At 54.8% G+C, this 115343-nt stretch carries 95 protein-coding genes, 1 tRNA gene and 5 pseudogenes (1 of these 101 running past the window's edge); 45 read left to right on the forward strand and 56 right to left on the reverse strand.

Annotation, left to right across the window (positions count from 1 at the left end; translation table 11 throughout):
• Positions 1 to 40: 40 nt before the first annotated feature.
• The 5 genes from ACJAXR_RS02170 to rplM all read right to left on the reverse strand — a co-directional run bounded on the left by ACJAXR_RS02170 (position 41) and on the right by rplM (position 3737).
• Positions 41 to 823 (reverse strand): cytochrome c1, encoded by a 783-nt coding sequence (locus ACJAXR_RS02170; RefSeq protein ID WP_415056609.1) that lies wholly within the window; start codon positions 821 to 823, stop codon positions 41 to 43.
• A complete protein-coding gene (locus tag ACJAXR_RS02175; protein WP_415056610.1) occupies positions 823 to 2046 on the reverse strand; it encodes a cytochrome b in 1224 nt (407 codons plus the stop codon). The genes ACJAXR_RS02170 and ACJAXR_RS02175 overlap by 1 nt, the downstream gene beginning before the upstream one ends.
• Positions 2046 to 2639 carry a ubiquinol-cytochrome c reductase iron-sulfur subunit gene (gene petA / locus ACJAXR_RS02180; RefSeq protein ID WP_415056611.1) on the reverse strand — a complete coding sequence of 198 codons (594 nt, stop codon included), beginning with the start codon at positions 2637 to 2639 and terminating at the stop codon, positions 2046 to 2048. Before petA ends, ACJAXR_RS02175 begins: the two co-directional genes overlap by 1 nt.
• Positions 2640 to 2903: 264 nt before the next feature.
• Complete coding sequence (gene rpsI, locus ACJAXR_RS02185) at positions 2904 to 3296, reverse strand: 30S ribosomal protein S9 (protein WP_415056612.1); 393 nt, start codon at positions 3294 to 3296, stop codon at positions 2904 to 2906.
• Positions 3297 to 3308: 12 nt separating this feature from the next.
• Positions 3309 to 3737, reverse strand: coding sequence for a 50S ribosomal protein L13 (gene rplM, locus ACJAXR_RS02190; RefSeq protein ID WP_415056613.1), 429 nt, complete (start codon positions 3735 to 3737; stop codon positions 3309 to 3311).
• A 286-nt stretch (positions 3738 to 4023) separates the two neighbouring features.
• Here rplM and ACJAXR_RS02195 point away from each other — a divergent pair, with 286 nt between their 5' ends.
• Both ACJAXR_RS02195 and ACJAXR_RS02200 read left to right on the forward strand, forming a co-directional pair.
• Positions 4024 to 5064, forward strand: a complete 1041-nt coding sequence (locus ACJAXR_RS02195; protein ID WP_415056614.1) for an NADP(H)-dependent aldo-keto reductase — start codon at positions 4024 to 4026, stop codon at positions 5062 to 5064.
• Positions 5065 to 5224: 160 nt separating this feature from the next.
• A complete protein-coding gene (locus ACJAXR_RS02200; protein WP_415056615.1) occupies positions 5225 to 6235 on the forward strand; it encodes a GlxA family transcriptional regulator in 1011 nt (336 codons plus the stop codon).
• Between the two features lie 15 nt (positions 6236 to 6250).
• On the opposite strand, the gene zapE is transcribed toward ACJAXR_RS02200, so the two are convergent.
• Entirely contained in the window at positions 6251 to 7342 is a 1092-nt protein-coding gene (zapE, locus tag ACJAXR_RS02205; protein ID WP_415056616.1) for a cell division protein ZapE, read from the reverse strand.
• Between the two features lie 88 nt (positions 7343 to 7430).
• Entirely contained in the window at positions 7431 to 8054 is a 624-nt protein-coding gene (locus ACJAXR_RS02210) for an alpha/beta hydrolase (RefSeq protein ID WP_415056617.1), read from the reverse strand.
• Positions 8055 to 8259: 205 nt separating this feature from the next.
• On the opposite strand from ACJAXR_RS02210, the gene ACJAXR_RS02215 reads away from it, so the two are divergent.
• Genes ACJAXR_RS02215 through ACJAXR_RS02235 form a run of 5 tightly spaced genes read left to right on the forward strand, consistent with a single transcriptional unit; the run spans position 8260 to position 12266 of the window.
• Entirely contained in the window at positions 8260 to 8712 is a 453-nt protein-coding gene (locus ACJAXR_RS02215) for a YhcB family protein (RefSeq protein ID WP_415056618.1), read from the forward strand.
• Positions 8713 to 8762: 50 nt separating this feature from the next.
• Entirely contained in the window at positions 8763 to 9902 is a 1140-nt protein-coding gene (locus tag ACJAXR_RS02220; protein WP_415056619.1) for an MlaE family ABC transporter permease, read from the forward strand.
• Positions 9903 to 9916: 14 nt separating this feature from the next.
• Complete coding sequence (locus ACJAXR_RS02225) at positions 9917 to 10711, forward strand: ABC transporter ATP-binding protein (RefSeq protein ID WP_415056958.1); 795 nt, start codon at positions 9917 to 9919, stop codon at positions 10709 to 10711.
• Positions 10711 to 11646: an MlaD family protein gene (locus ACJAXR_RS02230; protein ID WP_415056620.1), complete on the forward strand. Its 936-nt coding sequence runs from the start codon at positions 10711 to 10713 to the stop codon at positions 11644 to 11646. The genes ACJAXR_RS02225 and ACJAXR_RS02230 overlap by 1 nt, the downstream gene beginning before the upstream one ends.
• Positions 11643 to 12266, forward strand: coding sequence for an ABC-type transport auxiliary lipoprotein family protein (locus tag ACJAXR_RS02235; RefSeq protein WP_415056621.1), 624 nt, complete (start codon positions 11643 to 11645; stop codon positions 12264 to 12266). The genes ACJAXR_RS02230 and ACJAXR_RS02235 overlap by 4 nt, the downstream gene beginning before the upstream one ends.
• Here ACJAXR_RS02235 and ACJAXR_RS02240 read toward each other — a convergent pair.
• The 3 genes from ACJAXR_RS02240 to guaB all read right to left on the reverse strand — a co-directional run bounded on the left by ACJAXR_RS02240 (position 12259) and on the right by guaB (position 15987).
• Positions 12259 to 12732: a DUF4112 domain-containing protein gene (locus ACJAXR_RS02240; protein WP_415056622.1), complete on the reverse strand. Its 474-nt coding sequence runs from the start codon at positions 12730 to 12732 to the stop codon at positions 12259 to 12261. The two genes, ACJAXR_RS02235 and ACJAXR_RS02240, sit on opposite strands and share 8 nt — an antisense overlap.
• A 71-nt stretch (positions 12733 to 12803) precedes the next feature.
• Positions 12804 to 14384: a glutamine-hydrolyzing GMP synthase gene (gene guaA, locus ACJAXR_RS02245; protein WP_415056623.1), complete on the reverse strand. Its 1581-nt coding sequence runs from the start codon at positions 14382 to 14384 to the stop codon at positions 12804 to 12806.
• A 133-nt stretch (positions 14385 to 14517) separates the two neighbouring features.
• A complete protein-coding gene (guaB, locus tag ACJAXR_RS02250; RefSeq protein WP_415056624.1) occupies positions 14518 to 15987 on the reverse strand; it encodes an IMP dehydrogenase in 1470 nt (489 codons plus the stop codon).
• Between the two features lie 116 nt (positions 15988 to 16103).
• Between guaB and xseA the strand changes: the two genes are divergently transcribed.
• The 3 genes from xseA to leuA all read left to right on the forward strand — a co-directional run bounded on the left by xseA (position 16104) and on the right by leuA (position 20449).
• Complete coding sequence (gene xseA / locus ACJAXR_RS02255; RefSeq protein WP_415056625.1) at positions 16104 to 17495, forward strand: exodeoxyribonuclease VII large subunit; 1392 nt, start codon at positions 16104 to 16106, stop codon at positions 17493 to 17495.
• A 10-nt stretch (positions 17496 to 17505) separates the two neighbouring features.
• The gene (locus ACJAXR_RS02260; RefSeq protein ID WP_415056959.1) at positions 17506 to 18333 is read left to right on the forward strand and encodes a peptidoglycan DD-metalloendopeptidase family protein; all 828 of its coding nucleotides are present in this window, start codon (positions 17506 to 17508) and stop codon (positions 18331 to 18333) included.
• 445 nt (positions 18334 to 18778) lie between these two features.
• Positions 18779 to 20449, forward strand: a complete 1671-nt coding sequence (gene leuA / locus ACJAXR_RS02265) for a 2-isopropylmalate synthase (protein ID WP_415056626.1) — start codon at positions 18779 to 18781, stop codon at positions 20447 to 20449.
• A 50-nt stretch (positions 20450 to 20499) separates the two neighbouring features.
• On the opposite strand, the gene ACJAXR_RS02270 is transcribed toward leuA, so the two are convergent.
• On the reverse strand, positions 20500 to 20874 hold the full coding sequence (locus ACJAXR_RS02270; protein WP_415056627.1) for a winged helix-turn-helix transcriptional regulator: 375 nt from the start codon (positions 20872 to 20874) through the stop codon (positions 20500 to 20502).
• A gap of 117 nt (positions 20875 to 20991) precedes the next feature.
• Here ACJAXR_RS02270 and ACJAXR_RS02275 point away from each other — a divergent pair, with 117 nt between their 5' ends.
• Positions 20992 to 22095 carry an alkene reductase gene (locus ACJAXR_RS02275; RefSeq protein ID WP_415056628.1) on the forward strand — a complete coding sequence of 368 codons (1104 nt, stop codon included), beginning with the start codon at positions 20992 to 20994 and terminating at the stop codon, positions 22093 to 22095.
• Between the two features lie 80 nt (positions 22096 to 22175).
• Here ACJAXR_RS02275 and der read toward each other — a convergent pair whose 3' ends face one another.
• The 12 genes from der to trmJ form a co-directional block, all read right to left on the reverse strand.
• Positions 22176 to 23630, reverse strand: a complete 1455-nt coding sequence (der, locus tag ACJAXR_RS02280; protein ID WP_415056629.1) for a ribosome biogenesis GTPase Der — start codon at positions 23628 to 23630, stop codon at positions 22176 to 22178.
• A 97-nt stretch (positions 23631 to 23727) separates the two neighbouring features.
• The gene (gene bamB, locus ACJAXR_RS02285) at positions 23728 to 24840 is read right to left on the reverse strand and encodes an outer membrane protein assembly factor BamB (protein ID WP_415056960.1); all 1113 of its coding nucleotides are present in this window, start codon (positions 24838 to 24840) and stop codon (positions 23728 to 23730) included.
• Between the two features lie 32 nt (positions 24841 to 24872).
• The gene (locus ACJAXR_RS02290; RefSeq protein WP_415056630.1) at positions 24873 to 25514 is read right to left on the reverse strand and encodes a YfgM family protein; all 642 of its coding nucleotides are present in this window, start codon (positions 25512 to 25514) and stop codon (positions 24873 to 24875) included.
• Positions 25515 to 25551: 37 nt separating this feature from the next.
• Positions 25552 to 26829 (reverse strand): histidine--tRNA ligase, encoded by a 1278-nt coding sequence (hisS, locus tag ACJAXR_RS02295; protein ID WP_415056631.1) that lies wholly within the window; start codon positions 26827 to 26829, stop codon positions 25552 to 25554.
• Between the two features lie 15 nt (positions 26830 to 26844).
• A complete protein-coding gene (ispG, locus tag ACJAXR_RS02300; protein ID WP_415056632.1) occupies positions 26845 to 27957 on the reverse strand; it encodes a flavodoxin-dependent (E)-4-hydroxy-3-methylbut-2-enyl-diphosphate synthase in 1113 nt (370 codons plus the stop codon).
• 13 nt (positions 27958 to 27970) lie between these two features.
• Complete coding sequence (locus ACJAXR_RS02305; protein WP_415056633.1) at positions 27971 to 28969, reverse strand: RodZ domain-containing protein; 999 nt, start codon at positions 28967 to 28969, stop codon at positions 27971 to 27973.
• Positions 28966 to 29730 (reverse strand): type IV pilus biogenesis/stability protein PilW, encoded by a 765-nt coding sequence (pilW, locus tag ACJAXR_RS02310; RefSeq protein ID WP_415056634.1) that lies wholly within the window; start codon positions 29728 to 29730, stop codon positions 28966 to 28968. Before pilW ends, ACJAXR_RS02305 begins: the two co-directional genes overlap by 4 nt.
• Before the next feature lie 25 nt (positions 29731 to 29755).
• Positions 29756 to 30919 carry a 23S rRNA (adenine(2503)-C(2))-methyltransferase RlmN gene (gene rlmN / locus ACJAXR_RS02315; protein WP_415056635.1) on the reverse strand — a complete coding sequence of 388 codons (1164 nt, stop codon included), beginning with the start codon at positions 30917 to 30919 and terminating at the stop codon, positions 29756 to 29758.
• Positions 30920 to 30947: 28 nt separating this feature from the next.
• Positions 30948 to 31376, reverse strand: a complete 429-nt coding sequence (ndk, locus tag ACJAXR_RS02320) for a nucleoside-diphosphate kinase (RefSeq protein WP_415056636.1) — start codon at positions 31374 to 31376, stop codon at positions 30948 to 30950.
• A 133-nt stretch (positions 31377 to 31509) separates the two neighbouring features.
• Positions 31510 to 32664: an IscS subfamily cysteine desulfurase gene (locus ACJAXR_RS02325; protein ID WP_415056961.1), complete on the reverse strand. Its 1155-nt coding sequence runs from the start codon at positions 32662 to 32664 to the stop codon at positions 31510 to 31512.
• A 7-nt stretch (positions 32665 to 32671) separates the two neighbouring features.
• The gene (gene cysE / locus ACJAXR_RS02330) at positions 32672 to 33493 is read right to left on the reverse strand and encodes a serine O-acetyltransferase (RefSeq protein ID WP_415056637.1); all 822 of its coding nucleotides are present in this window, start codon (positions 33491 to 33493) and stop codon (positions 32672 to 32674) included.
• A gap of 2 nt (positions 33494 to 33495) precedes the next feature.
• Positions 33496 to 34275, reverse strand: coding sequence for a tRNA (cytosine(32)/uridine(32)-2'-O)-methyltransferase TrmJ (gene trmJ / locus ACJAXR_RS02335; protein WP_415056638.1), 780 nt, complete (start codon positions 34273 to 34275; stop codon positions 33496 to 33498).
• A gap of 147 nt (positions 34276 to 34422) precedes the next feature.
• On the opposite strand from trmJ, the gene suhB reads away from it, so the two are divergent.
• Positions 34423 to 35238 (forward strand): inositol-phosphate phosphatase, encoded by an 816-nt coding sequence (suhB, locus tag ACJAXR_RS02340; RefSeq protein ID WP_415056639.1) that lies wholly within the window; start codon positions 34423 to 34425, stop codon positions 35236 to 35238.
• A 97-nt stretch (positions 35239 to 35335) separates the two neighbouring features.
• On the opposite strand, the gene secF is transcribed toward suhB, so the two are convergent.
• The 5 genes from secF to queA all read right to left on the reverse strand — a co-directional run bounded on the left by secF (position 35336) and on the right by queA (position 40755).
• Positions 35336 to 36250, reverse strand: coding sequence for a protein translocase subunit SecF (gene secF, locus ACJAXR_RS02345; protein WP_415056640.1), 915 nt, complete (start codon positions 36248 to 36250; stop codon positions 35336 to 35338).
• Between the two features lie 10 nt (positions 36251 to 36260).
• Positions 36261 to 38129, reverse strand: coding sequence for a protein translocase subunit SecD (gene secD, locus ACJAXR_RS02350; protein ID WP_415056641.1), 1869 nt, complete (start codon positions 38127 to 38129; stop codon positions 36261 to 36263).
• Positions 38130 to 38190: 61 nt separating this feature from the next.
• Complete coding sequence (yajC, locus tag ACJAXR_RS02355; RefSeq protein WP_415056642.1) at positions 38191 to 38523, reverse strand: preprotein translocase subunit YajC; 333 nt, start codon at positions 38521 to 38523, stop codon at positions 38191 to 38193.
• A 58-nt stretch (positions 38524 to 38581) separates the two neighbouring features.
• Positions 38582 to 39700, reverse strand: coding sequence for a tRNA guanosine(34) transglycosylase Tgt (gene tgt / locus ACJAXR_RS02360; protein ID WP_415056962.1), 1119 nt, complete (start codon positions 39698 to 39700; stop codon positions 38582 to 38584).
• Between the two features lie 5 nt (positions 39701 to 39705).
• Positions 39706 to 40755 (reverse strand): tRNA preQ1(34) S-adenosylmethionine ribosyltransferase-isomerase QueA, encoded by a 1050-nt coding sequence (gene queA, locus ACJAXR_RS02365; protein ID WP_415056643.1) that lies wholly within the window; start codon positions 40753 to 40755, stop codon positions 39706 to 39708.
• A 149-nt stretch (positions 40756 to 40904) separates the two neighbouring features.
• Between queA and ACJAXR_RS02370 the strand changes: the two genes are divergently transcribed.
• The 3 genes from ACJAXR_RS02370 to ACJAXR_RS02380 all read left to right on the forward strand — a co-directional run bounded on the left by ACJAXR_RS02370 (position 40905) and on the right by ACJAXR_RS02380 (position 42801).
• Positions 40905 to 40991 (forward strand) — tRNA-Leu (locus tag ACJAXR_RS02370).
• A gap of 162 nt (positions 40992 to 41153) precedes the next feature.
• Positions 41154 to 41609, forward strand: a complete 456-nt coding sequence (locus tag ACJAXR_RS02375; RefSeq protein WP_415056644.1) for an Arm DNA-binding domain-containing protein — start codon at positions 41154 to 41156, stop codon at positions 41607 to 41609.
• A complete protein-coding gene (locus tag ACJAXR_RS02380; protein WP_415056645.1) occupies positions 41593 to 42801 on the forward strand; it encodes a tyrosine-type recombinase/integrase in 1209 nt (402 codons plus the stop codon). Before ACJAXR_RS02375 ends, ACJAXR_RS02380 begins: the two co-directional genes overlap by 17 nt.
• Positions 42802 to 43180: 379 nt before the next feature.
• Here the strand turns inward: ACJAXR_RS02380 and ACJAXR_RS02385 are convergent.
• From ACJAXR_RS02385 to ACJAXR_RS02395, 3 pseudogenes are all read right to left on the reverse strand, one after another.
• Positions 43181 to 43372, reverse strand: a pseudogene (locus ACJAXR_RS02385) (transposase); the annotation flags it as partial.
• A gap of 8 nt (positions 43373 to 43380) precedes the next feature.
• Positions 43381 to 43818: pseudogene (locus tag ACJAXR_RS02390) on the reverse strand (IS3 family transposase); the annotation flags it as partial.
• Between the two features lie 9 nt (positions 43819 to 43827).
• Positions 43828 to 44118 (reverse strand): annotated as a pseudogene (locus tag ACJAXR_RS02395) (integrase core domain-containing protein); the annotation flags it as partial.
• 375 nt (positions 44119 to 44493) lie between these two features.
• Between ACJAXR_RS02395 and ACJAXR_RS02400 the strand changes: the two are divergent.
• A complete protein-coding gene (locus ACJAXR_RS02400; RefSeq protein ID WP_415056646.1) occupies positions 44494 to 46659 on the forward strand; it encodes an EAL domain-containing protein in 2166 nt (721 codons plus the stop codon).
• A 955-nt stretch (positions 46660 to 47614) separates the two neighbouring features.
• Positions 47615 to 49174: an HAL/PAL/TAL family ammonia-lyase gene (locus ACJAXR_RS02405; protein ID WP_415056647.1), complete on the forward strand. Its 1560-nt coding sequence runs from the start codon at positions 47615 to 47617 to the stop codon at positions 49172 to 49174.
• A gap of 69 nt (positions 49175 to 49243) precedes the next feature.
• Here the strand turns inward: ACJAXR_RS02405 and trxB are convergent, their stop codons facing one another.
• The gene (trxB, locus tag ACJAXR_RS02410) at positions 49244 to 50191 is read right to left on the reverse strand and encodes a thioredoxin-disulfide reductase (protein ID WP_415056648.1); all 948 of its coding nucleotides are present in this window, start codon (positions 50189 to 50191) and stop codon (positions 49244 to 49246) included.
• Positions 50192 to 50418: 227 nt separating this feature from the next.
• On the opposite strand from trxB, the gene cysZ reads away from it, so the two are divergent.
• Positions 50419 to 51162: a sulfate transporter CysZ gene (gene cysZ / locus ACJAXR_RS02415; protein ID WP_415056649.1), complete on the forward strand. Its 744-nt coding sequence runs from the start codon at positions 50419 to 50421 to the stop codon at positions 51160 to 51162.
• A gap of 53 nt (positions 51163 to 51215) precedes the next feature.
• A complete protein-coding gene (locus ACJAXR_RS02420) occupies positions 51216 to 52457 on the forward strand; it encodes a glycosyltransferase family 4 protein (RefSeq protein ID WP_415056650.1) in 1242 nt (413 codons plus the stop codon).
• Here ACJAXR_RS02420 and ACJAXR_RS02425 read toward each other — a convergent pair.
• The 3 genes from ACJAXR_RS02425 to ACJAXR_RS02435 form a co-directional block, all read right to left on the reverse strand.
• Positions 52426 to 53535 carry an NADH:flavin oxidoreductase gene (locus tag ACJAXR_RS02425; protein WP_415056651.1) on the reverse strand — a complete coding sequence of 370 codons (1110 nt, stop codon included), beginning with the start codon at positions 53533 to 53535 and terminating at the stop codon, positions 52426 to 52428. The two genes, ACJAXR_RS02420 and ACJAXR_RS02425, sit on opposite strands and share 32 nt — an antisense overlap.
• Positions 53536 to 53640: 105 nt before the next feature.
• Positions 53641 to 54228: a TetR/AcrR family transcriptional regulator gene (locus ACJAXR_RS02430; protein WP_415056652.1), complete on the reverse strand. Its 588-nt coding sequence runs from the start codon at positions 54226 to 54228 to the stop codon at positions 53641 to 53643.
• A 164-nt stretch (positions 54229 to 54392) separates the two neighbouring features.
• The gene (locus ACJAXR_RS02435; RefSeq protein WP_415056653.1) at positions 54393 to 54878 is read right to left on the reverse strand and encodes an FKBP-type peptidyl-prolyl cis-trans isomerase; all 486 of its coding nucleotides are present in this window, start codon (positions 54876 to 54878) and stop codon (positions 54393 to 54395) included.
• Positions 54879 to 55021: 143 nt separating this feature from the next.
• Here ACJAXR_RS02435 and ACJAXR_RS02440 point away from each other — a divergent pair, with 143 nt between their 5' ends.
• From ACJAXR_RS02440 to ACJAXR_RS02450, 3 genes are read left to right on the forward strand one after another with little or no spacing between them, the layout of a single operon-like run.
• Positions 55022 to 56209: an acetate/propionate family kinase gene (locus ACJAXR_RS02440; protein WP_415056654.1), complete on the forward strand. Its 1188-nt coding sequence runs from the start codon at positions 55022 to 55024 to the stop codon at positions 56207 to 56209.
• A gap of 25 nt (positions 56210 to 56234) precedes the next feature.
• On the forward strand, positions 56235 to 58367 hold the full coding sequence (pta, locus tag ACJAXR_RS02445; protein WP_415056655.1) for a phosphate acetyltransferase: 2133 nt from the start codon (positions 56235 to 56237) through the stop codon (positions 58365 to 58367).
• 59 nt (positions 58368 to 58426) lie between these two features.
• The gene (locus ACJAXR_RS02450) at positions 58427 to 59341 is read left to right on the forward strand and encodes an acyltransferase (protein ID WP_415056656.1); all 915 of its coding nucleotides are present in this window, start codon (positions 58427 to 58429) and stop codon (positions 59339 to 59341) included.
• Positions 59342 to 59374: 33 nt separating this feature from the next.
• On the opposite strand, the gene ACJAXR_RS02455 is transcribed toward ACJAXR_RS02450, so the two are convergent.
• The 4 genes from ACJAXR_RS02455 to ACJAXR_RS02470 form a co-directional block, all read right to left on the reverse strand.
• On the reverse strand, positions 59375 to 60034 hold the full coding sequence (locus ACJAXR_RS02455; RefSeq protein WP_415056657.1) for an OmpA family protein: 660 nt from the start codon (positions 60032 to 60034) through the stop codon (positions 59375 to 59377).
• Between the two features lie 104 nt (positions 60035 to 60138).
• Positions 60139 to 61377, reverse strand: coding sequence for a dicarboxylate/amino acid:cation symporter (locus ACJAXR_RS02460; RefSeq protein ID WP_415056658.1), 1239 nt, complete (start codon positions 61375 to 61377; stop codon positions 60139 to 60141).
• Between the two features lie 73 nt (positions 61378 to 61450).
• Positions 61451 to 64150, reverse strand: a complete 2700-nt coding sequence (locus ACJAXR_RS02465; protein ID WP_415056659.1) for a LuxR C-terminal-related transcriptional regulator — start codon at positions 64148 to 64150, stop codon at positions 61451 to 61453.
• 89 nt (positions 64151 to 64239) lie between these two features.
• Positions 64240 to 65604 carry a DUF1329 domain-containing protein gene (locus ACJAXR_RS02470; protein WP_415056660.1) on the reverse strand — a complete coding sequence of 455 codons (1365 nt, stop codon included), beginning with the start codon at positions 65602 to 65604 and terminating at the stop codon, positions 64240 to 64242.
• 58 nt (positions 65605 to 65662) lie between these two features.
• On the opposite strand from ACJAXR_RS02470, the gene ACJAXR_RS02475 reads away from it, so the two are divergent.
• The gene (locus tag ACJAXR_RS02475) at positions 65663 to 65935 is read left to right on the forward strand and encodes a hypothetical protein (protein WP_415056661.1); all 273 of its coding nucleotides are present in this window, start codon (positions 65663 to 65665) and stop codon (positions 65933 to 65935) included.
• On the opposite strand, the gene ACJAXR_RS02480 is transcribed toward ACJAXR_RS02475, so the two are convergent.
• Entirely contained in the window at positions 65925 to 67607 is a 1683-nt protein-coding gene (locus ACJAXR_RS02480) for a fatty acid--CoA ligase (RefSeq protein ID WP_415056963.1), read from the reverse strand. The two genes, ACJAXR_RS02475 and ACJAXR_RS02480, sit on opposite strands and share 11 nt — an antisense overlap.
• Positions 67608 to 67827: 220 nt before the next feature.
• On the opposite strand from ACJAXR_RS02480, the gene ACJAXR_RS02485 reads away from it, so the two are divergent.
• A complete protein-coding gene (locus ACJAXR_RS02485; protein WP_415056662.1) occupies positions 67828 to 69009 on the forward strand; it encodes an acetyl-CoA C-acyltransferase in 1182 nt (393 codons plus the stop codon).
• 25 nt (positions 69010 to 69034) lie between these two features.
• Positions 69035 to 69754 (forward strand): SGNH/GDSL hydrolase family protein, encoded by a 720-nt coding sequence (locus ACJAXR_RS02490; RefSeq protein ID WP_415056663.1) that lies wholly within the window; start codon positions 69035 to 69037, stop codon positions 69752 to 69754.
• Here ACJAXR_RS02490 and ACJAXR_RS02495 read toward each other — a convergent pair.
• Positions 69747 to 70409 (reverse strand): 7-cyano-7-deazaguanine/7-aminomethyl-7-deazaguanine transporter, encoded by a 663-nt coding sequence (locus ACJAXR_RS02495; RefSeq protein WP_415056664.1) that lies wholly within the window; start codon positions 70407 to 70409, stop codon positions 69747 to 69749. The genes ACJAXR_RS02490 and ACJAXR_RS02495 overlap by 8 nt on opposite strands.
• A gap of 228 nt (positions 70410 to 70637) precedes the next feature.
• Between ACJAXR_RS02495 and gltS the strand changes: the two genes are divergently transcribed.
• Positions 70638 to 71834, forward strand: coding sequence for a sodium/glutamate symporter (gene gltS / locus ACJAXR_RS02500; protein WP_415056665.1), 1197 nt, complete (start codon positions 70638 to 70640; stop codon positions 71832 to 71834).
• A gap of 68 nt (positions 71835 to 71902) precedes the next feature.
• Here gltS and ACJAXR_RS02505 read toward each other — a convergent pair whose 3' ends face one another.
• From ACJAXR_RS02505 to ACJAXR_RS02515, 3 genes are all read right to left on the reverse strand, one after another.
• Entirely contained in the window at positions 71903 to 72253 is a 351-nt protein-coding gene (locus ACJAXR_RS02505) for a DUF3147 family protein (RefSeq protein WP_415056666.1), read from the reverse strand.
• A 45-nt stretch (positions 72254 to 72298) separates the two neighbouring features.
• On the reverse strand, positions 72299 to 73477 hold the full coding sequence (locus ACJAXR_RS02510; RefSeq protein WP_415056667.1) for a magnesium transporter: 1179 nt from the start codon (positions 73475 to 73477) through the stop codon (positions 72299 to 72301).
• Between the two features lie 149 nt (positions 73478 to 73626).
• A complete protein-coding gene (locus tag ACJAXR_RS02515; RefSeq protein ID WP_415056668.1) occupies positions 73627 to 74424 on the reverse strand; it encodes a transglutaminase domain-containing protein in 798 nt (265 codons plus the stop codon).
• A 182-nt stretch (positions 74425 to 74606) separates the two neighbouring features.
• Here ACJAXR_RS02515 and ACJAXR_RS02520 point away from each other — a divergent pair, with 182 nt between their 5' ends.
• Positions 74607 to 75053, forward strand: a complete 447-nt coding sequence (locus ACJAXR_RS02520) for a DUF3010 family protein (protein WP_415056669.1) — start codon at positions 74607 to 74609, stop codon at positions 75051 to 75053.
• A gap of 2 nt (positions 75054 to 75055) precedes the next feature.
• Here ACJAXR_RS02520 and ACJAXR_RS02525 read toward each other — a convergent pair whose 3' ends face one another.
• The gene (locus ACJAXR_RS02525) at positions 75056 to 76255 is read right to left on the reverse strand and encodes a serine hydrolase domain-containing protein (protein ID WP_415056670.1); all 1200 of its coding nucleotides are present in this window, start codon (positions 76253 to 76255) and stop codon (positions 75056 to 75058) included.
• 234 nt (positions 76256 to 76489) lie between these two features.
• Here ACJAXR_RS02525 and ACJAXR_RS02530 point away from each other — a divergent pair, with 234 nt between their 5' ends.
• The gene (locus ACJAXR_RS02530) at positions 76490 to 76843 is read left to right on the forward strand and encodes a hypothetical protein (RefSeq protein WP_415056671.1); all 354 of its coding nucleotides are present in this window, start codon (positions 76490 to 76492) and stop codon (positions 76841 to 76843) included.
• Between the two features lie 195 nt (positions 76844 to 77038).
• Here the strand turns inward: ACJAXR_RS02530 and ACJAXR_RS02535 are convergent, their stop codons facing one another.
• From ACJAXR_RS02535 to ACJAXR_RS02550, 4 genes are all read right to left on the reverse strand, one after another.
• Entirely contained in the window at positions 77039 to 77182 is a 144-nt protein-coding gene (locus ACJAXR_RS02535; protein ID WP_415056964.1) for an excalibur calcium-binding domain-containing protein, read from the reverse strand.
• Between the two features lie 201 nt (positions 77183 to 77383).
• Positions 77384 to 78277 carry an alpha/beta fold hydrolase gene (locus ACJAXR_RS02540; RefSeq protein ID WP_415056672.1) on the reverse strand — a complete coding sequence of 298 codons (894 nt, stop codon included), beginning with the start codon at positions 78275 to 78277 and terminating at the stop codon, positions 77384 to 77386.
• A gap of 101 nt (positions 78278 to 78378) precedes the next feature.
• Entirely contained in the window at positions 78379 to 78600 is a 222-nt protein-coding gene (locus tag ACJAXR_RS02545; protein ID WP_415056673.1) for a penicillin-binding protein, read from the reverse strand.
• Between the two features lie 94 nt (positions 78601 to 78694).
• Entirely contained in the window at positions 78695 to 79102 is a 408-nt protein-coding gene (locus tag ACJAXR_RS02550; protein ID WP_415056674.1) for a DCC1-like thiol-disulfide oxidoreductase family protein, read from the reverse strand.
• A 264-nt stretch (positions 79103 to 79366) separates the two neighbouring features.
• Here ACJAXR_RS02550 and ACJAXR_RS02555 point away from each other — a divergent pair, with 264 nt between their 5' ends.
• From ACJAXR_RS02555 to ACJAXR_RS02565, 3 genes and pseudogenes are all read left to right on the forward strand, one after another.
• A complete protein-coding gene (locus ACJAXR_RS02555) occupies positions 79367 to 79684 on the forward strand; it encodes a helix-turn-helix domain-containing protein (RefSeq protein ID WP_415056675.1) in 318 nt (105 codons plus the stop codon).
• Positions 79656 to 80039: pseudogene (locus ACJAXR_RS02560) on the forward strand (IS30 family transposase); the annotation flags it as partial. The gene ACJAXR_RS02555 and the pseudogene ACJAXR_RS02560, both read left to right, overlap by 29 nt.
• Before the next feature lie 332 nt (positions 80040 to 80371).
• Entirely contained in the window at positions 80372 to 80779 is a 408-nt protein-coding gene (locus ACJAXR_RS02565; RefSeq protein WP_415056676.1) for a DUF2177 family protein, read from the forward strand.
• 1028 nt (positions 80780 to 81807) lie between these two features.
• On the opposite strand, the gene ACJAXR_RS02570 is transcribed toward ACJAXR_RS02565, so the two are convergent.
• Complete coding sequence (locus ACJAXR_RS02570; RefSeq protein ID WP_415056677.1) at positions 81808 to 82248, reverse strand: hypothetical protein; 441 nt, start codon at positions 82246 to 82248, stop codon at positions 81808 to 81810.
• Between the two features lie 1079 nt (positions 82249 to 83327).
• On the opposite strand from ACJAXR_RS02570, the gene ACJAXR_RS02575 reads away from it, so the two are divergent.
• Entirely contained in the window at positions 83328 to 84233 is a 906-nt protein-coding gene (locus ACJAXR_RS02575) for an SDR family oxidoreductase (protein ID WP_415056678.1), read from the forward strand.
• A 104-nt stretch (positions 84234 to 84337) separates the two neighbouring features.
• On the opposite strand, the gene ACJAXR_RS02580 is transcribed toward ACJAXR_RS02575, so the two are convergent.
• A complete protein-coding gene (locus tag ACJAXR_RS02580) occupies positions 84338 to 85501 on the reverse strand; it encodes a type III PLP-dependent enzyme (RefSeq protein WP_415056679.1) in 1164 nt (387 codons plus the stop codon).
• Positions 85502 to 86062: 561 nt separating this feature from the next.
• Here ACJAXR_RS02580 and atzF point away from each other — a divergent pair.
• From atzF to urtE, 8 genes are all read left to right on the forward strand, one after another.
• Positions 86063 to 87844, forward strand: coding sequence for an allophanate hydrolase (atzF, locus tag ACJAXR_RS02585; protein WP_415056680.1), 1782 nt, complete (start codon positions 86063 to 86065; stop codon positions 87842 to 87844).
• Positions 87845 to 87866: 22 nt separating this feature from the next.
• On the forward strand, positions 87867 to 91502 hold the full coding sequence (gene uca / locus ACJAXR_RS02590) for an urea carboxylase (RefSeq protein ID WP_415056681.1): 3636 nt from the start codon (positions 87867 to 87869) through the stop codon (positions 91500 to 91502).
• 6 nt (positions 91503 to 91508) lie between these two features.
• Positions 91509 to 92285, forward strand: a complete 777-nt coding sequence (locus ACJAXR_RS02595; protein WP_415056682.1) for a GntR family transcriptional regulator — start codon at positions 91509 to 91511, stop codon at positions 92283 to 92285.
• A 110-nt stretch (positions 92286 to 92395) separates the two neighbouring features.
• Entirely contained in the window at positions 92396 to 93691 is a 1296-nt protein-coding gene (gene urtA, locus ACJAXR_RS02600; RefSeq protein ID WP_415056683.1) for an urea ABC transporter substrate-binding protein, read from the forward strand.
• Positions 93692 to 93789: 98 nt separating this feature from the next.
• A complete protein-coding gene (gene urtB / locus ACJAXR_RS02605; protein WP_415056684.1) occupies positions 93790 to 95430 on the forward strand; it encodes an urea ABC transporter permease subunit UrtB in 1641 nt (546 codons plus the stop codon).
• Positions 95431 to 95483: 53 nt separating this feature from the next.
• A complete protein-coding gene (gene urtC, locus ACJAXR_RS02610; protein WP_415056685.1) occupies positions 95484 to 96578 on the forward strand; it encodes an urea ABC transporter permease subunit UrtC in 1095 nt (364 codons plus the stop codon).
• Complete coding sequence (gene urtD, locus ACJAXR_RS02615; RefSeq protein ID WP_415056686.1) at positions 96578 to 97414, forward strand: urea ABC transporter ATP-binding protein UrtD; 837 nt, start codon at positions 96578 to 96580, stop codon at positions 97412 to 97414. The genes urtC and urtD overlap by 1 nt, the downstream gene beginning before the upstream one ends.
• Before the next feature lie 3 nt (positions 97415 to 97417).
• Positions 97418 to 98113 carry an urea ABC transporter ATP-binding subunit UrtE gene (gene urtE, locus ACJAXR_RS02620; protein WP_415056687.1) on the forward strand — a complete coding sequence of 232 codons (696 nt, stop codon included), beginning with the start codon at positions 97418 to 97420 and terminating at the stop codon, positions 98111 to 98113.
• A gap of 132 nt (positions 98114 to 98245) precedes the next feature.
• On the opposite strand, the pseudogene pelG reads toward urtE, so the two are convergent.
• Positions 98246 to 98380 (reverse strand): annotated as a pseudogene (pelG, locus tag ACJAXR_RS02625) (exopolysaccharide Pel transporter PelG); the annotation flags it as partial.
• Positions 98381 to 98802: 422 nt separating this feature from the next.
• On the opposite strand from pelG, the gene ACJAXR_RS02630 reads away from it, so the two are divergent.
• Positions 98803 to 102678, forward strand: a complete 3876-nt coding sequence (locus ACJAXR_RS02630) for a DUF1631 family protein (protein ID WP_415056688.1) — start codon at positions 98803 to 98805, stop codon at positions 102676 to 102678.
• 5 nt (positions 102679 to 102683) lie between these two features.
• On the opposite strand, the gene ACJAXR_RS02635 is transcribed toward ACJAXR_RS02630, so the two are convergent.
• The 3 genes from ACJAXR_RS02635 to ACJAXR_RS02645 form a co-directional block, all read right to left on the reverse strand.
• Entirely contained in the window at positions 102684 to 103514 is an 831-nt protein-coding gene (locus ACJAXR_RS02635) for an ABC transporter ATP-binding protein (protein ID WP_415056965.1), read from the reverse strand.
• A 67-nt stretch (positions 103515 to 103581) separates the two neighbouring features.
• Positions 103582 to 104598, reverse strand: a complete 1017-nt coding sequence (locus ACJAXR_RS02640) for an ABC transporter permease (RefSeq protein WP_415056689.1) — start codon at positions 104596 to 104598, stop codon at positions 103582 to 103584.
• A 68-nt stretch (positions 104599 to 104666) separates the two neighbouring features.
• On the reverse strand, positions 104667 to 105971 hold the full coding sequence (locus ACJAXR_RS02645) for a CmpA/NrtA family ABC transporter substrate-binding protein (protein ID WP_415056966.1): 1305 nt from the start codon (positions 105969 to 105971) through the stop codon (positions 104667 to 104669).
• Between the two features lie 491 nt (positions 105972 to 106462).
• Here ACJAXR_RS02645 and glpD point away from each other — a divergent pair, with 491 nt between their 5' ends.
• Positions 106463 to 107995 (forward strand): glycerol-3-phosphate dehydrogenase, encoded by a 1533-nt coding sequence (glpD, locus tag ACJAXR_RS02650; RefSeq protein ID WP_415056690.1) that lies wholly within the window; start codon positions 106463 to 106465, stop codon positions 107993 to 107995.
• Between the two features lie 56 nt (positions 107996 to 108051).
• On the opposite strand, the gene ACJAXR_RS02655 is transcribed toward glpD, so the two are convergent.
• Entirely contained in the window at positions 108052 to 109287 is a 1236-nt protein-coding gene (locus tag ACJAXR_RS02655) for an alginate export family protein (protein WP_415056691.1), read from the reverse strand.
• A gap of 386 nt (positions 109288 to 109673) precedes the next feature.
• Here ACJAXR_RS02655 and ACJAXR_RS02660 point away from each other — a divergent pair, with 386 nt between their 5' ends.
• From ACJAXR_RS02660 to ACJAXR_RS02670, 3 genes are all read left to right on the forward strand, one after another.
• Complete coding sequence (locus tag ACJAXR_RS02660; RefSeq protein ID WP_415056692.1) at positions 109674 to 111257, forward strand: peptide chain release factor 3; 1584 nt, start codon at positions 109674 to 109676, stop codon at positions 111255 to 111257.
• A 156-nt stretch (positions 111258 to 111413) separates the two neighbouring features.
• Complete coding sequence (locus ACJAXR_RS02665) at positions 111414 to 115268, forward strand: DUF1631 family protein (RefSeq protein ID WP_415056693.1); 3855 nt, start codon at positions 111414 to 111416, stop codon at positions 115266 to 115268.
• 3 nt (positions 115269 to 115271) lie between these two features.
• On the forward strand, positions 115272 to 115343 hold the 5' end (the start) of the coding sequence (locus ACJAXR_RS02670; protein WP_415056694.1) for a TatD family hydrolase. The gene runs 723 nt beyond the window's last position; only the first 72 of its 795 coding nucleotides appear in the window; its start codon is at positions 115272 to 115274; the stop codon falls past the right edge of the window.

Raw genomic sequence — 115343 nt, forward strand, 5'->3', positions numbered from 1 at the left:
CGCCCGAAAGGGGCGCGCATTTGATCAACGAAAAAGTCGATCAGTGAACATCTTTCCAATATTCCCGCTTGAGCAGGTAGGCAAAGATGAAGAAGAAAGCCAGGTAAAGCAATACGTACGCACCAATCCGATGACGCTCCAGCTTGATCGGATCACCCGAGTAAGCAAGAAACGCTGTCAGGTTGCGAATAGTGGTATCAAACTCTTCCTCACTTTGCACACCGGTACCATCAACAACAGTGAGCACGTCACATTGCTCGTCCATCACGATTTCGCCAGTGAGCGAGTCTTTCTGAATCTTGTCATCCTTCTTAACAGGCATGGCCTTGCAACCAATAATCTGTCGGCCTTGCAGCTCTTCCAGAACGTTAGGCATAGCCGTGTTCGGGAAGGCCTTGTTATTAACACCAAGCGGACGAGCCGAATCAATATAGAAGGTCTTCAAGTAGGTATAAATCCAGTCATTACCGCGCACCCGGGCAACGTTGGTCAGGTCCGGTGGGGCAACACCCAGCCAGCCCTTCGAATCCTCCGGACGCATGCCGATCTTCATGTGCTCGCCAATCAAGGCTGACGCGGGGAAAACCATATTCTCCATCATCAGTTCATCGGGAATTCCCAGATCATTAGCGACACGCTCATAACGCTGATATTGAGTGGAGTGACAACCCATGCAGTAGTTAACGAACGTACGCGCACCATCCTGCAGCGAAGCTTTATCACGCAGATCAACCTCGGCTGACTCGAGTGGGTATTCACCTCCTGCCGCCAAGACCACCGAGGGCATCAAGGCAAATACCAGTGCAATCAATTGCTTTTTCATTAGCCAGTAACCCTCTCTGGAACGGGTTTGGTCTTCTCCATGCGGGTGTAGAACGGCATCAGCAGGAAGAAGGCGAAATACAGTACGGTGCAGACCTGCGCAATCAGTGTTCGGGTATCAGTACCCGGGATCGCGCCCAGAATACCCAGAATGACAAAGCATACGCAGAAAATCACCAGCCATAACTTACTCATCCAACCCTTATAGCGGATTGAGCGAACCGGACTACGATCCAGCCAGGGCAAAACGAAGAGCACAGCAATCGCCGCACCCATGGCCATCACTCCAGGGAATGCCGAGCCACCAATCGCCGGTACCGCCCGTAGAATCGCGTAGAAGGGCGTAAAGTACCAGACAGGCGCAATATGCGTTGGCGTCTTCAGCTGATTGGCCACTTCAAAGTTCGGATGTTCCAGGAAAAAACCGCCCATCTCGGGGAAGAAGAACACCACAACACAGAAGATGAACAGGAAGACGACAACGCCGGTAATATCCTTGACCGTGTAGTAGGGGTGGAACGCAATACCGTCGAGCGGCTTACCGTTCTCGTCCTTGTGCTTCTTGATGTCGATGCCATCTGGGTTGTTTGAACCCACTTCGTGCAGGGCAATGATATGCAGCACAACCAGACCCAGCAAAACGATCGGTAACGCAATCACGTGCAATGCAAAGAAACGGTTCAGCGTAATACCTGAGATCAGGTAGTCGCCGCGCACCCACTGAGCCAAGTCAGGCCCGATAAAGGGAATCGCGCCAAACAGCGAAATGATCACCTGGGCACCCCAGTAGGACATCTGACCCCACGGGAGCAGGTAGCCCATGAAGGCCTCACCCATTAGCACAAGGTAGATGGTCATACCGAACAGCCAGATTAGCTCCCGGGGCTTCTGATACGAACCGTACATGATGCCGCGCAACATGTGCAGATAGATCACCGCGAAAAATGCAGATGCGCCAGTGGAGTGCAGGTAGCGCAGCAGCCAGCCATACTCGACATCGCGCATGATGTATTCAACCGAAGCGAACGCACCCTCCGCTGAAGGCTCATAGCTCATGGTCAACCAAATACCGGTGATGATCTGATTGACCAGCACCAACATCGCCAGTGCGCCGAAGAAATAAAAGAAGTTAAAGTTCTTGGGAGCGTAATAATGGGTCAAATGGTCCCTGACCACCCTGTCGACCGACATCCGCTCATTGATCCAGCTGTTCAGCTTGCCCATTATGCTGTCTCCTGATCCAAGCCGAGGATGATAACGTCATCGGACTCATAGGAATGGGGGGGGACCGGCAGGTTCAACGGGGCAGGTTGCCCACTGTGGACACGTCCGGCCATATCGTAGCGAGAGCTATGGCAGGGACAAAAATAACCACCCTTCCATTGGTTACCCATATCGGCGGAAGCGACCTCCGGACGGAACAGGGGCGAGCATCCCAGGTGCGTACAGATGCCCATTACCACTAACACTTCAGGCTTGATTGCTCTCGTGTGGGGATTAACATATTCAGGCTGTACCGATGCCTCGGATTCCGGATCAGCGAGGATCTCGACGTTTTCCTCGAGAATCGCCAGAGCCTCGGGTGTGCGACGGGATACAAACACGGGCTGACCACGCCATTCGGCAATGATTTGCTGGCCAGCTTCGAGCTTGCTGATATTAACCTTCACCGGCGCGCCAGCCGCTTTGGCTCTCGCACTCGGGAACCACGATCCAACGAAGGGTACTGCTACCCCTACGGCTCCCGCTGCACCCACAACACTTGTGGCTGCCACCAGGAAGCGACGCCGGCCATTGTTAACGCCGTCATTACTCATCCAGTCGTCTCCCATCTCAGCTGATTCAGGCTTTTAAGAGCCTTTTTAAGAGTTTTTATCCGCTTGCACAAAATGAATCCGATGGTAATGAAAAACCCCATTTTTGACAAGGCGAACAATCGCTAAAGAATTGTTCCGGCATCCAGCAAACCATCGAAATACGGGGCGTTGCGGGCTTCTCGCCCTGTTGGGGCAATTTGTCGCACAAACAAAAACGCCCGGTTCCAAAAGGAAACCGGGCGTTCTTGGGATAAGTCTTTCGACTTAGCGCTTGGAGTACTGCGGACGCTTACGCGCTTTACGCAGACCCACTTTCTTACGTTCTACTTCACGAGCATCACGCGTAACGAAACCTGCTTTGCGCAACACGCCGCGCAGAGTCTCGTCGTATTCCATCAGGGCACGAGTAATGCCGTGACGAATAGCGCCTGCTTGACCCGTAGTACCGCCGCCTTTGACGGTGACAAACACGTCAAACTTGGAAACGTTTTCAGTCAGTTCCAGCGGCTGGCGTACTACCATGCGCGCTGTATCACGACCGAAAAAATTCTCGATGGTGCGGTTGTTGATCTGGATGTTGCCATTACCCGGCCGCAGGAACACGCGGGCGGTGGCAGTTTTACGACGGCCAGTGCCGTAGTTTTGTGTCGCCGACATAGTGAGCTCCTGTTAGACCTTGAGTTCTTGGGGTTGCTGGGCCGCATGGGGATGAACTGCACCTTTGTACACTTTCATCTTGCGGTACATTGCACGCCCCAAGGGGTTTTTCGGCAACATGCCTTTGACGGCAGACTCAATGATGCGCTCTGGAGCGCGAATCAAGAGCTTCTCAAAACTGATCGACTTAATACCGCCCGGAAAACCGGAGTGGCTGTAGTAGATCTTGTCTGATGCCTTTTTACCGGTTACATGTACTTTCTCGGCGTTGACGATGACGATATAGTCACCAGTGTCCACGTGAGGAGTGTACTCGGGCTTATGCTTGCCGCGTAAACGTGTAGCTACTTCGGTAGCCAGACGACCCAATGTCAGTCCGGTTGCGTCTACTATGTACCAGTCGCGTTTAACGCTTTCAGGTTTGGCGCTGAAGGTTTTCATTAATCCTAGCCTCAGAGGCCGCTCTAATATAAGAGGGCGAATCTTACAGAATGAAATGTGTTTTTACAAGACAACAAAGCCTAGAACAGACACTCAGTGGGGGCTGCGTGGGTCTGGGTGGCATCTGCGCTGTAAACAACAACGACAAGCTAGGCATCCTGTCGAAAGTGGCGGGCATTATGTCAAGGGAGCTAAAAATTACAACCCTTATTTACAATAGATGCCATATTGCCTCAGCCTAAGGGCCTACCGGAAACGGATTCAACCTATTCAGGGAGTAACTTCAATGCAATATCGCCCTCTTGGCCGTACCAAGCTCAAAGTCAGCGCATTGTGCCTCGGCACCATGACCTGGGGCGAACAGAACACCCAAAAGGATGCCTTCGCCCAGATCGACCGAGCCAAAGACGCCGGCGTTAATTTCATCGATGCTGCCGAAATGTATCCTGTACCGCCAAAAGCCGAGACCTATGGTGAAACCGAACGTATTCTGGGTAATTACCTGGCTGAGCGCGGCAACCGAGAGAACTGGATCATAGCCAGCAAGGTGGCGGGCCCAGGCGACTGGTTGCCGCATATTCGTGACGGCAGGACCCGCTTAAATCGCGAGCACCTAACAGCTGCCCTGGACGCCAGCCTCAAACGCTTGCAGACAGACTACCTAGATCTGTACCAATTGCACTGGCCGGACCGCAGCACGAACTTTTTCGGCAACTTGGGCTATCGACACAACCCTGACGAATTGATCACACCCATAGAGGACACTCTGGAGGTCCTAGACGACTTCGTCAAAGCCGGCAAAATTCGACACATCGGCCTGTCCAACGAAACCCCCTGGGGCGTAAGCCGGTTCCTACATCTGGCCGAAAGTCGAGGCTGGCCACGTATCGCTTCGATCCAGAACCCGTACAACCTGCTTAACCGCAGCTATGAAATTGGCATGGCCGAAATATCTCTCCGCGAGCAGACAGGACTGCTGGCTTACTCTCCACTTGCCTTCGGAACACTTACTGGCAAGTACCTGAACGGACTTCTACCAGAGAAGGGCCGACTAACTCTGTTCAGTCGTTTCAGCCGCTATAACAATCCTCAGGCGCAGCGCGCTTGCGCACGCTATGTGCAGCTAGCCCGCGAACACGGGCTGGATCCAGCTCAAATGGCGCTTGCCTTCGTCACCAGACAGCCATTCGTCACCAGTAACATCATTGGTGCGACGAATATGGATCAGCTCAATCGCAACCTCAGCAGCATCAACATGGGATTGTCTGATGCTGTGCTTGAGGCGATAGCCAACATACATCAGGGCCAGCCCAACCCGGCACCTTGACTACCAGGCCGGACCGTCACATGGCGGCCCGGCAACCCCTGCAAATCAAATCATCCGACATTCCCGTCTTTTATCAGCATAAGCAAGGCACTTGCGCCAGCACACAAGATGCTTTAGTCATAGCGTGGCCGATACACCCTATAAAAAAACGGTTACAACCATGATTCAGACCAGCCTACCCTCCACATCGCTCCGACAGGTTGCGATTCTTGCGACCGACGGTGTCATTGCGTCCACATTGATGCAGGCCAAGGATTTCTTTCATATGGCCAGTCTGCGAGACGGTCGCCGTCGCGGTCAGGGGCTGACACCCGGCTTTCGTACTTCCATCGTCGCACCGGACAACCTGCCAGTCACCAGCTTCAGCCAGGACCGTATAGCCACCGATGCCACGCTCAGCGCTTTGCGGCCGCAACTGATCATGTTGCCGGCATTCTGGGGCGACTTCGACCAGATGCTTGAACGCTATCCCGGTGTCATTCCCTGGCTACAGGACGAACATGCGCGCGGCACACTCATCAGCGCAGAGGCGACGGGCGTATTCTGGGTTGCTGCTGCCGGCTTGCTTGATGGTCGAGAGGCCACCACCTATTGGCGCTTCTTCGATGAATTCAGCCTAAGATTCCCCAAGGTGTCGCTATGCCGGGATAAGCACATCACCGACGCTGACAATATCTACTGTGCAGCGGGCGTCACTTCAAACTGCGATCTATCCATTCATCTGATTGAGAAGCTGTGCGGTAGCCAGGTAGCTCAGGCAGTGGCGCGCGATACCCTGTATGAGGTCCAGCGCAGCTACACACCCGGCGTTATTGGCTTCGGCGGACAGAAGCTGCATCAGGACGTCGCCATTCTACAGATCCAGCAGTGGCTCGAAGAACACTATGCGGACAAATTTCGATTCGAGGATGTAGCCAGTCAGCACGGTATGAGCATTCGCAACTTCATGCGTCGATTCCAGAGTGCAACCGGTGACAAACCGCTACATTACCTGCAGCGATTGCGCATCGAAACAGCAAAGAATTTACTGAGCACCACACGGCGCAGCATCAAGACAATCAGTTACGACGTAGGCTATGACGACGCCAGCTTCTTTGCTCGCCTGTTCCGCCAGCATACTGATCTGTCACCCAACCAGTATCGTCGACAGTTTCAACAAAACCTGCAGTAGGCGGAAGTCAAACCCTCAAGGCTTGTGCGCCCGTGACAGAAACTCGTGGGACTGCATTTCGAGCAGACGACTGAGCGTGCGCTGGAACTCAAAAGTCAACCTGCCACCCGTATAGAGATCTTTCAGCTCAACTTCCGCTGACAGTATCAGCTTGACGTTACGGTCGTAGAACTCATCAACCAAGTTAATAAAACGACGCGCCATATCATCTTTACTCGCGTCCATCTGCTCTACGTTTGCTATCAATACCGCATGAAAGATCTTGGCCAGTTCAATATAGTCGTTCTGACTGCGGGGTCCGTCGCACAACTCGCGAAACTCGAACCAGCCAACGTCCTCACAGACCCTGATTGACTTGATCGGACGATTCTCGACCGTCAGCAACTCACCCTCCACTACCTCGTCGATATCCGGCACCAGGCTTTCAAAACTCTGTCGCAAGCTCAGGTCCGCACCTTCATCAAGCGGCCAATGGAAAAGCTCTGCCTGCTCAAGTGCACGTAAACGATAATCCACGCCATTATCAACATTGACCACTTCTGTGTGACTGTTGAGTAGCGCTATGGCTGGCAGGAAGCGGGCGCGTTGCAGCCCATTTTTGTATAGCCCGTCAGGCACAATGTTGGAAGTTGCCACAAGACTCACGTTGTTTTTGAACAACTCTTCCATCAGCGTACCGAGAATCATTGCGTCGGTAATATCGGACACAAAGAACTCGTCGAAACAAATGACCCGCGCCTCAGCGGCAAACTGCTTGGCAATCAGGGTAAGCGGGTTTTTCTCGCCGCTGAGGCCCTTGAGCTCGTGATGCACACGCTGCATGAATCGATGAAAGTGTGTTCGCATCTTGCGCTTGATCGGTAAGGCATCGAAAAAAGTATCGACCAGGTAGGTTTTACCCCTGCCAACCCCGCCCCAGAAATAGAGACCTTTGACTGGCTCGGCTTTGCGACCCAGCAATTTATCGAACAAACTCGAACGGGCTTTCTCCGCAGCGACGAGATCGTCGAAAAGACGCTGCAGATGCCGAACGGCATTTTCCTGCGCGGGGTCAAAAACAAAATCCGGACGTTTGAGGTCCGCCTGGTAACGAGCAAGAGGCGTCATAAGGCTGGCCATGGGAGGTAAAAGGGGGCGGAACTCTACTCCCTGGGGCCCGCATTTGGCAATTGTCCGATAGTGAGCGGACGTTTCGTCACTGCATGACCTGCTGAACCGCGTCCTTTAACTCCACAAGACGTCCATGAAAAAAATGACCGGTCTCGACAAACCGAACCACATTGATTCCGTCGCGACCCTCAAGCAAGTCAAACACCGCAGCAGAGGCCACTACATCATCAGCCTCGCCCATCATCACTGTTGTCGACCCGGGCAGCGGCAACAGTTCGGCGAATGGCAACCGCTCCACCGAGGGGGCTACCAGAATCAATTGCTCAGGCGGACTATCCAGACGACCCGCTGCAGCAGCCGCCACATAGCCACCGAAGGAAAATCCCATCACCCACAGGGCAGGGGCGGGCATCTCTCTAAGTGCCCAGTCAATCACGGCAATACAGTCATCGATTTCGCCCCGCCCATCGTCGTGTTCGCCTACGCTACGTCCGACACCGCGAAAATTGAAGCGAACAACACTCGCCCCCGCGTCGCGCGCGGCGCGCATCAGGGTGTGGACTACCTTGTTCGTCATACTGCCACCATGCAGCGGGTGTGGGTGGCAGATAATCGCCAACGCGACTGGGTTTTCAGCGCGGGTTAGCAACATTTCCAGGGTCCCTGCAGGCCCATTTATGGTGTGGCGCTCTTCCAACTTGCCGCTCATTCATCAACCCCCGTGACCGTGACAGTTTATGACTCGTCTAGGATTATGCAGCTTTAGTCGAACTATGCTCCCTTGGCCACGCTGCGATGCAGACAAGCCCAAAGGGTACTAGCCTTGGCAGAGAAATGTCGTTACCGTTGGTACATTAGCTGGTCAGGCGCATTCAGATAGGCCCGACATACAAACGTCATAGAGGGAATACACAGTGGAAGCAAGCGAAAACCTGTGGATTGCAGTATCCATTGCCCTAGCCATAGGGGTCATAGTCGGTATTGTTCTGGCTCAGGTCGCCAGGCGAGTCAGTGGCACCTACTCCTCCGCTACGCGCACGCAGCTGGAAAGTCTGCAACTTCGATTCGAGGACTACCAACAAGAGGTCTCCAGCCACTTCAAGACCACTGCCAATCTGGTCGCGCAGCTTAATCGCAGCCACCAAGAGATTCAGGAGCATCTGTCCCAAGGAGCAGTAGATCTGTCACCTGACGATATCACTCGTCAACGCCTGCTTGCGGCACTGGAAGATGCCCCTGTCTCTCGCGCCAGACCCAACGGCGACCCTCTATTCGATAGCCTTGAGCCGCCCCGTGACTATGCGCCCAAGGGCAAAGGTGGCCCTGGAACGCTGTCGGAAGAGTATGGCTTCAAGCACAAATCCTGACAGCCAGTCAGTGACATCGCCACTGAAGCCATCTGCGGATACCGGCAAGCATGTCGACCGTTGATCCTCACTCATTTTTTTATTGTGCCGAACAAGATCACAGTCACCTGATTATCCAAGGTGACTGGATCCTCGCGCACTACGCTACTTTGCGTGAACAGATCGCCGAACCACGCAAGAATACAACCGCAATCACGAGCGCCGACCTGGGCGAACTCGGCAAGCTGGATACAGCCGGCGCGCAATTACTCGCGGAGCTACTTGGTCCAGACCTTCTGGAACGTCTCACTCATAACAGTGACAACATCAGCCCCAAGCACAGCATTTTGCTGCAGCGCGTGGCGCAAACGATAGGCCCCGCTGCGTCTGAGCCGGTTGCCCCAGGCTTTCTGATTGTCGATTTACTCGCACGCACTGGCAATGCCAGCCTGATTTTCTGGCGCCACCTCGTCGAACTCCTTGGCTTCAGTGGTCTAGTCCTGTCAAGCCTCGCACGCAATCTCCTGCGCCCAGGCAACTGGCGAGTCACATCTCTGGTCGCTCAGATTGAAGTCACAGGTTTAAATGCACTGCCGATTGTAGCGCTGCTCACTTTTCTGGTTGGCGCCGTCGTCGCCTTTCTGGGCGCCACGATTTTGGAAAGCTTTGGGGCGACCATCTATACAATCGATCTGGTGGCATTCTCATTCCTGCGCGAATTCGCTGTGCTCCTGACCGCAATATTACTTGCCGGCAGAACAGCAAGCGCTTATACAGCGCAGATTGGCTCAATGAAGGCCAATGAAGAAGTCGATGCTATTCGAGCCCTGGGCCTTAATCCCATCGACCTGCTGGTGCTGCCACGGGTACTGGCTATGCTCATATCCCTACCCATACTGACATTGGTCGCCATGTTTTTCGGGCTGCTGGGGGGTGCGCTGGTCTGTATGCTTTCGCTCGACATCTCGCTGCCCATGTTTCTCGGTACGCTGCAGCAAAATATGGATGCTAGGCATTTCTATCTGGGCATGGCCAAAGCCCCGATATTCGCTTTCCTGATTGCACTGATCGGCTGCATGGAAGGCTTCAAGGTCAGCGGCAGCGCCCAGTCAGTGGGCGAGCACACAACCTCCAGCGTTGTGCAGTCGATCTTCGTCGTCATAGTGGTGGACGCCATGGCGGCGCTATTCTTCATGGAGATGGGCTGGTGAGCGAATCCAACAATATCGAACCCCTGGTCCGGGTTCGCGGTCTGCTAAACCAGTTTGGCTCTCAGGTCGTGCATAAAGATCTGGATCTGGATATCCATCGCGGCGAAATTCTCGGCGTCGTAGGCGGTTCAGGCAGCGGCAAATCTGTCCTGCTGAGGTCAATTCTCGGACTGCACCGACCTACCGCCGGCAAGGTTGAAGTTTTCAGCGCAGACCTTCAAGCGCTTGACACCCAGGCTCGGTCCGAGCATGAACGGCGTTTTGGCGTGCTATTTCAGCAGGGCGCCCTGTTCTCTTCAATGACGGTCGCTGAAAATATCGCCCTACCCCTGATTGAACACGCTAAACTCAACCGCGCAGACGCACAACATCTGGCGCAGATGAAACTGGCGCTTACCGGGCTGCCGGCCAATGCGGGTGACAAATATCCATCCGAGCTGTCCGGTGGCATGATCAAGCGCGCCGCCCTGGCGCGTGCGCTGGCGCTGGACCCGGATATTCTGTTTCTTGACGAACCCACCGCCGGGCTTGACCCCATTGGCGCAGCGGCTTTTGACAACCTGATTCGAACTCTGCGCGACGCCATAGGTCTGACTGTATTCCTGGTAACGCATGATCTGGATACGCTGTATGCGATCTGTGACAGGATAGCCGTATTGTCACAGAAAAAAGTTCTGGTCGCCGATACGCTTGAGCGGGTTGCCGCAGTCGACGATCCCTGGATACAAGACTATTTTCATGGTCCCAGAGGTCGCGCTGCGGCAACTGCGACCACACGCATCCAACAACAGCCGGAGCACAATCGCTGATGGAAACGCGCGCGCATCACGTGCTGATAGGACTCTTCACTCTGCTCGCTGCGGGCGCAGCAATCGGTTTTGCTCTCTGGTTGGGCAATGCCGCCACCAATCGCGAATACAAAGAATATGTTGTCGTCTTCAATGAAGCCGTCACCGGCTTGTCCCGCGGCAGCGCCGTTCAGTACAGTGGCATCAAGGTAGGCGATATTACCTCGCTGGAGCTGGATCCCGAAGACCCACGGAGGGTTCTTGCGTTGGTCCGTGTTGGAGCAGAGGTCCCTTTGAAGGAAAATACCCGGGCGCGCTTGTCCTTCACCGGCATCACCGGCAACTCGGTCATTGAACTGAGTCATGGGACACCCGGCAGTCCTCCACTGACCAGCAACAAGGGATTGCCTGTGATCGTCGCTGCACCTTCACCAATCGCCTCCCTGTTGGCTGACGGCGAGGATGTGATGACCAATATCAACCAGTTAATGTCGAGCGCACGCAGCATTTTGTCCGACGAAAATGCCGAGAGCATTGGCCGTACCCTAGGCAATATAGAACATGCTACCGGCAATATTGCCTCCCAGGGTGAGAATCTTGAGCGCCTACTCACCGAGCTGACCCGCGCCAGCGAGCAAGCAAACGAGACACTCCAGCGTAGCAGCGCTTTGGTCGCCAGCGCCGACACATTGCTCAACCAACAGGGCGCCCGCACGCTGAATCAGGCGGAAGAAGCATTATCGTCAATCGCCAGTGCCAGTGGCACGTTGGAGAGTCTGCTCACAAACAACAGCGAGGCGTTCACCACCGGGATGCAGGGCTTGTCTCAGCTTGAGCCGGCAATCAACGAGCTGCGCGCAACCCTGACCTCACTGCGAACCATTACCCGTCGCCTCGAAGACAACCCAACACGCTTCATATTGGGTCGCGACAGCCTGGAGGAATTCGAACCATGAATCGGACGCGCCGCTCAATCCTGGCGATCTTTGTCCTGGCCTCCTTGCTGGGAGGCTCGGCCTGCTCGGTCTTCCCGGAAGCGGAGTCGTTGACGATATACCAGCTACCCGCTCCCGCATTGGAGCCTTCCAGCGCCATACCATTGCCGTTCTCACTGCGCATAGGTACGCCTCAAGCCGGATCAGTTCTCAGCAGTCCGCGGATGATCGTCAATCCGCGCGGCAATGAATTGCAAGCCTACAAAGGAGCGCGATGGTCTGATCCGGTCCCTGCCCTCCTGCGTGAACATCTGGCACAGGCTTTTGAGCAACGCGGAGTGCTTGAGGCTGTCAGCACCGATGTAAACACCTTCAGCGCGGACATCCATCTCAGCACTGATTTGCGCCGCTTTCAGGTCATATACTCGAATTCAAAGCCAACAGTGGTCATCGAGCTGAAAGCCAGCCTGATTGATCCTACCAGCAGGGCGATCATTGCTCGCCGGTCTTTTATCGTTGAACACGCTATGACCTCAGCACAAATTCCCGGAGTGGTAGATGGCTTCAAGCTGGCATCGGACGAGATTGCCAGCCAGGTGATCAACTGGACAGCAGAGCAGTTGGCGCGCCGCGCTATGTAGCGACTGCGTTAATTAGAGCCTGGACCAGCATGAACACGCCGGAGCCGACGAGCATGACCAGGCCCAAGAGCACGATGCCCATGCCCCATACAAATAGACGGCTGTTGACCACTGTTTCCCGGGGACTATCGAGATACTGATTGAGCAGACGCACGTTCCTCTGATTCGACTTCCAGACAAAATCGAAAAGATCTCCGACTAGGGGCACTGCGCCTAGCAGGGTATCGATCAGCACATTGAAGGCCATTTTCAGCAGCAAAATCTTGGGCGCTCCCATGCGTGCAGCTTCAGAAATGACCACACTCGAAATCCACGCCGAAATCACATCACCGACACCGGGAATCAACCCTATCAGTCCATCAAGACCAAACCGTGCATTGAAGCCCGGCACCTTGATGGAGCTATCGAGAAACCAGGCCAACCGCTCAAGCTTCTTTCTGGTCTTATCCGTTGCTGTCTTGTACATCTATCCCCGGATGAATTTTATAAAACCCATGGAATGCGAGTCCATGGCCCTGCATTCCCGCTTATTCCCGCTTATTCCCACTCGATCGTAGCTGGCGGCTTGCTGGAGATGTCGTAGGTCACCCGAGACACGCCTGATATCTCGTTAATAATGCGATTGGATACAATTTCAAGGAACTCGTAAGGCAAATGCGCCCAGCGAGCCGTCATGAAATCGATTGTTTCGACTGCACGTAACGCAATGACCCATTCATAGCGACGCGCATCTCCCACCACGCCGACAGAGCGGACGGGCAAGAACACCGCAAAGGCCTGACTGGTTTTCTGATAAAGGTCCGCTCTATGCAGTTCTTCGATAAAAATATAATCGGCGCGGCGCAGAATATCAGCATACTCCTTGCGTACCTCGGCCAGAATACGCACGCCCAGCCCTGGACCCGGGAAAGGGTGGCGATAGACCATGTCGTAGGGCAAACCCAGTTCCAATCCGATCTTGCGCACCTCATCCTTGAACAGTTCACGCAATGGTTCGACAAGCTCGAACGCCATATCGTCCGGCAATCCACCGACGTTATGGTGGGACTTGATGACATGGGCCTTGCCGTTCTTAGAACCAGCAGATTCGATCACGTCGGGATAGATAGTGCCCTGAGCCAGATACTTAACACCCTTGAGCTTAGTCGCTTCTTCATCGAAAACCTCGATAAAGGTACGGCCAATAATCTTGCGCTTCTCTTCCGGATCGGTCACACCAAGGAGTCTAGAGAGAAACTTATCCTGAGCATTAACGCGGATTACCTTGACGCCCATGTTTTCGGCAAACATGGCCATGACCTGCTCGCCCTCGTGAAGGCGCAACAGACCATTGTCAACGAACACGCAAGTCAGCTGATCGCCGATCGCCTGGTGCAGCAACGCTGCCACTACCGAGGAATCAACACCGCCTGACAGGCCGAGCAGCACATTGTCATCGCCTACCTGGGCACGCATATTGGCAATGGCGTCCTCGACAATGTTGGAGGGCGTCCACAGTGATTCACACTCACATAGCTCAAGAATAAAACGCGAGAGCATGCGCTGGCCCTGCCTGGTATGAGTCACTTCGGGGTGAAACTGCAGACCATAAAAATGCCGCTTTTCGTCGCCCATGGCCGCAATCGCGCAGCTCGGTGTACTGGCCAGAACCTGGAAATCCGCCGGCAACGCGATGACCTTGTCACCATGGCTCATCCACACGTCGAGACTAAGTTGACCATCGGCTGCTATGTGATCTTCTATGCCCGACAAGAAATCGCTCTTGCCGACTATATCAACCCGTGCGTAACCGAACTCGTGCTTGTCCGAGCCTTGAACCTTACCTCCCAATTGCTCCGCCATGGTCTGCATGCCATAACAGATACCCAATACGGGTACGCCAAGACTGAAAACGACCTCAGGAGACCGTGGCGATCCCGGCAGAGGAACAGACTCCGGCCCACCCGCCAGAATGATGCCCTTGGGGGCAAAGTTACGTATCTCACTCTCAGGCATGTCCCAGGCACGTATTTCGCAATACACGCCAATTTCACGCACACGCCGGGCAATCAACTGGGTGTACTGAGAACCGAAGTCCAGAATCAGGATGCGGTGGGCATGAATATCTTGATGGACCATAAGGCAGGTTCTCTGAAAGACGTTCTGTTAAAGATGGAATAACACTGTGTGCTGCAAGCTACTGGGCAGACGGAGTAATCGAAGGTGACCGGCATCATTGTCAGCCACCCCGATACATCAATGAAGCGCCGAATCAGCCAACCCGATAATTGGGTGCTTCCTTGGTAATCTGCACGTCGTGTACGTGGGATTCACTCATGCCGGCACCGGTGATGCGAACAAACTGCGGCTTGGTACGCATTTCCAAAATATTGGTGCAGCCGGTATAGCCCATCGACGCACGCAGGCCGCCCATCAGCTGATGGATGATCGCAACCAGCGATCCTTTGTAAGGAACACGGCCTTCGATACCTTCGGGCACTAACTTGTCGGTACCAGCGCTGGATTCCTGGAAGTAGCGGTCTGCAGACCCCTGGCTCTGGCCCATCGCACCCATGGAGCCCATTCCACGATAAGCCTTGTACGAGCGACCCTGGAACAGCTCAACCTCACCGGGAGCCTCTTCCGTCCCGGCGAACATCGAACCCATCATAACCACCGAAGCACCAGCAGCTATCGCTTTGGCCAGATCGCCGGAGAAGCGGATACCGCCGTCTGCAATAACCGGAACATCAAGATCCTTGAGCACTGCGGCGACATCGGCAATTGCAGAAATTTGCGGCACGCCTACACCTGCAACAATACGCGTGGTGCAGATAGACCCTGGACCGATACCGACCTTGACCGCATCAGCGCCCGCCTCGACCAGCGCCAGTGCCGCTTCTGCGGTAGCTATATTGCCGCCAACGACCTGAATATCCGGATAATTATCCTTCACCCAGCGCACGCGATCGATCACGCCGCGGGAGTGACCGTGGGCCGTATCAACCACCACCACATCAACCCCAGCAGCCGCCAACGCAGCAATGCGCTCAGGGGTATCAGCGCCGGTACCAACCGCAGCACCCACGAGCAAACGACCCTGATCATCCTTAGTAGCATTGGGATAAGCCCGGGCCTTTTCGATATCCTTGACGGTCATCATGCCTTTAAGATGAAACGCGTCATCGACAATCAGCACTTTTTCAATACGATGGCGGTGCAGTAATTCACGCACGGCTCCTGCGCTGGCGCCCTCTTTCACCGTAACCAGCTGATCCTTGCCCGTCATCACTTCGCGTACCCGGGCATCCATACGGGTTTCGAAACGAATATCCCTAGCGGTAACGATTCCTACCAGGTCTCCATTAGAGAGAACCGGCACACCGGAAATGTTATTCACGCGAGTCAATTCGACCAGCTCGCCAACCGAGGCATCTGCGTCTATGGTGATCGGATCCTTCACTACACCGGATTCGAATTTCTTCACCTTGCGGACTTCGGCAGCCTGCTGCTCGACGGTCATGTTCTTGTGAATGATCCCCATACCGCCTTCCTGAGCCATCGCGATAGCCAAGCGGGCCTCGGTGACAGTGTCCATAGCAGCGGAAAGCAGCGGGATATTGAGTTCAATGCGCCGGGTTAGCCGGGACTTGAGGCTGGCGTCTTTTGGCATGACCTCGGAGTATCCGGGTACAAGCAAAACATCGTCAAAGGTTAGGGCTTCTTGGCTGATACGTAGCATGGCAGGGCTCCCGAGCGGGAAAATGGAAGCAAGGCATTATACCCATTTCGGCCAGTACGCTCAATGGGTATTGCATTATGACGCAATTATTCTCTACAGCGGCTGCGCAGGCTAAGATGGCACACATGAATGATGATGCCCTGTTCCAACGCCTAACCAAAGAACGCGACGTACTCAGCGTCAGCCAGCTAAATGCGCGTGCCCGCAGCTTACTCGAGGACGTTTTCCCACAGATATGGGTCGAAGGCGAACTATCCAATCTAGCCCGACCCTCCTCTGGCCACCTGTACTTCAGCCTCAAGGACAGCAAAGCGCAGATCCGTTGCGCGTTCTTCCGCCAGCACGCCAGTCGTGTCCGCATACCGCTGAGTGACGGCCTGCAGGTACGTGTCCGAGGACGCGTAAGCTTGTACGAAGGTAGAGGTGACTATCAGCTGATTGTCGATAGCATGGAGTCGGCCGGAGATGGCGCTCTGCGCCTGGCTTTCGATGCCCTGAAAAGCAAGCTTCTGGACGAAGGTCTGTTCGCCACCGAGCGCAAACGACCGCTTCCCACACATCCCCGTCGAATCGGCGTAATTACCTCGCCAAGTGGCGCAGCCGTAAGAGATATCATCAGCGTGTTCGGCAGACGCGCGCCTTTCATAGAGCTGGTTGTGGTGCCCACCCCAGTGCAGGGCCGCGACGCTGCACCGCAGATAGTGCGTGCACTTGAGCTGGCTGACCGCAGCGACTTCGACGCACTTATCGTCGCCCGTGGCGGCGGCTCGTTGGAGGACCTCTGGCCCTTCAACGAAGAAATCGTCGCCCGTGCTCTTGCAGCCTGTAAAACGCCCACCGTCAGCGCCGTCGGACACGAAACTGACGTTTCTATCTGTGACTTCATCGCCGACGTGCGCGCCCCCACGCCATCAGCCGCCGCCGAACTGCTCAGCCCCGACCAGCAAGCCATGTTGCAACAGGTCGAACGGGCCAACCGCCAACTGCGCCAATGTATGCGCGACCGACTGGCTCGGGACCAGCTACGTCTGGACAACCTACGTCGCCGGCTGCGTCACCCCGGTGAACGCCTGGCCCAACAAGCCCAACGTCTCGACGACCTGGAGTTGCGCCTCAAGCGCGGCATACGCCAACACCTTAGCAAGCTTGGCCAGCGCAGCGAACGGCTGCAGGCGCGATTGCAGGCGCAACATCCGGGCAGACACCTGACTTTATTGCGTCAGCGACTTGACCAGCTCGACCAGCGTCTACCCCGAGCCATGACGCAAACACTGGCTCAACGTCGCCAGCGCCTGGACGGCCTTGCACAAACCCTCAACGTGGTCAGCCCACTTGCTACCTTGGGGCGCGGCTATAGCATTCTTTTCGACCTGCAAGGTAAGCCGCTACGCAGTCACTCCGACACCCGGCCGGGCCAACGTATCCAAGCTCAGCTAAGCGATGGTCGCCTGGCATTACGTGTAGAAGACAACCTTGATGCCCCCCACACCTTGCCACTGCTGGATTAAATCCGTGCCAATAAAACGATTTATTATGCTGGTATGCCTAGTCAGCCTGGCCGTTCCCGCCCAGGCCGAGGGCTTCATAACCCGCCTGTTGAACAAGCCGGTCCCCGGCGGCGTTGCCGTGGTTACCCTCCCCGAGCACACCGATGCGCCCCGTGCACAGTATCGCGAGCAGCCTCTGCTGGTCATTCGTGAAGATGGCCAGCGCTGGATTGCCATAGCTGGCATCCCCCTGACCGCCAAGGCTGGCACCGAACACATCGAACTGGAGGGCGGAAACCAAATCCCATTCACTATCAGCGACCGCGACTACCCTGAACAACATATCAAGCTGCAGAATCAGCAACACGTCACACCTGACCCGGAACACCTCAAACGCATCAATCGTGAGCTTGAGGAGCAAATCAGTGCGTACAAAACCTTCAGCGCCCGCCAGCCCAGCAATTTGATGTTCGACCGCCCCGTTAACGGGCCCCTTTCCAGCGCTTTTGGTCTGCGCCGCTTCTTCAACGGGGAAGAACGTAACCCTCACTCCGGCCTCGACTTCGCATCTCCAACCGGTACCTCGATCAAGGCCCCGGCCGCCAGCCAAGTCATTCTCGTCGGCAACTACTTCTTTAACGGCAAAACTGTCTTCCTGGATCACGGCCAGGGGCTGATAAGCATGTTCTGCCATCTATCGGCGATCGACGTGAAGGTAGGAGACGAGATAACCCGCGGTCAACACGTCGGCAAGGTCGGCGCCACAGGCCGCGCCACCGGGCCCCACCTGCACTGGAACGTCAGCCTGAATAATACCCGCGTAGACCCTTCTATATTCATCGGCGCATTCGTGCCGTGATGAAATTAAATCGCTGACCCTGACATATCGAGCCAGGCCGCGGCACAGCGAGAAGAAGCTAAACAAGCGAAAAATCAAGATATTCTGTTCACACCGATGCTAATTCAGCACACCTCCTGGCGGGGTGGAGAAGTGTCGATAACAGGGATTTTATCGTCAATCCTCCACAGATGGGTCCACGGCCTCTTTGCCACCCCGCCAGACTGGGAGCAACGGGCCCTGAACAACAGTCACTTTCTCGCGCGATCACCAACCGCGCAACAATCCCTCAAAACGCCTCGCCTAGAAAAATAAAAAAGCTAAAAATCGTAAAATGCTGACTATTTATGCCAAATTAATAAGACCAGTTGCAATAAAAACACACACCGTCTAACTTTTACTGCAACAACACCTCATTCAGCACCCGCCCAACTCACAAGGTAACGGGCCGAACAGGAAGCAGACCATGAGCATGCTCAAAGACCCCTCCAGCAAATATCAGGCATTCGAACCGGTAGACATCCCCGATCGCCAATGGCCATCGCGGACACTGACCGAAGTACCTATCTGGTGCAGCTCCGATCTGCGTGATGGCAATCAATCGCTGATCGAGCCCATGGATCCTGCACGCAAACTGAAATTCTTTCAGACCCTCGTCAAGGTTGGCATCAAGCAGATCGAGGTCGCCTTTCCGTCCGCCTCACAGACTGATTTTGACTTCGTTCGCAGTCTCATTGATGAAGGGCACATACCGGATGACGTCACCATCCAGGTCCTCACGCAGGCGCGCGAAGACCTGATCAAACGTACATTCGAATCCGTGCGCGGCGCAAAGAAAGCCATCATTCACGTGTACAACGCCACCGCGCCCAGCTTCCGTCGCATTGTCTTTAATCAGGATAAAAAAGGCGTGGTCGATATCGCCGTTAACGCCGCTACCCTGATCAAGCAGCTGGCCGCCGAACAACCGCACACCAACTGGACATTTCAGTATTCGCCCGAGATTTTCACCTCAACCGAACTCGATTTTGCCGTGCACGTATGTGACGCCGTCCTTGATGTCTGGCAGCCGACCCCCGACAACAAAGTGATTCTCAACCTGCCAGCCACAGTCGAGATTGCCACACCCAATCATTATGCCGATCAGATCGAGTGGTTTGGCCGCCACATCAGCCGCCGCGACAGCGTGCTGATCAGCCTGCACACCCATAATGATCGCGGAACCGGAGTGGCTGCTACCGAGCTGGGTCTACTGGCCGGCGCCGACCGCGTCGAAGGTTGCCTGTTTGGAAATGGTGAGCGGACCGGCAATGTGGATCTGGTCACTCTAGCGCTCAACTTTTATACCCAGGGTATCCATCCACAGCTGGATTTCTCCGATATAGATGCCGTACGAAAAGTCGTTGAAGAATGTAACCAGCTCTCCGTGCATCCACGCCATCCATATGTAGGCGACCTTGTTCATACCGCCTTTTCCGGCTCGCACCAGGATGCTATTCGCAAAGGCTTTGCTCAGCGCAAACCTGACTCAGTATGGGAAGTGCCCTATCTGCCGATTGACCCCGAAGACATCGGCCGAAGTTACGATGCCGTGATCCGAGTCAACAGCCAGTCAGGCAAGGGTGGCATCAGCTATCTGCTCGAGCAGCACTATGGCATCAGCCTGCCACGCCGCATGCAGATCGAATTCAGCCAGGTAGTCCAGGGCGAGACTGATCGCCTGGGGTTGGAAATGAACGCTGTGCAAATACATGACCTGCTCGATCGGGAATACATTCAGGCCAACAGTCCCTATGCATTGATTCGTCACCGGCTGCAGGAAGAAAATGGCACCAGCGCGGTAGACGTTGAAGTATTGAACCAGGGCGAGACACTGCATTGGCGTGGCCTGGGCAAAGGTCCACTCGGAGCTCTGGTGGCCGGGCTGCCAGTGTCTATCGAAGTGATGGATTATCACGAGCACGCGATTGGCTCGGGCGCCAACGCCAAGGCAGCCGCCTACGTAGAAATCCGTATGGACGGTGGAAGACCACTCCACGGCATCGGCATTGATGAGAACCTCACCACTGCCAGCTTCCGCGCCCTTTTCAGCGCGCTTAACCGTGTCCTGCGTCAGGCTGAAGCACAGGCCGCCTGAACGGTCGCCTGACATCCATAAATCAGTGCGCCGCTCGGTGAGCCGGCGCATCAGCTACCGATATGCTGCCAGTGACCCCTACCCCACAGGCACATCGCCTCTAACACCGGCTGCAGACTCGCGCCGTGATCGGTAATACGATAATCCACCCGTGGTGGCACTTCAGCATACACCGTTCGGCTAATCACGCCATTGCGCTCAAGTTCTCGCAATTGCTGGGTCAACATTTTTTCGGTGACATCAGGTACCAAACGCTTTAGTTCAGAAAATCGCAGTGGCTGCTGAAGAATGTGGTAAACCAGAACCGACTTCCATTTGCCGCCAATGACCTCAAGCGTTACCTCAATGGGCGTGTTGTAGACTTTCCCGTCCTGAACCAATCGCTTGCTTTGCGCACTATCGGCGGCGCACGTTTCACTGTCCATACTTACCTCTAGGTAGGTTACGTCCTAAATCGTACGTACTTGTCAAAAAGATTGCTACCCTCATAATGCATCACACATTCTGCACCCAATGGTGCACGTAACCTGGAGTCGCACCGCATGTCCCGATCCCCTCTTATGCTGCCAATCCGCCTAGGCAGCATTGATTTGCCGAACCGAGTCATCATGGCTCCGCTGACTCGCCAGCGCAGCAAGCAGCCCGGCAACGTACCATACGAGCTCAATGCAACGTACTATGCCCAGCGGGCCAACGCCGGACTGATCATCAGCGAAGCCGTACAAATCTGTCCAGAGGGACAGGGCTACGCGTGGACGCCAGGCATCCATAGCGCAGAGCAGATCAGTGGCTGGAAGAACGTGACTGAGGCCGTACATGACGCCGGAGGCAGGATGTTTTTGCAACTGTGGCACGTTGGGCGTATCTCACATCCCTTATTGCAGCCCAATGGAGTAGACCCAGTCGGCCCCTCAGCTATTCAGGCCAAAGCTGAATGCTATGTACAGGAAGCCGATGGCAGCCACCACAAAACGCCAACCGCCATGCCCCGTGCACTCGAAACCAGTGAAGTGTCCGATGTTGTCGCCGCTTACGCCCAAGCCACACACAATGGACTGGATGCAGACTTTGATGGCGTGGAAGTTCACGCGGCAAACGGGTATTTACTGGACCAGTTTCTCTGCTCCAACAGCAACCAGCGTACCGATGAGTACGGTGGCAGTCTGGAAAACCGTGTGCGTTTGGTGCTCGAGGTGGTCGATGCAGTCATCGCCGCTACCGGTGACAGCGGCCGGGTCGGCATCCGGATTTCACCTATGGGCACCTTCAATGGCGTTGACGATGCCAATCCCCGGGAAACCTTCAGCCATTTGCTACGCGAACTGAACAGCCGCGATCTGGCTTATGTGCATGTGAATCGTCCAGACTGGGTTGGTGGTACCTTTGAAGGCTTCGATTCGCTGCTGCAGGCCCTGCGCGATCTGTATGACGGCCGCCTCATTCTTGCCGGCGGTATGACAGCCGAATCTGGCGCTGAGATTCTTGAAGACGGTCTCGCGGACATGATCGCCTTTGGTAGACCCTACATCGCCAATCCTGATCTGGCACTACGTATCAAGGTCGGTGCCAAATGGAATGAGATCAACCCTGCCACTTTGTATGGCGGTGCAGAAGAAGGCTATACCGATTACCCAACAATGAAGTAAGCGCTAGCGCACAAAAAAAGCCCGGCCTCGGCCGGGTTTTTTGTATACGAAGTACATCAATCAACTGATTGATTTGAACATCAGCGCTTCTTGTCTTTGCTCTTTTTCGTTTCTTTCTTGTGGTGACTCATCAAACGCCGCTTCTTGTTCACCTGTCGGTCGGTCAAACCGGTCTTGCGATCAGCAAAGGGGTTTTCACCACCTTTGTATTCCACTCGAATTGGCGTGCCCGCCATGCCCAGTACCTTGCGAAAGGTATTTTCCAGATAACGGGTATACGACTGCGGTACGTTGTCGACCTGGTTGCCGTGCACCACGATAATCGGCGGATTGGAACCGCCAAGGTGGGCATAGCGCAGCTTGATTCGACGACTGTTGACCACCGGCGGTTGATGATCAGCAACCGCGTCTTCGAGGATTTGCGTCATGCGATTGGTTGGCACCTTGGTCATCGCACTGGCAAAGGCCTTATCGACTGACTTGTAGAGCAGGCCCACACCACTGCCATGCAGTGCCGAGATAAAGTGCAGATCGGCAAACTGAGCAAAAATAAGCCTTCGTTGCAGCTCGATTTTCACAAAGTCCTTTTCCCGCTCGTCCATGCCGTCCCATTTATTCACGGCAATCACCAGCGCCCGACCCGCTTCCAGAACAAAACCCAGTAGATGCAGGTCCTGCTCAACAATACCGTCACGGGCATCGACCACAAAGATCACCACATTGGAATCTTGGATCGCCTGCAGTGTCTTGATCACAGAAAACTTCTCGACCGCCTCAAACACCTTGCCACGCTTGCGGACACCTGCAGTGTCGATCAGCGTGTAGGGCTTCTCATAGCGCTCATACGGGATATAAATACTGTCCCGGGTAGTACCTGCCTGATCGAAAACCACTACTCGATCTTCGCCCAGCATGCGGTTTACAAGTGTCGACTTGCCCACGTTAGGACGTCCGATCACCGCGATCTTGGTACCGATCGCCTCCACAATGCGGCGCGCTTCAGGCTCTTCACCGTCAGCCAGCGGCTCTACGGCGAGGCTGCCAATTCCCTCTTCACCGAGCACTTGCTCGAGCATTGGATTGATATTGCGACCATGCGCCGCCGCAATACCGATTGGCGAACCCAGACCGAGCTTGGAAAATTCACCCTGAATCGAGTCTTGGTCAGCGCCATCTATCTTGTTGGCAATCAGGTAGGTGTGCTTGTTACGTTTACGCAGATGCTCAGCAATCAGCTCATCAGCCGCCGTTCTACCCGCTCGGGCATCAACCAGAAAGAGCACCGCATCGGCCTCTTCGATGGCCTGCAGGGACTGGCCGGCCATGATCATATCAAGGCCCTGTTCGTCACCACTGATACCACCGGTATCGACCAGAATGAACGGCTTGCCCTGCCAGCGCGCCTCTCCATACTGACGGTCACGGGTTAACCCGGCGACGTCGGCAACGATAGCGTCACGACTTTTGGTCAGACGATTGAATAACGTGGACTTGCCGACATTAGGCCGCCCCACGAGGGCGATTACAGGAACCATGATAACTCCGCGCACGAGTAGTCGTGCAATAAACGAAAACGGCCGCTACGCCCGTTTTCAAGGGACAGCGGCCGGGAAAGTATAGCTGTTTCAGGACTTAGCGCAGCTTCAGCGCCACCAAATTGCCGCTATTACCGTATACATAAAGTGTATCGCCCAGCGCAATCGCTGGAGCCCGAACACCCTTGCGGTCAACCCGGATACGACCAACCAGTCGCCCGTCCGTTTGTGCCAGCAGATGCACATACCCATCGTAATCGGCCACTGCAATATAGCTGCTGAAAGCGACTGGTGCAGTCAGACTGCGACGAAGAAAGCTATCGTTGGTCCACAGCAACTCGCCGCGTGTACGGTCAAGCGCTTCAACCTGTCCATCAGCAAGACTGATATAGACGCTACCAAAACCTTCACCCGCGCCAACCAGGCTGGAGGCATCATGCTGCCAGCGTACGCTCCCGGTATTGATATCGACTGCCGCGAGTGCACCCTGATAGCTGGTGACATAGAGCGTTTCATCGACCAGCAACAGTTGCCCATCGATATCGACCATCCGCTCAAGCTCAGTCCGGCCCTGTGGCTTACCAACTCGCGCGTCCATGACCGGCAGACCGCTATCAGCCGCCAAACCGACAACACGCCCACTGGATAACCCGGCAAACACCCGTCCCTGAGAAATCAGGGGGGTACTGTGACCACGGACGGTCAGTACCGGCACGCTTGATTCGTATATCCAGCGTTGTGAACCGTCACTGATATCCAGGGCTGTAATTTTATCGTCGAGGGTTTGTACCACCACCACGTCGCCGTTGGTCTGCGGCGGAGCCAGGATTTCACTGGAAACCTGGGCGCGCCACATCTCGCTACCATCTTCCTCATCCAGTACGATCACTTCACCGTCAAGGGTACCGACCATCACCCGACCGCCACCCGTACCGACGGCACCGGACATACGCTCTTTGAGTTTGACCTGCCATACAACGTCGCCAGTCTCCCGGTCCATGGCCACAACACGACCCTTAGCGTCTCCCGCATAGAGCGTCAGACCATCAAGAGAGGGCGCCAACTGATTATATAGCTTGCCCTGGCCAACTCCGATATTACGGTCCCAGGAGCGCTCGATTTCAACTTCGGCAGTAAAGTCTTCCAATTCTACCGGAGTCAGATCTTTCTTGCCGGAACTACTGCACCCTGCAATCAGTAGGGCAGCCATAGTCAGGGCCACATACGGGAACTTCAGGTTCACTAGGCTTCCTCCGCCAGATCATCGAGCTTCAACTGTAACTGCGGACGCGACTTGGGATCCTCGAGTGCCACCAGTGCAGCCTGATAGGCAGAACGCGCATCGGCCTCACGGCCCAAAACGAGCAGCAGATCACCCCGGACCTCTTCCCGGCTAGCCAGCAGAGCGCCGGTCACATTACCGCTAAGCACTTCCAATCCTTCCTCGGCACGATCTTGCGCAGCCATTACCCTCGCCAGACGCTGACGAGCAACCTCTTCAAGCACAGGATCACCGGCATCAGCAACGATCGTAGCCAGCAGTTCCTCAGCACTAGCCAAATCTTCTGCTTCGACTGCAAGCCGCGCCTGCATCAGTGCGGCAAATTGGGAATAGCGCGTAGCGCCATATTCGTCACGGATCTGCTCTGCGAGCTCGGCACCCCTTGCACGTCCCTGCGACTCGCTATTACCGAGCACCGCTTCAAGCATCGACTGATACAGCGCGGATGCCTCGGCTGCCTTGTTGTCCTGATGGTTATTCCAGCCCTGCCAGCCGAATACACCTGCCAGCGCAATGACTACACCCGTGAGCAAAGGCACGCCGTGGCGCTTCCACAGCTCCTTGATCTTCTCTACCTGTTCTTCTTCTGTCTCGTACGTCACCCCAGACTCCTTGCCTGATCCAAGCGGTTGATGCCGCTCACAACAATTGTTTTAAACGCGCCGGCAAACCATGCCAGGCAATATTTTCCTGCTGCGCGTCGCTGCGCAGCGGCTTGATTCCAATCTGCTCTGCAGTGACTTCATCTTCGCCCAGGATCAAGGCGAACAATGCACCGGACTTGTCAGCTTTCTTGAACTGACTCTTGAAGCTACCGCCACCACAATGCACGACCAGTCGAAGCCCGGGCAACGCATCGCGCAACTGCTCGGCAAGGCGAAAACCCGCTAGCGCAGCGCCATCGCCAAGCGTAACAAGGTAGACATCCACCTGACGGGTCAAGTGCGAAGGAACGCAATCCAGAGTCTGGATCAACAGCAAGAGACGTTCTATGCCCATAGCAAAACCAACAGCAGGAGCCGGCTTACCACCTAACTGTTCGACTAGACCATCATAACGGCCACCCGCACAGACTGTCCCTTGTGAGCCCAGTTTGTCTGTCACCCATTCGAACACTGTCAGCCCATAATAGTCCAGCCCGCGTACCAGTCTTGGGTTGATTACATAGGGCACTCCGGCGGCATCGAGCAGAGCCCGTAACCCCTCAAAATGGGTCCTCGCATCCTCGTTCAAAAAATCAACGAGACGTGGTGCATCGGCCAGGAGCGCCTGAGTGGTCGGATTCTTGCTGTCCAGCACCCTCAGCGGATTGCTCTCGAGTCGCCGCTGGCTGTCTTCATCCAGCTGATCAAAGCGTTCGCGCAAATACGCGACCAGCTCCTCACGATAGCGACCGCGATCTTCACTGCTGCCCAGACTGTTGAGCTCCAGGGTGACCGCATCCTGTAATCCGAGCTGCTTCCACAGACGCCAGCTCAACAGAATAAGCTCGGCGTCGATATCAGGACCGGTAATGTTGAAGGTTTCCACACCGATCTGATTGAATTGTCGGTACCGGCCTTTTTGCGGCCGCTCATGCCGGAACATCGGTCCGGCATACCAGACTTTCTGGCTCACTCCACCGCCAATCAAACCGTGCTCAAGCATGGCCCGTACACTGCCTGCAGTTCCCTCCGGACGCAGGGTCAACGAATCACCATTTCGGTCAGCGAAGGTATACATCTCCTTCTCGACAATATCCGTCACCTCGCCAATGGAGCGCTTGAACAGCTCGGTGGACTCGACGATCGGCATACGCATTTGCTGGTAACCGTAACCTGTGAGCAGATCTGCCACAGTACGTTCAAAATACTGCCACAGTGCACTATCGGCAGGTAATACGTCGTTCATGCCGCGCACGGCTTGCAAGGTCTTCAATGCTTCTTTCCTTAATCAGCCACGGGCGATGGTGTTGGCATCCAGCGCCTGTTTGGCAGCAATCTTGTCGCGAATAAGCTTTTCCAATGTATCGACAAGATTAGCATTGTCGACCTTCTGGGATGGCGTCCCTCCGACGTAAATCAGGTTGTTCGGGGACGCCCCGGCGAGCCCGATATCTGCCACCTTGGCTTCGCCCGGCCCGTTCACGATGCAACCAATAACCGCCACGTCCAGCGGCACGACCACGTCTTCAAGTCGAGATTCAAGCTCGTTCATGGTCTTGATCACATCGAAGTTTTGCCGCGAGCAGCTCGGGCAGGCAATAAAATTGATGCCACGAGAGCGCAGATGCAGCGATTTGAGCAGATCAAAACCAACCTTGATCTCCTCAACCGGGTCGGCGGCTAAAGAGATGCGTATCGTATCGCCGATCCCTTCGGCCAGCAGTAAACCCAGACCCACTGCTGATTTAACCGTACCCGAGCGTAGGGCACCGGCTTCGGTAATACCCAAGTGTAACGGCTGCTCTATCTGCGCCGCGAGCAAGCGGTAAGCATTCACCGCCATGAAAACATCTGACGCTTTGACGCTGACCTTGAAATCCTGAAAATCCAGCTTGTCGAGATAATCGACGTGACGAAGTGCAGAGTCGACCAAAGCCTGAGGTGTAGGCTCACCATACTTCTTCTGTAAATCCTTTTCTAACGAACCTGCATTGACGCCAATACGTATCGGGATCCCGTTGTGACGTGCGGCATCAACTACTGCACGAACCCTGTCTTCGCGTCCGATATTACCCGGATTAATCCGCAGACAATCCACGCCCAAGTCCGCGACACGAAGCGCTATCTTGTAATCGAAATGAATATCCGCAACCAGGGGCAGTGTAACCAACTTACGGATTTCACCGAAGGCTTCAGCCGCCTGCATACTCGGTACCGACACCCTGACAATGTCTGCGCCCACTGCCTGCAACTGATTGATCTGAGCCACCGTGGCGGCGACATCACACGTCTCGGTATTGGTCATACTCTGCACAGAAATAGGCGCATCACCGCCTACCAGCACAGAGCCGACACGGATTTGCCGCGAGACCCGGCGTTTAATCGGAGATTCGTGGTGCATCGCGCTCCTCCTGTCAGCCCAGACGCAGGCGAACAACGCCTGACGCTCTGGTACCTTGCGTGTCTACTGGCTCACCATTGAAAGCAATCAATGACACCGCTTCGACGGCGCCAATCACAATGTCGATGGGACCCTGATGGTCAAGCGTGAGTGTTTGGCCCGCCTGCATCAATGCGCTGTGAAGCACCTCGCCACCCGGGGTGGTGACCTGCAGCCAGCAATTACCACTGAACAGCATCTGCAAACCTTTGCCGACGGCCAACATCTCGTTAGCAGCAGTAACGTCAGATTCTGAAGTACTACTGTCTGCTGAAACCTGTGGCGGGATTGGCGCTGAGGACCCGATTTGAGTCTGAGCTGGAGCTCCCTCCGTGGGAATCTCTAACGCCGGCAAATCAGAAATTGCAGGCGCATCCTCTTCAGTCACGGTGGGCGCAATCAGCGGATCGGACGAATCGCTCGGAAATACGGACGATTCCTCGGCAAAACTCTCAGGCAAAGACATGGCATCGACTTCGACCTCATCGATAGACTGCTCGGCAATGGTGGAGACATCCTGACCGGAAGTTTCAGGTTGGCTGTCGTACCACCACAAAAGGATAGACGCCAGAACGGCAATCGCGACGATGACTGTGGTCCAGGTCACCAACATGCCACTGATCTTCCCTGGATGGCTTAGCTTATCGATACCACTGACTTGCTGCTCCCGGACTTCGACACCCCGATAACGGTCATATTCCAGCACCAGCTGGTTGGCATCTAGACCCAGCAGCCGCGCATAGCTGCGAACGTAACCCCGCGCAAAGGTATCACCGGGCAAATTCTCAAAACGCCCAGCCTCCAGGTGGATAAGAATCTTTTCTGGCAGGCGCAGGCTCGCAGCCACTTCGGCCGTACTAAGCCCCTTGGCCTCCCTGTCGACTTGCAGGCTGGCACCCGGATTGTGTGTGCGTCCGCCGGCCTGTCGAGTTTCATCAGTCGGCGTTATTGCGTCTCGCTGGTCTGTACTCATGATTGGTCTGACGCCTTCATTTCTTTTGCTTCAGGACTGGCCGGATAGAGGCGGCGTAGCTGCAGCGCATAGCTTGCAGCCCGATTGTGATCTTCAAACCGCCTTGCCAGCTGAATACCGAGCCAGAGGCTCTCGGCGCTTTGTCCGGAAAACTCGGTGAAACTGCGATAATAGCCCCACGCGGGAACGAAATTCTGCTCGGCAAACTCGATCTTTGCCATTTGCAGCAAAGCCAGAGGCTGTCGGCTGTTAAGTCGCAATGCACGCTCAAAGCTGGCTTTTGCCTGTTCCAAGCGATCCATGCGTTGATAGGTCAGCCCGATATTTTCAAACACCCTCGACCGTTCCCCATACAGGGTATCCTTAGAGGCCTTTTCGAAATAACCCAAGGCTTCGTCGTAACGTTCTTCACTGAGCAGGAAAACCCCATAATTGTTCAATATTCTGGGATTTCCAGGCTCACTGGACAGCGCATCCCGGTAGTGTTTATCAGCGGATGCGGTTTCGCCTTCCTGCTGAAACACCATCGCCAGAGCCAGATGAGCCGAAGCCGACCGCGGATCAAGTTTCAACGCCTCACTCAGCGGTGCCTTGGCGCTTTCGGTTTCGCCTTCCTGCAAATATCCCAAACCCAGCTGGATATAGGCATCTCGCCCAGCATCTGCATCAGGCTTGCGTTTTTGTGGTTGGTCACTGGTAGTCACACATCCAGTCAACGCAAAAGCGCTTAAAAATGCTGCCGCGATCATCATTTTTTTCATCACAATCGATCCTCGGTTGGATGCTTTACCGGTTAACGCTTGAGGCCTGTGCCGCTTCGGGCAGCCCATCAACCGGCAACTCTCTGAGAGCGATGTAGCGTTCGCTGCGGCGGGTACGATCCATTACCTGCCCAACCAACTGGCCACAAGCGGCATCAATATCTTCACCACGGGTGGTGCGCACGGTGACGTTATAGCCCGCTTTGTGCAGCATATCCTGAAAGCGGCGGATGCTGTTGTTACTTGGCCGCTCGTAACCCGAGTGGGGAAACGGATTAAAGGGTATCAGATTGATCTTGCAAGGCGTTTCACGCAGCAGTTCAATCATCTCCTCCGCGTGCTCCGGCTGATCATTGACGTCCATCATCATGGTGTACTCGATGGTCAATACGCGCTTCTCACCCAACCTGGCCATATAGCGATTACAGGCGGGCAACAGCACTTCCAGCGGATACTTCTTGTTTAGCGGCACTAGCTGGTTACGCAATGCGTTGTTCGGTGCGTGCAACGACAGCGCCAGCGCAACATCAGTGAGCTCACCGAGTTTCTCGATCATTGGCACAACGCCCGAGGTCGACAGCGTGACCTTGCGTTTGGATATACCGTAACCAAGGTCATCCATCATCAGCAGCATCGCATCAAGCACGTTGTCGAAATTCAACAGCGGCTCGCCCATGCCCATCATCACCACATTGGTGATCGCACGGTCTGACTTCGTTGGAAGATTCCCAAACGACTTTTTGGCGATCCAGACCTGGCCGATTATCTCTGCCACGGTCAGATCACTATTGAATCCCTGCTTGCCGGTAGAGCAGAAGCTGCAGTCAAGCGCACACCCCGCCTGGGAGGACACACAGAGTGTGCCCCGACCATTCTGCGGAATATAGACGGTCTCCACACAGCTGCCAGAGGCAACCCGGATGACCCACTTGCGCGTGCCATCCTTGGAGATATCTTCGCTGACCACTTCCGGCGGACGAATCTCAGAGCAGGCTGCAAGCTTCTCGCGCAAAGCCTTGCTGACATTGGTCATATCGTCGAAATTATCGGCGCCCAGATGATGAATCCACTTCATGACCTGACCGGCACGGAAACGCTTTTCTCCTAGAGTCTCGAAGAAGGCTTCCATTTTCGGCTGAGTCAGACCCAGCAGATTGATTTTGCCGGCGGCATTGGTTGTAGCAATCACATCATCACCTTGGTGTCGAAAAGCATTCTCAGCTGCGCGAGCAGAGATCAGTTTCAGCAAAGAAATAACCGATCTCGCGGGCCGCAGACGTGGTGGAATCAGAACCATGCACTGCATTAGCGTCGATGGACTCGGCGAAGTCAGCGCGAATGGTGCCGGCCTCAGCTTCCTTAGGATTGGTTGCGCCCATCAATTCACGGTTCTTCAACACGGCGCCTTCACCTTCAAGCACCTGAACAACGACAGGACCGGAAGTCATAAAGCCAACCAGATCCTTGAAGAAAGGACGCGCGCTGTGCTCTGCGTAGAAGCCCTCAGCATCAGATTGGGACAGCTGCACCATCTTGGCAGCGATGACGCTCAAGCTCGCCTTTTCAAAACGGCTAATGATCTGGCCTACGACATTCTTGGCGACGGCGTCGGGCTTGATGATGGACAGGGTACGTTCTACAGCCATGGAAAACACTCCAGAAAAATAAAGGTAGATTTAGATTTTATGCGTAATTGTTAACCTGCGGATTATACGCAGATTGGCAGCAAATACATACCGGCCGGCGTATTCACCAGTGCAGTAGCAGCGCCTGATGCACTCACGCGTTCTGGCGCAGCCGCGGGACGACAGTGCACAGCACCTGCGCAGCGCGCTTTACCTCATCGGCAGTAGTAAAGCGTCCGAAAGACAGCCGCAGCGATCCCTGAGCAAGTGCATTGGACATACCCAGCGCGCGCAATACATAAGAAGGCTCAACCGACGCCGAGGTACAGGCCGAACCCGAAGACAGCGCCAGGTCTTTCAGCGCCAGCAACAGCAACTCGCCATCAACATCGGCAAATGCAAGATTGAGATTGTGCGCAATACGCTGATCGCTGCTGCCGTTGAGGAACACATCCGGCAAATCGGCCAGACCCTCCAACAACAGGTCGCGCAGCTCGGCGATACGCTGGCTTTCTTCATCCATAAGAGAACCCGCTAACGCAAAGGATTCGCCCATGCCAACAATCTGATGGGTGGGCAGGGTACCCGAGCGCATACCCCGCTCATGGCCTCCACCGTGTATCAGCGCCTCGATTCGCAATGCGGGATCACGGCGAACGTATAAGGCACCTATACCCTTAGGACCATAAGTCTTGTGAGCGCAAAAGGACATCAGATCAACCGGCAGTTGATGCAAGTTGATCGGTAACTTGCCGGTAGACTGGGCCGCATCAACGTGCATCAACGCACCACCTGCCTGCGCCACCGCGCCTAAGCTGGCGATATCGTTAATCGTGCCGATCTCATTGTTTACATGCATCAGCGACACCAGGGTGGTGTCTTCGCGCATCGCCTGCTGCAATTGTTGCGGCGTAATAATTCCGTCCGCTTTGGGCTGAAGCCAGGTAACTTCGAATCCCTCGCGCTCTAGCTGATGAAAACTATCAAGCACCGCCTTGTGTTCGATCTGCGAAGTAATCAAGTGCCGACCCCGCTCCGCCCGGCAGTGCGCGGCACCCTTGATCGCCAAATTGTCAGATTCGGTCGCCCCCGATGTCCACACGATCTCCCGCGGATCGGCACCCACCAGATCAGCCACCTGGCGCCGCGCTAATTCCACCGCCTCTTCAGCTTTCCAGCCGTATATGTGAGAGCGCGACGCTGGGTTGGCAAAGTTACCATCCAGAGTCAGACACCCCATCATTTTCTCGGCAACCTGAGGGTCAACCGGCGTTGTGGCGGCATAATCGAGATAAATCGGCAACATCAGTTTTATCCTATGAGCGACCGGCACTGCCGATATCTGCGGATTTTGATTCAACACTATCGACTTCAGCTTTAAGCAGATCGAAGTCCTCGCTACCCAGCGTGGGTAGGTCCTTGGCGCAGTAATCGCTACCCAGCTCACTCAAAGCATGGCACATACCCTCAATACGACCGTCGACGGCCTGCATGTGATCGAGCATCTGACCGATCGCCCGGGCCACTGGATCAGGCGTGTCGCGGGTCACGCCATAAGCATCAAAACCCAGTTTCTCGGCCATCGCCTGCCGCTTGGCACATTGATCATCACCGCTCTTGTCAGATTCTTTGATAATAACCCGACCCGGGATTCCAACAGCAGTTGCACCGGCCGGCACAGCCCGGGTGACAACCGCATTGGAGCCGATTTTCGCGCCAGCACCAACCGTGAACGGACCGAGCACCTGAGCGCCCGCGCCCACCACCACGCCATCTTCCAGCGTAGGATGGCGCTTACCCTTGTCCCAACTAGTACCACCGAGAGTAACGCCTTGATACAAGGTGACGTCGTCGCCAATTTCTGCAGTTTCGCCAATCACTACACCCATTCCGTGGTCAATAAAGAACCGCCGTCCCAGCTTGGCGCCCGGATGGATCTCGATTCCCGTTGCCCAGCGAGAGAAGTTTGACACCATCCGCGCCACCAGCCGCGCATTACGCATCCACAGCGCATGGGCCAAGCGGTGGAGCCAGATCGCATGCAAACCCGGATAGCACAGCAGTACTTCCGCCGTACTACGAGCTGCCGGGTCCCGGTGGAATACACTGGCAATATCTTCCTTCATGCGCTTGAACATGTTTAACGTCTCCGCTCACCGATCGCTTTCACACCGATGGCTTTTTGAGTTTCTGTCAAAATACCGCGCAGGATATTCATTTCCATCCGGTTGACCCGGATGCGCCCATAAAGACGTCGCAAACGAGGCATCAAGTGCCTAGGTTGATGCGGGTTAAGAAAGCCGATTTCAACCAGCACTCGCTCCAAATGGGCAAAATACTGCTCCATATCATCGGCAGTGGTAGGCATCTCGTTCGCCGTGGAGCTTGTCTCGACCTTCTGGACGCTTGTTGGCAAGCTTTGGCGCTGCAGAGCAAGCATGCGCAACTCGTAGGCGACTACCTGCACAGCAGCAGCCAGATTGAGGGAGCTGAAGTCCGGATTGGACGGGATATGCACGTGAAATTGACAGCGTTGCAGCTCATCACTGGTGAGACCCGAGTCTTCTCGTCCAAACACCAGCGCTACCTGAGCGTCCGGCAGCTCGGCCAACTGGTCGAGGATTTTGTGCGCCGCTTCCCGCGGGTCGACTACTGGCCAGGGAATCCGCCGATCACGGGCGCTGGTGCCCAACACCAGAACACAATCTGCAATCGCCTCTTCGAGAGTATCGACGATCACAGCGCCAGCCAGAACATCATCGGCACCAGCCGCGCGGGCACCCGCATTCTGATCAGGGAAGCGCCGCGGCTCAACCAGTACCAGCCGGGTTAGCCCCATGTTTTTCATCGCGCGGGCCGCGCCGCCGATATTACCGGGATGACTGGTATTCACCAGAACCACACGAACGTTGTCCAGCACGTAAGCACTCCAAGATCATTGCGCCGGTTGGCGAGGAACCGCTCATCTTACAAAAGCCAGAAGACAAAGGCCATGATGCATTCATGTTGGCGGGCTTATCTGATACAATTTCCGGCTCTTCAAATCCCCCTATTCAGAGACACCAGTATGCAGCCCATGTTGAATATCGCCCTGCGCGCCGCACGCAGCGCAGGAGAACTGATCTATCGCTCGGTCGAGCGGCTTGACGTTCTGACCGTCAACGAGAAAGAGGCCAACGATTATGTAACCGAAGTTGACCGGGCTGCAGAACAAACAATTATTGGACATCTGCGCAAAGCCTTCCCGAACCATGGCATCCACGCCGAAGAATCCGGATTTCAGCCCGGCCACGGCGATGGGGCTGACATCGTGTGGATTATCGATCCGCTGGATGGGACCACCAACTTCATACGGGGCATTCCGCACTATGCAGTCAGCATTGCCTGTAGGGTGAAAGGACGTATCGAACACGCTGTCGTACTGGACCCGGTCCGCCAAGAAGAATTTACCGCTAGCCGTGGCCGTGGTGCATCGCTCAATGGCAAGCGTCTGCGCGTCACCTCGCGCAAGACCTTGGACGGCGCCCTACTCGGTACCGGATTTCCATTCCGCCAGAACCAGATGGAGTCACTGGACAACTATCTGGGCATGTTCCGCAGCCTGATCGGCCAGACCGCCGGCATCCGTCGCTGCGGCGCAGCCAGCCTGGACCTGGCCTACGTCGCCGCCGGCCGCTATGACGCCTTCTGGGAAGCAGGCCTGGCCGAATGGGATATGGCAGCAGGTAGCCTGTTGATTCAGGAAGCCGGCGGACTGGTCAGCGACTTCACCGGAGACCACCACTTCATGGAGAAGGGCCACATAGTGGCGGGCAACCCCAAGTGCTTCAAAGCCGTACTCACAGCTATCCAACCGCATCTGACACCCGGCATGAAACGCTGAATCGATGCAGACCAGACTGATGCGTGACGCCGCGTAAAGCCCCATAAAAAAACCCAGCTAAAGAGGCCGGGTTTTTTTATGCTCAGATTAACCGTGCTCAGGGCCGGTCATCCACCTCTTGCTCAATTTGTGGCGGAATCAGATCCTCACGAGTCAGCTTCATCGTCATTAGCAAGCCGTTTGCCACGTAGATCGACGAATAGGTACCGACACCCACACCGATGATCAATGCCAGAGCAAACCCTTGAATGTTTTCGCCTCCAAAGAAATACAGCGCGAAGAGCACCAGCAAGGTTGAAGCCGATGTAGCCAACGTCCGTGCCAGTGTCTGGGTGGTCGATACGTTGATAATCTCTTCAAGATCGGCGGTACGCATGACACGCAAGTTCTCCCGCACGCGGTCAAACACCACTATAGTGTCGTTCAACGAGTAACCTATCACCGCGAGCAACGCCGCCAACACAGTCAGATCGAATGACAAGCCAAAGAAAGAGAAAATACCCAGTGTGAAAATTACGTCGTGCACCAACGCAACGATGGAAGACACCGCGAATTTCATCTGGAAACGCAGCGACACGTAGAGCAAAATCCCGCCCATCGCCAGCAGCATGCCCAGGCCACCCTGGTCGCGCAACTCCTCACCTACCTGCGGGCCGATAAACTCGATCCGCTTAGTGGTGACATCGCTGCCATCATCGTTTTTGACAATTTCTGCAATCTGACTACCCAGGTCAGGATCATCGCTGGCCAAACGAATCAACACGTCTGTCGATGCTCCAAAATACTGCACAACAGCGTCGTCATAGCCAGCTTCACGCAGGGTCGTGCGAATTTCCGGCAAGTCAGCTGCGGTTTCATATTGCAATTCAACCAGGGCTCCGCCAGTAAAGTCCAAACCCAGATTGAGTTGTTTGACCGCCAGACTGGCAATGGAACCGATCATAAGGATGACGGCAACAGCGAAGAAAAACTTGCGCAGCCCCATGAAGTTGATGGTTTTACTGATAATCATGACGCGCTCCTCACAGCCATAGCTTCTTGATGTCACGCCCGCCAACGGTCAGATTGACCATCGCTCGGGTGACCATGATGGCACTGAACATCGAAGTAATAATGCCCAGCGAGAGCGTTACCGCAAACCCCTTGATCGGACCAGAACCCATCGCAAACAGGATCACGCCAACCAGCAAGGTTGTCAGGTTGCCGTCGATGATCGCCGAAAACGCCTTGTCGTAGCCTTCGTGAATCGCCCGTTGAACAGACACACCGCCGGCGATCTCTTCCTTGATGCGGGAAAAGATCAACACGTTAGCGTCGACTGCCATGCCGAGGGTCAATACGATACCGGCAATACCGGGCAACGTCAGTGTGGCGCCGAGCAGAGACATCAGCGCCAGAAGCAGTATCAGGTTAAAGCTCAAAGCAACACCGGCGTACAAACCAAACATCTTGTACAGCACCAACATAAAGATCAACACCATCACAAAGCCTGCCTGTGTAGCGGTGACCCCCTTAGCGATGTTCTCTGCACCCAGACTCGGACCTACGGTACGCTCCTCGACAAAATACATCGGCGCCGCCAAACCACCGGCGCGCAGCAGCAATGCCAGCTCAGACGCCTCAGCCGGCGAATCCAGACCGGTAATACGGAACTGGTTGCCCAAGGTGCTCTGGATGGTAGCGAGGCTGATAATGCTCTTTTCCTCGACAAAAGCCGGGACTTTCGTCTCGACCATGACACCATCGACTTCCTGCATGACATCACGACTGATCTGGCGCTGCTCAATAAAAATCACCGCCATACCGCGCCCTACATTGTTTCGTGTAGCACGCGTCATCATGTCGCCGCCAGGACCATCAAGCTTGATATTGACCTGTGGCTGCCCATTTTCATCGAAATTGGACTGAGCATCAGTGACCTGGTCACCGGTCAGAATAATGCTGCGCTCAACATCCGCAGGGGGACGCTTGTCACCGCGAAAATCAAAGGTCTCGACCGTGGCGCGTGGCGCGTCGAGCTCGGCTCCCAACCGGAACTCGAGGTTCGCAGTCTTGCCCAGGATACGCTTGGCTTCAGCCGTGTCTTGCACGCCCGGAAGCTCAACCACTATGCGATTAGCACCCTGGCGCTGCACCAACGGCTCGGCGACGCCTAGTTCGTTAACTCGGTTGCGCACTGTCGTCAAGTTCTGACGCACCGAATAATCACGAATCTCGGCCATCTCGGCCTCAGTCAGCGTCAGGCGCAACACTTCCAGCCCTTCGCGGCTGACCGTGTTCATCTGAAACTGGTTGTAATCGGCACTAACCAATCGCTGGGCGTCACTGAGCTGCTCTGCGTCGGTAAAACCAAACTGTAATACATTGCCCTGATTGGGCATGCTGCGATAACGCACACGTTCGCTGCGCAGGAGGTTGCGAATCTCGCTCTCATAGACATTGACGCGTGCTTCGATAGCCTTGTCCATGTCGACTTCCAGCAGAAAGTGCACGCCACCGGACAGATCGAGGCCCAACTTCATTGGACCGGCGCCAATATTCATCAGCCATTGCGGAGTGGTTGGGGCCAGATTCTGCGCGACGACGAACTGCGGGCCAAGCGTGCGGCGAACCACATCCTGGGCTGCGAGCTGATCCGAACGTTCGACCAGTCGAACCAGACCAGAACGATCCAGGTCGCCTAGATCAGTGCCTTTAGTCTCGATACCAGCTGCTTGCAGGGCTGATTCAATCCGGTCCAGCTCGCGCTGCTCGATGGTCTGACCAGTTTGTGCGCTGGAGATCTGAATAGCCGGATCATCCGGATACAGATTAGGCATGGCGTAGAGCAGGCCAAGCATTAGCACGGCGATAATTAGCAGGTATTTCCAGAGGGGGTAACGGTTGAGCATATCGGAGCCCGATAACAATCCGGGCGCCGAAGGGCGCCCGAAATAAGATGGTAGGTAGCGATCAGATGGCTTTCAGCGTGCCTTTGGGTAGCGCCGCAACAACAGAGCCCTTCTGGAACTTGAGTTCCTGACCATCACCGACTTCCAGCACGATGAATTCGTCGGTCACTTTCTTGACCTTGCCGAGGATACCGCCGCCGGTCACGACCTCATCACCTACACCCAGGCCACCGATCAGGTTTTTGTGTTCCTTGGCGCGCTTGGCTTGGGGACGCCAGATCATCAGATAAAAGATGACCAGAAAACCGACCAGAAAAATCCACTCAAAACCGCCACCCATGGGTGAGGCACTTTCAGCAGTCTGGGCCATCGCGGCGGGTATGAAAAAGCTCATGTGACACTCCTATTGTATTAACACGAAAGAGAGATCAAGGGCGCTTCCAGGGCGCTTTTCAGGCCTCCAGAGGAGGTACCGGCAAGCCAATCCGAGCGTAGAAGTCGTCCACAAAGGCGCTCAATGTACCTGTTTGGATGGCACCGCGCAAACCGCTCATCAGCCGCTGGTAATAGCGCAGATTGTGAATGGTGTTGAGCATGCTGCCGAGCATTTCGTCGCACTTGTCCAGATGGTGCAGATATCCGCGGGAAAAATTCTGGCAGGTGTAACAATCACACGATGCATCCAGCGTTGAGGTATCACGCTTGTGCACCGCATTGCGGATCTTGATTACCCCAGAATCGACGAACAGATGACCGTTGCGGGCGTTGCGTGTTGGCATCACGCAATCGAACATATCGATACCCCTGCGCACGCCCTCAACCAGATCCTGCGGCTTGCCGACGCCCATCAAATAACGGGGCTTGTCAGCAGGCATATGCTGCGGCAGGAAGTCCAGCACCTTGATCATCTCTTCCTTGGGCTCGCCAACTGACAGACCACCGATTGCCAGACCATCAAAACCAATCTCGTTCAAACCCTCGAGCGAGCGCAGACGTAACGACTCGTGCATACCGCCCTGGACGATCCCGAACAGCGCAGACGGGTTGCCAGCGTGCGCATCCTTTGATCGTTTGGCCCAACGAAGAGACAACTCCATTGACCGCTGGGCAGTATCTTCATCTGCCGGATAGGGCGTGCATTCGTCGAATATCATCACAATATCCGAGCCAAGGTCACGCTGAACCTGCATGGACTCCTCCGGCCCCATGAACACTTTGGCACCGTCTACCGGAGAGGAGAAATACACGCCCTCCTCCTTGATCTTGCGCATCGCGCCGAGACTGAATACCTGAAAACCGCCCGAGTCAGTCAGAATAGGGCCCTGCCATTGCATGAAATCATGCAGATCACCATGTGCCTTGATGACCTCGGTGCCGGGACGCAGCCACAGGTGGAACGTATTACCGAGAATAATCTGCGCGCCAATCGCTTCCACATCCCGTGGCAGCATGCCCTTGACCGTGCCATAGGTGCCAACAGGCATGAAAGCCGGCGTTTCAACAACGCCACGGGGGAAGGTCAGCCGGCCGCGACGCGCCTTACCGTCAGTGGCCAGCAGTTCGAAATTCATATGACTCATACTGCGTCCTCTGGTCCGGCCGCAGCCAGATTGCGGGTGATGAACATGGCATCACCGTAACTGAAAAACCGGTAGTTCTCGGCCACCGCTGCCTGGTAAGCCGCCATGGTCTGCTGGTAACCGGCAAAGGCCGACACCAGCATAAGCAGGGTCGACTCCGGCAAGTGGAAGTTAGTCACCAGCGCATCCACCACATGAAATGGTCGGCCAGGGTAGATGAAAATATCGGTATCGCCGCTAAAAGGTTTCAACTCGCCGTCTCGAGCGGCCGTTTCCAGCGAGCGCACGCTAGTGGTGCCGACAGCAATGACCCGACCGCCTCGCGTCTTGCAGGCATTGACCGCTTCAACGACGTCCGCATCGACTTCCAGCCATTCGCTGTGCATCTGATGATCTTCGATGCGCTCGACACGGACCGGCTGGAAAGTGCCGGCGCCTACATGCAAGGTCACCTCGGCGCGATGCACGCCCTTGTCGGCAATCGACTGCAGCATCTCACGATCAAAATGCAATCCCGCAGTGGGCGCTGCCACAGCGCCGGCCTTCTGCGCATACACCGTCTGATAACGCTCGCGGTCGGCTGGCTCATCAGCCCGGTCGATATACGGCGGCAACGGCATGTGCCCAACCCGCTCAAGCAAAGCCAGTACATCCTCGTCAAACGCCAATTCAAACAGAGCATCATGCCGAGCGACCATCACTGCCACCGCTCCGCCCTCGGTAATGATCCGACTGCCGACCTTGGGCGACTTGCTGGCCCGCACATGGGCCAACACGCGGTGGGCATCAAGCACTCGCTCGACCAGAATCTCCAACTGCCCGCCGGTTTCCTTGCGACCAAACAGGCGCGCAGGGATCACCCGCGTGTTGTTGAATACCATCAGGTCGCCGGGGCGCAGGTAGTCGAGGAGATCAACAAAGTGCTTATGGCTCACCTGCCCGCTCGGCCCGTCTAAGCACAGCAGCCGACTTGACCGCCTTTCAGCCAGCGGATGATGGGCAATAAGACGGTCTGGCAAGTCGAAATGGAAGTCGCTGAGACGCATGCGTGGGAATGATCCGGCAAAGGAAAAGGCCAAGCATGATAGCTGAAACCCGGGAGCCGGGCCAAAGAAAGCCGATTTATTACGCGTCCTACCATTGACCATCGCGTCATGGGATTCGTATACTTCGCGCCGTCTGCAGTAATGCGCAGGCCTCGATGGCGGAATTGGTAGACGCGGCGGATTCAAAATCCGTTTCTGGTGACAGAGTGGGAGTTCGATTCTCCCTCGAGGCACCATCTGATGTATTCAGGTGGTATCAGCAAGACCCAAAACACCCCGAAAAGCCCGCCCAGTGCGGGTTTTTTATTGCCTACAGTTCCCTTGGGTACCCTTGCAAGCCCGAACAATTGGGGGCTTAATAGGAGGCCTCTCAGTTCGGTCAAATAAAGGCCCCCACAATGGAAGTGAAAGCAGACAGTAGATCTCTATTGGCGCTGCAACCAAAACCCAATCCGTACAAGACCGCCGTTGGTCGCGGCCTGTATTTGTTGACCATGCCCAACGGCTCCAAACTATGGCGCCTCAAGTACTATTTCGAGAGGCGAGAACGAACGCTTTCGATTGGGGCTTTCCCCAGCATTACGTTAGCGCAAGCCATCAAGACCAGAGACGAAGCCCGTGCTGCCATCGAGGCGGGTACTGACCCGAGCGCAGTGCGCAAAGCAGAAAAGGACAAACGCGCTGAGCAACGGGCACACGCTAAAGCCTTTCGCTTGGTCATAACGCTAGACCACGCACTAACCATCGAGACACCCCGCCAAATTCTGAGCCTGACGCCCGAGCAAACCGCAGCCGTCCACGTCTTTCTACTAGCCGTCGATACTGAGGGCACCCCTCATGCCTCTGACAGATAGCGCAATTAAGACAGCCAAGCCCAAAGAAAAGCCCTATAAGCTGAGCGATGCCCACGGCCTATATCTTGAGATCACCTGCTCAGGCTCAAAATTGTGGCGACTGAAATACCGAATAGCCGGAAAAGAAAAGAAACTTGCCCTCGGCCCATACCCAACCGTGAGCCTTGCCCAAGCCCGCCAGAAGCGTGAAGAGGCCCGAGAACTATTGGCGAGAGAGATCGACCCCAGCGCCGAACGCAAAGCCGCCAAACAAGCGCAACGGACCAACGGCCTGACCTTTGAAACGCTGGCGCTCGAGTGGTTCGAATACAACGCGCCACGCTGGGCCGAGAGCACCCGCGACAAAGCCAAGCTATATCTGGAAAAGGACATTAACTCCGTGATCGGCGCACGCCCGGTCAAAACCATTACCCGCCCCGAGCTGGTGGAACTGGTGCGCAAGGTCGAAGCACGAGGAGCGCTTAACGTAGCCGGCAAGATTCGCCAATGGTTACACCAGATATTCCGCTTTGGGCTGGCCAGTGGGGTGGTAGAAGCGAACCCGGCCACTGATCTGGATGTTATTGCCGCACCCCAAAGAGCTACCCGCCACCATCCTCACGTCACCTTTGCCGAGCTGCCGGAATTGTTGGCCAAAGCAGAGAAAGCCAACATCAACGCCCTGACCCGTCATGCAATCCGCCTGCTAGTGCTAACAGCTGTCCGCCCTGGCGAGCTACGACAAGCACCATGGTCAGAGTTCGATTTAGCCGGCGCTACATGGACGATCCCGAAAGAGCGCATGAAAGCACGGAGGCCCCATGTAGTGCCGCTGCCTCTTCAAGCCATTGCTATCCTGCGCCAGCTTGAAGAGATAACCGGCGAATACCCGCTGGTCTTTCCCGGCCAGAACAATTCAGACCGCCCCATGAGCGATAACACCATTAATAAAGCACTGCGCCTGATGGGCTACGAAGGCCGCCAGACTGGTCACGGCTTCCGCCACCTGCTAAGTACTGAGCTAAACGGGCGAGGCTATAACCGTGACTGGATAGAACGCCAGCTTGCCCACGGTGACAACAACGAAATCCGCGACACCTACAACCACGCCAACTATTTGGAACAGCGTCGGGAGATGATGCAAGCATGGGCAGATTCGATAGGCGCCCTATGTGCCGGCGCTAACGTGGTTAGTATTAAGCGCAATGCATAACAATTTTTGACTGGCCTAGCTCGACGGAGCGAAAAGCAGGCACCCACCTGCGAGGCCAGCCAATCCATTCAATGGGTACGCCGTGGGAGGTGTGATGATGAAAGATGTTCGCAGATACCTTAGTCATATCAATCTTGCGGATGCCACTTGGAGTTCTGACTCAGAGGTGCCAGGAGTTCCGCCACAACTAAGAACAATGTTCCTAAGAGCAATTGAAAAACTATGCGCCAGCAATCGCATAGGAATGAATGGGCGAGGAAACGAGACACTAGAAATTGAAATCGCCCTCGACGAAGCGCTTCGGCTAGTCTGCCGTTACTTGGAATTAGCGCAAAAAGATGATGAATATGCAGAAGAAAACTATCTACAGGGCCTGAATTCAACACATAAGTGCAACGCTCACCCCTGCATAAACTTCGTATGGCGTCTTCCATCCCAAGCGCTTACGCGGACGTAAATTGATCCGCGCGGCAACCTGATTTACACCCTTGACGGTCAGTTTGCTGAAGTCGCCGCCTTTGGGAAAATACTGCCGGAGTAAGCCGTTGGTATTTTCATTAGTACCGCGCTGTGTAGTGGTCAACTAATCCCGGACACGACGTTAAGTTTTTCTTCAGCCCGAGCCGGCGCCAACCCATCGTTGAATTGATGGGGACGTATCCAGTTGTACCGATACATCAAAAAATGACTGATGTCGCGCTTGGCCTCTTGAGCAGTTCTGTAGCCCAGACTCGGTATCCATTCGGTTTTTAAACTGCGGAACACGCGCTCCATTGGCGCGTTATCCCAGCAATTTCCCCGGCGACTCATGCTCTGGCGTATCCGATAACGCCACAACCGCTGGCGAAATAAACGACTCGCATACTGCGACCCTTGACCAGAGTGAAACAGCAGGCCCTGAGGCCTTCCACGTTGTTCGTAGGCCATATCCAGCGCCTTAATAACCAGCTCGGCGTCTGGCTTTTCAGACAGCGCCCAACCCACTATCCGGCGCGTGCATAAATCAAGAATGACAGCCTGTAGTGGTCAACTAATCCTGGACACGACGTTAAGTTTTTCTTTGGCTCGAGCTGGCTTCAGTCCGCTGTTGAATTGATGTGGCCGAATCCAGTTGTACCGATGCATCAAGAAATGGCTGATATCTCGTTGGGCCTCTTGAGCAATTCTGTAGCCCACGGTCTGTATCCATTCACTTTTCAAACTCCGGAACACCCGCTCCATTGGCACCTTGTCCCAGCAATTACCCTGGCGACTCATGCTCTGACGAATTCGATAACGCCACAACCGCTGGCGAAATAAACGACTCAAGTACTGGGCAAATTCAACCGATCGTGGCGACACTGGATTGTTGAATTGACTTTATACACTTGTTCAGCACTTCAGCAGGTCTTTTCCAGCCAAGCCGCTTGTGTTGCGACTCGCATAATGCTGATTGAGGATTGACGAAAATGTGTCTAGCACTACTCAGATTTACACGCTGCAGTAACAGCTCTCGCCACTTTATTAGCGATGCCTACCATTGCTTAAGTCTATGAAAATACGCTAGTTAACGATCCGAAACCGTCATGTGTGGGGAGGGGGGGTGTATATGAGTTTTCTGCCGGTGGGATTTAAATGTAATTAGGTTGACCTCCGCCTAAATTTTTTGATAAATGTATTATTTTAAGCACCAAAACACCATTTGGAGGCACGGTGATCACACCTGACTACAATATTAATGAAGCTGAGCGCTTGCTCGCGCTGCAGAATACAGAACTCCTTGACACGCCCCCGGAGGAACGTTTTGATCGCATAACCAGACTAGCTCGGCGTTTTTTCGCTGTTGAGACTTGCTTGCTGACTCTGGTGGACAGCGACCGACAATGGTTTAAATCCAAAGTAGGTCTAGAGGAAAACCAGACGAGTCGCGATATTTCTTTTTGCGGCCACACAATATTGGATGACAGGGTCCTAGCGGTTGCTGATGCGCTGCAGGATGCACGTTTTTCTGCGAATCCGCTGGTAACTAATGCCCCACACATTCGTTTCTACGCAGGTGCGCCTGTGAGGGGGCCAGGTGGTCTGCCGATCGGATCTTTGTGTATCTTTGACCCTTCACCTCGTGACTTTACCGACGAGCAAGAGCGAGAGCTACGTGATTTTGCGGATATGGTTGAGTACGAAATTGCTCGTATCGATAAAGCTGATGAACAATCAAAACAGATGTTGGCGATTATTGAGAACATGATTGACGGTGTTATCACTATTAATGATATAGGAATAATTCGCACATTCAGTCGTGGAGCAGAGCATATTTTTGGATACACTAGCGATGAGATGGTTGGGTTCAACGTGAATAATTTAATTAATTCGTCGCATCTCGAGCATCATTATAACTTTACATCAAACTTTACTGGCGCAATTAAAAGCAACGTTATTCGTAGTTATCAAGAGCTCGAGGCACTGCATAAAGATGGCACTGTTTTTCCTATCGAACTAGGGTTGGCCGAAGTTGAACAGTTGGGCAAGATAAACTTCATAGGTATCGTGAGGGATATCACCCAGCGCAAAAAGGGTGAAAATGAGATACATCAGCTGGCGTTTTATGACGCATTGACGCTGCTGCCCAACCGCCGCTTGCTGCTAGACCGTCTGCAGCAAATTATTGCCAATTGCGCTCGGCAAAACCGGTACGCTGCGCTACTGTTTCTGGATCTGGATAACTTCAAGAACCTTAACGATAGCTCAGGCCATAATAAAGGCGACCTGTTGCTATGCCAAGTCGCAGCACGCTTGATTAAATCAGTTCGGCAAGGTGATACCGTTTCACGCTTAGGCGGTGATGAGTTTGTGGTGGTGATCGAGGGTCTTAGCTCCGATCGGCATGAAGCAGCTAACCAGGCTGAAGATGCAGCCGTAAAAATCTGTGTTACGTTGGCTCAGGAATTTGATTTGGGCAGTTTTTCTTATAATGGATCGGCAAGTATTGGTGTGACCATTTTCAATAGCAGCCGTTCATCGCTTGAGGACCTGCTCAAACAAGCGGATATGGCTATGTACAAAGCCAAAGCCTCGGGCCGTAATAGCGTGCATTTTTTTGATCCGCAAATGCAGGTTGCAGTCAGTTTGCGTGCGGCGATGCAGCAAGATCTGTACGAGGCTCTTCGCATGCAGCAGTTTCAAGTCCACTACCAGAAGCAGGTCGGCCAGCACGGGCAGTTGATCGGAGTTGAAGCACTTCTGCGCTGGGCTCATCCCAATAAGGGCTTCATTTCTCCAGCGCAGTTTATTCCCTTGGCGGAAGAAACCGGTCTCATTGTGCCTATCGGGGAATGGGTTTTACGAGAGGCATGCCAAACACTGGCCCACTGGGCCTCTGATCCAGCAAAGGCTAATTTGACGATTGCTGTCAATATCAGTGTTGTGCAGTTCAATAAAAAGGATATTGTAAGCACGGTGCTCAATGCACTGAACGCGTCGGGCGCCAAACCACATAATCTCAAGTTGGAAATTACCGAAAGTCTTCTGGCAAGCGACGTCGAGAACGTGAAAGTCAAGATGTTAGAGTTACAGCGCCACGGAGTTACCTTTTCCATTGATGATTTCGGTACAGGTTACTCCTCCTTGTTTTATCTCAAACAATTGCCAATACACCAGCTGAAAATCGACCAAAGCTTTGTTAGGGACATTATTGATAGCCCCAACGATCAAGCCATTGCGCAGGCGGTAATCACCCTTGCCGTCGCAATGCAACTGAATGTGATCGCCGAAGGTGTTGAAACAGAAGCGCAGCGTATAATGCTTCAAGATTTGGGCTGCGGTGCGTATCAAGGTTATCTCTTCGGAAAACCCTGTGCGCTCCAAGACTTGTTCATCTGAAGTGAGTAATGAGGGCCAGATGAACACTTTTTATCTACCGAGCGTCGAGTCAATAGTCCGCCTCCGAGATCTCATGCGACAGCATCGAGCCGAACGATTGACCACCTTAGTCCGAAACCAATGAGCTAGGCATTTCGGTGATACAAGTCGACTGAATTTTTTGAATAGCCTTCTGGCCCCTCAACATATTTGATCGGCCGCTTCCGGCCAAAAGAAATCATAGAGTATCTAGAAGGTCCGGGGCGATTCACTTGAATACAAGCTACTTCAGAGTTTGGTTCGACTCTCCTGCCACGACACCGTGGGCGGGAGGGGTGTGTTAAAACGCCAACCTTCACGAGCAGGAAACCGCTTTGACAAACTCCCTCCCACTAACCGCAACAATTTAGGTCTTGGCAGCGAGCGTCAAACGTTGTTGCAAGAACGAGGGGTACTTTTCTATTTGGGGGCATATTTGGGGGCATCAATAACGCCATGTATCGATCTGAGCCATTAAATACAAGGCTCGTAGCAGATAGTTCGATTCTCCCTCGAGGCACCAAGCATTGGATTCAATGTTTGGTTATTGGTACAACTTCACAACTATTCTAATCAGTGCAGGGCAATCGCGCCCGACAGCTGTCTTGAAACTTTCGAATCATAAAACTCAACCCATTATTGCACCCTGCTCTTTGGTCAGCTTCTGATCATCGCTTACTCTTATGGAAGGCGTTTTTACTCAAATTAATCACCCTGCCAGCGACCCGTATTATTAAAATGAAACCTTCGAATTAGCGACGTTTAGACGCCAGCTAAGTAAACTGCGTCAGTCTGTATTGGCTTCAGGCAAAATTGACCAGACCGGAATTTCTTGGGCCCCAGACAATGAACACCTGTAAATCCATTATGCGCAACCCAAGCAAGCAGTAGCTGGTTAGCGTGTCGCCAAGAAAGCTTTACCACTATGGATATTGTTATGACGACTTTGCATGAATCCGCTGCGATAGGCGCCGTTCTTACCCTCGACGGATCACAAGTCACCCTCGAACAGGTCCAGGCTGTGGCAGAGGGACGCTGCAAGGTGATCCTTTCACAAGACCCAGCATTCCGTGAGCGCATCAACCGAGGCAGCGCCTTTCTCGAGCGTCTGCTGGCCGAAGATGGCGCGGTCTATGGAGTAACGACAGGGTATGGTGATTCGTGCAACCGCACAGTACCCAGCGGTGACATGGAAAGTCTACCGCACCAACTTTACACCTTTCATGGCTGCGGAATGGGCGAAATTTTGTCCCGCGAAGCGGCACGAGCGGTGATCATTGTGCGCTTGGTTTCACTCTGTCGCGGCTACTCCGGCATCTGCGTGGAGTTACTGGAAAGACTGGTCTGGCTGTTGCAGCAGGATGTAATGCCGGCTATTCCCGAAGAAGGTTCAGTTGGCGCCAGCGGTGATCTGACACCCCTGTCCTATGTCGCCGCCGTGCTATGCGGCGAGCGTGACGTACTGGTTGGTGATCAAAGACGCCCAACCGCTGAGGTCTTTGCTGAACAGGGGATCACGGCATACAGGCTCAAGCCGAAGGAGGGCCTGGCGCTGATGAACGGCACGGCAGTGATGACGGCATTGAGCGTACTGGCGTTCACCCGCTGCAGTTACCTGGCACAACTCACTTCGCGTATCAGCGCACTGGCTGTCCAGGCACTGGACGGCAATCCCTATCATTTCGATGAAGATCTTTTCGCAGCCAAACCGCATCCCGGACAGAGCCAGGTAGCTGCCCGCATGCGTGCGGATCTCCACGCGCCCAGTACACCGCGCAACTCACCGCGCTTGCAGGACCGCTACTCCACCCGCTGTGCACCCCATGTGATCGGCGTTGTGGAGGATGCGCTGCCATGGTGGCGGCAGTTTCTGGAGACCGAACTCAACAGCGCCAATGACAACCCGCTGATCGACGCCGAAAAGGAAAAGGTCATGCATGGCGGTCATTTCTATGGTGGTCACGTAGCCTTCGCCATGGACAGCATGAAGCAAGCCTGCGCCAATCTGGCGGACCTGCTCGACCGCCAACTCGCTCAGTTGGTCGACGTGCGATTCAACCACGGACTACCCAGCAACCTCAGTGGCGCAACGGCGGAACGCGCAGCACTCAATCATGGTTACAAAGCGGTGCAAATCGGAGCCTCGGCATGGACGGCCGAAGCGCTCAAGCTCACCATGCCGGCAAGCGTTTTTTCACGCTCCACCGAATGCCACAATCAGGACAAGGTCAGCATGGGCACCATAGCTGCTCGGGATTGTCTGCGCGTACTCACATTGGTAGAACAGGTAGCTGCGGCCTCGTTACACGCCGCGTGCCAGGGAGTAGAGCTACGCAGCGAGCTGACAGGCGAAGTTCCACCGGCAGACCTGCAGGCCTTTGTCGCAGAATGTAGGCAGCATTTTCCCGCGCTTTATGAAGACCGCGCGTTGGAAAGCGAACTGCGCCTGCTCTGCAGACTCATCCGCCAACGCCAATGGCGCCTTTATGACGCCTGAAAACCCCTCACTAACGAGGCGTAACATCGACATGGCGAGGCCGAGCACATTCTCGCCACGCCAAAACTGTTACTGCTCGTCGAGATAACGCTCGGCATCCAGAGCCGCCATACAGCCGGCGCCTGCTGAGGTAATAGCCTGACGGTAAACGTGGTCGGCAACGTCGCCAGCCGCGAAGACACCCGGTATGTTGGTAGCCGTAGCATTACCCTGGGTACCACTCTGTATGGTCAGGTAGCCATCTTTCATATCCAACTGGCCTTCAAACAGGCTGGTATTAGGGGTGTGGCCGATGGCGATGAACACACCGCTGAGCTTGATGTCCTCGGTGCCGCCAGCGTTCAATGCGATGCGCATACCGGTCACGCCGGTCTGATCGCCCAGCACTTCGTCGAGGGTGGCGTTAAGCTTGAGTTCGATTTTGCCTTCCGCCACGCGTGACATTAGCTTGTCTAGCAGGATTTTCTCCGCGCGGAACACCTCGCGACGATGCACAACGGTGACTTTCTTGGCGATGTTAGCCAGATACAGGGCTTCCTCGACGGCGGTGTTACCACCGCCGATCACGGCGACTTCCTGGTTGCGGTAAAAGAATCCGTCACAGGTAGCACAGGCCGAGACGCCCTTGCCCATGAAGGCTTCTTCCGAGGGAATGCCCAGATAACGGGCAGAAGCGCCGGTTGCAATAATCAGTGCATCGCACTGGTACTCGCCCTGATCGCCCCAGAGGGTAAAGGGACGCTTGGTCAGATCAACCTTGTTTATGTGATCAATCAGGATTTCGGTCTCGAAGCGCTCGGCATGCTCGCGCATCCGTTCCATCAAAGCCGGCCCCTGCAGGCCTTCAACATCGCCGGGCCAATTATCAACATCGGTCGTGGTAGTCAGCTGACCACCCATCTGCATACCGGTGATCAGCACAGGCTTGAGGTTGGCGCGTGCGGCGTAAACAGCAGCGCTGTAACCGGCCGGGCCGGATCCGAGAATGATCAGACGGGTGTGACGTGCTTCGGTCATGCTGCCTCCAGAGCACCGCTATTGCGGTGGAATTAGTTAACTGAGCAGGCCTCGATTATCTTGCAGCCTAACTCTCTACGGACGATCGCCAAACCACCCCGCTCGAACAGGGCAGCCACGCATGGTAGCCATGCATGCAAGCATTGGGTATTCCAATCACTGTATAAGCCGGATAGTTTAACCCTATCGCAGCAGCCTTTTATCTTCTTTCAGCAAGGATCTGTTTCATGAAGCACAATTCTGCCCCATTGAGCGGCTCCGATTATCTGCGTCAGGGCTGGCAACGCGTGCGTCAGCCCGGCTTGCGCCGCTTCGTGATAATTCCGCTGCTATTGAATCTTGCCGTGTTCGCAGCGCTGATTGGCTGGGGCGTGCGTCAATTCAATATCTGGATGGCGCAATTAATGGCGACCGTGCCCGGGTGGCTCAGCTTTATCGAATGGCTGCTCTGGCCGCTGTTCGCTCTGTTGGTCCTGCTCGTCTTGTTTTTTGGCTTCAGCATAGTGGCCAATCTGATCGCCTCTCCCTTCTATGGCTTTCTTGCCGAAAAGGTAGCTGAAAAGGAGCGCGGAGAAATCAGTCCGCCGACCAGTCTGCGCGACATCATGCTCGTGGTGCCCCACTCAGTGGGTCGAGAATTACGCAAAATAGGCTATTACTTGCCCAGACTGCTCATTCTTCTGCTGCTCAGTTTCGTACCGGTTGTCAACCTGGTCTCATCGCCGCTGTTACTGCTGTTCGGCGTGTGGATGATGGCGGTGCAGTACATCGACTTTCAGGCCGACAACGATCAGGTCAGCTTCATCGACATGCTGCGCTGGATGCGCGGTCGACGCATGTTATCGCTCGGCTTCGGTTTACCCGTATACGTCGGCATGCTTATTCCGCTGGTCAACCTGCTGGTCATGCCTTCCGCTGTTGCCGGTTCTACGCTGCTATGGGTGCGCGAGCGCGGGCAATCGGCTACATAAATCTGTCATGAGATTGTCATACGCGCATCACCAAGGCACTGGATGCTACCAGCATGGATACTCCTTTTTCTGCACCCCAATGCTTTGCCGTGGTCACCGAAACCTACGCACCACAAGTTAACGGCGTCGCCAACACGCTCAGCCATCTGTGTCAGGGCCTTGTGCGACGCGGCCATTTGTTGCAACTGATCAGACCCGCGCAATCGGGTGAACAACCTGGGCAAAGCAACTGGCCCGGTCTTCTGGAGCGCCGGACCAAAGGCATGCCTACCCCAGGTTATCCGGGTCTGCAATGGGGGCTGCCTGCCAGCAAGCGTCTGCGTGAACTCTGGCAGAGGCAGCGCCCGGACGCGATCTATCTGGCGACTGAGGGCCCGCTTGGGTGGTCTGCATTACGTGTAGCGCAAGGCATGGGTATTCCTGTCATCAGTGGCTTTCACACCCACTTTCAGCAGTATGCCGATCACTATGGCGTCGGACCACTGCAGCACCCGGTCATGAGCTACCTGCGCTGGTTCCACAACCGTACCCAACTGACGCTTACCGCCTGTCCGACCCAGCAGAAAGAGCTGATGCGGGCAGGTTTTCATAACCTTGCGCATCTCGGACGCGGCGTGGACTGCGACCAGTTTCATCCGAGCCTTCGCGATCCCGCCCTGCGGCAGCGCTGGCAGGCGGCTGAAAATGATGTGGTGTTGCTGCATGCAGGCCGGCTGGCTCCGGAAAAAAATCTACCGCTACTGGTGAAAGCCTGGCAACAACTGCGTGCCCAGCGCCCCGTTTCATCTCAGCAGATACGCCTCGTCGTGGTGGGCGACGGCCCATCACGCGCGCAACTGCAACGCCAACTGCCTGACGCTGTTTTCACCGGATGGCTCAATGGATCAGCTTTAGCGACGGCCTATGCCAGCGCTGACATATTTGTGTTCCCTAGTAAGACTGAAACCTTCGGCAATGTAGTGACGGAAGCAATGGCGTCGGGCTTGGCGGTCAACGCGTTCGATTCGGCGGCAGCGCACCAGCATATTCGCGATCGCTTCAGTGGTTGTCTGGCGCCCATTAGTCTTGACCCGCAATTTATCAGCAATCTGCAGTGGCTAGTTGAAGATATAGAGCGGCGGCGTAATGTGCGTATACATGCAAGACACCGAGCCTGTCAGCTTGGCTGGGACCCGGTGATCAATCGATTTGAACACTACCTGAGCAGGGCTGCATCAGGCCCGTCGAGAGGGGCTGATGCAGCCCCCGCCAAAGACCGGCGTTTCAGGCCAGGGTCTTCAAAGCCTCACGGCTGAAGGGCAGAATTTCGCTGAAGCGACCTTCGCGAACCTTGTCTGCCCACTCAGGATCAACGATCAGCGCGCGACCTACAGCAACCAGATCGAATTCACCAGCAGACAGACGAACCAATAGGTCATCGATATTGGCTGTTTGAGCCACCTTGTCGGTCTTGACCATGAATTCAAGGAACTCGCCGTCCAGGCCAACACTGCCAACAGTGATGCAGGGCTTGCCAGTAATCTTGCGCGTCCAACCAGCCAGGTTCAGATCAGAGCCTTCAAACTCAGGCTCCCAGAAGCGGCGCTGCGAGCAATGGAAGATATCCACCCCAGCTGCAACCAATGGCGCCAGGAAAGCGTCCAGCAGTTCAGGCGTTGGGGCCAGTCGTGCGGTGTAATCCTGCTGCTTCCACTGGGAGAAGCGAAGAATAATTGGGTATTCAGGACCGACTGCGGCCCGAACGGCACTGATAATTTCCACGGCAAAACGACCACGGTTTTCCATGCTGCCACCGTATTCATCGTCACGCTGGTTACTACCTTCCCAGAAAAACTGGTCGATCAGGTAGCCATGGGCGCCGTGCAGCTCGATCGCATCGCAACCAACTGCCTTGGCATCGCTGGCCGCCTGGGCGAAGGCGTCAACCACTTCACGGATATCGGCGCGCGTCATGCCGTGAACGACTTCCTTACCATCCTTGATTTTCTCCATTGGGCCATAGCCCGGCACATCAACGTTTGGCTCAGCACCCAGACGGCGGGTATTGCCCACATGCCATAACTGGGGAGCAATCTTGCCACCCACAGCATGGACGGCGTCCACGACCTTTTTCCAACCGGCAAGCGCTTCCTCGCCATGGAAAGCAGGTACATCGGGATAGCCACTGGCCGCCGCGTGATTGATGGTGGTGCCTTCAGTGATGATCAAGCCAACACCGGACTCGGAACGGCGACGGTAATAGTTGACCACCTGGTCTGTCGGCACGCCGCCCGGGGAAAAGTTACGGGTCATTGGCGCCATGACGATCCGATTATTCAGCGTGAGCGGGCCGTACTGGAAAGATGCAAATAATGAACTGGTATCAGCGGACATCAATAAATCTCCTGTAATAGGGTTGGACATGATAAACACGACTTTGACGCGGCACCCGCGAGTGGACCGGTCGTCTTGCAGTAGGACAGTTGGCTCCGATAACCCTCAGGGCTGTAACAGGCGCTCCAGCTGGCTGATAAAAACGCGCAGCGGACCAATTTGCCGATCCACTTTCATGCGCAGCAGGGCGCCCTCCCAGGCTGCGCCGATGAAGGCACCCAGCGCATGCGGGTCCTGATCAGCCGGCAACTCTCCCGCATCCCGAGCCTCGACCAAACAGTTCGCCAGCAGCTCACTGGATCGGTTGAGAATGGCACTAGCCGCATACCCTATTGGCTGACTGTCACCTGCTTTTTCATGGCAGAGGCTGCCAATAAAGCACTGATGTGTAGGCTCATGCTGGTTGGCGAAGTAACCGACAAGATCTCGGTAAAAGCGCAGGATACGGTCGCGGGGACTGGCGTCATGAGCCTGCAAGGCAGCACCAAAACGTTCCAAGCGCGGCAAATAGTAGTAATGCAGCGCCTGAATGGCAAAATCTTCCTTACTCTCGAAATAGTGATAGAAGGAGCCCTTGGGCACCCCGGCATTTTGGGTGATTTCCTGCACGCCTGTCCCGTTGTAGCCCTTGAGCAACATGACCTCGGTACCGGCCGCTAGAATTCGCGCACGTTTATCTTGAATAGCATTCATGAAAAACACTATACGACCGGTCACCTTTGATTGATAGCGCAAGCAGAGATCATTCATTTTAATGATAAAAAGAAATAGACAGACACAAAAAAGGCCTCCGGGTCAGGGAAGCCTTTATCGTGATTTGGTTGGGTCCGACCGGCAGCCGGCACCCTCAACCAGACTTAGTGCTCGACGCCGCCTTCACCATGGATATGACCATGAGCGAGTTCGTCTTCGGTTGCATCACGGACTTCGATAACCTTGACTTCGAAAGTCAGACGCTGGCCTGCCAGCGGATGGTTACCGTCAACCGTCACTTCATCGCCTTCGACACCTGAGATGGTAACGATCTGCATGCTGCCATCGGGGCCTGAGGCATGAAACTGCATGCCTGGCTCAAGCTCCTCGACGCCTTCGAACATGTTACGACCCAGCACAGCAACCAGTTCAGCGCTAAACTCGCCATAGGCGTTTTCCGGCTCTACTGTTACTTTCAGTTCGTCGCCAGCGGCTTTGCCATCAAGCGCCTGCTCGAGACCGGGGATAATGTTACCTGCACCTTGCAGGTAAACCAGCGGACCGCCACCAGCGGACGAATCAAGCACTTCGCCAGCATCGTCGGTCAGTGTGTATTCAATCGATACGGCTTTGTTCGCAGCAATCTGCATAATTCGTCACCTGTTTTTTCGCGTAAAGCGCGTCAGTTTACGCCGTTTTGACGCGTAACGCACGGGTTGACCGATGCACGGTTCGCCTAGACTATAACTCCCGACGCCGGGCTTTGACCGTGCGGATTAATTAAGAGGTAAAGATGACCCAGCGCCTGGTACTGGTGATCAATTGCGGTAGCTCCTCCATCAAATTTGCCTTGCGCCGAGAAGCCGATGGCAAACCGCTCATGAGCGGTATGGCCGAGCGGCTGGGTAGCGGCCGGGCAAGCCTCAGCTGGCGCGCCGCAAACACTCAGCAGGAAATTACACTGGCTGACGGCGAACATGCCACTGCCATGACAGCCCTGATGCCCCTGATCAAACAGCATGCCGACCAGCCACTGAGCGCAGTCGGCCATCGTGTGGTCCATGGTGGGGAGCATTTCACCCGCGCTCAGCAGATCGACGCCAGTGTACTGGATGCCATTCAGGCCAATGCTGCCCTCGCACCCCTGCACAACCCGGCCAATTTGACTGGCATTCATGCAGCCATGCGTGTGTTTCCGGACGTCGCGCACGTTGCCGTATTTGATACCGCTTTTCACCAAAGCATGCCTGCGCATGCCTATCGCTATGCATTACCCGAGGCGTTGTATCAACAGTATGCCATTCGCCGCTACGGCTTCCATGGCACCAGCCACCAGTATGTCACTGATCAAGCGAGCAAACTGACTGGCCGCCAGCCCGAGGAAGGCGCTTGGCTCAGTGCACACCTGGGCAACGGCTGCTCCACTTGCGCTGTCTTGAACGGCCGCAGCATGGACACCAGCATGGGTCTTACGCCCCTTGAAGGCCTGGTGATGGGCACACGCAGCGGCGACGTGGATCCGAATCTGCACGCACACCTGCAGCGAACGCTAGGCTGGGATCTCATGCGGATCGAACAATTGCTGAACCGCGAAAGTGGCTTGCTCGGGCTATCCGGCCTGACCAACGATATGCGCCAGCTCGAAGAAGCCGCGGCTCAAGGACATGCCGGAGCCATATTGGCCATCGAGGTTTTCTGCTATCGACTGGCCCGTTCATTGTTCAGCATGTGCGCTGCGCTGCCGCGCCTGGATGGATTGCTGTTTACCGGAGGCATCGGCGAAAACTCAGCCAAGGTACGCGCGCGCACCCTGGCGCACATGGCAGCGATCGGCCTCAAGCTGGATCACAATGCCAACGACAACGCCCCCAAGGGTGTAGCCACTGCCATCCATGCTCAGGGCTCGCCGATGATATGGGTCATTCCCACCGATGAAGAACGCCAGATAGCGCAAGAGAGTCTGGCATTGCTCGAACACTGAATCCAACAACAGACGGGACGCTTGCATGCACACCTTCTTTATTGCTCCAACCGGTTTTGGAGTCGGTCTTACTTCGATCAGCCTGGGTCTGATTCGTTCGTTGCAGCGCACCGGCCTGCGCGTTCACTTCCTCAAGCCCATTGCCCAACCGCATCCGGGTGACACCGGCCCGGAACGCTCCACTGAACTCATCAGCCGCACTCTTGATCTGTCCCCGCCGAAACCCCTTGGCCTAGCCGACGTTGAACATCGGCTGGCCAACGGGCAGCTCGACGAAGTACTCGAGGACATTGTCAGCAACTTTCATCTGGCGGCGGCAGATGCCGACGTGGTGATAGTCGAGGGTATGGTGCCCACGCGACAGGCCAGCTATGCCGCTCGTATCAATCATCACCTGGCGCGCAGCCTGGACGCAGACGTCATCCTCGTCACCGCGCCCGATGACGAGGATATGTCGAGCCTCGCCGACCGCATCGAAATTCACGCTCAGGGCTTCGGCGGCCCGGCCCACTCGAAAGTCCTCGGCGTCATCGTCAACAAGGTACGCGGGCTGGAACTTGCTGACGGCCCCCCCGCCAACCGCAGCGAACTCAAACAGACTCTCAAGGAGTTCGCCCTTGCCCTCAAGCAGGAATCGCAGGTACTGGACACCGACGACTTTCGCCTGATTGGCTGCATTCCTTGGGAAGATACGCTGAACGCCCCCCGCACCTCCGACATCGCAGAGCTACTGCACGCCACCGTGCTCCATGAGGGGCATATCGGTAGCCGACGGGTCATGGACATCGCCCTGTGCGCACGCACGGTGCCCAACATCGTCGAGCGGCTGAAGCCCGGTACCCTGATTGTCACGCCCGGTGACCGCGATGACATCATCATCGCTGCCAGCCTAGCGTCACTGGCGGGCACCCCCCTGGCCGGATTGATGCTGACCAGCGGTTTTACCCCGGACCCCCGAGTGATGCAGCTATGCCAGCCGGCCCTCGCCGGTGGCCTGCCGGTGCTTAGTACCACTACCAACACCTTCGACACCGCTACCCAACTGGACCGCATGAACCGGGAAATTCCGGTAGATGACCACGAGCGCGCCGAACAGGTGACCGAGTTTGCCGCCTCATACATCGACCATGCGTGGCTGCAACGCCGCTGCGGCGCACCACGAGAGGCGCGCATGTCGCCTCCGGCTTTCCGCTACCAGCTGATGAGCCGGGCCCAGAAGGCAGCCAAGCGCATCGTACTGCCCGAAGGCGATGAGCCGCGCACAGTGCAAGCCGCCGCTACCTGCCAACGCCGTGGCATTGCCCAATGCATACTGCTGGCCAAGCGCGAGTCAGTGGAAGCCGTCGCCCGCGCGCAGCATATCGTCCTGCCTGAAGGCCTGCAGATAATCGATCCAGACGACGTGCGTGCACGCTACGTTGAGCCCATGATGGCACTTAGAAAAGGCAAAGGGTTGAATGCCCCCATGGCCCTGCAGCAGCTTGAAGACAATGTCGTATTGGGCACCATGATGCTCGCCCTGGACGAAGTTGATGGCCTGGTATCCGGCGCCATCCACACCACCGCCAATACCATCCGCCCAGCCTTTCAGCTGATCAAGACCGCGCCGGGCTACAACCTGGTGTCGTCCATCTTTTTCATGCTGCTCCCTGAGCAGGTGTTAGTGTACGGCGACTGCGCAGTCAATCCGGATCCGGACGCTACCGAACTGGCCGAAATTGCAATTCAGAGTGCCCGCTCCGCTGAAGCCTTCGGCATCCCGGCCCGCGTAGCGATGATCAGTTATTCGACTGGTAAATCAGGCACCGGCGAAGATGTTGAGAAGGTACGCGAGGCGACCCGCATCGCTGCGGAGCGGGAGCCCGGGCTTCTGATCGACGGCCCGCTCCAGTATGATGCTGCCGCGATTGCCAGTGTTGGGTTGCAAAAGGCACCGGACAGCCCTGTGGCTGGCAAAGCCACTGTATTCGTATTCCCAGACCTCAATACTGGTAACACGACCTACAAGGCCGTGCAGCGCAGCGCCAATGTGGTCAGTGTCGGCCCCATGCTGCAGGGCCTGCGCAAACCAGTAAATGACCTGTCGCGCGGTGCGTTAGTGGACGACATTGTCTATACCATCGCATTGACAGCCATTCAGGCCGACATGAATGAATAGACCCGAGCCAGCACCCCGGACTGGCACTCCAAGACTAGCCCTTTAAGCGAGCGACTCGAATGCTGAGTTTTCTGCCCCATAGCCTACGCGGTACCCTTGCGGCCCTGCTGCTGATCCTCAACACATTGCTGTGTTTCAGTGTGTTGTTCCCCCTGTCGCTGATCAAGCTCCTGCCTATCGCAGGTCTGCAGGTGTTGTGCACCCGCCTGATCATCCGCATAGCCGAGTTCTGGATGACCTGCAACAGCGGCTGGATGGCCCTGACCGGCAACATTCAGTGGAATATTGAAGGTCGTGAGCGGCTCGACTACGACGGCTGGTATCTAGTGACCAGTAATCATCAGACCTGGGTCGACATTCTGGTGCTGCAGCACAACCTCAACCGTCAGATGCCGATGCTCAAGTTCTTTCTGAAACAGGAATTGATCTGGGTTCCGGTGATCGGGATTTGCTGGTGGGCGCTCGATTTTCCGTTTATGAAGCGCTATAGCAAAAGTTATCTGGCGCGCCATCCGGAAAAAGCCGGGCAGGACGTAGCAACCACCCGCAAGGCCTGCGAGAAGTTCAAGACCACGCCGGTGGCCATTTTCAACTTCCTCGAGGGTACGCGGCTCACGCCCGTCAAGCACGCCGAACAGAACTCGCCTTTCCGCCATTTGCTCAAGCCCAAATCCGGTGGCATTGCCTTTGTACTCGACGCCATGGGCACACAGCTGCGTTCCCTAGTAGACATCACTATTCACTATCCCGATGGTAACCCCAGCTTCTGGGATCTGCTCAGCGGACGGGTCAGAACCGTGGTGATGCGCTGCGAGCTGAAGCCGATCCCGGTCGAGTTCCTGGGCTGCGATTACCAGAACGATCCCGTCTTTCGCGAAGCCTTTCAAGCCTGGGTCACCCGGCTGTGGGCAGAGAAAGACAGGCTATTGGGCGAACTGCACCAACAATACCCGCACAAAAAAGCGCAGTCCTGAGGCTGCGCTTTTTATCAGACGATCAGCTGTCGATTACCGCTGCATCGGCCGCAGGTTGATCTCGACGCGGCGATTTTGCGCGCGTCCTTGCTCACTGTCATTGCTCGCGATCGGCTGGCTGGGGCCGGCGCCAGTGGCGCTGATGCGTGCGCCAGAGATGCCCTGATTAACCAGGTAGGATGCAACACTCTGCGCACGGTCACGTGAGAGACGCATGTTCAGATCATTACTGCCCGTGCTATCAGTATGACCGACGATTTCGACACCGTTCTTGTCAAACTCCTGGAACACCTTGACCAGTGAATTCAACGTCGTATAGAAGCTGCTGGAAATATCCGAAGAGCCGCTAGCAAAAGTGATGTTGCCAGGCATGACCAATTGCAGATTATCACCGTTACGCACTACCTGCACACCGGTGCCCTGCAGCTCCTGTCGCAGGCGCGCTTCCTGCTTATCCGCATAGAAACCGTAACCCGCACCAGCAGCGCCGCCTACGGTTGCGCCGATCAACGCACCCTTGCCCCTATCGTCACTACCCGAGGTAGCTGCGCCAATAACTGCGCCGACCGCCGCGCCGCCCAAACCGTATATTGCGGACTTGCCCGTCTCGCGCTCACCGGTATAGGGATTAGTAGTGCAGCCTGCCAACAGCAGCGTACTCAAACTGGCAACGATCATTAGTTGCTTCTTCATGTATTGATTCCTTTTGCGAGAACTTGTGTAAACAGGTTAGCACGCCAATCTGCAGACCTGCGGATATATAGAGACAGTAAAACTGCAGATTATATCCCGCTTGTTCAGCTTTCAGCGCCTCGGTGCACCAGTTTGTCCACCACCAAGCTACCGACAATATCCCCCTCAACGTTCACTGCGGTGCGGACGGTGTCCAACAGCCTATCGATCGGCAGAAGGATAGCGATGGCTTCGGCGGGCAATCCAACAGCTTGGAGAACCATGACCATGGTGACCATCCCGGCGCTGGGGATACCGGGAGCACCGGTCGAGGCGATCATCGCGGTAAAGAAGACCACCATTTGCTGCGCAAAGCTCAACTCGATACCGACCAGATTAGCAACAAAGAGAGCTGCCGCGGCTTCGTAAAGGGCTGTGCCATCCATATTCATGGTAGCGCCCAACGGCAACACAAATCCGGCAATACTACGGCGGACCTTGAGATTGTGCTCTGCGCAACGCATCGAAATGGGCAGCGTGGCGGCGCTGGAACTAGTGGCAAAAGCGGTAATCAATGCTTCCCGAGAACCGCGCCAGAACCATAGCGGCGACTTGCCGGTGACCAGAAAAAGAATGCCGGGGAGTATGACGACACCGTGAAACAGCGTAGTGGCAAACACCAAAACAATGAAACCAAGCATGGTCACCAGCAGTGAAACATCCTGCTCGGCCACCAGCCTTATAAGCAGCGCCAGAATACCCAAAGGCGCCAGACGCATGATCCAGCCGATCACTTGCAGCAGCAGCTCGAGAAACTCCTGCATCAGCCGCAATATGCCCTGATAGCGATCACCGCCAGCAACCAGCGCAATGCCGATAAACAACGCGAACACCACAATGGCAAGAATGCTGCCATTGGCAAAGGCAGCAAAGGGGTTCTGGAACAAATTAGCGAAGAAATGCAGGAAAAATTCCGACATGGTCAGTTGCCGAGCTTCGAAGGCATCCATGGCATCGGCAAACAGCGTAATGGGCAGATCCGCGCCCGGCTTGAAGATATTCGTCGCCAGAAGCGCTACCAGCATCGCCAACGACAGGGTAATAACGAAGTACACCAACGTGGTAATCCACACTCGATTGACCTGGTGATGTGCCTGCAGGTTGGCAACGCCAACCACGATGGAGGTAAAAATCAGCGGCACCAAAATCATTTTCAGCATGCCGATGAAAATGCTCCCCACCAGCGTACTGGCGTATAGAACACCCGTGCGCAAGCCATCCTCTGCTGGAACCAGACTTAGCCCCCAACCAATCAGGACGCCCAGACAGGCGGCAATCAATATCTGACGATTAAGGCTGGGCATGATCTCGCTCTTTGTAGGGTTGGGGCACTGATTTTATAACGTCTGATGACCACAGGTGCAACCCTGAACGCCGCTAGTGCAAAAGACCAAGCACCTTGCCCTGGGCCACCGCCTGAGTGCGGCGCGCTACCCCGAGCTTGTGATTGATGCGTCGGGCATGACTTTTCACGGTATGCAGGGAAATGAAAAGCGCCTCACTGATCTGCTGGTTGGAATGGCCGCGCGCAATGCACTCCAGCACCATTTGTTCACGATTACTTAGCGGCTCGACCATCGAGACGTCTGCTTCGGGAACCTCCGGCAATCGCGCCCGCAACTGATCCCGGAGTACAGTCGCAGGCGCACGCATCAGGGTGCGCCGCATCAAACCCGGCAACTGCGACATCAATGGTACAAAGGGGCCGATAATCGACTCATCAGCAGCCCAGGCAATCGCTTCGAGCAATAACCTCTGCGCTTGCGCTGAGCGCTGGCTGCGATACAGCATCTGTACCAGTTGCGTCATCACCGACAGTGCCTGCAGCCGCTCACCCTGCTGTTGCAATGTTTTCAGAGCCTGCCACAACAGTTCTTCCGCCTCAGCGTGCTCACCCTGGCTCCAGAGCAAGCGGGCGTACACGCGATTAATCACCACCGGTAAGACGTGAAAGAATGATGGCGGTGCCGCCGGATTGTCCAAACAATAGGTCTGACGCAACCGTGGCAACCATTGCTCGGCAAGTGCATAACGCCCCGCGCTGATCCACAGATCGCTTTTCAGCACGGTGCCCCAGCCAAGGTAGTACACCGGTGGTACGTCCCACTGATGCATCAGACGCTCCGCTTCGGCCAACAATTCAAAGGCCAGACCGAAACCATCGCGGCGGCGCGCCTCGATACCTGCCAACAGGCAGTAACCGGGTAATACGTGCAAATCCCGACAGGCGCGGGCCTCTTCCATGCCTTCGCGCACCCGGTGTCGTGCAGTATCCAGATCACCCAACTGACCGATCAAATACCCATGGTAAATCGCCAACCGGGCGCGGATGGCCAAGCCTTGCGGGAAATTCAATGCCGCCAACACCCCTCGCTGCTCTGCTAGCAGCCGAGATGCCCGACCGATCTCCCCCCGCGCCTGCAGTAGCCGTGCGCGCACCAGAACAACCTGCGCCTCGAACAGGACATTACCGCTGCGCTGGGCCAGCTCCAGGGCCGTCCGGGCCCAATGTCGCGCGCCGTCCATATCCTGTTGGCAGACCGCGACGTCAGCCAGCGTCAACATCGACATCAATCGGCTACCGACCTCGTCCTGCTTCAGACATTGCAAGCTTTGATGTGCGCTGGTACTCGCCCCATACAAATCCCCTCCAGCCCTGGCTATAAAACTCTGCAGCGCCAGCGCCTGGCCCAGAAGCAACCGTTGACCAGCCGCATCAGGTTGCGGCAAAAAGTGCGCTAGACGCCCCAGCATGACCCGGGCGTCTTCCAACTGGCAGGCCAGCGCTAGGGTCCAGCCATGAACCAGCACCAAACGAGCGGAACTGCCCTGCAATATGCGGGGTAATACCGCCTTCCAACGCAGCAGTGTGCTGACATGCTGCTCGGCAAGCAGTTGATCCAATGGCAGGTGCTGGGCCAGCGCCGCAGCTTCATCCGGACGCTCAGCAGCCATCGCCTGCTCTACCGCGTCGGCTATGAAGCCATGCTCGCGAAACCAGTCACACGCGCGCAAATGCATCCGATGGCGAGCGCTCTGCCCTTTAGTCGCCCCGCGCTGACGTAACACATCGGCGAACAGATGGTGAAACCGATACCAGGTGCCCAAGGAGTCCAATGGCACAATGAACACCTGATGTTGCAGCAACCAGTCAAGTATCGCCTGGCTATCGGTCGCATCCCGCACCTGATCACATAACTCAGCAGTGAAGTGATCGAACCAGATAATCTGGGACACAAAGGCCTGAACATGAACAGGCTGAGCTTCAATCACCTCTTCCAGCAGATAAGCCTCTACAAGCCGCTCTTCACTCGTTTTCGAGGGTGCAGTCGACTGGCGAGCAGTCAACGCCAGCATGCGCAGACCAGCAAACCAGCCTTCATTGCGCTCGATACGCTGTCGCAGCCATTGGGCGTCAGACATCTTTACGCCTGCCTGCTCGAGAAAAACCTGCGCCGGCTCGCGCGCCACACGCAGATGGCGTTCATCAAGCTCCAGCAGTTGGTTATTCACACGCATGCGCGCCAGCGACCAGCTCGGCCGACCCCTACAGGTAAGCAGTATCTGAAAGCCCGCAGGGAGCTGCTCAAATAATAATGCACAGAGGTTGTCGTTCGCACTTCCACGCACCAGATGATAATCATCGATAATCACCAGTACGGGCTGCTGCGGCGTGCACTGCCTATGTAAATCCGCCATCAGGCCAGACAGCACAAGCTCTATCGACAGAGGTTGATCAGCAGGTGCCTGACATAGCAGCGCCAACTCAGCCGCCCCTACACCGGGAAACAGGTCGCGCAAGCCTTCGATCAGACTTCGCATCAGCTGCGCAGAATCTGCATCGTGCCGCTCGAGCGTAATCCATGCTGAACGCCTGGGCTTGGATGGACGCTGAGCCAGATGTTCAGCGTATTCAGCTGCCAGCGTACTTTTACCAAAACCCGCAGGCGCGCTGATAAGCACCAGACGGCAGAAAGCAGCGCTCTCTATCTGACGAACGAGGTCGAGTCGTGGGAGATGATCCGCCGGTAATGGCGGTCTGAACATCTTGTTTGGAAAAGAAGAAAAAGCGGACATGCCGACAAGTTTATCGGCATTGAAAGGGCGTTATCTTGTCGATTTGTAACGAACCGGACCGCAGCATGGGCTGCGGTCCGGAATATTGATTAGCGAATGCCAGACTGACGCAGGGCAGCCGGGGTGAAGTCAGAAGAGCTGGCTGCGTGCTGGTAGTTATAGTCACGCTCCTCTTCGTTGTTCAGACCCATAACCAGATAACGACCGGCAAGCACGTCATACAGGGTTTCAGCGGCGAAGCCAGGGACCTGATCCCTGAAGCGATGCAGGGCATGTGCCTCGGCGACGCGCCACATGGTGCCACGGCCATCGTAATGATCGATGTGCGCAGCCTGCCAGGAATCCTCGTCAATGAACATGTGACGCTTGGCATAAATATGACGCTGGTCCGGCTTGACTGTAGCCTCGACTTCCCAGACGCGGTGCAGCTCATAGCGAGTCAGATCAGGGTTCAGGTGACCCTCCTTGATAATATCGCTGTAAGCGTGCTCAGGCGAACCCAGGTTGTAGCTGTTATAGGCAATATACATTTCTTTCTTGCCCTTCAGATCCCAGTTATACCGATCGGGCGCACCGTTATACATGTCCAGGTTATCAGAGGTACGCATGCCGTCAGCAGCGGTACCTGGACCGTCATAGGATACCTGTGGAGCACGACGCACGCGGCGCTGGCCGGCGCTGTAGATCCACGCCATACGAGGAGTATCAACTTGGTTGATGGTCTCGTGAACCAGCAGAACGTTACCCGCCAGACGACTGGGATCGGTTACCTGCTGTTTGAAGTAATAGAGGATGTTGTCCATGGTGCCAGGCGTGAAATCGCCCAGACCCTGGGGCAGCACGTAATCCTCGCTAAAGCGCACGACGGTGTAACTACCGTTGGTCTGCGGCGTCGCCTGCACGATCACACGATGCAGCGACTCGCCACGGAATCGAGTGATGTGGTTCCACACCGCTTCCAAACCATTGGAGGGAATTGGGAAGGCAAGCGCCAACCGGTAGTCTTCCAGCCCATAGCCATCAGCAACCAGTTTGGTCTTAGCGGCGTTTTCACGCGCTGCGCCGTAAACGTTATCCGGCATAGCCACGCTGCGGCGGCTTTCGTACACCGGCATACGGAAGGTTTCGGGGTAACGCTTGAACATGGCGATCTGGCCAGGCGCAAGATTTTCGGCGTACTGCTCGACATTTTCTGCCGTGATAACAAACAGCGGCTTGTCATCAGCATAGGGGTTGGAAGCAAAACCATTGGCATCTACCGGTGCGGCGTCAGTAGCCAAACCACCGGTCCACTCGGGAATGGTACCAGCGGCATTGCCTGCCTTTTCTGCCCCAACCGGCGTCAGGGTATTGCCCAGTGATGCGACCTGCTCGGGCGTAGCGGCAGCCATGCTGACGGTACTAAATACCAGCAATGAGGCCGCCAATGCGGTGTGTTTAAATATAGGTTTCATAATATGCTTTACTTTGCCTGTGGCCAGATTTAGTACCCCGGCCGGTTGAAGGGTGCCAATGCTGTACAGGATCGCTGAGCCGATAGAACGACGCGCGACAGGTGACAGCCTTAAGCAGCCGCGCAATATACAGCAGCGCGCGCGGCATAATGACCATCCAAAGTATGATTCTGCGGATATAGCGCTGTGCTGGTCATGTCGGTTAAAGGCAATAAAACCGACCCTTCAGGTCGGCGAACCGATCGAGAAACCAGGTCCGCCTGAAGATGAAGACGCCGTGGCGCGTCAGTGTTACCGGCGCGCCACGGTCATCGATACGCTCAAAGCGTAGACAGGAAGGGGGCTTCAGCCTCTTGCCATTTGACAATCTCACTGCGGATGAGTTTTTTGTCAAGCTTGCCAACACTGGTTTTGGGTATTTCGGTAACACATGCAATCTGATTGGGGATCGCCCACTTGTTGATCCGACCCTCTTCGGCGTAACCCTTGAGATGATCCCGCACAATACGCGCGTTCATCTCTTTGCCTTCGTGGGGCACGACCAGCGCGAAGGGCCGCTCATCCCATTGCGGATCAGGCACACCTACTACCGCTACTTCCTTCACGGCCGGGCATTGACTGATCAGGTCTTCCAATTCCAGGGAAGAAATCCATTCACCGCCGGTCTTGATCACATCCTTGATGCGATCACGAATCTCGATAAAGCCCCTGTCATCGATCGTTGCAACGTCACCGGTATGCATCCAACCATGAGCCCACAGCTCCTGGCTCTTTTCTGGCTCGCGGAAATAGCCCTGAGTTAGCCACGGTGCACGCAACACCAATTCGCCCTGGGTTTTACCGTCGTGGGACAAGAAGCCCCCTTCGGGATTCATCAGGCGCGCTTCCACCAGAGGTACCGGAATACCCGCTTTGATTCGGTGCGCAGCACGTTGATCTTCGCTGCCCTGCTCCAGCTCCAGGTTGATGTAACCACTGGAAATCAATGGGCAGGTTTCCGACATGCCATACGCGGCTGACAGAATCATCCCTTTGGCCTTGGCGGCGTCATACAGGCTGCGGTTCAACGCGCTGCCACCAATGATGACCTTCATACCGCCAAAGTCCATGTCCTTGGCACCATCAGCGTTAAGCACCATTTGCAGGATGGTCGGAACACAGTGGGAGAAAGTCACTTTTTCTTCACGGATCAGCTTGCAGAGCATTTCCGGCTCATAGCGGCCAGGGTATACCTGCTTGGTGCCCAGCAGAGTTGCCGCGTACGGAATGCCCCAGGCATGCACGTGGAACATCGGTGTAATCGGCATGTAAACGTCGCGATTGCCAAACAGACGCACGCTGTCCAACCCGCCCATCAGCCCTACGGTGGTCATGGTGTGCAGCACCAATTGGCGGTGGGTGAAATACACGCCCTTGGGGTTGCCTGTTGTGCCGGTGGTGTAAAAGGTCGTCGCGACGGAGTTCTCATCAAAATCGGGAAAATCATAGGTCGGCTTAGCGGCAGCCAGCAGCTCTTCGTATTCACCAGCCAGACCGGGCAGTTCAGCCGTCTTTTTCGCCTCATCCGTCAGCAGGATGGTCTTTTTGACGGTTGTCAGCTGATCTTCGATTGCCTTGTATATCGGTACAAACTCGCTGTTGACCAGCACGAAAATATCTTCGGCATGATTCATCGTGTAGAGGATCTGGTCAGGCGAGAGGCGGATGTTAATGGTGTGCAGTACGGCGCCAATCATCGGAACAGCGAACATGCATTCCAGATAACGGTGGCTGTCCCAGTCCATAACCGCGACCGTATCACCGGCTTTGACGCCCGCATCGGTCAGTGCATTGGCCAGCCGGCAGATCCGCTGGTTAAAGGTGGCGTAATCGTAACGACTGATATCTCGATAGATAATTTCCTGCGTGCGCTCATAGCGCTGGCCGGATAACAGCAGAGTCTTGATCAGCAACGGCGTGGCATGAGCCTCTTCCGTCGGCTTGAGGATACGGGTATTGAGCATTGTGATGACCTGTTTTGTTGGGCTTGTCTGGTCGGGCTGCAGGCGTTGGCCAAGCATGCCTTTAACTATAGCCAAGAAAATATCCGGCTACCTATCACTCCAAAGTATGAACCTGATCACACTTATTCCACGAGTATACTTAGCAGGTATAATCATGCAATCAGGTCAGGCAGTCGCCCGACGACCAAAGTCAGTCATTTTTGTTATCCAGGAGCACAGCATGTCCGAGAATCACATCGTCATCGTCAGTGGCGCACGCACCCCCATGGGCGGCTTTCAGGGCAGCCTATCCCGCGTACCTGCCGTGGACCTCGGCGCAGTGGCCATTCGCGATGCAGTTAGCCGCGCCGGCATCCAGCCAGCGGATGTTGAAGAAGTGATTATGGGATGTGTACTGCCAGCCGGCCTCAAACAGGGCCCGGCACGCCAGGCAAGCCTGAATGCAGGCTTGCCCACTTCAACCGGCTGCACCACCATCAACAAGCTCTGCGGATCCGGCATGAAGGCCGTCATGCTGGCCCACGACCTGCTCAAGGCTGGCAGCAACACGATCATGGTCGCTGGCGGCATGGAAAGCATGTCCAACGCACCCTATTTACTGGAAAAAGCGCGCGGCGGCATGCGCATGGGCCATGGCGAAATCAAGGACCACATGTTCATTGATGGCCTGGAAGACGCCCGTACAGGCCGACTGATGGGTTCCTTCGCACAGGAAACCGCGGACAAGTACGGCATCACCCGTGAGGAAATGGACGCCTACGCGATTGAGTCTCTGGTCCGTGCTAAGAAAGCCATCGACAATGGCTCACTGGATAGCGAAATCGTCCCTGTCACTGTAACTAGCCGCAACGGCGAGACGGTAGTGAAGGATGACGAGCAGCCGCACAAGGCCAATATCGACAAGATTCACGGCCTGCGCGCCGCATTCGGCAAGGGCGGCACGATCACCGCCGCTAATGCCAGCTCCATCTCCGACGGCGCCAGCGCGCTGGTACTGATGACCGCTGCCGAAGCAGACAGACGCGGCATCACGCCGCTGGCCCGCATTGTAAGTCATGCGACGCAAAGCCAGGACCCGAGCGAGTTTACCACCGCCCCTGTTGGCGCACTGACTAACCTGTTCACCAAGACAGGCTGGAGCAAGGACGACGTAGACCTGTTCGAGATCAACGAAGCCTTCGCCATGGTCACTATGCTCGCCATGCGTGAACATAATCTGGACCATGCCAAGGTCAACATCTTCGGCGGCGCCTGCGCCCAGGGTCATCCTATTGGCTCCACAGGCTCACGCATCATCGTCACGCTGATCAACGCACTGCAGAAAACTGGTGGCAAGCGCGGTGTTGCGGCGCTGTGTATTGGTGGCGGCGAAGCAACCGCAGTGGCAGTCGAGCTGATCTGATAGCCGGCCAAGAAAAAGAGTCCGGATGCACCTTCCCTTCTGGCTGACTACCGCACTGCTGTTGCCTGTATTGCTTTACCAGGGCAAGCGGGCCCAACAGACAACGCCTCGACTGCCCGAGGGAAGTGGCCCTTCGTCCGGTCAGTACGGTGAAGGCACGCAGACGAAAAGGATTCTGGTTGTAGGTGAATCCACAGCAGCGAGTGTCGGCGTCGCTACCCACAACTTGGGCCTGGCCAGCCAATTGGCGAAGCAGATTCATCAGCGCACCGGCCAGACTACGGCCTGGCATACCTTCGGCATTAACGGCATTCGATTGCGTGCGTTAATCGACGAACTGGCAAAGGCAGAATTGCCCCGGGCGGATGTCGTGCTATTGAGTATGGGGGTAAACGACACGACAGGACTGACATCGAGATACCGCTACCGGGAACAGTTGGTCGCTATACGTCAATTACTTGCCCCACGCTACTGCGGGCCGCTGGTGTTGCTCAGCGTACCCCCTATGCATCTGTTTACCGCTCTGCCCACACCGCTGCGGCATGTTATGGGTTGGCGTGGACGGCAGCTCGACAGACTCTACGCCAGCCTCGCCCGCCAACACCCAGGCGATTTCACTCACCTGAACTACCCGGTTATTACCAATCCAACGCTACTCGCCCCTGACGGTTACCATCCTAGCGAGAAGGGCTATCAATACATTGCCGAGGCATTGGCGCATAGCGCAACGAAAGTGTTTAATTAACGATCTGAGTGCCGTTCAGTGAGGCTGGCACCCTGCGCACTATCCAGCTCAGCAGCATCCCGTACAGAGGCACAAACAATACCAGGCTGATAATCAGCTTGATCGCATAATCGACTGTGGCGATCTCGACCCAATTGGCTGCCATGAACGGATCGTCGCTGCGCCAGAATGCCACCGAAAAGAACAGGTAGGTGTCCAGCAGGTTGCCAATGACGGTTGAGGCAGCGGGCGCAACCCACCACTGGCGCATCTGCCGCAGGCGATCAAACACCTGCACATCCAGCAGCTGGCCCAGCACGTAGGCTAGGAAGCTCGCCACAGCGATACGAAAAACGAACAGATTGAATTCGCTCAGCGCCGCCAACCCACCGAAGCGCGCCTCGTTGAACAGCACCGATACCCCATAGGATGCCACCAGCGCCGGCAGCATGACCCGCGCGATCACTCGGCGCGCATCAACCTTGCCCATGAGCCGAACAGTGAGATCGGTGGCCAGAAAAATGAATGGAAAGCTGAACGCACCCCAAGTGGTATGCCAGCCAAACAACGTAACAGGCAACTGCACCAGGTAGTTACTGACAATAATGATGAGAATGTGAAACGCGATCAGACCGGCCAATACAGGGCGGTTGATCGATACCGTGATCAACGACATGGGATGTCCTTTTTGGTGTGACATGGGGTTAGGGAACCCATTGCCGCAACCAATATGGCTGCGCGCGGCCAGTATTCTAGCGTTTCATCGAAGAGAAAGGTACCAGGGCATAAAGACGGTATTGCAGGATCCACCGTTTTCACAAGCCAGATCATATGATGACGCGGATCAATTTCACCCTAGTGGCAGCCCTGCTAGGCTTAGCACTGAGACTCCTCAGGACAGCCCATGGACATTAATACGCCCGTTACAATGGCGATCGCCATTATCGCTCTCTGGATAGGTTTTCACATCAATCGCAGAGTGTCCTTGCTGCAGACATACAACATTCCCCCGGCTGTCACCGGTGGGCTGCTGATCAGTAGCCTAGTCGCAACGATCGAAGCTACCACAGGGCGTGATGTCCGTTTTGATCTGCACCTAAGAGATCTACTGCTGATCTCCTTTTTCAGCACCGTAGGACTGTCGGCACGGCTGCGCCAAATGCTAGAGGGTGGCAAGGCGCTGGCGATCATGCTCGGGCTGGCAGTAGCGCTACTGATATTCCAGAACCTGACCGGCACTCTGATCGCCATGGCCGCAGGTGAAAACCCTCTTCTGGGACTGATAGGCGGCAGCGTGTCGTTAGCAGGCGGACATGGCACCGCTATCACCTGGGGCCAACTCTTCGAGGAACATTTTAGTCTGGCCAATGCCAGCTCCATAGGCATGACCTTCGCCACAGCTGGGCTGATCATGGGCGGATTGATTGGCGGGCCGGTGGGTGCGTGGCTGATCCGACGCAATAATCTACATTCGAGCGAGCCTGCCTCGGAGATGCAGCACATTGAATCGGGCAACAAGGTCACCTACATCATAGAGTTGAACAGCGTCCTGACCGCCGTCTTGCTGATAGCCTTGTGCTTTGCCCTTGGCGCTAGCATTTACGGTTGGCTGTCCGGCGTAGGCATCCGTTTACCCGCTTTCCTGACAGCCATGTTTCTGGGCATAGCACTGACCAACGGTCTCGAACTGTTCAATATCGAGATTGATAACCGACCCATACAACTGGCCGGGGACCTGAGCCTACAACTTTTCCTCGGCATGAGCCTGATCAGTCTGCCGCTTCTATCTCTGCAGGGGGCTTTCGGACTGATAAGCGTGGTCATGGTCATGCAAGCGATTGTAGTCACGCTGCTGACCGTCTTTGTCGTCTTTCCCCTGCTGGGCCGAGACTATGACGCCGCCTGTATAAGTTCAGGCTTTATCGGTATGGGCTTGGGTGCCACGCCGATTGGCATCGCCAATATGAACGCCCTCACCAACCGATTCGGGCCCAGCCACAAGGCCTATCTGGTCATACCACTGCTCGGTGCATTTTTCATCGATATTGCCAATGCGACGCTGGTGCAGCTGCTGCTGAGCCTGGGAATTTTCCAGGGATGAGAGCAGCTGGGCAGTTTAGCGAGGCGCTGCAGTTCTGCCAGTCCGTGTAAATAGAGTACGCAGACAGATCAAAGCTCAACACCGTAATAACGCAGCACAATAACCATTGCCCAGTAACAGATAGCAGTGATACCCATGGATGCCGCAAGACTCAGGTAGAAGTTGACTCCCTGCGCCAACAGAATCGGCAGCGCCACAAATAACGCCAATGACGGCAACACCAGCCAGAACACGCTGCCTGCGAGCGCACTCACCTTGGCGGCGTCCCCGGTGTCCAGGTACAGCCATAGCATCGCCAGAACAGACGTCAGTGGCACCGAGGCAAGCACTGCCCCAATAAAGGAACTGCGTTTGGAAATCTCCGAAATCAAAACAACCAGAACCGCCGTCAGCGCAATCTTTACAATGTAGTAAGTCAAATCTGTGTACCCCCTCGAGCCCCCCGCTTGCCCCCGGTCACTTACCTACAGCACCAGTGTCGTAGCCAGCGCAAGCATCAGCCCCATACCAAGCACGTCGGTGAACGTTGTCAGAAAAATACTGCTAGCAGTCGCTGGATCGGCGCCGAAGCGTTTTAGCGTCAGCGGAACCAGCACGCCAAAAAGGCCACTGCCTATGCAAGAGCCAATCATGGAGATCATGATCACGAGTCCCAGGAGTAGAGGCTCAACCGACCCGGTCATTCGGGCATAGAAAAACATCGCGCCCCCTGCGATAAAACCAACAACAGACCCATTGAGCGCGCCCAACAAAATTTCTTTGCGTAACAGCTTGCGAACCGGAAAGTCGCGCAGCTGGCCCAGCGTCATACCCCTGAGTGTAATAGCTAGGGCCTGACAGCCGGTATTGCCGCTTTGGCCGGCAAGCACCGGCAGGAAAGCAGCCAGGGCGACTATCTGGGTAATGGTGTCTTCAAACGTACCCACTACAAAGGCGGCGGCGAAAGCGGTGACCAGGTTAACCAGCAACCACGGATGCCGCATACGGAAGGACTCGAATACCGAGGTGCTGACCTGCTCCTCTTTATCAACACCATATTGCGCACCGGCTTGCCCACTGAGCTCCGACGCGATGCGCTCATACAGCTTCCAGCCATGCACAACACCTACCACCTGATGGGCATCATCGACCACCGGGTAAAGGGGGTAGTGACGATAAAGCACTTCGCCCACTGCTTCCTGAATGGATGTATCGACGCCAAAGGCAAAGGGATTTTGAATCATGATATCCGCCAACGGCTCAGACGGCTTGGCAAGAATCAGATCACGCATGCCAACCACGCCCACCAGACGATCAGACTCGGTAGCAAAGATGTAGCTGATTTCAGACAGATCAGAACTTTTGACCAGAAAAGCCAACGCTTCAGCCACGGTGAAGGTTGCGGGCAAAATAGCCGTAGCCGGCGTCATCAGTTCCCCAATGGTCTCTTCAACCCCGGACAGCACCGCTTTGGTCGCATGATCCTCCGCCCCCACTGAATCCGCCAGATGCGACGCAACGTCCATAGCTTGATCATAGGGCAGGCGCGAAAGAATAAACTGAATCTCATCAGGCGTCAGTCTTGCCAGCGACTCTGCCGCTTCAACGGACGGCATTTGCCTGATTTCCTCTACTCGCTCGGTGAGTCCGATATTGTTCGACATAGCGTGATCCTGATGATGACGGGAGATCTTCACTACAGCTTATACCCGGCTCACCGCCAACATGAAGAAGTCATGCCCTATATTCTCCGATTGGAAATACCAGCGCCTTGGTGTGACGCAGTACACGCCCTGCGCGGAATAAAGCATGGTTAGCAGGTCGGTGCATTGATCGGCGCCATAGTGACATTCAGTTGGAGTAACTCGACCAGATCACCAAACTGCGTATAAATAGCCACGTCAGCCGCGTCGCGACCGTAGGCGACAGCTATACGGCCACCCAACATATCGCTTTGCGTCGGATCAAAGGTGTACCAACGCCCGCCAACGTAAGCTTCAAACCAGGCATGCATGTCCATCGGTTGCAGGTTTTCGAGATACCCAACGACCATACGCGCCGGGATGGAGAGCGCACGACAACAGGCGATGCCCAAATGTGCCATGTCTCGACAGACCGCCTGTGATTGCTGGTTGACCTCACAGGCACTGACACTCAGCTGCCCAGCACCTGGCGTATAGTCGATGGTTTGCCGAATGTACTCTGTTATCGCGCTGCATTGATCATACCCAGCAAGACGTCCTGCCACGATAGAGGACGCTAGTTGAGTACAGCGGTCAGATTCACAAAATCGACTAGGGAGCAAAAATGGCAGGGTTTCGACTGGCAACTCCTGCACTTCAACAAAGGGAGCCCCAGGCGCAATATCAGAGCCCATAGAGATATCTACATCAAACGACGTGCTTATTGAAAAAAGCCCAGCCGGAGCCATCAAACGCTGACATAGATTGCCAAATGGATCGGTAAACTCTACCGCCGACACACCAGAGCTCAACAGGTACTGTTCACAACCTATCCACTGTTGCCAACCGCTGCGTGGACGCAACATAAATATGAACGGCGTCGCAACGAGGCTATTAAATTCGAGAAAACAGGTGGCACGCATCCACATAAGAGACCTACTCCACTGTACGGATAAGAGATCGAATAACACCTTACCAGCTGCATGTGATGACTTTACGCCTAACGCCGGGCTTTAGCGCAGGCTTGTAGTGGCGCGCCTCGGCAGCGATACCCAAATTAACCATGATATTTTGCGCTACACTGCGCGCATCTAGCCAAGACGGGTGCCCTATGAAAGTGTGTGGCGTTGAAATCAACAGTAATGATGTGAATGTATGTTTGTTGTCGCTGACAGACGAAATTTTTGAGCTGCCTGATTTTCGCTCTCGGCGGCTGACACTGACGGATATCAATAGCTCCCGCGAACTGCGCTATTTTCAGCAGACCTTTGCCAAGTTGATGCAGGATTACCAGGTAGACCGCGTAGTAATCCGACAGCGGCCAATGAAAGGCAAATTTGCTGGCGGAGCGGTAGGGTTCAAGCTGGAAGCGGCCATCGAGCTGATCAATGACCTGAACGTAGTGATCCTGTCTACGACTGACATCAAGGACTCATTGAAGCGCAATCCGATACAGATCACCTATGCCGACACTGACCTCAAGGTCTATCAAGAGGTAGCGTTCAATACAGCCTATGCGTATTTGATGAAAGACAAATACGCCGCTTCAGTCGTTTGAAGCTATGGCTGAGCCTCCCTATCGACTGCCTGTTGTACCTGCCGGTAGAAGGCTAAGCGCTCTTTACCCTGTTCGCCACCTTGACTATCCGTTGCCTGTGGCCAGTTGCCATTCGAAGCGATCACCAGTTGCCGCTTGGGATCGATGAAGATTCCCTGGCCGAAAATGCCCTGGGCTAGATAAGCGCCAGCATCCAGAGTCCACCATTGATAGCCGTAGCCCTGTCCGGGCATACCAATGTCCGCCTGCTTAGTGGTTGCCTCCGCAAGCCAGTTATCAGGCAATACCTCCTGCCCATCGGCTATGCCGCCACCCATGATGAACAGCCCGAAGCGCGCGTAGTCCCGGGTGGCAGCTTGTATGCAGCAACCACTGATTTCATGCCCGGTCGACCCCAACAGCCACGTCGCATCCTGTTCCATGCCAAACGGCTTCCAGACTTTTTCCGAAAGATATTCCGACAGGGTCTTGTTGGCCGCCGAACTGGCCAGCACGCCGATCAGATTGGTCTCACCGGTTTTATAAACCCACTTAGTGCCGGGTGGTGCCTCGGATTCCAATTGACGCATGTAACTCACAGTGACATCAACGCCCGGTTCGGCTTTGTGGGCAGTGAATAGCGCGACATCTGATTGAGGGTCAGCGTAGTCCTCATTCCATTTCACACCCGATGTCATCGTCAGCAACTGCTTGATCGTGACGTTGTCGTAGGCAGACCCCTTAAGGTCGGGAATATACTCTGAGACGGTGTCATCGATACTTTTGATATAACCATCCTTAATAGCGACACCCACCAGTGTCGAGGTAAAGGATTTAGCCACAGAGAAACTGGTCCAGCGGCCCTCAGGACCAAAGTCCAATCCATACTTCTCAAGTCTAATCTTGCCATCATGGACGATCACCAGAGCGGCGGCGCGCTGGTTCTCCATAAACGCATCGATATCCATACCCACATCGAGCGGGGCGCCTTCCGGTAAGGGATAGACATTCCCACCGGCAGGAATCACCCTCGAGGTTGAAAGGACAGGCAACCGGTCCAAAGCCCGAAAGGCGGCATCGCGCTCCGGGGTAGACCAGAAGAGCACACTGGTATCAGTCGGAAAGTTCAGGATCAGCCTGCGCATGTCTTTGTTAGCTGTCGCCCAGAACAGGCCACACCCCACCACAAGCAAAACCACGATTGATATGATCGATTTTTTCATGCTTAGTCCCTTTATTTTGTATATCTATACTAGTAAAACGAGCAGATTTTCAGCCGATGTTTTTAGACACATAAATTATGGTGATCTTCTGTTAGTTGATATGGCAATGTCTTAAGGCTTTGATGTAAAGAATGAAGCCACAATCTGATCCCAGATCTATCTGAGTCACCTGACTCTAGGGTTTCTCAATCTATTACGACATCCCACTATTTATTGAAAATCTGAGAGGAATTAATGAAGCCGTATCAAGCAACCATTCTCAACGCCGCCGTTTTGGTGGTATTCGGTCTTTGGGCGTATCTGAATGTAGCGGTAGAATCACGCTCCATGACAATATTGATACCCGTGTTTTTTGGCATCGCGCTAGCCTTGTTGGTTGTACCTTTTAAAAAGGACAATAAAATTGCTGCTCATATTATTGCCGGATTGACCCTTTTGATTTCCTTAGCACTCATCATGCCGCTGCTAGGCTCCATTGGCCGCGAGGATATGCTTGCCGTATTCCGGGTGGGCGTGATGATGGCGGTCAGTCTGTTTGCACTAGTTGTGTACATTAAAAGTTTTATTGCCATACGGCGTGCACGGTAAAGTGTAGCCTAGCCACGTAGTCCCTTGGCCACACGGTAATGCTGAATTGCCCTTCAGTCGGTCGGGTAGCCACACTATTAGTGAGCTCAAGCATTTTAAACACATACTCCGGGGGGGGGGGGGGACTTTAACTCACCCCTAATAGCACAGCGGACAGTTAGAACCCATTATTAGGGGAATGAATGCAACTATGCTCTAAAATCTGGAGTCGCGCTCACACGGCACTCCATCGTTATCTCCGTCCATTTTTGTGTTGGGACAGTTTCTTAAAAAATATTCAGCTTCATCTCTCGAATTCATTTGACTGCAATGTTGCCTGCCATCACATGAAAAACTCATAACTGGTTGTACCAACGCAGCTATGGGAGCTTGGAATGCTTGAGATGTTGGCGATATATCCGCTTGTGTTGTAGCGATATTTTTTTGGTAGTAATTCCAGCCCACGAATGCAAGCAATACGTAAATTATTAGCTTTATCAAGATTCCACCAGTTTCTGCTCATGGATCTAACGTCCCAAATCAGCCGCGCAGCTTACTGCGTCAGCTGAATTTATTGTTAGGCGTGTTTGCCAGAAACTCAAGCAGTGCCGCCGTGAACTCTTCAGGTGCATCCTGTTGTACCCAATGAGAAGCTCCATTGAGCGGTTTAAATAGCGCCTCTGGAATCTCGTTTGACAGTTGTACCCCATCCGTTGATTTTTGCCATGGATCATCCATTCCCCATAGAATCATTGTCGGGGCAGAGATGCTTGCATGTCGGTCGACTAGGGCCATAGTCTGGTTGGCGTTCAGCGCGGACGCATTCCGAAGCAAACTCAACTTCCCTTCTTCACTGGACCATGGGGCAATAATTCCCGCCCGAAACTCCGTTGTCAGTCGACTATGGTCCGACAGACCGGCTGCGAGACTCACCTCCAGTGCTTCCACCAAATCGGCGATCGGACGAGACTTCCACCTAAATGGATGACCAAAGTCGAGCATGTCATCATCGAATCTGTCGTAACAGACTGCATTTGTAATCACTAGCCGATTGACTCGCGGTTGATGCTCGATCGCCAGAATGAGTGCTACTGCTCCCCCCGTGTCATGGCCTACCAGGTCCACGCAATCCAAATGAAGGGCATCTAGTAGCGAAATAATCATACGGGCCTGGTCTTGAAACGAACGGTCAAAGCGGTCTCGGCGGTCGGACCAGCCATGACCCAGAAAATCAGGCGCAATAACTCGATACCCAGCTTGCACGAGGAGAGGGATTACAGCGTGATATAGGTATCCCCACGTCGGTATCCCATGCATCAAGAGAATAGTGCCTTTGAAATCCTGACCGGTGTCAATGTAACGGATGGTGACTGGTATATGAGCAACCGTACCCGCCGGCAGCTTGATTTCCTGCTGCGAAGATTTGAACTCTTCCCATGTGGCCCAACTGAGCATCGAGGACTCCTCTCTGTACGGATCTGATCGCGGTTTGTTATGAATTTGCATGTACAGGAAGCTAACAATACTCATTATTTAACTGCGCGACTATTACCAAATTAATATGTTGAGTTAGGAGAATTCTCGGGGTTTATTTCACCATAAACCTCATCAGGGTCAACGTCATTAATCAGTAATATTTCTCTAACTGCCTCAATGTGATCTAATACTTTCTGGTAGCGATCACCATACTCAAATTTAGTTACTTCAATTGATCTTGGCATATAAGTAAAAGCAATTTTCAATGCTTCCAAGGAAGACAAACTCATTTTTTCACTCATTTCCGTACTCATCCTCTAATGGTCTTTATTCATAACTCTCGCATCAGCAGCCCGGTTCTGCTGGGTCCGACTGCGTACGCTTGTTATGAGGAAGTTAAAACTTTTCATTATTCTTAGAACCTAGATTATTGATTTTATGCTTGCCTAGAATTTTCAACAGGAAGTTTCGGCAGAATCTAAGGACGGGATAAAGAATACGCGATACTGTTTTTGACTTAAATACCCAATAGTTTAGGCGATTGAAAACTCCAGAACGGCTGCCGATTAGAGCCAATTCATGTATTGCATCGGAACCGTAATAAAGCTGATTTCCCATTTTTAGCACCATTCCCTGATCTATATCCAGGCCTTGCGAGGTGATTTCCGTCAGCACCTCACTGTTTTCGCGTGCGTCTACGATTCGTAAATCCCCGACACTTTTGCGTATTTGAACTACTTGGCAATAAGCGTTGCATGCTGGGCATTCGCGATCATAAACGAGATCTATAACTTCACGGTTCACTCAGTTTTTCCTGCCTGATAACGTAGAGCTTTGCGGCAATTTTGTAGCCGCGAAGCGGTGAATAAATTGTCCGGCAAAAGCGCTTGGTTAGGGTCTAAGTAGCAAGTGTAAAGGATTATTGTCTGGCGCATAACGGCTTATCAAATCAATGAATTTTTCTGATTCAATGTAGAATCGGGTCCTGAATTCATAGAATAAGTGCAACGCTTAAAACGATATGCAGAGAGCCAACGTTACCAGATTGAAGCCGGATTGGCTTCTGACATGTCCCTGTCGCGCATTGCAAAACAGATTGGTGCTCATCCCTCGACCGTCAGCCGAGAGGTTAGACGCGACAGCAACGGACGCCTTTACAGGGCTGAGCAAGCGGGGAGCCAATGCGATTATCGGCGTACCAATGCACGCAAATTCTGCAAGCCCAGGGCATGGTTATGTCAACGCTTACCCATCTGGCTTGCGAAGGAGTTCAGCCCTGAGCAAATCGCCAATCAACTGCGGTTTGAAGGCTCTGAGCACGCGGTCAGTCATAAATGGATTTATCGCTTTATCGATATCGACAAGCGAGGGCCCTACGGAGCTTGAAACCCGCTAAAGAATCGGTGAATGGAAAGGCGACACAGTGCATAGCAAAGGGGGTAATCTGGTCACGTTGGTGGATCGCAAAAGTGGCTATCTCAGTGCGTATCCTATCAAACGCAGAACTCGCCGTCAGGTGACACAAGCCATCAATATTCAACCGAAAGGGCATCAGGTGCATACGCTCACGCTGGACAACGGTAAGGAGTTTGCTAATCACGAAAGGATCGCTCTGAAAAGCAGCTGTGATGTTTACTTCGCTGACCCTTATGCATCCTGGCAGCGCGGCACCAACGAGAACACCAATGGTTTATTGCGGCAGTACTTCCCCAAGGGCAGGGACTTCAGCAAGATGACCGTGGCAGGGGCCGTGTCATTCGCGCCCGCGTCGATCATATACTTTGGCTGAAAAACACCAGAACCTCAATTCGCCGTAACTTCTTGCGCGGAACTACTCGGCCTGCGCCATCAGATTCATGCACTTGGAATACATTTTTCGCCAAATCAAGTCCGACTGTGTAAAGTGAAGAATCATCTATTTTATTTTTGTGGATCATTGCAAGCCTACCTTCGCACATTGATGCCGCCGGCGGGGGACGGTTGCACCCTCAAAACTGGGTGAACTAATTAAAATGTGACGTTCCGCTGATCCTCAATAATAAAGTTTCTTCGTTGCGTCTTTGGATAAAAATCATGGGAGTGGACACTTTGATCTTATATTTCCTTACCGCATTCATATTTCTCGCGTTGGACGCCGTAATGCTTACCTTTGTGATGAAGCCACTTTTTACACAACATCTTGGCGATTCAATGCGAGATGGTCTGATGTTGGCCCCGGCTGGACTATTTTATCTCGCTTATGTTGCCGGATTGGTTTTTCTCGTTTCAATGCCGGCGTTGCGTGACGCGGATCCAGCCCGCGCGGGCTTGCATGGCGCGATTATCGGCGCAATGGCGTACGGGACCTACGAATTCACGTCCATGTCGATCATGAAAGACTGGTCATGGGTGATGGTTGTAACCGATACAACGTGGGGCGCGGTGTTGACAGGATTTTCTGCATGGGCTGCTGTCTGGCTGATGCTGCGTTTTCAAAGTTGAGGCACAAAAGGTCCGTAGGATTTTTTTTCAACCACGAAGACTTCGCCGCAAATTGCGCCAGAACTATTTATAGAGAAACGTAAATTTGAACATTTTCTGCACATTTCTTACGAATTAGTTAACTCTTCCATCCCGGATGATCACATTGACCCTCACCGCGAATAAGCAAGGGCGCAACGAAGATCAATATACGCCCACGCAAACGTCTGAGGTGGAAGACGCCGTACGAAGTATATGCGGGGGTGAGCGTTGCACTTATGCGTTGAATTCAGGAGTGGATACGCAAACTTAGGTTCTTACGGAAGCCGATTACTCATAGTTTTCTCGATGCACGCTATAGCTCATAACCCTTCCAGTACGCACGCCCGAGGAATGGATCCAAAGGGGCAATGTAATGGGAGTCGCCGTGGGTCGGTAATTGGAGTCAGATGATCATTAATTTTTTTGATCCTCTGCAGGGCCACATAGATACCGTATTCTGGCTTAGTAATGTTCATCTGACCCCAATTAATGCTTCAGCCAACTATTATGTGTCTTTTACTTTATGGCCTTGTTAGATCTTCTCTTGAACAAAATCCAACTATTTTCTGAACCTGCAATAGACAAAAAAAGGTCTTCCATTCCTTTCCTAGTACTCCTTCACGATTATGAAATAATTGCTTTCTATTACCCAATACCCGTCTTTGCCACAGGCTGAGTCAGTTGGATAAATAAATTATTTTGTTCCGACTGTTTCTTTTTTATTTAGGGCAATCGATCCTATCAAGTTTTTTAATCGTAAGGCTTGCCGTATCAAAATCACAATTATTAAGCCCTAAGAATTGTGTTAGTAATGACTGATAATCACTAGAAGTTTTAATTCCAGTATTTTCGTAAGAGCCTGACATATCAGGGCGTTCTTACCCTGTTTTTCGACACTACTCCATTCTGTTGGATAGCCTTATTCTAAAACACAACCAATTAAAATTAAAAATTAAGGCAATATATAAAGTATTACTCATGTTTTTCCTGAAAACCTAACACCGTATTCAGCGGCTTGTCCGCTGCAATGCTTTGTTAGCCATAAACTTCTTTAAAAAAAATAGTATTAAAAGTAGTAACCCAACCAGAAAAAGAGTTATGCTGGCAAAAATATGGCATGCCCATAATAGCCCATCAGGCGGAGGTCTTGGTAACGGAAAGACAAATTGAACTCCATATATGCAACCTGATGCCACCAGAAAAACCCCAGTTAAAAGAACACTCAAAGATGTGGGTAAATAATTGAAAATAACTCTTGTCATGCCACCTATTATAGATATTTCGATCAAAACCACACCAACACTTAAACTCCAAAAGGAGATTGACACATTAACTTTTTCTGATGGAACATCGGGCGACGGAAACGCGAAAGCAATTCCATAGATCAAGCCAAAAATAAAGAGAAAGGCTCCAAACATAAAAACATATTTTAATTGAATTTTATTCATAAGTTTTCAAGATAACGCCGTATTCAGCGGCTTGTCCGCTGTAATGTATTGTTAGGTTCATGCTTTCTTAAAACATACCAGGCTGAAATAGCGCAACATGAACCGAAAAAGCCGAATACAATATGTCCTAGCATTGATTTATAATCCATAGAAAACGGCGCGTCTAATGCAGATGTATATACTGGCCCAATGAGGTACACCGTCATTATCGGTACCAAAGCCCCTACTAGAATGAAAATTATTATTGAGAGTGTTTTCGATACCCACAAATATATTGGGTATAAAATTAACAACATGAACCTACATATTATATAACCAAAACAAAAAAAAATTAAAAATCCAATTAGTAAGGTTGCGAAATGTAACAGCCTAAAGCTTCCTGCCAGAATGTTCGGGATGATTATTACAAAGTAGAAAAAAAATGATTCTACAGAAAGAGTGATTCCACAAGCTACTGAAGCCGAATGCGCCACTTTAGTATTAATTACTTTCATATAGTGAGCCTAACAATGATCAGATCGCACGCGATATTAATGCATAACGGTGGTTTCGGTATAACACCGGAAATTCCTTCAAGACCCTAGTCCTTTTTTTTTCAAAACGGAGACCTATATCCACAGCCCCGTTGCTTGACGTATTCACTTGGCTTCCACATTTCGTGAATTCATTACTACTGTACAAATAACCCTTCGACAGGATCAGTATTTGATCACCGTCATCCGCTACCCATTGATGTTTTTCTGCAAGCACGCTACCGCACTGTCCACTTCAGGAAAAAATGGAATAAAACACAGGCGGTGGTGGGCTAGGAAGGCAGGCTGTACGTGCCTGAGGGGCGGGATGACTCGTGCGATCTTTTGCTTGGCTTGAGAGTAATCTACTGCGTGCTGGGTTGTCCAAGACCATTTATAGCCCAAAAGCCTGGGCCTAGTGCTCCAAACGCTTCGAGTTAAGGCACCTCTGAAGGTCAGCTCAGGTTTATGCAGGGCCATTCAGGGTGCGCGTGCCTCTTGCCGAATTGAAACAAGTGTTTAACACTGGCAGACCTTTTACCCTGCCCAGATAGATAGGAGCATTTCATGAGCGATATTCGTTTTGACGACAAGGTCGTTATTGTTACCGGTGCCGGCGGCGGCATTGGTCGTGCCCACGCCCTTTTGTTCGCCAAGCATGGCGCTAAAGTTGTCGTCAACGATCTGGGTGGCAGCACTCAGGGCGAAGGCGCCAACAGTGATGCGGCGCTGAAAGTGGTTGAAGAGATCAAGGCGGCCGGCGGTACTGCGGTAGCCAACCCGGATAACGTGATCGACGGCGAGAAGATCGTCCAGTGCGCGATGGACAATTTTGGTCGTGTGGATGTGGTCGTTAACAATGCCGGCATCCTGCGTGACAAGAGCTTCGCCAAGATGACCGACGCTGACTGGGATCTGGTCTACAAGGTTCACGTTGAAGGCGCTTATAAGGTGACTCATGCAGCCTGGCCCTTCATGAAAGACAACAACTTTGGTCGTATCATCTTTACTGCTTCCACTTCCGGTATTTATGGCAACTTCGGCCAGGCCAACTACGGCATGGCCAAACTGGGTCTGTATGGTCTGACCCGTACCCTGGCGATTGAAGGCCGCAAGAACAACATCTTCGTTAACGCTATTGCCCCTACCGGCGGTACGCGTATGACTGAAGGTTTGTTCCCTGAGGGTGCCTTTGACAAGCTCAAGCCTGAACTTGTCAGCCCGCTGGTAGCGTATCTGTGTTCTGAAGAGGCCAAGGAAACCGGCAGCTTGTTTGAAGTCGGTGGAGGCTGGATGGGCAAGGTGCGCTGGGAGCGTTCGCTGGGTATCGGATTTAACCCCGATGAGGGCTTTACGCCGGAAGATGTGGCTGCCAACTTCGAGAAGCTGTGCGACTTTGAAGGTGCTGTGCATCCCAAGGACAACATCGAGGCACTGCGTGAACTGATGGCTAATATCCAGAAGTTCAGCTGATAGCTTAGATGTGCGGCAGCCTGGTTGTGCTGCCGTGATATTTGGAGCCCGCACTGGCAGTCAGTGCGGGCTTTTTGGTTTTGGACTAGCAGCTGCTTCTGGCGTCAGATGTAGAACGCTTCCAGTGGTGGGAAGCCGTTGAACTCGATGGCGCTGTAGCTGGTGGTGTAGGCACCGGTCGACAGCCAGTACATGCGGTCGCCGATGGCAAGGTTCAGTGGCAGGCCGTATTTGTAGCTTTCGTACATGATGTCAGCGCTGTCGCACGTTGGACCGGCAATTACCACGTCTTCCAGCTCACCCTGCTTTTCCGTATAGATCGGGAACTTGATGGACTCATCCATGGTTTCGATCAAGCCGGAGAACTTGCCTACATCGGTGTAGATCCAGCGTTCGAGCGCGGTGTGCGACTTGCGTGAAACCAGTACAACCTCACTGACCAGAATCCCTGCGTTAGCGATCAACGAGCGGCCCGGCTCAAGAATGATCTCGGGCAATTCGTCGCCAAAATCTTCCTGCAGGAAGCGGGTAATCTCTTCGGCATAGGTTGTCAGGGTATTGGTCTTGGTGATGTAGTTGGCTGGGAAGCCACCGCCCATGTTGATCATCTTCAGGGTGATGCCGTCCTCTTCCTTCAACCGCTCAAAAATCACTTTGACCTTAGCGATTGCCGCATCCCAGGCGCCGATGTCGCGCTGCTGAGAACCCACGTGGAAGGAAATACCATAGGGGTCCAGACCCAGCTCGCGGGCCAGCACCAGCAGATCCATGGCCATGTCGGTCTGGCAGCCGAACTTGCGCGACAACGGCCAGTCAGCCGTAGTCGAGCCCTCAGTCAGGATGCGCACATAGATTTTCGAGCCCGGTGCGGCCTTGGCAATATTGCGCAGATCAGCCTCAGAATCAGTGGCGTAGAGGCGCACACCTTTCTCATAGAATGCCCGAATGTGCTTGGACTTCTTGATGGTATTGCCAAAGCTGATCTGCTCTGGCTCTACACCCAGCGCCATGACTTTATCCAGCTCATAGATGGAAGCGATGTCGAAATTGGCGCCTTTTCCCTTGAGCAGGCTGAGCACTTCATTTGACGGGTTGGCTTTGACTGCGTAATAAATCTTGGCAATCGGAAAACCTTCAACCAACTCATCATAGGCGCGATCGATAGTCTTCAGATCGACCACGAGAAAAGGGGTTTCGTGCTGATCGGCGCGAGCCTTGATGCGACTAAAAGTGTCGAGGTCAAAGTATTCGTCGAGTTTAATAGACATGGTATTGGCTCCAAAGTAACTGTTCTAGAGGGTAGTCCAGATTCGGGGCGTGTCAGGACACTACCCGGGGGTGCGAACGTCTGATCAGTATCCCCACTTTGGTTCGCCTACTTCCCAAGGCGTGCGCCGAAAGCACTAAGAACGGGGATTTGCCACCGCTCTTGCTGTCTCGTCGTCAGTACTTGAGCCGTATGGATCGTGCCAGCCTCAACGTTCGGGGCGAACCTTAAAACCAAGCGATCCGTTGGTCAATAGGGACCTGTCATTTCGTTTATCTTGCCGGCGGCTCATGACAGCTGTACATGCTTGATTGTGCTGTGATCGGCGCACCAAAACAGGACCATCAGCACTATTTTAGACCGCACTGCCGTGAATATGGTTCGCCTATTATGGCCAGTACAACAATGCCCATTTGTTGAAATATTTCGTAGTTAATTGTTTTTTATGCCCTTTTGAAACTGGTCACCTGACATTGTCAGGGATTGGCACGTTACCTGCTCTGTCGTGTTGAACACCCGCTTGTATACAAGACGGTATTTTTCACAATAAGCAGGAGGCCCGATGGCCCAGCAATCCGGATGGACAATCAAAGAGTGGCATGCGGCCTACCTGAGCGGCGAGCTGACTCCCCGTGCGGCAATAGAAAAGCTGCATGTGCAGCTTGATACAGAAGACACCGCATTCATCCATGTGCTGTCAGCAAGCGAGTTGAGCGCGCAACTGGACGCCCTTGAAGCACTGAGCGATGCTGCCACTCTGCCTTTGTATGGCATTCCCTTTGTGGTCAAGGACAACATCGACGTTGCCGGCTTGCCAACCACCGCTGCCTGCCCGGCCTATGCCTTCACCGCCACTCAGGATTCTACCTGCGTCGGCCGATTGCGTGCAGCTGGCGCCGTGGTGCTGGCCAAAACCAACCTAGATCAGTTTGCCACCGGCCTGGTTGGCACCCGCTCGCCCTACGGCCCGGTGTCCAACAGCTTTGATGACCGCTATATCTCCGGCGGTTCCAGCTCAGGGTCGGCGGTCAGCGTCGCCCGCGGACTGGTGCCGTTCAGCCTGGGCACCGACACGGCCGGCTCCGGCCGCGTGCCCGCCGCCTTCAATAATCTGGTCGGGCTCAAGCCTACCCGCGGCCGCTTCAGCACCACCGGTGTGGTGCCGGCCTGCCGCAGTCTGGATTGTGTTTCGATCTTTGCGTTAAACGTCGATGACGCCCAGCAGGTGGCCGCCGTTCTAGAGGGTTTTGACTCTTCCGACGGTTATTCACGCACCCCGCCCCCCTCAACCGTTATGCTCCCGGCAGCGCCGCGCCTGGGCATTCCGGCGGCGCCACAGTGGTTTGGTGACACGCTGTATGAAGCGGCCTGGCTGGCCAGCCTGGAGCAGCTACGGGAGATGGGCGCCGAACTGGTTGAGCTGGACTTCAGCCCGATGCAACAACTGGCCGAGCTACTCTACGGCGGACCCTGGGTTGCCGAGCGCTACGCCGCAGTGGCCGGATTCATGGATGCCCATGGCGACAAGATGAATCCGGTTGTGCGCGGCATACTGGCCCAGGCGCAGAACTTCAGTGCCACCGATACCTATCTTGCCGAGTACCGTCGTGCCGATCTTGCCCGCACCATTCAAACGCTGATGAGCTCGGTGGATGCCCTGTTGGTACCGACCACGCCTCGCCTGCCCATGCTTGAGCAGGTAGAAGCCGATCCGGTCGGCGTCAACAGCCAGCTCGGCACCTGGACCAACTTCGTCAATCTCGCAGACTGCTCGGCACTGGCACTCCCAGCCGGGCTGCGCGGTGACGGCTTGCCGTTTGGTATCACGGTGATCGGTGCCGCCTGGCAGGACGCCGCGCTGGCGGAGTTTGGTCGCCGCTGGGAAGCCTTCGCGCCCTGGAGGGCTGGTGCTACTGGTCGCACGTTGCCCGTTGCGGCGCCATCCACACAGGCACCCGCCGGGCATGTACGACTCGCGGTGGTCGGTGCTCACCTTAGCGGCATGCCTCTGAACACCCAGCTGATCGAACGCCACGCGCGCTTTGTCGAGTGCACCTTTACCGCCGGCAACTACCGCTTATACGCGCTGCCGAATACGACCCCGCCAAAACCGGGTCTGATCCGCGCCAGCGAGGGGGCCAGCATCGCAGTGGAACTGTGGGATGTGCCAATCGATCGGTTCGGCAGTTTTGTTGCTCTGGTGCCAGCGCCCCTGGGTATCGGCACGCTGACACTGAAGGATGGCCGCGAGGTCAAGGGTTTCATCTGCGAAGGCGCTGCCGTGGATGGCGCTACCGATATAACGCACCTGGGCGGCTGGCGCGCTTTCATCGCCTCACGCTGAATATATCAAAGGGATTTGTCACATGCTGACCACTGTATTAATAGCCAACCGCGGGGAGATCGCTGTTCGCATCGCCCGCACCCTGAAGATCATGGGCATCCGCTCGGTTGCTGTGTACTCTAACGCCGACCGTAACAGTGCCCATGTGCACGCCTGTGATCAGGCAATCTGTCTGGGCGGCAATAGCGCCACTGAAAGCTATCTTCAGGCCGACCGGATTCTGGCTGCAGCCAAGGAGTGCGGTGCACAGGCCATCATCCCCGGTTACGGCTTTCTATCCGAGAACGCTCAGTTTGCCGAGCAGTGCGAAGCCTGCGGTATTGCCTTCTGCGGACCGACGCCGGACCAGATTCGTCAGTTCGGGCTCAAGCATACGTCCCGAGAAATTGCCGAGCGTGCCGGGGTACCCCTCACGCCCGGTACCGGGTTGCTGGCGTCATTGGATGAAGCCATCACCTGCGCCGCACAGCTGGGCTACCCGGTGATGCTGAAAAGCACTGCCGGCGGAGGCGGAATAGGCTTGACCCGCTGCGACGATGAAGCAGGACTGGTCGAGGCGTTCGACACTGTCAAACGTCTGGGTCAGAACTTCTTCAGTGACAGCGGTGTGTTTCTCGAGCGCTTTGTCGATAACGCCCGGCATGTCGAAGTTCAGATTTTTGGTGACGGCCTGGGCAACGTTCTGGCCCTGGGCGAGCGCGACTGTTCGCTGCAGCGACGCAATCAAAAAGTCGTCGAGGAAACCCCCGCGCCCGACCTGCCCGCTGCCACGCGTGAGAAGCTGATGGCCGCATCGGTAGAGCTGGGCAAGGCGGTCAACTACCGCTCTGCAGGCACGGTGGAATACATCTACGACGCCCACCGCGATGTCTTCTACTTTCTCGAAGTGAATACCCGCCTGCAGGTGGAGCATCCGATTACCGAGGCCTGTACCGGCATCGACCTGGTCGAATGGATGATTCTGACCGCAGCTGGCCAGCCGCCGGCACTGGATATCGAAATCAACCCCCAAGGCGCAGCCATCGAAGTACGCCTGTATGCCGAAGATCCGGTACGCGACTTTCAGCCCTCCCCGGGCGTGCTGACCCATGTCAGCTTTCCGGAGGACGCCCGCATCGACACCTGGGTGGCCACCGGCACCGAAGTCTCGGCTTATTACGACCCCATGATCGCCAAGATCATCGTGCACGGCCGTGACCGCGCCGATGCCATTGCCAAGATGCGTGCGGCCCTGGACAGTACCTCGGTCGCCGGTATCGCCAGTAACCTGGACTACCTGCGTCAGATCATTGCGACCGACTTCTTCGCCAAGGGCGATGTGGCTACAAACCGTCTGGCCAGCTTTGAATTTAAGGCTCCAGTGATTGAGGTGATCAAGCCCGGCACCTATACCAGTGTGCAGGACTACCCAGGCCGTGCCGGCTACTGGAGCGTTGGCGTGCCGCCGTCGGGTCCAATGGACGACTACGGCTTTCGCCTGGCCAATCGCATCGTTGGCAATCACGAGAGTGCGGCGGGCCTGGAGTGCACGCTGATTGGCCCTACTCTGCGCTTTCACACCGACAGCATCATCGCGCTGACCGGTGCCCAGTCAAACGCCACACTCGACGGCGACGAGGTACCCTTCTGGACGCCGATCACTGTCAAAGCCGGGCAGGTTCTAGCAGTAGGCAAGGCACATAATGGGTGTCGCACCTATCTGGCGGTTCGCAATGGCATCGACGTGCCGGTCTACCTGGGCAGCCGCTCCACCTTTGTACTCGGCCAGTTCGGCGGTCATGCTGGCCGCATCTTGCGCGCTACCGACATGCTGTCGGTCAGCAATCCGGCCTTAACCGCGTGCACCACACCAGCGCCCTGCCATGAGCCGGCCCCGGCACCTATCGGCATGATCCCCGAGTATGCCCGCGGCGATACAGGCCCGCGAGAGTGGGAAGTGGGCGTACTCTATGGCCCCCATGGAGCGCCGGATTTTTTCACCGAAGATGCCATAACAATGTTCTTCGATACCGCCTGGGAGGTGCACTACAATTCAAACCGTCTGGGCATCCGCCTCAACGGCCCAAAGCCAACCTGGACGCGCAGCGATGGCGGCGAAGCCGGACTGCATCCCTCGAACATCCACGACACCGAATACGCTGTCGGCTCGATCAATTTCACCGGTGACATGCCGGTTATTCTCACCCGGGACGGGCCGAGCCTGGGTGGCTTTGTCTGCCCAGTGACCATTATCAAGTCCGAATTGTGGAAGGTAGGCCAGGTTAAGCCGGGGGATCGCATCCGCTTCAAGCGCCTGGGTTTCGAAACAGCGCTGGGGATGGAGCATACACAGGATCAAGCAATCGAGAGCCTGAGCGTGGTCACCCCCCCAGCTCCCCTGGCCATTCCTGAGCCGGATCATGGCCTGTCGGCCTGCATCCTGGCGTCACTACCGCAAGCAGGTAGCCGACCCTTGGTGACTTATCGACAGGCCGGCGATAAATACATTCTGCTGGAATATGGCGACAACGTGCTCGACCTGCGCCTGCGTCTACGCGTGCATGCCCTGATGGAAGCGCTCAAGGTCAACCCGATTGAGGGCATCATCGAGCTGTCTCCGGGCGTGCGCTCTCTGCAGGTGAATTACGACAGCCGCATACTCCACCAGCAAGATCTGGTCACCGGGCTACTAGCGATCGAGCACGGCCTACCTGATGCCGCCAGTCCGCGCGTACCCAGCCGGGTGCTGCACCTGCCGATGGCCTTTGAAGACTCGGCCACCCTGGATGCCATTGCACGCTACCGCCAGTCAGTCCGTGATACGGCGCCGTGGTTGCCTAGTAATACCGAGTTCATGCGCCGTATCAACGGCCTGGATAGCATAAATGCGGTCCGCAACGTTCTGTTCAGTGCCAGCTACATGGTCCTGGGCCTGGGCGATGTGTATCTGGGTGCGCCCTGCGCGGTCCCCGTCGACCCGCGCCACCGTCTGCTGACGTCCAAATATAACCCGGCACGTACCTATACCGCTGAGGGCACCGTGGGTATTGGTGGCGTGTACATGTGCGTCTACGGCATGGACTCACCCGGAGGCTATCAACTGGTCGGTCGCACTCTGCCGATCTGGAATACATTCCTGAAAAGCCCTGTGTTCATCAATAACGAACCCTGGCTGCTGAAATTCTTTGATCAGGTGCGCTATTACGAAGTGACCGAAGAGGAGCTCACCGAGCAGCGCGAGGCCTTCCGCGAAGGCCGGCTGACTATTCGTATCGAGGAAAGTTACTTCGATCTGGGCGAGCATGAGCAGTTTCTTCAGGACAACGCCGAGAGCATCAGCGCCTTCAAACGTCGCCAGCAGAGCGCGTTTACCGAAGAGGTGGCGCTCTGGCAAGCCGACGAGGAAGCCAACGTCGATGCAGCGCTACAAGCCAAGACCAGCGAGCAACCGATAGAAGTCGACGGCTTGGCAGTCACTGCCGATATCAGCGGCAATATCTGGAAGCTACTGGTTGAGCCGGGGCAGACAGTCGAGGCCGACCAGCCGTTGCTGATTGTCGAGGCAATGAAGATGGAGTTCGCCGTGAATGCCGAGCGCGCGGGCCGGATCAGCTCTGTGCATTGTGCGCCGGGCAAGCAGGTCAACGCCGGCGATCTGCTGCTGGTCCTAGAGGAATAGGCAGACATGAACGACAAGAATGCAGCGAGAGACACCGGCGTGCTGAAGCTGAACCGTTCGGGCGAGGGTAACGCCAGACTTCCTGAACGTCGGCAGAATCTCACCGAGCGCATTTACCTGCAGCTCAAACAGAGCATCTTCGACTTCCAGCTGCTGCCCGGCGACCGCTTTACCGAAAGCGAGATCGCCGATCTGGTGGCAGCCAGTCGCACGCCGGTCCGCGAAGCGCTGACGCGTCTGCAGCGGGAGGGGTTTGTCGAAGTGTCCTTTCGCAGCGGATGGCAGGTGCGCCCATTTGATTTCGAACAATACGAGCAGCTGTATGACGTGCGCATCGTGCTGGAGATGGCTGCGATCAAGAAGCTGTGCGAAATGGAGCAGCCACCAAATCTGGACACACTCAAGGCCGTTTGGCTGGTAGATCCAGCTGATCGTCTGGAGGACGGCCCCACCGTCTGCGCCCTGGACGAGCGCTTTCACGAACAGCTGGTTGAGGCCACGGGCAATGCCGAGATGGCCCGCATTCATCATGACGTGACCGAACGGTTGCGCATTGTCCGGCGCATTGATTTCACCAAGCAGCCGCGCATCGAAGCCACCTATCTGGAACACGGCCGAATCTTGCGCAGCATTATTCAGCGCCGCGCTGAAGAAGCCCAGTTAATGCTCAAGACGCATATCGAGGAGAGTAAGGCAGAGGTACGCAAAATCACCCTGCACACGATTTTTGAAGCACGCCAAAACCAGAACAACAGCCAACCGCCGACCCCGGCGTCAGGCTGATACAGAAGGGCCAGCGTCATGCCGACCGGCCACAGCCACGCAGCGATGCACCCATTGTTTGCAAGCTTGATTTCACACAGTTGGATATGTAATCACACGGAGAAAGACCCATGAAAATCAGAAAAATTGTCAAACAGGCCGGGACGCTCGGCGTCGCGTGCAGCATGGCGCTCAGCGCAATGGCTATTCAAGCCGAAACCATCAAGGTCGGTGTACTGCATTCGCTGTCCGGCACCATGGCCATTTCGGAGACCACGCTGAAAGACACTATGCTGATGCTAATCGAAGAGCAGAACAAAAAAGGCGGTCTGCTTGGCAAGCAGCTTGAGGCGGTTGTTGTCGACCCCGCATCCGACTGGCCCCTGTTCGCCGAGCGCACCCGCGAGTTGCTTGAGCAGCACGAAGTGGCTTCTATCTTTGGCTGCTGGACCTCGGTATCTCGCAAATCAGTACTGCCGGTTATTGAAGAACTCAACGGCATTCTCTTCTATCCGGTGCAATATGAAGGCGAGGAATCCTCGCGCAATGTGTTCTACACAGGCGCAGCGCCCAACCAGCAGGCCATCCCGGCAGTGGACTACCTGAAGGATAATATCGGCGTTGAGCGTTGGGTACTGGCAGGAACCGATTACGTCTACCCGCGCACCACCAACCGCATCCTCGAAGCCTACCTGAAGGCCAATGGCGTCGCTGAAGAAGATATCCTGATCAACTACACGCCCTTTGGCCACTCCGACTGGCAAAACATCGTGTCCGAGATCAAGCGCTTTGGCAGCACCGGCAAGAAGACCGCCGTGGTATCGACTATTAATGGCGACGCCAACGTACCTTTCTACCGCGAGCTGGGTAACCAGAAAATCTCCGCAGAAGACATTCCGGTTATCGCCTTTTCGGTCGGTGAAGAAGAGCTCTCGGGCATCGATACTGCGCCCCTGGTTGGCCATATGGCCGCCTGGAACTACTTCATGAGCGAAGACACGCCCGAAAACGAAGCCTTCATTAAAACCTGGCACGCCTTCACCGGCGATACCAAGCGCGTCACCAACGATCCGATGGAAGCGCATTACATCGGCTTCAACATGTGGGTCAAGGCCGTTGAAAAAGCCGGCACCACCGACGTCGACAAGGTAATCGAAGCCATGGTTGGCGTAGAAGTCCCGAACCTGACCGGTGGCACCAGCACCATGTTGCCCAACCACCACATCACCAAGCCTGTACTCATCGGCGAGATTCAGGACGACGGCCAGTTCCTGACCGTTTCGCAGACCGATGATCTGGTACCCGGCGACGCCTGGTCCGACTATCTGGAAAGCAGTAAGAACCTGATAGGTGACTGGACGGCTCCAATCAATTGCGGCAACTACAACACCGAGACCAAGTCCTGCGTGGGTGTCACTGTCGAGTAATCGGCAACAGGCAAGCGGCCCCGATTCCGGGGTCGTCTTCGGCCACAGGTCCGGCACGGCGCCAGACCTGTCACGACCACACAAGTGAGAAGACCCCGATGAATACACCCTGCCGCGCCATATCCTGGCACATGCTGCGTGCTCTGGGCGCCTGGCTTTCGCTGATCTGCAGCCTGTGCTTCAGTGCCGGTCTGTATGCGCAAACCGACGAGACAGGTACAAGCGAATTCGAAGGACTGGTACACCAACTCGTGCAAGGCAACCTGCCCAGCCGCATCAAGACCGTTACCCAACTGGCCGCCTACGACGATGAAAGGCTGCCCGCTATTTTTACCGCGCTCGCCGCAGGTGATCTGCAGGCCGACCGCAATGATCCCCCCACCGTTGCCATCCGCAACGGTGATCTGGCCACCGACGCGCTGACCGGCGACACACTGGCCTCCACCGATGGCCTGCGCCGGGTGCCGGTGCATAATGCGCTGCGCACTCAACTGCGCGGCTTGATTGCCCAGCTAAGCCTCAACAACCCCAACGCCCAGGTGCGCTATGAAGCGGTGCGTCGACTGATTTATGACGGTATTGATCAGGGGAGTGTTGAGTTGCTGCGCAGCCGCGAGGATATCGAGACCTCCGCATTGGTACTCGAAGCCATCGATACTGCCCGCGCGCTGTTCCAGTTACAGAGCGACGATGCAGCAATACGCCTGGACGCGGTACAAAGCCTCAGTGGCTCACTGGAGCGCCAGGCGCGAAACGAACTGGCGACTATCGCGGCCGACGACCCCGATTCACAATTGCGCGCCGAGGCGCAAAAGGCACTCGCCTCTATCGAGGGCCGTATCAGTTTCTACCGGTTCGTTGAGAACCTGTTCTTCGGTCTCAGCCTGGGTTCGGTGCTGCTGCTGGCAGCCATCGGCCTGGCAATCACCTTTGGCGTAATGGGCGTGATCAACATGGCCCATGGCGAGCTGATCATGCTCGGCGCCTATACCACCTGGGGTGTCCAGGTACTGTTTCCCAGCCTAATCGAGTGGAGCCTGTTGATCGCGATTCCGGCTGCCTTTGTGATCACTGGCCTGGTCGGCATTCTGATCGAGCGCGGCGTGATCCGCTTTCTCTACGGCCGTCCGTTGGAAACCCTGTTGGCCACCTTTGGCCTGAGTCTGGTGCTGCAGCAGGCGGTGCGCACACTGTTCAGCCCACTGAACCGCTCAGTCAGTTCGCCGGACTGGATCAGCGGTACGCTGGTCATCAACCCGGTGCTGTCCATTACCTATACACGGCTGTACATCCTGATCTTTGGCTTGATGGTGTTCTTCGCCCTGCTGCTGGTGATGAAACGCACCACCCTGGGTCTCAAGGTCCGCGCGGTATCCCAGAACCGCGCCATGGCGCGTGCGGTGGGCGTTCGTTCCAGCTGGGTGGATGCGTTGACCTTTGGCCTGGGCTCCGGCGTGGCGGGCATTGCCGGTGTCGCGTTGTCGCAGATCACCAACGTGGGACCTAATCTGGGACAGGCCTACATCATCGATTCCTTCATGGTTGTGGTCTTTGGCGGTGTAGGCAATCTCTGGGGCACGCTAGTCAGCGCCATGAGTCTGGGCCTGATCAATAACTTCCTTGAGCCCTATGCCGGCGCGATGCTCGCCAAGGTGATGGTGCTGATCATGCTGATTCTGTTCATCCAGAAACGGCCCAAGGGACTCTTCCCACAGAAAGGACGCGCTGCAGCAGACTGACACGCCCAAGCGTGTGCAGTGCTGCTCAAGCCAATGATTATTGAGAGGGAAGTATGCTGATACAACGCCTTTTACTCAGCGACCGAGGCGGCATGTGGGTGCTGGGTCTGGTCGCGCTGTTAGCGATCTCCGTGCCGGTGCTAAACCTGGCTCTGCCGCCGGAATCACCGTTCTACGTATCCAACTTTACCGTCGGTTTGCTCGGTAAATTTCTCTGTTTCGCGCTATTGGCGCTGTCAGTCGATCTAATCTGGGGCTATGCGGGTATTTTGTCCTTGGGTCACGGCGCTTTTTTTACCCTGGGCGGCTACGGCATGGGTATGTATCTCATGCGCCAGATCGGGGATCGAGGCGTTTACGGCCACCCCGAGTTGATGGACTTTATGGTGGTGCTGAACTGGGAATCGTTGCCCTGGTATTGGCAGGGCTTCGACATGTTCTGGTTTGCCATGCTCATGGTCTTGCTGGTGCCCGGCTTGCTGGCACTGGTGTTCGGTTGGCTGGCCTTCCGCTCGCGGGTCACCGGGGTGTATTTTGCCATCATCACCCAGGCCCTCACCTATGCCTTGATGCTCGCGTTCTTTCGCAACGAGATGGGCTTTGGCGGTAACAATGGTCTGAATGATTTCAAGGAGATCCTGGGTTTCAGCCTGAGTGCCAAGTCTACCCGCGCTGGATTGATGGTGGCGTCGGCGCTGGCGTTGATATTCGGCTATCTGGCTTGCCGTTATATCGTCACGTCACGCATGGGCCGGGTGATCGTATCGATTCGTGATGCGGAAAGCCGCACGCGCTTTTCCGGCTACAAAGTTGAGTCCTACAAGCTCTGGCTGTTCGTTTTCTCGGCGATGCTGGCGGCCGTTGCGGGTGCGCTTTATGTGCCCCAGGTCGGCATTATCAATCCTGGCGAGTTTTCACCGCTCAACTCGATCGAGATGGTCGTGTGGGTGGCCACGGGGGGTCGCGGCACCCTGTTTGGTGCGCTGGTCGGCGCCTTTACAGTGAACTATGCGAAGACCTTTTTCACCACATTTTCGCCGGAAACCTGGCTGTTCATACTCGGCAGTCTGTTCGTGCTGGTCACCCTCTTCATGCCCAAGGGACTGGTAGGTCTGGCCGCGCGGATGCTGGGCAAGGGGGATAAATAATGAAAAGTACCGAACAACTGCGCGAGATCTGGCGTCGGGACCAGGTGTTTGATTTCGTTCAGCCGCCTCCCGCTTTCGATACTGTGGTAGATACCAAGCACGGCCCGATCCTGTATGTCGAAAACGTCAGCGTCAGCTTCGACGGCTTCAAGGCACTGAATAACCTGAATATGTATATCGACGATGGCGAACTGCGCTGCATCATTGGCCCGAACGGCGCTGGCAAGACCACGATGATGGATGTGATCACCGGCAAGACCAAACCCGATGCTGGCAGCATCTGGTTTGGCCAGCGCATCGATCTGCTCAAGCGCTCCGAGCACCAGATCGCCCGCGGTGGGATCGGCCGCAAGTTTCAAAAACCTACGGTATTCGAGGCCTTGTCCGTATTCGAAAACCTGGAACTCGCCACCGCGTCCAATAAAGACGTGTGGTACACGCTGCGCAATGACCTGAATGGTGAACAGCGCGACCGCATTGACGAGGTGCTGCGCCAGATCGGTTTGACCGAACATTATCAGCAGGAGGCCGGCGCCCTGTCCCACGGTCAGAAGCAGTGGCTGGAGATCGGCATGCTATTAGTCCAGAACCCACGGGTGCTACTGGTCGATGAGCCCGTAGCAGGCATGACTGGAGAAGAAGTGGAAAAGACCGCCGAGCTGCTGACGTCGCTGGCCGGCCGGCACTCGGTGATCGTAGTGGAGCATGACATGGCGTTCGTTCGCTCCATTGCACGCAAGGTCACGGTACTGCACCAGGGTTCAGTACTGGCCGAGGGCAGTATGGATCAGGTACAGAACGATCCACGCGTCATCGAAGTCTACCTGGGAGAGTAATACGTGCTGCGCATTCAATCGGTCAATCAGCTGTACAACCAAAGCCACATTCTCTGGGACCTCGATCTCGAACTGCGTGAGGGCACCTGCGGCTGTCTACTGGGCCGCAATGGCGTGGGCAAGACCACGCTGCTCAAATGCATTACCGGCCTGCTACCCATACGCGACGGACACATCCAATTCAACGGGCAAGACATCACGCGTATGTCGACAGAAAATCGCGCCCGTGCCGGTATTGGCTATGTCCCTCAGGGTCGCGAAATCTTTCCACTACTGACTGTGGAAGAAAATCTGAAAATCTCTCTAGGTGCCAGGGCGGACCGCGCGCGACAGATACCCGAACATATCTACCAGTTGTTTCCGGTGCTCAAGGAAATGAAACACCGCCGCGGAGGTGACCTGTCCGGTGGCCAGCAGCAGCAGCTAGCAATCGGTCGAGCTCTGGTGCTGGACCCCAAACTGCTGATCCTCGACGAACCCACCGAGGGCATCCAACCCAATATCGTGCGCGATATCGGCGAGGTGATCCGCAAGCTGAACACCGAAATGGGGCTGACCGTGCTTCTGGTGGAACAGAAATTGCCCTTTGCCCGCCGCACTGCCCATGATTTTTTCATAATGGAGCGAGGGCGGGTGATGGCTGACGGACCCATTGCTGAGCTCAGTGATGAGCTCGTGCAGCAGTACCTGACAGTATGAGATCGGGCATGAAGGATATGGGCTTTGTGCGCTAAACCCTGAAGATGGATCGACGCGTTTGCGGGGACCCATTTTGACTTTAAGTGACCGCCCCACTCACCCAGTTGCGAGCGCGAGGCGGTGCTCCAAAGCCTAGCGGCTCAGCATGAACGTATTGTATTCCAGATCATCGAGCGCCTTGTTCAGCCGCATCATGCCAAGCAGTACACAGCAGGCCAGCGAGACGGTGAATCCATAACCATAGAAACTTGGCCCCAGATACGAGCTGCTGCGTAGCAAATACGACGTCCGACCATTCGAGTCCCTTGCTTAATAGCTGAATTATTGATTAGGTATCAATTGATTTCAGGTTGATTGCCAGAAAATTTTTAACATGCCAAAAAATGCTTAAGTAGCAAAATGCTATTACGCCAAAATAATAGCATTATTCTTAAAAATCAAGCAATTCGCCAAAAAATAAACTACTCTAGTAGCGTTTACCAATAATAAACAATGTGCAACAGAACAGGCCTACTTTGACGAGAAAGTGCTTTCTTTAGTGTCTTCCAGGTAGCCTAACCTGACTCACTGCGCCAAAGTGTTTACTCAGCATGCGAGACGGCGCCTAGTTACATTCCGACAAGCGACATTTGCTCCGTTCACATTTAAAGTGTCTCTGACAACTTATAGTCTTGCCATAGGGTGTTTTCATGGAAAAGAGAAGGTGGCCCCGAAAGGACTCGGAATTTAATGCTGTTTTGAGCTTGAGCCAAAGCGATAACTTTCGCTGCATTATTCGGGACTTCAGTCAGGCTGGGATGCTTGTCAATCTGGACGACCTGATGCTTGCCAAACTCAAACGCACCGTCGGGGGTGACCAGCCAAGACCTGCCAGCCTAAGTCTGGACCTGCCGGACCGCAGTATTACCATGGATGTGAACATAGTGCGCTTTACAGAGCAGGGAGCCGGTTTGCGTCTTGCGGTGCCCAGTGCGGAATATTATGCCGCGCTGCAGCAAGCAACCCAGGGCAGTCGACCAGACTCCGCACCCCTGCCGAGAAAGCTGCTGGCAGGACAACAGCAACTTAGCCCCGAACGCAGAGAAAACTTGGCTAAGACCACCAATCTGGCTTTCAAGCTGTTTCTGGAAGATCACTTCACTCCTTATTTCGGCGAACTGGAAACAGCCTTACTGGTCGAAGCCGACCGGCAAAAAAACCAGACTTTGCAACAACCTTTCTTTGATGCAATTGCACTATTTCGCAAACAACGTCAGCGGGTGCTTGGAGCCACGGTTAACCGCATAGCTGAAACGGCACTGGATATAGCTCTGGGACGGTCTGTTCCGGAACAAATAACCGAGCAGAACGAAGACAAAAAACCTACTTTATCATTGGTCGACAAGCACGATTTTGAGGACTGGCTGGTGGTGCGGGTAGCCGTGTCACGCACCGAACTGCAGATGCGCGATACTCTTATCGAGCTGCAACTGCGTGTTGATGCTGCATTTGGGAATCGCGGCACTACCCGCGTCTTTAATCCTTATTCGCCGGCAGCTCTGTGTAATACTTTCTTCGAAGTAATACGCCATCTAGGACTTAAAAATAAGGTCGTGGAGGTCGTTTTCAAGGTATTGCAGACGAGTATCCTTGAACACTTGGAAACCGCCTATCAGGAACTCAACGAGCTGTTCGTGAAAGCGGACATACTCCCCGATCTGGATGTCAGCCACTACCTGGCATCCCAGACTCAGCAAAAGCAGCCACAACGACGGCCTACTGTGGCAAAAATCGAGCCTGAGCCCATTGCTGATGATCCCGATACCCGGCCTGCAGCGCCGCTGCGCGCCGAGGAACCCGTCACGGAGCAGCAGCCATCTGCTTTCTACTCTGCTCCGGTCGTGGGTCAGGCTTATGGCGCTGCGAGCCAACTGATGAGTTTGCAACGGCAGCTGAACCCAGCCGTTGCTGAAGTAGCATCCGCAGGCCAGATAACAGCTAACCGCATCCCGCAACCTTCACACGCGGCATTGACAGCACTTGACAGTATGAAAGCGCGCGTACTTCAGGGCGAGGTCAGCTTCAACGGGCCAGGCGCACTGAAAAATCAACTTATGCAGTCTCCTGGCAGCGCTCGAATCGACCTAAGCGAGTTTGAGCACGATTCGGTAGAAATGATCGAGACGCTGTTCGAGAGCATTGTGCAGAACGAGCGAGTGGCCGAGGACCTAAAGGAGGAACTACGTAAACTGCAGGTGCCGCTTCTCAAGGTCATGCTTAAGGATCCGGAACTGTTCAGCGGTGATTTTCATCCGGCGCGTCAGGCCGTTAATTTTTTAGCATTGTTGTCCGACCAGGGCAGTATAAACCTGGAAGCTAACAAGGGCACAATCCGCGACAGCGTCCGACATATTCTCGAAAGCGATGACGATACGCTAGCGTTCAGTCAAAGCCTTGAAAGCCTGGAGACGCTAGTTAACCGCGAACAGCGCTTCATTGATCGCAACCTGAGTCGCATACGCGAAACCTGCGCCGGCCAACAGAAGTTGATTCAGGCTAATCGCCAGATTGAGCGCCAGTTAACTGAGTTATTCGACCGCCCCGTACCCACCGTTTTGATCGACCTGGTAAATCATGGCTGGAAGGACCTGATGCGCTTGAGCTATCTGCGTGAAGGCATCAACAGCGGCTCATGGGACATGGCTCTGAAAGTGATATCCAATCTACTTTGGCAGCTGCTTCCGCAAACCAATTCGGCGGAACAGCCGCCCCTTGCGGTGGTCTATTTGCTCAAACTGCTGAATAAGGGTCTATCCAAGGTACCCGAGAACGGTCATGCCCACGCCGAGCTCCTTGAGCAGCTATCCCAACTGCTGGAGACAGGCGTACAAGACATCACACCGATGGCGACCTATAGTTCAGCCGAACTGAATTTTGACGTTCTCGAGGAGCGCCTAGCCTCTCAAGTAAATACTGATAAGGAACTGATACGGTGGCTGAAGCGCGCCCGCAACCTGAAAGTGTCCCAGTGGTTCGAATTGACCCATGATGGCCAACAAACCCAGCTCTACCAGTTAGTCTGGATAGCCGATGACACCAGCCAGTTCATGTTCGCCAACCCTCACGGCACCAAGACGAACGGTCTGGCACTTGAGCAGGTTGCCGAGTCCCTACGCAACGGCAATCTGGAGCTGCTCCACGATGCTGCCATGCCTGCAGTCGAACAGGGTATGGATGCGCTGGTGCAAACGATTTACGACAAACTGGCTTTCGACTCATCCCACGATCAATTGACAGGCCTATTGACGCGCAAAGAATTTTCACGCTGCCTGGCCCAATGCGTGGCTCGGGCGCAGCAGGACGAGACAGTTCACACATTGATCTTTCTTGATATCCAACAGTTTAAGGTAATCAACAACACCTGCGGTTACGAAACAGGTGACCGGTTCCTGCGTGATTTAGCGCGCCGCATCAGTAGCTTCGTCGATGAGGAGGCACTGATTGGCCGAGTAGGACCTGATCAATTCGCTATTCTCGCCCCCATTGATGCCGACAAGGCCGGCTATCGGCTTGCTTCAGATCTGAAAACTGCTATTGAAACCACTCGGTTCATTCATGAAGAGCACAGCTTTGTTATCAATAGCGCTATGGCAATGCTGGGCTTCGATCATGAAAACCAAAGGGTCATGGATTTGTTGCGCTCGGTGGAAACCGCAGTAGAAATGTCAAAGCGCTCAGGATACAAGGATATACAGGTAGTACTGCCCGGCGATGAGCGCCTGGAGGAGCTGGACGAGGTCATGATCTGGGTCACGCGCATCAACCGCGCACTGGATGAGAACAATCTGAAATTACGTTGCCAAAAAATAGCACCTCTGAATTTGCAGGACTATACCCTCCCCCACTACGAAGTCTTGCTGACAGTAATTGATGACCAGGGCGAGCATATGCCACCGGCAGCTTTTATCAAGGTTGCCGAGGACTACAACAGAATGGGCTCGATAGACCGCTGGGTAATTGAAACCGTGCTGCGCTGGATGATGGAGCACCAGGACCAAATGCCACACTTCGGCGGATTTTCCATCAATCTGTCCGGACATTCGATGAATGATGATTCCTTCCTCGATTATATCTTCGACGCTCTGGTGCGTTATCAAGTGCCACGCGACAAGTTGATCTTCGAGATCACCGAAACCACCGCCGTCGCCAACCTAGAAGACGCCGCCGACTTCATCAACGAAATGCGCAGTATCGGCTGCCGGTTCTCGCTGGATGACTTTGGTGTGGGCCAGTCGTCTTATTCCTACCTCAAGCGCTTGCCAGTGGACTTCATCAAAATCGACGGTGCCTTCGTGCGCGACATTACCCGCAATGATGTGGATTTTGCGCTCGTGCGCTCAATCACTGAAATGGGCCATTACCTAAAGAAAAAAGTGATTGCCGAATACGTGTCTGCCAAGGACATTCTGGAGACGGTTAAGTCCATAGGCGTGGATTACGCTCAGGGTCATGTGCACGGACTACCGGGACTTCTCGACCATCTGATCATTGAGGACCCGCGCCTACTGCAACCCGTTTCCGAGTAAAGCGATCAGACTTCTTCCGGCCGACGTTGGCGTTCATAAAGAAACCGCAGCACCTCGGCACGATACCCGTTGTAGCGTACGTCACCGGCTAGATCCAGCCGATGACGCGGCCTTTCGAGCTGAATTTCCAGCACTTCACCGATGCTCGCCGCAGGGCCATTGGTCATCATCACAATCTTGTCCGATAGCAGCACCGCCTCGTCAACATCGTGGGTCACCATCAGTACGGTGTTCTTCAGTTCGGCCTGAATTGCCATTACTGAATCCTGCAGATGCGCTCGTGTCAATGCATCCAAGGCACCGAAGGGCTCATCCATCAACAGCAGAATAGGCTCCATGGCCAGCGCTCGAGCGATACCGATACGCTGCTTCATACCACCGGAAATTTCTGACGGGTATTTGTGCATCGCATGATCCATATGTACCAGACGCAGATTGTGTTCGATCCATTCACGCATCTCTTTGCGATTCTTGCGTCCTTTGAAAATGGTCTTCACCGCCAGCTCAATATTCTGGTAACAGGTCAACCAGGGCAGCAGGGCATGGTTCTGGAAAACCACCGCACGATCCGGGCCCGGCTCGTTCACCTCACGTCCCTGCAGGATTGCCCCGCCCTCCGTTGCCTGACTGAGCCCGGCGACAATATTCAGCACGGTGGACTTGCCACAGCCCGAATGACCTATCACCGAGACAAACTCACCCTTGGCTATTTTCAGATTGACGTTGTCCAGCGCTCGGAAGACGCTGCCGCGCGTAGGGAAGTCGATGGATACCCCGCTCAGCTCGAGAAAGGCCGCGTTGCTGCGCTCCAATGGCGCTGCATGCTGCGCATCCATCTGAATAGGTTGTTTCCTGATCATTTGCATTACTGACATGGGTTCACCTCATTGTGTCGATTGCCGATCAATGGCCGGCCTGCTTGTCGTGAGAAAGGCATTTCTGCAGGGTCACCATCAACCAGTCGAGCAGAAAGCCAACGAAGCCGATTGTCAGCACCGCCACCATGATGCGGCCCAGCGAGTCCGAACTGCCATTCTGGAACTCGTCCCAGATGAACTTGCCCAAGCCCGGATTCTGCGCCAACATCTCGGCTGCGATCAGCACCATCCAGCCGATCCCCAAGGAAATACGCAGTCCGGTAAAAATCATTGGCAGCGCCGCAGGAATAGCGATCTTAAATATCTGCGCGGACAATGGCAGGCGGATAACACGGCCGACGTTGATCCAGTCGCGATCAATCGAGCCCACTGCGACGGCCGTGTTGATCAGGGTGGGCCATAGCGAGCAGAGCGTTACTGTGATCGCCGAGGTGATGAATGACTTCTGGAAAAAGGGGTCATCCGAGACATAGACAGCACTCACCACCATGGTCACAATCGGCAACCAGGCCAAGGGCGACACCGGCTTGAGTATTTGCACCAACGGACTGATTGCGTGATACAGCTTCTGACTCAGACCACAGGCGACGCCGATCGGTATCGCGATCAGACTGGCAACAATAAAGCCTGCAAACACGGTCTTCAGGCTGGTAAAGATCTGATCAATAAACGTTGCCTTGCCTGTGTACTCGCGCCAGCGAACCTCCGCCTGCGGATCTGCCGCCAGCGTTTCGGCGTTGCGTACCTCCTGGCGCTCGAGGAAGGCTTCACCCCGGGCCCGCTCTCGCAGATGATCTTCGTAGAGATTGCCGGCCTGCTCCCACACCTGCACCGGACCGGGCAGTTCGCCCAGACTGGTTTTAACCTGGGAGGCCCCACCAGCCCAAAGCAGCAGGAAAATACCAATTGCAATCAATGGCAGCCCAATCTGATTAAACAGATCCAACGCCTGCTCCTTACGGTTCTCGCCCTTGACCAGACGAACAACCGGCACCAGCCAGTGAAAGCCAGTCATTTCCATGTAATGAATGAATCTGCTCATAACAATATCTGCCTATTCGGTTGCGTTAAAAGGCCCGGAGGACTGGGACCCTGCCGGGCGCCCATTGACTAGAGAGACTCGTTGCCCTTTAGTCCCACTTTCAGGCTGTCCAGATAGGCGTTGGGCTTGTTGCCATCGTAGGGAATGCCATCGATAAACTGGCTGGCAACATCACGCATGCCGTCTTCGCTAGCAAAGTCCGGGAATTCCGACGCCTGCATCTTGCCTTCAGCGATCAGCGCATTGGCGGCCTGAGCATAAATATCAGGGCGATAGACTTTCTTCGCAGTATCCATGTACCAGTTGTCGGGTTTGCCTTCAGGAATCTGGCCCCAGCGACGCATCTGCGTGAGGAACCAAATGGCATCTGAGTAGTACGGGTAGGTCGCGTGGTGGCGGAAAAATACGTTAAAATCAGGTTCTGCGCGCTTGTCACCCTTTTCGTATTCGAAGGTACCGGTCATCGAGTTGGCAATCACCTTAGCGTCGGCACCCACGTAATAGGAGCGCGAGAGAATTTCCACCGCTTCTTCACGATTGGCGTTATCGTTCTCATCGAGCCATTTGGCTGCGCGTATCAGCGCCTTGACCACCGCAATGTGCGTATTAGGATATTTGTCTGCCCAGTCGCTGCTGACGCCAAATACTTTCTCTGGGTTGTTTTTCCATATCTGGTAGTTGGTGACGACGGGCACGCCAATCCCCATGGCTACCGCCTGCTGGTTCCAAGGCTCACCCACACAGTAGCCATGAATGGTTCCGGCCTCTAGGGTCGACGGCATCTGTGGCGGCGGCGTTACCGAGAGTAATACGTCAGCATCAATCTGCCCCGAGCTATCGCCCTTGTGAGGTGCGTAATAGCCGGGATGCAAGCCGCCGGCTGCGAGCCAGTAACGCAATTCATAATTGTGCGTTGAAACCGGAAAAACCATGCCCATCTTGAATGGGTTGCCCTGATTGCGGTATTCGGTGACCACCGGCTTGAGTGCATCGGCTGTAATGGGATGAACTGGCTTGCCGTTCTCATGGGGAACGTATGGTTTCATTTTCTCCCATACATCGTTGGACACAGTGATCGCATTGCCGTTTAGGTCCATCGAGAAGGCAGTGACGATGTGCGCTTCGGTTCCAAAGCCAATCGTCGCGCCAAGTGGCTGACCAGCCAACATGTGCGCACCGTCGAGCGCGCCATCAATGACCCGGTCGAGCAGTACCTTCCAGTTAGCCTGCGCCTCCAGCGTCACATAGAGACCTTCGTCTTCGAAATAGCCTTTCTCGTAGGCAATGGCAAGTGGTGCCATATCAGTCAGCTTGATAAAACCGAACTTCAGGTCTTCCTTTTCCAGGCCGTCCTGCGCCTGTACTCCTGTCATTCCCAGCAAACCGAAGCCTAAGACCAGACCGGTGCCCATGCAAAAGGAGCGTGCCCGGCGCCGGATGCCTGGCGAATGCATAGTGTGATGCGCAGTAATAAGATTCATGGTCGGTCTCCTTTTTAAACACACACAAAAAAACGCCCACGGTCATAACCCTAAATGGATTGTGCCGGTGGACGCCTTTGCCCAAAAACTGTGAGAACGTTATGACTCGGTCATGCTTCTCACTTACTACAAAAGTAAAAAGCAATGCTTGTGCCATAAATATTAAAATATTGATTTTAATAATAAAAAATATTTCTGGAAGTGTTTTCCAAGGCACGTTATGCGTTCAGCCGGTGCATAACAAAACCCAGTGCACTCGGGATGGGCGTCAGTATTGGTCTGCAACATTCCTGGTGGTGCCGCGACGCGTCAGCACATGACCTGGGCCCCGATTGATGTGTACTATTGGAAGAACTTTCTTCCTAACAGCGCGAGCACGCCCGATGACAAAGATCCAGCCATCACCTCCCCTACAGGACATCATCGTCATCGGCGGGGGCGTGAACGGGTGCGGTATCGCTATGGATGCAGCCGGTCGCGGTCTCCAAGTCTTGCTCTGCGAAATGGACGACTTGGCTTCAGCGACGTCTTCGCGTAGCAGCAAGCTGATCCATGGTGGTCTGCGTTACCTGGAGTTTTACGAATTTCGCCTGGTGCGCGAGGCGCTCGCCGAGCGTGAAGCACTACTGCGCAACGCGCCGCACATCATGTGGCCACTGCGTTTTCGCCTCCCACACCGCCCACACCTGCGGCCAGCATGGATGATTCGCATCGGTTTATTTCTATATGACCACTTGGCCAAGCGTGAAATGCTGCCAGCTTCATGCGGTGTGCGCTTTGGTGCCGACAGCCCGTTAGTGAGCAGCATCGACCGCGGCTTCGAGTATTCCGATGGCTGGGTAGATGATGCCCGGCTAGTCGTACTCTGCGCCAAAGCCGCACAGGCACATGGGGCCGAAATAGTTACTCGCAGCCGCTGCATCAAAGCAGAGCGGGTCGCTGACATCTGGAAGGTCACCTTGCAGAATCAAATCAACGGACAGACAAGTGAGCACCGCTGCCGAACCTTGATCAACGCAGCCGGACCCTGGGTCAGCCGTCTGTTCGTCGAGGCAATCGAGCAACGTGCACCCAAACAGATTCGTATGGTTAAAGGCAGTCACATTGTCGTGCCGCGGATGGACATCGGCGAGCAGGCCTATATTCTGCAAAATGAGGATGGCCGGATCGTTTTCGTCATTCCCTATGAAGATGAGTTTTCACTGATTGGTACCACCGATGTCGATTATCAGGACGATCCGTCTGCTGCCCGCATTTCAGCCGAAGAAACTGCGTATTTGCTGGCTGTAGTCAATGATCATTTCTGTCAACAGCTAAGCGCAGATAACATCGTATGGGATTTCTCCGGGGTACGACCACTGATGGATGATGAGGCGGCGACCGCCCAGAAGGCGTCACGCGATTACAGCTTCGAGCTGGACACAAAGCCTGGAAGCGCGCCGCTGCTCTCTGTGTTCGGTGGGAAAATTACGACGTATCGCAAACTTGCTGAAGCAGCGGTTGATAGTCTGGCAGATTTTTTCCCTCATGCAGGCCCGGCCTGGACCCGCAACGCCAGACTACCGGGAGGTGACTTCATAGATCATGCGGCCTTGAATGCTGAACTGGGTAGAAGCTTCCCCTGGTTGCCGGAGCAGATACGCAAGCGCTGGGTTCGGACTTACGGCACCCTAAGCCTCGACATTCTCCAGGACTGCAGCATCCTGGGGGATCTTGGCGAAGACTTTGGTGCCGGGCTACATGCCCGCGAAGTCGAATACCTGGTGACCAACGAATGGGCGCTGACCGCCGATGATATCCTGTGGCGCCGCACCAAGCTCGGCCTGCACCTGCAGCACGCCGACACTGTAGCGCTTCACGCCTGCGTGAAACAGGCATTGGAAAACAGCTCGAGCAGGTCGCCCTGCCCGGCCTGATCCGGATTGCTCGGACACACGTAACGTCCATTCAAAAACTGCGATGGGCGCTTGGTTCAGAAGGAGACCTGGGCCATCAACCAGATCTTGCTGGTATCGGTCGCGAAATCATCCGCTGAATAGCGAGCGTACTTGGCCAGCAAGTTGACCTTGCCGATACTGCGCGCGGCCTGCAGATTTATCTCCGTACCGTAATCGTCGTTACCCCGATCGGCAGCGAAATCATGGTATGCGGCTGCCAACCCAGTACCCGCCAAGGTCCCGGAAAGCTTCAGATAGCTATCGCGCAATCCGTCTGGCGGTGTCGCGAGAAACACGTCCGCCCAACCATTGAAGGCGTGGCCCGTGGCCAATGGCGTACTAAAGGCGCTGCCATTGACTCCCAGTACCTCGTGCCCGATTCGACCGGTAATACCGTTGGCCTCGACACCGAGTTCCAGCAGGTAATAATCGGCATCTATGCTGGATGCGCCGCTTTTGTAGTCGTCCTGCTTAGCATACTCGAGGGTGTACAGCAGCCGGCTATCGGATCCCAGCGGGTAGCCTCCGGCAAAGCGTGCGCCCAGCGTCCGGTTGGACGCCGCAGGGGCATCGACAAACTCCAGAAAATAACCGTAAACACTCAGCTTGCCAGCGTTCAAGCCACTGTAGCCCAGGTTCAACAAGTGCGACTTCATCTCGAATTCACCAACTGGCGAATCTTCCCCGAAGATGCGTTTCACCTTGTCGATGTAAGCATAGCTGAGCTGAGTGTCGGCAAAGGCACTGTTGACCACACTAAAGGCATCATAGGTCTGCTCGTTCTGGCGCCAGCCGACGTTGCCGATAAAGCGCGCGTTATCGTAGATAATGCGTTGCCGGCCAAGCTTGAGAAGGCTGTCCGGCAATCCTGCATAACTCAGGAAAATCTGATTCACCTCGGTACCTTCGGGATCGGCAACCACCGGATATTGAGTCTTGGCATCAGGCAGGCGCGTTGCGTTGTTATACCGCTCGGAACCGACCACGCTGACATCGTCGAATTCGATGAATGCACCAAAGCCTTCAAAGATACCTGTGGCGTAGTTGAGCCGCGTACGCAGGGTCGAGGCATTGGCATTTCTACTCTGGCTATCCTGCTCTACCCGCTCATAGCGATAACGCAGATCAAGTCCTGCCTTGCCCGAGGTAATGGCCTCCCCGAGTGAGGCAGCCTGCGCACTGGCTATACCAAAGCCGACCATTAACGATCCAGCCATCATGACCTTCACTGTAGCGCGCACTGCTGTTTTTCTTGCCATCATCTTGTTCATCCTGGCTCCCCCAATGGTAAATAACGGGCACAAAAAAGCGCCCACGGATATAAACATCAAGTTGGATATCCGGTGGACGCCTTTGCCCGAGAATGAAACACAAGCCAGTGCACGGTTCTTACCGGCTTGCTTCGCCGAGAAGCAAAGCAATACCCATACCAACTTCCAAAGACTCCTGTTTCTCTTGAGAAAATCATTTCAGAAATGTGACACTGCCGAAATGACCAGCGCTGCCGGAGTGCATGACGCGCCTGTTATGCGCAGCTAAAGCACAATGGGCGGGCCATGGACAACATATCAGCGTCTGGTGGGGCATGAGATCATCGGGGCTTATGGGGTATAATCGACGGCCACCACCAACACCTCATCCAATCTGCAGGGTATAAATGAGTAACAACGCCGCCGAAGTCGCCAAACGTCGTACTTTCGCCATCATCTCGCACCCCGATGCGGGGAAGACCACCATCACTGAGCGCCTGCTATTGATGGGGCAAGCGATCAACGTGGCGGGCACCGTAAAGGCGCGCAAATCCGATCGGCATGCCACATCCGACTTCATGGCCATGGAGAAGCAGCGTGGGATTTCGGTGAGTACCTCGGTTATGCAGTTTCCCTATCGTGACTGCATGATCAATCTGCTTGACACCCCCGGCCACGAGGACTTTTCGGAGGATACCTACCGTACTCTGACTGCGGTCGACTCGGCCTTAATGGTGCTCGACGGCGGCAAAGGTGTAGAGCCGCGCACCATTGCGTTGATGGATGTCTGCCGCTTACGCGACACTCCAATTGTCAGTTTCGTTAACAAGCTCGACCGCGACATCCGTGATCCGATTGAACTGCTGGATGAAATCGAGGCAGTACTCAATATCAAGGCAGCACCCATTACCTGGCCAATCGGCTGCTATCGCGATTTCAAGGGCGTTTATCACCTGGAGCAGGATCTGATCATCGTCTACGCCACCGGCCATGGTCACGAACGTACTGAAAGCAGAATTATCCGCAATCTGGATTCAGACGAGGCACGCGCGCATCTGGATGATCTCTACGATGATTTTGTCGAGCAACTGGAGCTGGTTCAGGGCGCCTGTCACGCCTTTGACCGGGATGCATTCCTGCGCGGCGAAATGACACCGGTATTTTTCGGTACCGCACTGGGCAACTTCGGCGTCGATCAGGTGCTAGATGCGATCATCGATTGGGCACCCGCCCCACTTGACCGTATAGCCAATGAACGCACCGTACAAACGACCGAAGAGCCCTTCACAGGCTTTGTGTTCAAAATTCAGGCGAACATGGACCCCAGGCATCGTGATCGCATTGCTTTTATGCGTATCTGTTCCGGCCAGTATGAAAAAGGCATGAAACTGCACCACGTGCGAACTGGCAAGGAGTTACGCATACCTGAAGCGCTTACTTTCTTCGCTGCCGAACGTGAACACCTTGAAGAAGCCTGGGCCGGCGACATCATCGGCCTGCACAATCACGGCACCATCCAGATTGGCGACACCTTTACCCAAGGCGAGAGTCTCAGCTTCACCGGCATCCCGCACTTTGCTCCGGAACTGTTCCGCCGGGTACGCCTAAAAGATCCGCTGAAATCCAAGCAACTGCGCCAGGGGCTACAAGAGCTGGCCGAAGAGGGTGCCACTCAGGTGTTTTTCCCTGAGCGCAGTAATGACATCATCCTAGGCGCCGTGGGCGTTCTGCAGTTCGATGTCGTTGCCAGCCGATTGCAGGAAGAATACAAAGTCCACTGCATCTATGAGCCAGTCAATGTCTGGTCAGCACGCTGGGTCGAGTCCGATAACAAGAAAAAACTCGAGGAGTTCAGCAACAAGGCGATGGAAAATCTCGCCTTTGATGGCGGCGGACACCTCACCTATCTAGCGCCTACCCGAGTCAATCTGAGCCTGACCGAAGAACGCTGGCCAGATATTCGCTTCCTGGCTACCCGGGAACACCACTGAGCCCTTGACGCTTCAGCATGATAATGACTGATTGAGCAAGGAGTCGCTCAAACGTGTGACAATCTATTCTGATCGAGCGTATTCGCTGATTTTTCTGCGCAACAACGCTAGACTGCAAATCAAGGGAGTTTCAGCAGCCGTAATCAGGATACAGCTTTGGATAAAAGACGATACGCACGGCAAAGCGTTTCGATCGAGGCCGTTTTACGCGTCGACGATATCGAGACCTGTGACTGCTGCATAAAAGATTTCAGCCAGGGTGGCCTGCTGATTACTCTGAACGATGCCAGTCGTTCCAAGCAACTCGACTCCCTGCCCAGGGGAGAATCGACTCAGGCGGTGGTGTCTTTCGGGGACAGCCCTGAGATCGCTCGAGTCAGGGTCACTATTGCGCATGTTTCCGGGAACGGCATAGGTTTGCGTTTTTATCAGGAAAATCCTAACGATCTGATCCTGCTGCAAAAAGCCGCCGCGGACAGTAGTGCCACTTCATGGCGATCTATCCAAGAGCAGAAGCCGCTGACCCATAAGCAACAGACCAATCTGATTGGCACTACCAATCGTCTCATGCGTCATTTTCTTGAAACGCACTTGGGCATTTTTTTCCGCCGCCTGGACCAAGCTCTGTTACACGAATCGAGCGTCCACAAAACCTTCGCCATGCGCCAGACATTTCTTGATGCACTCGCCCAGTTTCGCGCGGAATACACGCATATTGGACCACAGGTGATCAACTCGGTCACAGCCGAAGCGCTCTCTCTTGTCAACGAGCCCGACAACGTTGAAACCAATACCAGCGGCGCGGCCGTTAACACTCGATCAACGCTCTCCCTGATCGAAAAAGACGAGTTCGAGGATTGGTTAGTAGTCCGTGTATCAATTTCCAAGGCAGAACTTCACTTACGCGCGCAGTTGCTCGAATTGCAATTACGCATGGACGCAGGGTTCTCTAGCGTACAGTCGGCCGAGGTCAGCAATCCCTACTCTCCTTGGGCAATGGGTTTGGCCATGGCAGACGCAGTGCGGCATATGCATCTGGGCAATCAGGCTCTGACACAGGTCTTTCAGGTATTCCATGAGACGGTGCTGCTCGAACTGGAAAGCATCTATAGACAGCTTAACAGTCTACTGCTGAAAGCAGGCGTCTTGCCCGAACTGAATATCAGTCGATACCTAGCCAGCCAGAACGTCCATCCAACCGACGCCGAGCCCGGGCTGGAACAGCCATTCGTGCCAGCAACACATACCCCAGAGTCATCACCCTTGCAAAGTGCCGCCGCGTCAGTTTTTCCCCTGGCCAACGACCGACCGCTTGCATCAAGCAGCCCCGTCAGGCGAATCAAGGCCGCCTATTCCGCCGCCTCACGACTCTGGTCCATACAGCGCCAACTGACCAATGCATCCCTTGGGACCAGCAGACCCGAGGTGGCCGAACTCACACCACAGTCGCCAGCCGCCATTGAAGTACTCGATGCCTTACACCAAGTGCAACGAGATGTGCTAAGTGGGACGGCACAGCTGGATGCCCCCGGCGCGTTGAAACACTACCTGCTGCAGGCTAGCGGCCCAAATGGCAAGGTAAGCTCCCATGAGTGCGATTCTGCCAACATGGTCGAAGGACTCTTCGACAACATCGTACAGAACGAGCGCGTTATAGAGGACCTGCGATCCGAGCTGCGCAAGCTGGAAGTACCAATTCTCAAAGTAATGCTCGAGGATCCGACGCTGTTCACTGCAGACTTCCACCCAGCTCGCCAGACAGTCAATTACCTGGCCTTGCTGTCGGATAAACGCAGCATTAACATCAATCAGAACCGCCCGGTGATCCTCAACACCATAGCCGGTCTCTTGCAAAATCAAGGCAGCGAAAATGCCGGATTCACCGAGGCCCTGGCGAGCCTGGATCAACTTGTAGGACGCGAAAAACACTTCTTTGAGCGTAACCTCAGCCGGGTTACTGAAGCATGCGAAGGCCAACAGCAAATAGCTCAGGCCAATCTACTGATCGATTGGGAGCTAAATCGTCTGTTTGGCAACCAACCTGTGGCTCACCCTATCATCGATCTTGTCGAGAATGGCTGGAAAGAGTTGATGCGTCTAAGTTATATACGCGAGGGAATATCGAGTCTGGCGTGGGAAATGACTTTGGTGGTTATAGATCAACTAATAATCCGGACTGTCTCCGGCGCTTACGATGAGGGCCTGCTGCGCTTCAGTGTTAACAAACTGATGACGCTGATCAGCAACGGGCTAGCGAAAATCCCCCATTCACGTGCCAGCCACCAAACGCTGATACGTGATTTGGAAACATTATTGGCCAGTCCCTATGACACAAAGTTTGACCAGGTCCGCTTTATAAGTCCGTTGCCGGAGGGTTCTGCTGCTCATCGCGTTCAGGATCCTCAGATGCTGCGCTGGCTGAAGCGTGCGCGCAACCTCAAGGTTGGCCAGTGGCTCGAGGGCCATACATCCGATGCCGAACCTCAACTACTTTACCTGACGTGGGTCGCTGATGCCTGCAGCCGCTACGTATTCAGTAACCATCGGGGCATGAAAGCCGCAGATTTAACTCTGAAAGAGGTTGCCGAGCGCTTGCGTGATGGTCGTTTAAGCATTCTCAACGATACCAGTATGCCTGCACTGGAGCAGGGTCTCGATGCGATGGTGCAAAAAGTCTACGACAAGCTCGTCCATGAGACCGCACAAGACTCGCTGACCGGACTGCGAACCCGTCGGGAGTTCGTCCGCTGGCTGAGTCAGAGCGTCGAGCAGGCAAAAGAAGGCAAGAATCAGTACGTTCTGATCTTTATCGATATATTGCAGTTCAAGCTGATCAACAACACCTGCGGCTATGAGGTCGGCGACCATTTTTTACGCAATATTGCCGCGACCATTCTTGCGGAACTGGATGCTGACGCCATATCCGGTCGTGTCGGCGTGGACCAGTTCTGTGTCCTTCTGCCTGCACAGTCCAGGACTGCGGACCTCGCTCTCGCTGTCAAACTCAAGACCGCTATCGAACAGAACCGTTTTGTCAGTGGTGAGCACAGTTTTACCATTCAGTCGGCTGTCGCAATGATGACGGTCGGTACCGAAACGTCGGACTCCATGGAGCTGCTGAGAAGCGTCGAATCAGCCGCCGACTTATGCAAAAAATCCGGACACCGTGAGATCCAACAGCTGCAACCAGGCGATGCTCGCTTACGCCAGCGCGACGAAGTCATCTCATGGGTAACCCGCATCAACCATGCGTTGGACAATGATTTATTGAAGGTGCGGTGTCAGAAGATATCTCCTATCAAAGGAGCAAGCTCAGCCCACACCCACTACGAAACGCTCCTGACCGTTGTCGACGAGAACGGTGAGCACCTGCCGCCAGCGGACTTCATTCGAGCGGCAGAAGAATACAATCGAATGGGCGCGGTGGACCGCTGGGTAATCGAGACAGTTCTCGAGTGGATGGCCAACCATCGCGACGATCTTGATCATTTCGGCGGATTCTCTATCAACCTGTCCGGCTGCTCGTTGAACGACGACTCACTTCTGGATTTTATTTTTGCCGCGCTGGTGCGCTTCAACATTCCGTGCAACAAGCTGATTTTTGAGATCACCGAAACGGTAGCGATCGAAAACCTGGAAGACACTGCCGAATTCATAAACGAAATGAAGGAAATTGGTTGTCGTTTTTCACTTGACGACTTCGGTACCGGCCAATCTTCTTATGCCTATATCAAACGGTTGCCGGTCGACTTCATCAAAATAGACGGTACTTTTGTACGCAACATTGTCACTGACAACTTCGATTTTGCGCTAGTGCGTTCCATCACCGAAATGGGCCATTTCCTGAACAAGAAGATCGTCGCCGAATTTGTTTCAAGCCCGGAAATTCTGGAAGTGGTCCGCTCCATCGGTGTGGACTATGCTCAGGGCTTCCATATCGGCCGACCGATCCTGCTCGACGATCTTCAGCTCAATCCGGGGAATTCAGCGAACACAGCGGCGCATTTCTGAGTCATGGACTACATCGATACACACACGCATCTGGATTTTCCAGATTTTGCGCTCGACTGTGCAGCCGTGCTGACC

This window comes from Halopseudomonas sp. (genome assembly GCF_047631575.1).
Lineage (GTDB): Bacteria > Pseudomonadota > Gammaproteobacteria > Pseudomonadales > Pseudomonadaceae > Halopseudomonas.

Bases quoted from the DNA above. Each gene is read 5' to 3' on its own strand.
- ACJAXR_RS02170 (WP_415056609.1), bottom strand. From the start codon at position 823: ATGAAAAAGCAATTGATTGCACTGGTATTTGCCTTGATGCCCTCGGTG.
- ACJAXR_RS02175 (WP_415056610.1), bottom strand. From the start codon at position 2,046: ATGGGCAAGCTGAACAGCTGGATCAATGAGCGGATGTCGGTCGACAGG.
- petA (WP_415056611.1), bottom strand. From the start codon at position 2,639: ATGAGTAATGACGGCGTTAACAATGGCCGGCGTCGCTTCCTGGTGGCA.
- rpsI (WP_415056612.1), bottom strand. From the start codon at position 3,296: ATGTCGGCGACACAAAACTACGGCACTGGCCGTCGTAAAACTGCCACC.
- rplM (WP_415056613.1), bottom strand. From the start codon at position 3,737: ATGAAAACCTTCAGCGCCAAACCTGAAAGCGTTAAACGCGACTGGTAC.
- ACJAXR_RS02195 (WP_415056614.1), top strand. From the start codon at position 4,024: ATGCAATATCGCCCTCTTGGCCGTACCAAGCTCAAAGTCAGCGCATTG.
- ACJAXR_RS02200 (WP_415056615.1), top strand. From the start codon at position 5,225: ATGATTCAGACCAGCCTACCCTCCACATCGCTCCGACAGGTTGCGATT.
- zapE (WP_415056616.1), bottom strand. From the start codon at position 7,342: ATGACGCCTCTTGCTCGTTACCAGGCGGACCTCAAACGTCCGGATTTT.
- ACJAXR_RS02210 (WP_415056617.1), bottom strand. From the start codon at position 8,054: ATGAGCGGCAAGTTGGAAGAGCGCCACACCATAAATGGGCCTGCAGGG.
- ACJAXR_RS02220 (WP_415056619.1), top strand. From the start codon at position 8,763: ATGTCGACCGTTGATCCTCACTCATTTTTTTATTGTGCCGAACAAGAT.
- ACJAXR_RS02230 (WP_415056620.1), top strand. From the start codon at position 10,711: ATGGAAACGCGCGCGCATCACGTGCTGATAGGACTCTTCACTCTGCTC.
- ACJAXR_RS02235 (WP_415056621.1), top strand. From the start codon at position 11,643: ATGAATCGGACGCGCCGCTCAATCCTGGCGATCTTTGTCCTGGCCTCC.
- ACJAXR_RS02240 (WP_415056622.1), bottom strand. From the start codon at position 12,732: ATGTACAAGACAGCAACGGATAAGACCAGAAAGAAGCTTGAGCGGTTG.
- guaA (WP_415056623.1), bottom strand. From the start codon at position 14,384: ATGGTCCATCAAGATATTCATGCCCACCGCATCCTGATTCTGGACTTC.
- guaB (WP_415056624.1), bottom strand. From the start codon at position 15,987: ATGCTACGTATCAGCCAAGAAGCCCTAACCTTTGACGATGTTTTGCTT.
- xseA (WP_415056625.1), top strand. From the start codon at position 16,104: ATGGCACACATGAATGATGATGCCCTGTTCCAACGCCTAACCAAAGAA.
- leuA (WP_415056626.1), top strand. From the start codon at position 18,779: ATGAGCATGCTCAAAGACCCCTCCAGCAAATATCAGGCATTCGAACCG.
- ACJAXR_RS02270 (WP_415056627.1), bottom strand. From the start codon at position 20,874: ATGGACAGTGAAACGTGCGCCGCCGATAGTGCGCAAAGCAAGCGATTG.
- ACJAXR_RS02275 (WP_415056628.1), top strand. From the start codon at position 20,992: ATGTCCCGATCCCCTCTTATGCTGCCAATCCGCCTAGGCAGCATTGAT.
- der (WP_415056629.1), bottom strand. From the start codon at position 23,630: ATGGTTCCTGTAATCGCCCTCGTGGGGCGGCCTAATGTCGGCAAGTCC.
- bamB (WP_415056960.1), bottom strand. From the start codon at position 24,840: ATGGCTGCCCTACTGATTGCAGGGTGCAGTAGTTCCGGCAAGAAAGAT.
- ispG (WP_415056632.1), bottom strand. From the start codon at position 27,957: ATGCACCACGAATCTCCGATTAAACGCCGGGTCTCGCGGCAAATCCGT.
- ACJAXR_RS02305 (WP_415056633.1), bottom strand. From the start codon at position 28,969: ATGAGTACAGACCAGCGAGACGCAATAACGCCGACTGATGAAACTCGA.
- pilW (WP_415056634.1), bottom strand. From the start codon at position 29,730: ATGAAAAAAATGATGATCGCGGCAGCATTTTTAAGCGCTTTTGCGTTG.
- ndk (WP_415056636.1), bottom strand. From the start codon at position 31,376: ATGGCTGTAGAACGTACCCTGTCCATCATCAAGCCCGACGCCGTCGCC.
- cysE (WP_415056637.1), bottom strand. From the start codon at position 33,493: ATGTTCAAGCGCATGAAGGAAGATATTGCCAGTGTATTCCACCGGGAC.
- suhB (WP_415056639.1), top strand. From the start codon at position 34,423: ATGCAGCCCATGTTGAATATCGCCCTGCGCGCCGCACGCAGCGCAGGA.
- secF (WP_415056640.1), bottom strand. From the start codon at position 36,250: ATGATTATCAGTAAAACCATCAACTTCATGGGGCTGCGCAAGTTTTTC.
- secD (WP_415056641.1), bottom strand. From the start codon at position 38,129: ATGCTCAACCGTTACCCCCTCTGGAAATACCTGCTAATTATCGCCGTG.
- yajC (WP_415056642.1), bottom strand. From the start codon at position 38,523: ATGAGCTTTTTCATACCCGCCGCGATGGCCCAGACTGCTGAAAGTGCC.
- tgt (WP_415056962.1), bottom strand. From the start codon at position 39,700: ATGAATTTCGAACTGCTGGCCACTGACGGTAAGGCGCGTCGCGGCCGG.
- queA (WP_415056643.1), bottom strand. From the start codon at position 40,755: ATGCGTCTCAGCGACTTCCATTTCGACTTGCCAGACCGTCTTATTGCC.
- ACJAXR_RS02375 (WP_415056644.1), top strand. From the start codon at position 41,154: ATGGAAGTGAAAGCAGACAGTAGATCTCTATTGGCGCTGCAACCAAAA.
- ACJAXR_RS02380 (WP_415056645.1), top strand. From the start codon at position 41,593: ATGCCTCTGACAGATAGCGCAATTAAGACAGCCAAGCCCAAAGAAAAG.
- ACJAXR_RS02405 (WP_415056647.1), top strand. From the start codon at position 47,615: ATGACGACTTTGCATGAATCCGCTGCGATAGGCGCCGTTCTTACCCTC.
- trxB (WP_415056648.1), bottom strand. From the start codon at position 50,191: ATGACCGAAGCACGTCACACCCGTCTGATCATTCTCGGATCCGGCCCG.
- cysZ (WP_415056649.1), top strand. From the start codon at position 50,419: ATGAAGCACAATTCTGCCCCATTGAGCGGCTCCGATTATCTGCGTCAG.
- ACJAXR_RS02420 (WP_415056650.1), top strand. From the start codon at position 51,216: ATGGATACTCCTTTTTCTGCACCCCAATGCTTTGCCGTGGTCACCGAA.
- ACJAXR_RS02425 (WP_415056651.1), bottom strand. From the start codon at position 53,535: ATGTCCGCTGATACCAGTTCATTATTTGCATCTTTCCAGTACGGCCCG.
- ACJAXR_RS02430 (WP_415056652.1), bottom strand. From the start codon at position 54,228: ATGAATGCTATTCAAGATAAACGTGCGCGAATTCTAGCGGCCGGTACC.
- ACJAXR_RS02435 (WP_415056653.1), bottom strand. From the start codon at position 54,878: ATGCAGATTGCTGCGAACAAAGCCGTATCGATTGAATACACACTGACC.
- ACJAXR_RS02440 (WP_415056654.1), top strand. From the start codon at position 55,022: ATGACCCAGCGCCTGGTACTGGTGATCAATTGCGGTAGCTCCTCCATC.
- pta (WP_415056655.1), top strand. From the start codon at position 56,235: ATGCACACCTTCTTTATTGCTCCAACCGGTTTTGGAGTCGGTCTTACT.
- ACJAXR_RS02450 (WP_415056656.1), top strand. From the start codon at position 58,427: ATGCTGAGTTTTCTGCCCCATAGCCTACGCGGTACCCTTGCGGCCCTG.
- ACJAXR_RS02455 (WP_415056657.1), bottom strand. From the start codon at position 60,034: ATGAAGAAGCAACTAATGATCGTTGCCAGTTTGAGTACGCTGCTGTTG.
- ACJAXR_RS02460 (WP_415056658.1), bottom strand. From the start codon at position 61,377: ATGCCCAGCCTTAATCGTCAGATATTGATTGCCGCCTGTCTGGGCGTC.
- ACJAXR_RS02465 (WP_415056659.1), bottom strand. From the start codon at position 64,150: ATGTCCGCTTTTTCTTCTTTTCCAAACAAGATGTTCAGACCGCCATTA.
- ACJAXR_RS02470 (WP_415056660.1), bottom strand. From the start codon at position 65,604: ATGAAACCTATATTTAAACACACCGCATTGGCGGCCTCATTGCTGGTA.
- ACJAXR_RS02475 (WP_415056661.1), top strand. From the start codon at position 65,663: ATGCTGTACAGGATCGCTGAGCCGATAGAACGACGCGCGACAGGTGAC.
- ACJAXR_RS02480 (WP_415056963.1), bottom strand. From the start codon at position 67,607: ATGCTCAATACCCGTATCCTCAAGCCGACGGAAGAGGCTCATGCCACG.
- ACJAXR_RS02485 (WP_415056662.1), top strand. From the start codon at position 67,828: ATGTCCGAGAATCACATCGTCATCGTCAGTGGCGCACGCACCCCCATG.
- ACJAXR_RS02490 (WP_415056663.1), top strand. From the start codon at position 69,035: ATGCACCTTCCCTTCTGGCTGACTACCGCACTGCTGTTGCCTGTATTG.
- ACJAXR_RS02495 (WP_415056664.1), bottom strand. From the start codon at position 70,409: ATGTCGTTGATCACGGTATCGATCAACCGCCCTGTATTGGCCGGTCTG.
- gltS (WP_415056665.1), top strand. From the start codon at position 70,638: ATGGACATTAATACGCCCGTTACAATGGCGATCGCCATTATCGCTCTC.
- ACJAXR_RS02510 (WP_415056667.1), bottom strand. From the start codon at position 73,477: ATGTCGAACAATATCGGACTCACCGAGCGAGTAGAGGAAATCAGGCAA.
- ACJAXR_RS02515 (WP_415056668.1), bottom strand. From the start codon at position 74,424: ATGTGGATGCGTGCCACCTGTTTTCTCGAATTTAATAGCCTCGTTGCG.
- ACJAXR_RS02520 (WP_415056669.1), top strand. From the start codon at position 74,607: ATGAAAGTGTGTGGCGTTGAAATCAACAGTAATGATGTGAATGTATGT.
- ACJAXR_RS02525 (WP_415056670.1), bottom strand. From the start codon at position 76,255: ATGAAAAAATCGATCATATCAATCGTGGTTTTGCTTGTGGTGGGGTGT.
- ACJAXR_RS02530 (WP_415056671.1), top strand. From the start codon at position 76,490: ATGAAGCCGTATCAAGCAACCATTCTCAACGCCGCCGTTTTGGTGGTA.
- ACJAXR_RS02535 (WP_415056964.1), bottom strand. From the start codon at position 77,182: ATGAGTTTTTCATGTGATGGCAGGCAACATTGCAGTCAAATGAATTCG.
- ACJAXR_RS02540 (WP_415056672.1), bottom strand. From the start codon at position 78,277: ATGCTCAGTTGGGCCACATGGGAAGAGTTCAAATCTTCGCAGCAGGAA.
- ACJAXR_RS02545 (WP_415056673.1), bottom strand. From the start codon at position 78,600: ATGAGTGAAAAAATGAGTTTGTCTTCCTTGGAAGCATTGAAAATTGCT.
- ACJAXR_RS02555 (WP_415056675.1), top strand. From the start codon at position 79,367: ATGTCCCTGTCGCGCATTGCAAAACAGATTGGTGCTCATCCCTCGACC.
- ACJAXR_RS02565 (WP_415056676.1), top strand. From the start codon at position 80,372: ATGGGAGTGGACACTTTGATCTTATATTTCCTTACCGCATTCATATTT.
- ACJAXR_RS02570 (WP_415056677.1), bottom strand. From the start codon at position 82,248: ATGAATAAAATTCAATTAAAATATGTTTTTATGTTTGGAGCCTTTCTC.
- ACJAXR_RS02575 (WP_415056678.1), top strand. From the start codon at position 83,328: ATGAGCGATATTCGTTTTGACGACAAGGTCGTTATTGTTACCGGTGCC.
- ACJAXR_RS02580 (WP_415056679.1), bottom strand. From the start codon at position 85,501: ATGTCTATTAAACTCGACGAATACTTTGACCTCGACACTTTTAGTCGC.
- atzF (WP_415056680.1), top strand. From the start codon at position 86,063: ATGGCCCAGCAATCCGGATGGACAATCAAAGAGTGGCATGCGGCCTAC.
- uca (WP_415056681.1), top strand. From the start codon at position 87,867: ATGCTGACCACTGTATTAATAGCCAACCGCGGGGAGATCGCTGTTCGC.
- ACJAXR_RS02595 (WP_415056682.1), top strand. From the start codon at position 91,509: ATGAACGACAAGAATGCAGCGAGAGACACCGGCGTGCTGAAGCTGAAC.
- urtA (WP_415056683.1), top strand. From the start codon at position 92,396: ATGAAAATCAGAAAAATTGTCAAACAGGCCGGGACGCTCGGCGTCGCG.
- urtB (WP_415056684.1), top strand. From the start codon at position 93,790: ATGAATACACCCTGCCGCGCCATATCCTGGCACATGCTGCGTGCTCTG.
- urtC (WP_415056685.1), top strand. From the start codon at position 95,484: ATGCTGATACAACGCCTTTTACTCAGCGACCGAGGCGGCATGTGGGTG.
- urtD (WP_415056686.1), top strand. From the start codon at position 96,578: ATGAAAAGTACCGAACAACTGCGCGAGATCTGGCGTCGGGACCAGGTG.
- ACJAXR_RS02630 (WP_415056688.1), top strand. From the start codon at position 98,803: ATGGAAAAGAGAAGGTGGCCCCGAAAGGACTCGGAATTTAATGCTGTT.
- ACJAXR_RS02635 (WP_415056965.1), bottom strand. From the start codon at position 103,514: ATGGATGCGCAGCATGCAGCGCCATTGGAGCGCAGCAACGCGGCCTTT.
- ACJAXR_RS02640 (WP_415056689.1), bottom strand. From the start codon at position 104,598: ATGAGCAGATTCATTCATTACATGGAAATGACTGGCTTTCACTGGCTG.
- ACJAXR_RS02645 (WP_415056966.1), bottom strand. From the start codon at position 105,971: ATGACAGGAGTACAGGCGCAGGACGGCCTGGAAAAGGAAGACCTGAAG.
- glpD (WP_415056690.1), top strand. From the start codon at position 106,463: ATGACAAAGATCCAGCCATCACCTCCCCTACAGGACATCATCGTCATC.
- ACJAXR_RS02655 (WP_415056691.1), bottom strand. From the start codon at position 109,287: ATGAACAAGATGATGGCAAGAAAAACAGCAGTGCGCGCTACAGTGAAG.
- ACJAXR_RS02660 (WP_415056692.1), top strand. From the start codon at position 109,674: ATGAGTAACAACGCCGCCGAAGTCGCCAAACGTCGTACTTTCGCCATC.